Origin of the sequence: Micromonospora sp. NPDC002717, from assembly GCF_040295705.1 — a bacterium.
In the GTDB taxonomy this organism is placed as follows: domain Bacteria; phylum Actinomycetota; class Actinomycetes; order Mycobacteriales; family Micromonosporaceae; genus Micromonospora.
In genome coordinates this window covers 279,425-383,915 of the sequence record NZ_JBEOVW010000003.1, presented here as the reverse complement: position 1 = coordinate 383,915, position 104,491 = coordinate 279,425, and the positions used below count along the sequence as shown (strand labels likewise).

At 74.1% G+C, this 104,491-nt stretch carries 93 protein-coding genes, 3 pseudogenes and 1 riboswitch; of the genes and pseudogenes, 61 read left to right on the top strand and 35 right to left on the bottom strand.

Annotation, left to right across the window (positions count from 1 at the left end):
- Positions 1–352: 352 nt before the first annotated feature.
- The gene (locus ABT006_RS08190; RefSeq protein ID WP_350704134.1) at positions 353–550 is read right to left on the bottom strand and encodes a hypothetical protein; all 198 of its coding nucleotides are present in this window, start codon (positions 548–550) and stop codon (positions 353–355) included.
- A gap of 247 nt (positions 551–797) precedes the next feature.
- Positions 798–906, top strand: a riboswitch (TPP riboswitch).
- Here ABT006_RS08190 and thiE point away from each other — a divergent pair.
- The 7 genes from thiE to thiC all read left to right on the top strand — a co-directional run bounded on the left by thiE (position 901) and on the right by thiC (position 6,767).
- Complete coding sequence (gene thiE, locus ABT006_RS08185; protein ID WP_350704132.1) at positions 901–1,527, top strand: thiamine phosphate synthase; 627 nt, start codon at positions 901–903, stop codon at positions 1,525–1,527. (Overlaps the previous riboswitch by 6 nt.)
- Positions 1,521–2,714 (top strand): glycine oxidase ThiO, encoded by a 1,194-nt coding sequence (thiO, locus tag ABT006_RS08180; protein WP_350704130.1) that lies wholly within the window; start codon positions 1,521–1,523, stop codon positions 2,712–2,714. Before thiE ends, thiO begins: the two co-directional genes overlap by 7 nt.
- Positions 2,705–2,905: a sulfur carrier protein ThiS gene (gene thiS, locus ABT006_RS08175; protein WP_132230919.1), complete on the top strand. Its 201-nt coding sequence runs from the start codon at positions 2,705–2,707 to the stop codon at positions 2,903–2,905. The genes thiO and thiS overlap by 10 nt, the downstream gene beginning before the upstream one ends.
- A 4-nt stretch (positions 2,906–2,909) precedes the next feature.
- Positions 2,910–3,680 (top strand): thiazole synthase, encoded by a 771-nt coding sequence (locus ABT006_RS08170; RefSeq protein WP_350704128.1) that lies wholly within the window; start codon positions 2,910–2,912, stop codon positions 3,678–3,680.
- 68 nt (positions 3,681–3,748) lie between these two features.
- Positions 3,749–4,372, top strand: a complete 624-nt coding sequence (locus ABT006_RS08165; protein WP_350704173.1) for a thiamine phosphate synthase — start codon at positions 3,749–3,751, stop codon at positions 4,370–4,372.
- Entirely contained in the window at positions 4,369–5,157 is a 789-nt protein-coding gene (thiD, locus tag ABT006_RS08160) for a bifunctional hydroxymethylpyrimidine kinase/phosphomethylpyrimidine kinase (RefSeq protein WP_350704126.1), read from the top strand. The genes ABT006_RS08165 and thiD overlap by 4 nt, the downstream gene beginning before the upstream one ends.
- A gap of 17 nt (positions 5,158–5,174) precedes the next feature.
- The gene (thiC, locus tag ABT006_RS08155) at positions 5,175–6,767 is read left to right on the top strand and encodes a phosphomethylpyrimidine synthase ThiC (RefSeq protein WP_350704124.1); all 1,593 of its coding nucleotides are present in this window, start codon (positions 5,175–5,177) and stop codon (positions 6,765–6,767) included.
- 60 nt (positions 6,768–6,827) lie between these two features.
- Here thiC and ABT006_RS08150 read toward each other — a convergent pair whose 3' ends face one another.
- From ABT006_RS08150 to ABT006_RS08135, 4 genes and pseudogenes are all read right to left on the bottom strand, one after another.
- Positions 6,828–9,596, bottom strand: coding sequence for a hypothetical protein (locus tag ABT006_RS08150; RefSeq protein WP_350704122.1), 2,769 nt, complete (start codon positions 9,594–9,596; stop codon positions 6,828–6,830).
- Between the two features lie 76 nt (positions 9,597–9,672).
- Positions 9,673–9,946 (bottom strand): annotated as a pseudogene (locus ABT006_RS08145) (cupin domain-containing protein).
- A gap of 26 nt (positions 9,947–9,972) precedes the next feature.
- Positions 9,973–10,923, bottom strand: a complete 951-nt coding sequence (locus ABT006_RS08140) for an LLM class F420-dependent oxidoreductase (protein WP_350704171.1) — start codon at positions 10,921–10,923, stop codon at positions 9,973–9,975.
- 2 nt (positions 10,924–10,925) lie between these two features.
- Entirely contained in the window at positions 10,926–11,711 is a 786-nt protein-coding gene (locus ABT006_RS08135) for an ABC transporter ATP-binding protein (protein ID WP_350704120.1), read from the bottom strand.
- Between the two features lie 312 nt (positions 11,712–12,023).
- Between ABT006_RS08135 and ABT006_RS08130 the strand changes: the two genes are divergently transcribed.
- Positions 12,024–13,052, top strand: coding sequence for an ABC transporter substrate-binding protein (locus ABT006_RS08130; RefSeq protein ID WP_350704118.1), 1,029 nt, complete (start codon positions 12,024–12,026; stop codon positions 13,050–13,052).
- 181 nt (positions 13,053–13,233) lie between these two features.
- Entirely contained in the window at positions 13,234–14,049 is an 816-nt protein-coding gene (locus ABT006_RS08125) for an ABC transporter permease (protein WP_350704169.1), read from the top strand.
- Positions 14,050–14,222: 173 nt separating this feature from the next.
- Here ABT006_RS08125 and ABT006_RS08120 read toward each other — a convergent pair whose 3' ends face one another.
- Positions 14,223–15,404, bottom strand: a complete 1,182-nt coding sequence (locus tag ABT006_RS08120) for an ABC transporter substrate-binding protein (protein WP_350704116.1) — start codon at positions 15,402–15,404, stop codon at positions 14,223–14,225.
- A 449-nt stretch (positions 15,405–15,853) separates the two neighbouring features.
- Here ABT006_RS08120 and ABT006_RS08115 point away from each other — a divergent pair, with 449 nt between their 5' ends.
- The 4 genes from ABT006_RS08115 (at position 15,854) to ABT006_RS08100 (ending at position 20,448) form a co-directional block, all read left to right on the top strand.
- Positions 15,854–18,988 (top strand): sensor histidine kinase, encoded by a 3,135-nt coding sequence (locus ABT006_RS08115; protein WP_350704114.1) that lies wholly within the window; start codon positions 15,854–15,856, stop codon positions 18,986–18,988.
- Positions 18,985–19,392 (top strand): roadblock/LC7 domain-containing protein, encoded by a 408-nt coding sequence (locus tag ABT006_RS08110; protein ID WP_067359650.1) that lies wholly within the window; start codon positions 18,985–18,987, stop codon positions 19,390–19,392. The genes ABT006_RS08115 and ABT006_RS08110 overlap by 4 nt, the downstream gene beginning before the upstream one ends.
- Before the next feature lie 86 nt (positions 19,393–19,478).
- Complete coding sequence (locus tag ABT006_RS08105) at positions 19,479–19,844, top strand: DUF742 domain-containing protein (RefSeq protein WP_350704113.1); 366 nt, start codon at positions 19,479–19,481, stop codon at positions 19,842–19,844.
- On the top strand, positions 19,825–20,448 hold the full coding sequence (locus ABT006_RS08100; protein WP_350704111.1) for a GTP-binding protein: 624 nt from the start codon (positions 19,825–19,827) through the stop codon (positions 20,446–20,448). Before ABT006_RS08105 ends, ABT006_RS08100 begins: the two co-directional genes overlap by 20 nt.
- A gap of 66 nt (positions 20,449–20,514) precedes the next feature.
- On the opposite strand, the gene ABT006_RS08095 is transcribed toward ABT006_RS08100, so the two are convergent.
- Both ABT006_RS08095 and nirD read right to left on the bottom strand, forming a co-directional pair.
- Positions 20,515–21,603 (bottom strand): uroporphyrinogen-III synthase, encoded by a 1,089-nt coding sequence (locus ABT006_RS08095; RefSeq protein WP_350704110.1) that lies wholly within the window; start codon positions 21,601–21,603, stop codon positions 20,515–20,517.
- Positions 21,604–21,955, bottom strand: a pseudogene (gene nirD / locus ABT006_RS08090) (nitrite reductase small subunit NirD).
- Positions 21,956–22,166: 211 nt separating this feature from the next.
- On the opposite strand from nirD, the gene ABT006_RS08085 reads away from it, so the two are divergent.
- From ABT006_RS08085 to glmM, 6 genes are all read left to right on the top strand, one after another.
- Positions 22,167–22,883, top strand: a complete 717-nt coding sequence (locus ABT006_RS08085) for a methyltransferase domain-containing protein (protein WP_350704108.1) — start codon at positions 22,167–22,169, stop codon at positions 22,881–22,883.
- 202 nt (positions 22,884–23,085) lie between these two features.
- Entirely contained in the window at positions 23,086–23,343 is a 258-nt protein-coding gene (locus ABT006_RS08080; protein WP_208417965.1) for a DUF6364 family protein, read from the top strand.
- Positions 23,333–23,626: a type II toxin-antitoxin system PemK/MazF family toxin gene (locus ABT006_RS08075; RefSeq protein ID WP_350680954.1), complete on the top strand. Its 294-nt coding sequence runs from the start codon at positions 23,333–23,335 to the stop codon at positions 23,624–23,626. Before ABT006_RS08080 ends, ABT006_RS08075 begins: the two co-directional genes overlap by 11 nt.
- 427 nt (positions 23,627–24,053) lie before the next feature.
- Positions 24,054–24,497: a 50S ribosomal protein L13 gene (gene rplM / locus ABT006_RS08070; protein WP_350704107.1), complete on the top strand. Its 444-nt coding sequence runs from the start codon at positions 24,054–24,056 to the stop codon at positions 24,495–24,497.
- Between the two features lie 20 nt (positions 24,498–24,517).
- Positions 24,518–24,985 (top strand): 30S ribosomal protein S9, encoded by a 468-nt coding sequence (gene rpsI / locus ABT006_RS08065; RefSeq protein ID WP_350680952.1) that lies wholly within the window; start codon positions 24,518–24,520, stop codon positions 24,983–24,985.
- Positions 24,986–25,095: 110 nt separating this feature from the next.
- The gene (glmM, locus tag ABT006_RS08060; RefSeq protein ID WP_350704106.1) at positions 25,096–26,451 is read left to right on the top strand and encodes a phosphoglucosamine mutase; all 1,356 of its coding nucleotides are present in this window, start codon (positions 25,096–25,098) and stop codon (positions 26,449–26,451) included.
- A gap of 109 nt (positions 26,452–26,560) precedes the next feature.
- Here glmM and ABT006_RS08055 read toward each other — a convergent pair whose 3' ends face one another.
- Both ABT006_RS08055 and ABT006_RS08050 read right to left on the bottom strand, forming a co-directional pair.
- Entirely contained in the window at positions 26,561–27,310 is a 750-nt protein-coding gene (locus tag ABT006_RS08055; protein ID WP_466022835.1) for an ABC transporter ATP-binding protein, read from the bottom strand.
- Positions 27,311–27,312: 2 nt separating this feature from the next.
- Positions 27,313–30,141, bottom strand: coding sequence for an FtsX-like permease family protein (locus ABT006_RS08050; RefSeq protein ID WP_350704104.1), 2,829 nt, complete (start codon positions 30,139–30,141; stop codon positions 27,313–27,315).
- A gap of 98 nt (positions 30,142–30,239) precedes the next feature.
- Here ABT006_RS08050 and ABT006_RS08045 point away from each other — a divergent pair, with 98 nt between their 5' ends.
- Positions 30,240–30,845 carry a PadR family transcriptional regulator gene (locus ABT006_RS08045; RefSeq protein WP_350704102.1) on the top strand — a complete coding sequence of 202 codons (606 nt, stop codon included), beginning with the start codon at positions 30,240–30,242 and terminating at the stop codon, positions 30,843–30,845.
- A gap of 20 nt (positions 30,846–30,865) precedes the next feature.
- On the opposite strand, the gene ABT006_RS08040 is transcribed toward ABT006_RS08045, so the two are convergent.
- The 3 genes from ABT006_RS08040 to ABT006_RS08030 all read right to left on the bottom strand — a co-directional run bounded on the left by ABT006_RS08040 (position 30,866) and on the right by ABT006_RS08030 (position 33,321).
- Entirely contained in the window at positions 30,866–32,062 is a 1,197-nt protein-coding gene (locus ABT006_RS08040; protein WP_350704100.1) for a pyridoxal phosphate-dependent aminotransferase, read from the bottom strand.
- Between the two features lie 31 nt (positions 32,063–32,093).
- Positions 32,094–32,606: an MmpS family transport accessory protein gene (locus tag ABT006_RS08035; RefSeq protein WP_350704098.1), complete on the bottom strand. Its 513-nt coding sequence runs from the start codon at positions 32,604–32,606 to the stop codon at positions 32,094–32,096.
- Positions 32,607–32,865: 259 nt separating this feature from the next.
- Positions 32,866–33,321 (bottom strand): MmpS family transport accessory protein, encoded by a 456-nt coding sequence (locus ABT006_RS08030; protein WP_350704096.1) that lies wholly within the window; start codon positions 33,319–33,321, stop codon positions 32,866–32,868.
- A 218-nt stretch (positions 33,322–33,539) separates the two neighbouring features.
- Between ABT006_RS08030 and glmS the strand changes: the two genes are divergently transcribed.
- The gene (gene glmS / locus ABT006_RS08025; protein WP_350704094.1) at positions 33,540–35,453 is read left to right on the top strand and encodes a glutamine--fructose-6-phosphate transaminase (isomerizing); all 1,914 of its coding nucleotides are present in this window, start codon (positions 33,540–33,542) and stop codon (positions 35,451–35,453) included.
- A 161-nt stretch (positions 35,454–35,614) separates the two neighbouring features.
- On the opposite strand, the gene ABT006_RS08020 is transcribed toward glmS, so the two are convergent.
- Both ABT006_RS08020 and ABT006_RS08015 read right to left on the bottom strand, forming a co-directional pair.
- A complete protein-coding gene (locus ABT006_RS08020; protein WP_350704092.1) occupies positions 35,615–37,198 on the bottom strand; it encodes an alpha/beta hydrolase in 1,584 nt (527 codons plus the stop codon).
- Between the two features lie 185 nt (positions 37,199–37,383).
- The gene (locus tag ABT006_RS08015; RefSeq protein ID WP_350704090.1) at positions 37,384–37,680 is read right to left on the bottom strand and encodes a type VII secretion target; all 297 of its coding nucleotides are present in this window, start codon (positions 37,678–37,680) and stop codon (positions 37,384–37,386) included.
- A gap of 175 nt (positions 37,681–37,855) precedes the next feature.
- Here ABT006_RS08015 and ABT006_RS08010 point away from each other — a divergent pair, with 175 nt between their 5' ends.
- The 15 genes from ABT006_RS08010 (at position 37,856) to ABT006_RS07940 (ending at position 52,074) form a co-directional block, all read left to right on the top strand.
- Positions 37,856–38,224 carry a holo-ACP synthase gene (locus tag ABT006_RS08010; protein ID WP_350704088.1) on the top strand — a complete coding sequence of 123 codons (369 nt, stop codon included), beginning with the start codon at positions 37,856–37,858 and terminating at the stop codon, positions 38,222–38,224.
- A gap of 50 nt (positions 38,225–38,274) precedes the next feature.
- A complete protein-coding gene (locus ABT006_RS08005) occupies positions 38,275–39,744 on the top strand; it encodes an NAD(P)H-hydrate dehydratase (protein WP_350704086.1) in 1,470 nt (489 codons plus the stop codon).
- Between the two features lie 96 nt (positions 39,745–39,840).
- On the top strand, positions 39,841–40,959 hold the full coding sequence (gene alr / locus ABT006_RS08000; protein ID WP_350704084.1) for an alanine racemase: 1,119 nt from the start codon (positions 39,841–39,843) through the stop codon (positions 40,957–40,959).
- Positions 40,956–42,047, top strand: a complete 1,092-nt coding sequence (locus tag ABT006_RS07995) for an alpha/beta fold hydrolase (protein ID WP_350704082.1) — start codon at positions 40,956–40,958, stop codon at positions 42,045–42,047. Before alr ends, ABT006_RS07995 begins: the two co-directional genes overlap by 4 nt.
- On the top strand, positions 42,044–42,526 hold the full coding sequence (tsaE, locus tag ABT006_RS07990) for a tRNA (adenosine(37)-N6)-threonylcarbamoyltransferase complex ATPase subunit type 1 TsaE (protein ID WP_350704080.1): 483 nt from the start codon (positions 42,044–42,046) through the stop codon (positions 42,524–42,526). The genes ABT006_RS07995 and tsaE overlap by 4 nt, the downstream gene beginning before the upstream one ends.
- Before the next feature lie 60 nt (positions 42,527–42,586).
- Complete coding sequence (gene ung, locus ABT006_RS07985; protein WP_350704078.1) at positions 42,587–43,288, top strand: uracil-DNA glycosylase; 702 nt, start codon at positions 42,587–42,589, stop codon at positions 43,286–43,288.
- An 86-nt stretch (positions 43,289–43,374) separates the two neighbouring features.
- Positions 43,375–44,226 carry a maleylpyruvate isomerase family mycothiol-dependent enzyme gene (locus ABT006_RS07980; protein WP_350704076.1) on the top strand — a complete coding sequence of 284 codons (852 nt, stop codon included), beginning with the start codon at positions 43,375–43,377 and terminating at the stop codon, positions 44,224–44,226.
- A 46-nt stretch (positions 44,227–44,272) separates the two neighbouring features.
- A complete protein-coding gene (tsaB, locus tag ABT006_RS07975) occupies positions 44,273–44,950 on the top strand; it encodes a tRNA (adenosine(37)-N6)-threonylcarbamoyltransferase complex dimerization subunit type 1 TsaB (protein ID WP_350704074.1) in 678 nt (225 codons plus the stop codon).
- On the top strand, positions 44,947–45,411 hold the full coding sequence (gene rimI, locus ABT006_RS07970) for a ribosomal protein S18-alanine N-acetyltransferase (protein ID WP_350704073.1): 465 nt from the start codon (positions 44,947–44,949) through the stop codon (positions 45,409–45,411). Before tsaB ends, rimI begins: the two co-directional genes overlap by 4 nt.
- On the top strand, positions 45,404–46,450 hold the full coding sequence (tsaD, locus tag ABT006_RS07965; RefSeq protein WP_350704071.1) for a tRNA (adenosine(37)-N6)-threonylcarbamoyltransferase complex transferase subunit TsaD: 1,047 nt from the start codon (positions 45,404–45,406) through the stop codon (positions 46,448–46,450). The genes rimI and tsaD overlap by 8 nt, the downstream gene beginning before the upstream one ends.
- A gap of 18 nt (positions 46,451–46,468) precedes the next feature.
- Positions 46,469–46,723, top strand: a complete 255-nt coding sequence (locus ABT006_RS07960; RefSeq protein ID WP_350704069.1) for a hypothetical protein — start codon at positions 46,469–46,471, stop codon at positions 46,721–46,723.
- Between the two features lie 118 nt (positions 46,724–46,841).
- Positions 46,842–48,542, top strand: a complete 1,701-nt coding sequence (locus ABT006_RS07955) for an ABC transporter transmembrane domain-containing protein (RefSeq protein WP_350704067.1) — start codon at positions 46,842–46,844, stop codon at positions 48,540–48,542.
- Complete coding sequence (locus tag ABT006_RS07950; RefSeq protein ID WP_350704065.1) at positions 48,542–50,314, top strand: ABC transporter ATP-binding protein; 1,773 nt, start codon at positions 48,542–48,544, stop codon at positions 50,312–50,314. Before ABT006_RS07955 ends, ABT006_RS07950 begins: the two co-directional genes overlap by 1 nt.
- A gap of 183 nt (positions 50,315–50,497) precedes the next feature.
- Complete coding sequence (locus ABT006_RS07945) at positions 50,498–51,589, top strand: Na+/H+ antiporter (protein WP_350704063.1); 1,092 nt, start codon at positions 50,498–50,500, stop codon at positions 51,587–51,589.
- Positions 51,586–52,074, top strand: coding sequence for a cation:proton antiporter family protein (locus ABT006_RS07940; RefSeq protein ID WP_350704061.1), 489 nt, complete (start codon positions 51,586–51,588; stop codon positions 52,072–52,074). The genes ABT006_RS07945 and ABT006_RS07940 overlap by 4 nt, the downstream gene beginning before the upstream one ends.
- Positions 52,075–52,170: 96 nt before the next feature.
- On the opposite strand, the gene ABT006_RS07935 is transcribed toward ABT006_RS07940, so the two are convergent.
- The 6 genes from ABT006_RS07935 to ABT006_RS07910 all read right to left on the bottom strand — a co-directional run bounded on the left by ABT006_RS07935 (position 52,171) and on the right by ABT006_RS07910 (position 58,569).
- Complete coding sequence (locus ABT006_RS07935) at positions 52,171–53,352, bottom strand: ROK family protein (protein ID WP_350704060.1); 1,182 nt, start codon at positions 53,350–53,352, stop codon at positions 52,171–52,173.
- Positions 53,353–53,380: 28 nt separating this feature from the next.
- Positions 53,381–54,640 carry a sugar ABC transporter permease gene (locus ABT006_RS07930; protein WP_350704058.1) on the bottom strand — a complete coding sequence of 420 codons (1,260 nt, stop codon included), beginning with the start codon at positions 54,638–54,640 and terminating at the stop codon, positions 53,381–53,383.
- Positions 54,637–55,455, bottom strand: a complete 819-nt coding sequence (locus ABT006_RS07925) for an ATP-binding cassette domain-containing protein (protein WP_350704056.1) — start codon at positions 55,453–55,455, stop codon at positions 54,637–54,639. The genes ABT006_RS07930 and ABT006_RS07925 overlap by 4 nt, the downstream gene beginning before the upstream one ends.
- A gap of 108 nt (positions 55,456–55,563) precedes the next feature.
- The gene (locus ABT006_RS07920) at positions 55,564–56,661 is read right to left on the bottom strand and encodes a sugar ABC transporter substrate-binding protein (RefSeq protein ID WP_350704054.1); all 1,098 of its coding nucleotides are present in this window, start codon (positions 56,659–56,661) and stop codon (positions 55,564–55,566) included.
- Positions 56,662–56,854: 193 nt separating this feature from the next.
- The gene (ybaK, locus tag ABT006_RS07915; protein WP_350704052.1) at positions 56,855–57,334 is read right to left on the bottom strand and encodes a Cys-tRNA(Pro) deacylase; all 480 of its coding nucleotides are present in this window, start codon (positions 57,332–57,334) and stop codon (positions 56,855–56,857) included.
- A 50-nt stretch (positions 57,335–57,384) separates the two neighbouring features.
- A complete protein-coding gene (locus ABT006_RS07910) occupies positions 57,385–58,569 on the bottom strand; it encodes a THUMP-like domain-containing protein (RefSeq protein ID WP_350704050.1) in 1,185 nt (394 codons plus the stop codon).
- Positions 58,570–58,824: 255 nt separating this feature from the next.
- Between ABT006_RS07910 and groES the strand changes: the two genes are divergently transcribed.
- Both groES and groL read left to right on the top strand, forming a co-directional pair.
- Positions 58,825–59,133, top strand: coding sequence for a co-chaperone GroES (gene groES / locus ABT006_RS07905; RefSeq protein ID WP_498070960.1), 309 nt, complete (start codon positions 58,825–58,827; stop codon positions 59,131–59,133).
- A gap of 70 nt (positions 59,134–59,203) precedes the next feature.
- Positions 59,204–60,850: a chaperonin GroEL gene (gene groL / locus ABT006_RS07900; protein ID WP_350704048.1), complete on the top strand. Its 1,647-nt coding sequence runs from the start codon at positions 59,204–59,206 to the stop codon at positions 60,848–60,850.
- 153 nt (positions 60,851–61,003) lie between these two features.
- Here groL and ABT006_RS07895 read toward each other — a convergent pair whose 3' ends face one another.
- Entirely contained in the window at positions 61,004–61,387 is a 384-nt protein-coding gene (locus tag ABT006_RS07895) for a WhiB family transcriptional regulator (protein ID WP_350704046.1), read from the bottom strand.
- A 253-nt stretch (positions 61,388–61,640) separates the two neighbouring features.
- Here ABT006_RS07895 and ABT006_RS07890 point away from each other — a divergent pair, with 253 nt between their 5' ends.
- Positions 61,641–62,471 (top strand): helix-turn-helix transcriptional regulator, encoded by an 831-nt coding sequence (locus ABT006_RS07890; protein ID WP_350704044.1) that lies wholly within the window; start codon positions 61,641–61,643, stop codon positions 62,469–62,471.
- A 158-nt stretch (positions 62,472–62,629) separates the two neighbouring features.
- Here the strand turns inward: ABT006_RS07890 and ABT006_RS07885 are convergent, their stop codons facing one another.
- The gene (locus ABT006_RS07885; protein ID WP_350704042.1) at positions 62,630–63,040 is read right to left on the bottom strand and encodes a DUF5319 domain-containing protein; all 411 of its coding nucleotides are present in this window, start codon (positions 63,038–63,040) and stop codon (positions 62,630–62,632) included.
- Between the two features lie 185 nt (positions 63,041–63,225).
- Here ABT006_RS07885 and guaB point away from each other — a divergent pair, with 185 nt between their 5' ends.
- The 4 genes from guaB (at position 63,226) to ABT006_RS07865 (ending at position 68,975) form a co-directional block, all read left to right on the top strand.
- Positions 63,226–64,788, top strand: a complete 1,563-nt coding sequence (gene guaB / locus ABT006_RS07880) for an IMP dehydrogenase (protein WP_350704041.1) — start codon at positions 63,226–63,228, stop codon at positions 64,786–64,788.
- Between the two features lie 29 nt (positions 64,789–64,817).
- Positions 64,818–65,936: a GuaB3 family IMP dehydrogenase-related protein gene (locus ABT006_RS07875; protein ID WP_350704039.1), complete on the top strand. Its 1,119-nt coding sequence runs from the start codon at positions 64,818–64,820 to the stop codon at positions 65,934–65,936.
- Between the two features lie 49 nt (positions 65,937–65,985).
- A complete protein-coding gene (locus ABT006_RS07870; protein WP_350704037.1) occupies positions 65,986–67,407 on the top strand; it encodes a M1 family metallopeptidase in 1,422 nt (473 codons plus the stop codon).
- A 104-nt stretch (positions 67,408–67,511) separates the two neighbouring features.
- Positions 67,512–68,975: a M1 family metallopeptidase gene (locus ABT006_RS07865; RefSeq protein ID WP_350704035.1), complete on the top strand. Its 1,464-nt coding sequence runs from the start codon at positions 67,512–67,514 to the stop codon at positions 68,973–68,975.
- Positions 68,976–68,981: 6 nt separating this feature from the next.
- Here the strand turns inward: ABT006_RS07865 and ABT006_RS07860 are convergent, their stop codons facing one another.
- Positions 68,982–70,109, bottom strand: a complete 1,128-nt coding sequence (locus ABT006_RS07860; RefSeq protein WP_350704033.1) for an LCP family protein — start codon at positions 70,107–70,109, stop codon at positions 68,982–68,984.
- 135 nt (positions 70,110–70,244) lie between these two features.
- Between ABT006_RS07860 and ABT006_RS07855 the strand changes: the two genes are divergently transcribed.
- Positions 70,245–71,942 carry an FAD-dependent oxidoreductase gene (locus ABT006_RS07855; protein WP_350704031.1) on the top strand — a complete coding sequence of 566 codons (1,698 nt, stop codon included), beginning with the start codon at positions 70,245–70,247 and terminating at the stop codon, positions 71,940–71,942.
- A gap of 145 nt (positions 71,943–72,087) precedes the next feature.
- Complete coding sequence (gene guaA, locus ABT006_RS07850) at positions 72,088–73,641, top strand: glutamine-hydrolyzing GMP synthase (protein ID WP_350704029.1); 1,554 nt, start codon at positions 72,088–72,090, stop codon at positions 73,639–73,641.
- Between the two features lie 7 nt (positions 73,642–73,648).
- On the opposite strand, the gene ABT006_RS07845 is transcribed toward guaA, so the two are convergent.
- The gene (locus ABT006_RS07845) at positions 73,649–73,966 is read right to left on the bottom strand and encodes a PspC domain-containing protein (protein ID WP_350704027.1); all 318 of its coding nucleotides are present in this window, start codon (positions 73,964–73,966) and stop codon (positions 73,649–73,651) included.
- Positions 73,967–74,110: 144 nt separating this feature from the next.
- On the opposite strand from ABT006_RS07845, the gene ABT006_RS07840 reads away from it, so the two are divergent.
- The 3 genes from ABT006_RS07840 (at position 74,111) to ABT006_RS07830 (ending at position 77,438) form a co-directional block, all read left to right on the top strand.
- A complete protein-coding gene (locus ABT006_RS07840; RefSeq protein WP_350704025.1) occupies positions 74,111–75,058 on the top strand; it encodes an NUDIX domain-containing protein in 948 nt (315 codons plus the stop codon).
- Positions 75,059–75,186: 128 nt separating this feature from the next.
- Positions 75,187–76,095: an NUDIX hydrolase gene (locus ABT006_RS07835; RefSeq protein ID WP_350704023.1), complete on the top strand. Its 909-nt coding sequence runs from the start codon at positions 75,187–75,189 to the stop codon at positions 76,093–76,095.
- A 425-nt stretch (positions 76,096–76,520) separates the two neighbouring features.
- Positions 76,521–77,438 (top strand): CDP-alcohol phosphatidyltransferase family protein, encoded by a 918-nt coding sequence (locus ABT006_RS07830; protein WP_350704021.1) that lies wholly within the window; start codon positions 76,521–76,523, stop codon positions 77,436–77,438.
- Between the two features lie 71 nt (positions 77,439–77,509).
- Here the strand turns inward: ABT006_RS07830 and ABT006_RS07825 are convergent, their stop codons facing one another.
- The 3 genes and pseudogenes from ABT006_RS07825 to ABT006_RS07815 form a co-directional block, all read right to left on the bottom strand.
- The gene (locus tag ABT006_RS07825; protein ID WP_350704019.1) at positions 77,510–78,763 is read right to left on the bottom strand and encodes a phosphatidylserine decarboxylase; all 1,254 of its coding nucleotides are present in this window, start codon (positions 78,761–78,763) and stop codon (positions 77,510–77,512) included.
- A 502-nt stretch (positions 78,764–79,265) separates the two neighbouring features.
- Positions 79,266–79,526: pseudogene (locus ABT006_RS07820) on the bottom strand (hypothetical protein); the annotation flags it as partial.
- Positions 79,523–81,202 (bottom strand): PspC domain-containing protein, encoded by a 1,680-nt coding sequence (locus tag ABT006_RS07815; protein WP_350704017.1) that lies wholly within the window; start codon positions 81,200–81,202, stop codon positions 79,523–79,525. The pseudogene ABT006_RS07820 and the gene ABT006_RS07815, both read right to left, overlap by 4 nt.
- Positions 81,203–81,374: 172 nt before the next feature.
- Here ABT006_RS07815 and ABT006_RS07810 point away from each other — a divergent pair, with 172 nt between their 5' ends.
- The 3 genes from ABT006_RS07810 to ABT006_RS07800 all read left to right on the top strand — a co-directional run bounded on the left by ABT006_RS07810 (position 81,375) and on the right by ABT006_RS07800 (position 84,673).
- Entirely contained in the window at positions 81,375–82,640 is a 1,266-nt protein-coding gene (locus ABT006_RS07810; RefSeq protein WP_350704015.1) for a PspC domain-containing protein, read from the top strand.
- On the top strand, positions 82,640–83,326 hold the full coding sequence (locus tag ABT006_RS07805; RefSeq protein WP_350704013.1) for a response regulator: 687 nt from the start codon (positions 82,640–82,642) through the stop codon (positions 83,324–83,326). Before ABT006_RS07810 ends, ABT006_RS07805 begins: the two co-directional genes overlap by 1 nt.
- A gap of 189 nt (positions 83,327–83,515) precedes the next feature.
- Positions 83,516–84,673, top strand: coding sequence for a thioester domain-containing protein (locus tag ABT006_RS07800; RefSeq protein WP_350704011.1), 1,158 nt, complete (start codon positions 83,516–83,518; stop codon positions 84,671–84,673).
- Positions 84,674–84,749: 76 nt separating this feature from the next.
- On the opposite strand, the gene ABT006_RS07795 is transcribed toward ABT006_RS07800, so the two are convergent.
- Positions 84,750–85,484 carry a PIG-L deacetylase family protein gene (locus tag ABT006_RS07795; protein WP_350704009.1) on the bottom strand — a complete coding sequence of 245 codons (735 nt, stop codon included), beginning with the start codon at positions 85,482–85,484 and terminating at the stop codon, positions 84,750–84,752.
- A 429-nt stretch (positions 85,485–85,913) separates the two neighbouring features.
- Here ABT006_RS07795 and ABT006_RS07790 point away from each other — a divergent pair, with 429 nt between their 5' ends.
- From ABT006_RS07790 to ABT006_RS07770, 5 genes are all read left to right on the top strand, one after another.
- Positions 85,914–87,557 (top strand): peptide ABC transporter substrate-binding protein, encoded by a 1,644-nt coding sequence (locus ABT006_RS07790; RefSeq protein ID WP_350704008.1) that lies wholly within the window; start codon positions 85,914–85,916, stop codon positions 87,555–87,557.
- 146 nt (positions 87,558–87,703) lie between these two features.
- Positions 87,704–88,630, top strand: a complete 927-nt coding sequence (locus tag ABT006_RS07785; protein ID WP_350704006.1) for an ABC transporter permease — start codon at positions 87,704–87,706, stop codon at positions 88,628–88,630.
- A gap of 75 nt (positions 88,631–88,705) precedes the next feature.
- On the top strand, positions 88,706–89,683 hold the full coding sequence (locus ABT006_RS07780; protein WP_350704004.1) for an ABC transporter permease: 978 nt from the start codon (positions 88,706–88,708) through the stop codon (positions 89,681–89,683).
- A gap of 26 nt (positions 89,684–89,709) precedes the next feature.
- Complete coding sequence (locus tag ABT006_RS07775; protein ID WP_350684244.1) at positions 89,710–90,732, top strand: ABC transporter ATP-binding protein; 1,023 nt, start codon at positions 89,710–89,712, stop codon at positions 90,730–90,732.
- Positions 90,725–91,738: an ABC transporter ATP-binding protein gene (locus ABT006_RS07770; RefSeq protein WP_350704002.1), complete on the top strand. Its 1,014-nt coding sequence runs from the start codon at positions 90,725–90,727 to the stop codon at positions 91,736–91,738. Before ABT006_RS07775 ends, ABT006_RS07770 begins: the two co-directional genes overlap by 8 nt.
- A gap of 132 nt (positions 91,739–91,870) precedes the next feature.
- Here the strand turns inward: ABT006_RS07770 and ABT006_RS07765 are convergent, their stop codons facing one another.
- Positions 91,871–92,260, bottom strand: coding sequence for a chorismate mutase (locus ABT006_RS07765; RefSeq protein WP_350704000.1), 390 nt, complete (start codon positions 92,258–92,260; stop codon positions 91,871–91,873).
- 264 nt (positions 92,261–92,524) lie between these two features.
- Positions 92,525–94,375 (bottom strand): bifunctional metallophosphatase/5'-nucleotidase, encoded by a 1,851-nt coding sequence (locus tag ABT006_RS07760; protein ID WP_350703998.1) that lies wholly within the window; start codon positions 94,373–94,375, stop codon positions 92,525–92,527.
- A gap of 301 nt (positions 94,376–94,676) precedes the next feature.
- On the opposite strand from ABT006_RS07760, the gene pcrA reads away from it, so the two are divergent.
- A complete protein-coding gene (gene pcrA / locus ABT006_RS07755; protein WP_350703996.1) occupies positions 94,677–97,082 on the top strand; it encodes a DNA helicase PcrA in 2,406 nt (801 codons plus the stop codon).
- 57 nt (positions 97,083–97,139) lie between these two features.
- Here the strand turns inward: pcrA and ABT006_RS07750 are convergent, their stop codons facing one another.
- A complete protein-coding gene (locus ABT006_RS07750; protein ID WP_350703995.1) occupies positions 97,140–97,901 on the bottom strand; it encodes a M23 family metallopeptidase in 762 nt (253 codons plus the stop codon).
- Between the two features lie 274 nt (positions 97,902–98,175).
- The gene (locus tag ABT006_RS07745; protein ID WP_350703993.1) at positions 98,176–98,895 is read right to left on the bottom strand and encodes a M23 family metallopeptidase; all 720 of its coding nucleotides are present in this window, start codon (positions 98,893–98,895) and stop codon (positions 98,176–98,178) included.
- 443 nt (positions 98,896–99,338) lie between these two features.
- Here ABT006_RS07745 and icmB point away from each other — a divergent pair, with 443 nt between their 5' ends.
- The 3 genes from icmB (at position 99,339) to sucD (ending at position 102,312) form a co-directional block, all read left to right on the top strand.
- Positions 99,339–99,743, top strand: coding sequence for a coenzyme B12-dependent isobutyryl CoA mutase small subunit (icmB, locus tag ABT006_RS07740; RefSeq protein ID WP_350684229.1), 405 nt, complete (start codon positions 99,339–99,341; stop codon positions 99,741–99,743).
- Between the two features lie 500 nt (positions 99,744–100,243).
- On the top strand, positions 100,244–101,422 hold the full coding sequence (sucC, locus tag ABT006_RS07735; protein ID WP_350703991.1) for an ADP-forming succinate--CoA ligase subunit beta: 1,179 nt from the start codon (positions 100,244–100,246) through the stop codon (positions 101,420–101,422).
- 2 nt (positions 101,423–101,424) lie between these two features.
- Entirely contained in the window at positions 101,425–102,312 is an 888-nt protein-coding gene (sucD, locus tag ABT006_RS07730) for a succinate--CoA ligase subunit alpha (RefSeq protein WP_350684227.1), read from the top strand.
- A 46-nt stretch (positions 102,313–102,358) separates the two neighbouring features.
- On the opposite strand, the gene ABT006_RS07725 is transcribed toward sucD, so the two are convergent.
- Positions 102,359–102,625 (bottom strand): hypothetical protein, encoded by a 267-nt coding sequence (locus tag ABT006_RS07725; RefSeq protein ID WP_350703990.1) that lies wholly within the window; start codon positions 102,623–102,625, stop codon positions 102,359–102,361.
- A 156-nt stretch (positions 102,626–102,781) separates the two neighbouring features.
- Between ABT006_RS07725 and ABT006_RS07720 the strand changes: the two genes are divergently transcribed.
- A complete protein-coding gene (locus ABT006_RS07720; RefSeq protein WP_350703988.1) occupies positions 102,782–104,086 on the top strand; it encodes a cell division protein PerM in 1,305 nt (434 codons plus the stop codon).
- 63 nt (positions 104,087–104,149) lie between these two features.
- Here the strand turns inward: ABT006_RS07720 and ABT006_RS07715 are convergent.
- The coding region (locus tag ABT006_RS07715; RefSeq protein WP_350703986.1) for a DUF4190 domain-containing protein at positions 104,150–104,491 on the bottom strand (342 nt) is incomplete at its 5' end.

The following is a 104,491-nucleotide window of genomic DNA, read 5'->3' as shown; positions in this document are numbered from 1 at the left end:
GTCGGCCGCCGCCCCCCCCCCACCCCCCGCCCCCCCCGGCCCCCCCCCCCCCGCGGGGGGGGGTCGGCGCCCGCCCGGCCCCTGACCGGGCCGGGCGGGGGGGCGATGCTTCCACGGGTGGAACACCGCGGACCTCTCCCACCCCGGGAGACAGCCCTGGTGTTCCACCCGTCCCCATTGCTCGGCGCATGGCCGTTCCAGCTTGGCCGTTGTGGGGTGTGCGCTGCGGCGCCCCGCCGGTGTGGACGTTCGTCGGCGGGTGGAACGCCAGGGCTGTCACCGTGGGTGGTTGACCGACCTGGCGTTCCGCCGTCGACGCGTTCGCGGAGGGCGGCGGCGACGAGGCGTACCGTCAGGTTCCGGTGCCGGAGCACGTCGTCGGCGGTGAGAGCCGTAACCGGGTCTCCATCGGAGACTCACTCAGGGGCTCGGCCAGCGCGAGCACCTCCCGCAGCAGCGGCAGCCCGGGCCAACGACGACGAGTGTCGGCGTACGCCGACAGCGCCGGCAGTTTGACCACCCGGCGGTGCAGCAGCGCGTCGACGGCCACCAGAGCCTCGTCGCGCGGCGCCTGTCGACCGAGGTCGAACGGGTCAGCAGGCCGTCGGCGACGGCGGCGCTCGCCCGGAACGGCAGGAAGGCCAGGCGCGGCGGTACCCGGGCGGGGGAGGGCATCCGCACAGCATCGCGTGACGGGTCGGTCACGTGCCGCCCCGATCGTCGGCTTCGGACGGTCGGTGTGAAATCCGCGTCCCGCCCTTGGCGGATCCGGCGATCCGTCGTACGGTGACACGCGCAAGTGACCCACGGGAGCCCGGTGCACCGGGCTGAGAGGGGGGCTGAGAGCCCCCGACCGTCGAACCTGATCCGGGTAATGCCGGCGCAGGGAGGAGTGTTGCCGTGCCGTCCCTTGGGCGACTGCATCTGATCACCGACACCCGACCCGGGCGGGATCCACTGGCCGTGCTGCGGGCCGCCCTCCCGGTGGCCCGCGCCGAACTGGTCGTGCAGGTCCGCGTCACCGACGACGCCACCGACCGGGAGGCGTACGACCTGGCCCGCCGGGTGGTCGCGCTCTGCGCGCCGTACGACGTCCCCTGCCTCGTCAACGACCGGCTGCACGTGGCGCTGGCGGTGGGTGCCGCCGGCGGGCACGTCGGCGCGGCGGACCTGCCGGTCGGGGCGGCCCGCCGGGTGCTCGGCGCGACCGCCGTGCTCGGGGCCACCGCCCGCGAGCCGGGGACGGCCGCCGAGGCGGTCGCCGCCGGGGCCAGCTACCTGGGCGTGGGTCCCTGCCACGCCACGAGCACCAAGACCGGCCTGCCGGCGCCGATCGGCCCGGCCGGGGTGCGCGCCGTCACCGCCGCCGTGGACGTGCCGGTGGTCGCGATCGGCGGGGTGACCGCCGCGAACGCGCCCGCGCTGCTGGCCGCCGGGGCGTACGGGGTGGCGGTGGTGGGGGCGCTCTCCGGGGCGGCCGATCCGGCCCGGGCGACGGCGGAGCTGCTGGGAGCGCTGGGGTGCTGAGCCGGCCGGACGTCGCCGTGGTGGGGGCGGGACCGGTCGGGCTGGCGATCGCCTGGCGCTGCGCGGCGCGCGGCCTCCGGGTCGCCGTGCACGACCCCGCCCCCGGGTCCGGCGCGTCGCACGTCGCCGCCGGGATGCTCGCCCCGGTCGCCGAGGCGTACTTCGGCGAGCACGAGCTGACCGGGCTGCTGACCGCCTCCGCCGCCCGCTGGCCGGCCTTCGCCGCCGAACTGACCGCCGCCACCGGCGCGGACGTCGGCTACCGCACCGAGGGCACGCTGATGGTCGGGCTCACCGCCGACGACCTGGCCGAGGCGCGCCGGCTGTGGGCGTACCAGCAGGGTCTCGGGCTGCCGGTGACGCCGCTGCGCCCCTCGGCGCTGCGCGACCGCGAGCCGGCGTTGGCGCCCCGGGTGCGCGGCGGCGCGCTCGCCGCCACCGACCACCAGGTCGACCCGCGCCGGCTGGTGCCGGCGCTGCGCACGGCCGCCGAGCGGGCCGGCGCCACGCTGGTGCCCGCCGCCGTGCGCGATCTGTCCGAGGTGGATGCCCGCGTCACGGTGGTCGCGGCCGGCTGCGGGGCGGCGGCCCTGACCGGGCTGCCGGTGCGGCCGGTGAAGGGCCAGGTGCTACGGCTCCGCGCGCCCGGCGGCGGCGCGCCGGGCTTCCGGCACGTCATCCGGGGGTACGCCGACGGCGAGCACGTCTATCTTGTGCCCCGCGACGGCGGGGAGGTGGTGGTGGGCGCCACCGTCGAGGAGCGCGCCGACACCGACGTCTCCGCCGGGGCGGTGCTGCGCCTGCTCCGCGCCGCCGTCGACCTGCTGCCGGAGCTGGCCGAGTACGACCTCGTCGAGACCCTCGCCGGCCTGCGCCCCGGCACCCCGGACAACGCCCCCGTCCTCGGCCCGCTGCCCGGTCGGCCGGGCGTGCTCGCCGCGACCGGTCACCACCGGCACGGCATCGTGCTCACCCCCCTCACCGCCGACCTGATCGCCGACCTGGTCGTCACCGGTACGGCGGACCCGCTGCTCGCCCCCTTCACCCCGGACCGGTTCGCGCCGGGCGCCACCGCCGATCCGGCCGGCACCGCCGGACAGGCCGGCAGCGCCGGGCCGGTGGTCCGGGCCGCCGCCGACGGCCGCTCCGGCGCCTTCGCACCCGAGGAGGAACACCCGTGGAACTGACGGTGAACGGCGCCGGGCGCAGCCTGCCCGGCGGCTCGACCGTCGCGGACCTGGTCCGCGCGGTCACCGACCAGCAGCGCGGCCTCGCCGTCGCGGTCAACGGGGAGGTCGTGCCGCGTACCGGCTGGCCGGCGACCGTGCTGCGCGACGGCGACCGGGTCGAGGTGCTCAGCGCCGCCCAGGGCGGGTGACGCGGTGAGCCTCGACCTGGGCGGCGTGCGCCTCACGTCCCGGCTGATCCTCGGCACCGGCGGCGCGGCCAACCTGCGCGTGCTGGAGGACGCGATCCGCGCCTCCGGCACCGAACTGGTCACCCTGGCCCTGCGCCGCGTCGACACCGCCCCCGGCACCGCCGGCGGGCTGCTGGACCTGCTCGACCGGTGCGGGGTGCGGCTGCTGCCGAACACCGCCGGCTGCTACACGGCGGGCGAGGCGGTCAAGGTGGCCCACCTGGCCCGGGAGGCGTTCGGCACCGACTGGGTGAAGCTGGAGGTGATCGGCGACGAGCGCACGCTGCTGCCCGACGGGGTGGAGCTGCTGCGCGCCGCCGAGGCACTCGTGGCGGACGGGTTCGTGGTGCTGCCGTACACGTCGGACGACCCGATTCTGGCGCGGCGGCTGGCCGACGTCGGCTGCGCCGCGGTGATGCCGGCGGGCGCGCCGATCGGCTCCGGCCTGGGCGTGTCGAACCCGCACCACATCCGGCTGATCCGGCAGAGCGTCGACGTGCCGGTGATCCTGGACGCCGGCATCGGCACCGCCTCCGACGCGGCGCTGGCGATGGAGCTGGGCTGCGACGCGGTGCTGCTGGCCAGCGCGGTCACCCGGGCCGCCGACCCGGTGGCGATGGCCACCGCGATGCGGTACGCGGTCGAGGCGGGGCGGCTCGCGTACGGGGCGGGCCGGATCGCCCGCCGCTTCCACGCCCTGGCCTCCACCCCCGACGACGGACGGCCGGACCTGTGACCCGCACCGGTGCCGTTCCGGCGGATCCTGGTACGCAAGCGCCCCCGACGGGGCCGTTTCCCACCAGGATCACGCGCGGGCCGTCCGGCGTCGTCCTGCTGACCGACCGGTGGCAGGCGCGGCGGCCACTGGCCGAGGTCGTCGCGCGGGCCGTCGCCGGGGGAGTGCGGTGGGTGGTGCTGCGGGAGCGGGACCTGCCCCGGGCCGAGCGCGCCGCCCTCGCCGTCGAGCTGCGTGCGATCCTCGCCGAGGTCGGCGGCACGCTGGTGGTGGCCGGCCCGGACCCGCTCGACGGGGACGCGGTGCACCTGCCGTCGGCCGGCCCGTACCCGCCGCCGCGCCTCGGCCTGGTCGGCCGCTCCTGCCACGACGAGGCCGAGTTGCGCCGCGTCACCAGCGAGGACTACGCGACCCTGTCGCCGGTCTTCCCCAGCCGCAGCAAACCCGGCTACGGCCCACCACTGCGCCCCGCGGGGCTCCGGGGGTTGATCGAGGCCAGCCCTGTGCCGGTCCTCGCGCTGGGCGGGGTGCAGACCCCGGAGCACCTGCACGCCTGCGTCGCCGCCGGAGCGGCGGGAGTGGCGGTGCTCGGCGCGATCATGCGCGCCGACGACCCGACCGAGGTCGCCGCCACGCTCACCGCCGCCTTCCGGTCGGCGGTCTCCCCGCCGCCTCGTCTGGGGGACCGATGACACCCACCACCGTGCTCACCATCGCCGGCTCGGATTCCGGCGGCGGCGCGGGCATCCAGGCCGACCTCAAGGTCTTCGCCGCCCTCGGCGCGTACGGCACCAGCGTGATCACCGCGGTCACCGCGCAGAACACGAGGGGCGTCGACGCCGTCCTGCCGCTGCCGCCGCGCACGGTCACCGAGCAACTCGACAGCGTGCTCGCCGACTTCGCCGTGCGGGCCGTCAAGACGGGCATGCTGGCCACCCCGGCCATCGCCGACGCGGTCGCCGGCGCCGCCCGGGACGGTCGGCTGCCGCACCTCGTCGTCGACCCGGTGCTCGTCGCCACCAGCGGGCACCGGCTGGGCGCGGTCGCCGCAGTCGAGCGGCTGCTGCCGTACGCCCGGGTGGCGACGCCGAACTGCGACGAGGCGGCGGCCCTCATCGGACGCCCGGTGACCACGGCCGAGGAGATGGTGGCCGCCGCCGAGGCGCTGGCCGCCGGCGGGCCGGAGCACGTGGTGGTGACCGGCGGCGACGTGGACTGCGACGGCGAGGCGGTCGACGTGCTGCACGGCGACGGGGTCACCACGGTGCTCCGCGCGCCCCGGGTCGTCACCCGGCACAACCACGGCACGGGGTGCTCGTTCTCGGCGGCGGTCGCTGTCCGGCTGGCGCTGGGCGACCCGGTGCCGACGGCGGTCGCCGCCGCCAAGGCGTACGTCTTCCGCGCGCTGACCGGCGGGCGGGACTGGGAGTTGGGCGCGGGACGCGGCCCGCTGGACCACTTCGGGTGGTCCGCATGAGCACAGGGGAGGCAGTCATGCAGACACGTCGCAAGGTCCACGTGGAGGGGTCCCGGCCGGATGTCCGGGTGCCCTTCGCCGAGGTGGAGCTGACCGGCGACAACGCGCCGGTCCGGCTCTACGACACCTCCGGGCCCGGGTCCGACCCGGAGGTCGGGCTGCCGCCGTTGCGCGGGCCGTGGATCGCCGAGCGCGGGGACGTGGCCCCGGTGCGCGGCGCGGGCACGCCGCTGGCCGGGGCGCACGGGAAGCGCCCGACACAGCTCGCGTACGCCCGGGCGGGGGTCGTCACGCCGGAGATGGAGTTCGTGGCGATCCGGGAGGGCATGGCGCCGGAGTTCGTCCGGGACGAGATCGCCGCCGGGCGGGCGGTGCTGCCGCTCAACGTCAACCACCCCGAGTGCGAGCCGGCGATCATCGGCAAGGCGTTCCTGGTCAAGGTGAACGCCAACATCGGCACCTCGGCGGTCACCTCCTCGGTCGCCGAGGAGGTGGAGAAGCTGACCTGGGCGACCCGGTGGGGCGCGGACACGGTGATGGACCTGTCGACGGGCAAGCGGATCCACGAGACCCGTGAGGCGATCGTGCGAAACTCGCCGGTGCCGATCGGCACCGTGCCGATCTACCAGGCGCTGGAGAAGGTCGGCGGCGACCCGGTGAAGCTGAGCTGGGAGGTGTTCCGGGAGACCGTCGTCGAGCAGGCCGAGCAGGGCGTCGACTACATGACGGTGCACGCGGGGGTGCTGCTGCCGTACGTGCCGCTGGCGGTGGACCGGGTCACCGGGATCGTGTCGCGGGGCGGCTCGATCATGGCCGCCTGGTGCCTGGCCCACCACGAGGAGAACTTCCTCTACACGAACTTCGCCGAGCTGTGCGAGATCCTGGCCCGCTACGACGTGACGTTCTCGCTCGGCGACGGGCTGCGCCCCGGCTCGATCGCGGACGCCAACGACGAGGCGCAGTTCGCCGAGCTGCGCACCCTGGGCGAGCTGACGAAGGTGGCCTGGGAGCACGACGTACAGGTGATGATCGAGGGCCCGGGACACGTGCCCATGCACAAGATCAAGGAGAACGTGGACCTCCAGCAGGAGTGGTGCCACGAGGCGCCGTTCTACACGCTCGGCCCGCTGACCACGGACATCGCCCCGGCGTACGACCACATCACCTCGGCGATCGGCGCCGCCATGATCGGCATGTTCGGTACCGCGATGCTCTGCTACGTGACCCCGAAGGAGCACCTCGGGCTGCCGGACCGGGACGACGTGAAGGCCGGCGTGATCGCGTACAAGATCGCGGCGCACGCGGCCGACCTGGCCAAGGGGCACCCCGGCGCGCAGGCGTGGGACGACGCGCTCTCCAAGGCGCGGTTCGAGTTCCGGTGGGAGGACCAGTTCAACCTCTCGCTGGACCCGGAGACCGCGCGGTCGTACCACGACGCGACCCTGCCCGCCGAGCCGGCGAAGACGGCCCACTTCTGCTCGATGTGCGGGCCGAAGTTCTGCTCCATGAAGATCACCCAGGAGCTCAAGGAGTACGCGGCGCGCGGCATGAAGGACAAGTCGGAGGAGTTCGTCTCCTCGGGCGGCCGGGTCTACCTGCCGCTGGCCTGACCCGAAGCGGCGGCCCGCCCCGTGGTGCCGGGGCGGGCCGCCGCTCGGGCAGGGGCCGGGTCAGTCGCGATGGTGGCGGCCGGTGGACCGCAACGACCGCCGACCGCTCCCCTGCTCGGGCTCGTTGTCCGCGGTCGGACCGCTCAGGCCGGCGACCCAGTCCACGTATTCCTCGTCCTGTGCCGTCAGCGGCTCGGACTCCCGGTCCGCCGGAGCGTCCTCGGCCCGGGACCGGTTGCGCCGGAACAGCCCCAGCCGACCACGTGTCCGGCCCTCGGGCTGCTCGGCCGGGCCGCCCGACGCCGCGCCGTCGGCCGGCGTCTCGGGCGCCTCGGCGGCAGCGGTCCCGTTCCCCGATGCGGCGTCCACCGGCGCCGGCGTGGGGCCCCCGGGTCGCGCGGTGGCGAGGGCGTCCCAGTTCGCCGCCCGGGCCAGGTCGGGCAGCGGGGCCCGGTGCCGGGGCCGGGGCGCCGGCTCGGGCGTGGGCCCCGCAGCGGCCGGGCGGGGCGCGTCGAGGGCGTCGTCGGGCCCGACCCGGGGCGCTGTCGGCCACGCCGGTCCGGACTGCCAGGGCGGCCGGAACGCCCGATCCGGCTCGCCGACCCGCCCGGTCGCCGGCTCGTCGGCGGGGAAGAGTGGCACCGCGTGCGGATCGCTGGCGTCCGGCTCGTGGGAGTTGGCCCTGGACGTCGTGCCGAACAGGTCGGTGGCCCCGGCGGTCGGGGCGGCTCCGTCGATCCGCTCCGCTCCGTCGATCCGCTCCGCTTCGGCGGCCGGACCGACTTGGGTGGTGGAACCGAGTTCGCTGGTCGGACCAGGTTCGGTGGCCGGCCCGGCTTCGCTGGTCGGACCGACTTCGGTGGTCGGACCCACCTCGGTGATCGGGGCCGGGCCGGCGGCACTGCTCGCCGTCTGAGCGGTCGTGTCGGCCCCGGCGGGCCCTGTCCCTGCCGCAGCGGTGGTCGCTGCCGCGGCCCCAGCCCCGGGGCGCGGCGTCGCCGGTGGGGGAGCCGGATCGGCGGGGGAGTCGATGACTGCGGGCGTCGGGTCGGCGCTATTCGCCGCCGCGGCCGCCGGCTGTTTCGTCGACCGGGGCTTGCGGGTGCGGCGGGGCTTGGGGGCGGCCGGGACGGCCGGCGGCGCGGGGGGCGGGGCGGCCTCGACCGCAACCGGTGGGTGCTCGCCCGCAGCCGTACCGGCCTGGGCGCCCTTGTCAGCGCGGTCCTGCCTGGCGGCGGGCACGGCCTCCACCGGGGGCGGCGATCCGGCCGCTCCCGTCGCGTCCGTAACCGCCGGTACCGGCGATCCCGCCGTATCCGTCGCCGCTGGCGACTCGGCCGATCCCGGCACATCCGTCGCCGTCGATGACTCGGCAGCGGCCACCGCATCCGTTGTCGTCCGCGACCTGGCCGGGTGTGCCGCTTCGGCGACCGTCGGGGCCGGCGATCGCGGCGGGGGCACCGTATCCGTCGCTGGGTGCGCCGCGTCCGTGATCGTCGGGGGTGGTGATCCGGTAGCGGGCGCGGCGTCTGTTGTCGCCGGTGACCCGGCTGCCTGCGCCGCGTCCGTGACCGTCGGAGGTGGCGACCCGGCAGAGGCCAGCGCGTCCTTGATCGGCGAGGATGGCGACTCGGCAGAGGCCGCCGCGTCCGTGACCGCCGGGGGCGGCGTTCCCGCGGCCCGGTCCGGGGCCACGGAAGTCGGGGCCGGAGCGGCGGCGGGTGTCGTCGGGACGGTGCCGTCGGCCGGCCAGTCCCAGTGCGCCGGGACGGCCCGGGGCGGCGGGGCGTCGTCGCCGGCGGTCCCGCCGGAGTCCGTACCCCCATGCCGGTCGGCGGCGACGCGCCCGGCGTCGGCCAGGTCGACCGTCGCCGGCTCGTCGGCCCCGGCGGCCGGCTCCGGGGCGTGCGGCAGCGCCCCGGCGGGCAGCGGGCGCAGGATGTCGGTCGGCTCGATGGCGCCGCCGGGGGCGGTGCGCGTGACGAGCGGCCAGCGCAGCAGCGCGGCGGCGGCCGAACCGAGCGCGCCGGTGGCCACCGCGAACAACGCCCCGTAGTACGGCGTGAGCTGGTAGCGGTCGGTCGCGTCGCCCGGACCGGCGGTCAGGTATGCGAACGCCACCAGCACCGGACCCACCACCCCGATCGTGCCGCTGACCAGCGGCGGGTGGCCGCGCCACCGGGCCAGCCCGCCGGTCGCCGCGCCGGCGAGCAGCGCCACCAGGGGCAGGATCACCAGGGCCAGTCGCTGGGCCGCGCCGGCGTCGAGCCAGGCCGGCTCCAGCACCCCGAGTCGTACGCTGGGCAGCGGCCCGGTCGAGGCGACCGACGGCGCCGTCGACAGCAGCGCCAGCAGCCAGACCGCGCCCGCGACCGCCGCCATGTTCCATCCCACCGGCGGCCGGAGCAGGACGGCGAGTGCGGCGCCCGCGCCGGCCAGCGCGCCGAGGATGGCGCAGATGCCGACGGCCCAGACCGGGTCCATCGCGACGAGTTCGGCGGCCCGGGCGGGCTGCATGCAGAGCGGCGCGACGACGGTCGCGCCCAGCGCGGCGCCGCTGGCGACGGCGAGGTGGCGGCCGGTGCCGGCCACCATGCCGTCCCGGCGGGCGAGGCGTTCGGTGAGCACCGCGCCGACCACGGCGGCGCTGGCGGCGAACCAGCCCGCCCAGACGAGCTGGGCCGGCCAATGGTTGACGGTGGCGCCGGTGAAGGTGCCGGCGAGCCGGACAATGCCGAAGCCGAACGCGACGCCGAGCTGACCGGCCCCGGCCAGCAGGCTCACCCCGAGCGCCGTGAGCAGCAGTCTGCCCCAGGTCCGATAGGCCATGTCCGGCACGTTACGCACCTGTTGGGCAGGTCGCCACCGGCGCGCCGCGAGCGGGGTCGACCCGCCCGGCCAGCGGTTACTTCAGCTCGACCAGCCGCGGCAGGCACGTCGTGTCGCCGACGTTGGTCGACATGTGCACGGCGCCCGGGTCCCGGTGGACCACCCCGCCGGTCGGCTCGTCGGCGTCGATCGCGGTCCCGTCGATCGTCTGCACGACGTCCTTCGCGCCCTGGACCGCCACCATCAGGTACGGGTGGTCGTGCCGGTGCAGCGGCTGCTGCTCGCCCCGGCTCCAGCCGGATGTGCCACACCCGGACCCGGTCGTTCCCGTACACGATCTCCTGGCCCACCGGGCCGAGTTAGAGCTGCGCGTCGGTCACCGGGTTGCGTCCAGCCGAGGGAGCACCTCGGCGGCGATGAGCTCCAGGTGGTCGAGGTCCGCGAGGTCGATCAGCCGAAGGTGCACCCGCGTGGCGCCGATCGCGGCGAACTCCCCGATCCGGTCGACGAGCTGCGCGGGCGAGCCGACCACCGGGTCCTCCGGCGGCAGCGCGCTCTTGACGTGCAGCGGGGCGGCCCGGCGCTGCGCCTCGGCGTCGGTACGGCCGATGGCGACCAGGATCCCGGCGGAGAGCGTCAGCGGGCCGCGCCCCGAATCGGCCCGGCCGGCCCGGTCGCAGGCCTCCCGCACCCGCTCGTACGCCTCGGCGGTCTCGTCGACGGCCTTGAACGGCACGTTGAACTCGTCGGCGTACCGGGCGGCGAGGTCGGGGGTGCGCTTCGGGCCGCGTCCGCCGACGATGACCGTCGGCCCGGGCACCTGCACGGGCTTCGGCAGCGCGGGGGCGTCGACCAGCCGGTAATGGTCGCCGGTGAAGCTGTACGTCCCGCCCGGCGGGGTCCGCCACAGCCCGGTGATGACCTCCAGCTGCTCGGCCAGCCGGTCGAAGCGCTCGCCGATCCGCGGGAACGGGATGCCGTAGGAGTTGTGCTCCCGCTCGTACCAGCCGGCGCCGATGCCCAGCTCGACCCGGCCGCCGCTCATCTGGTCGACCTGGGCCACCATCACCGCCAGCGGGCCGGGCAGCCGGAAGGTCGCCGACGTGACCAGGGTGCCGAGCCGGATCCGGGTGGTCTCCCGGGCCAGTGCGGCCAGGGTCAGCCAGGCGTCGGTCGGGCCGGGCAGCCCCGGCTCGTCGCCCATCGCCTGGTAGTGGTCGGCGCGGAAGAAGCCGTCGAACCCGCCGGCCTCGGCCAGCCGGGCGAAGCGGAGCTGGTCGTCGTAGGTGGCGCCCCGGTGCGGCTCCGTGAAGACGGTGACCCGCATGCTCATCGCCCCTCAGTGCCGGCCGCCGCCGGCAGGTCCCGCTCCATGAGGAGCTCGTGCAGGTCGGCGCTGACCCGGGCGACGTCCGCCAGGTGCGCGTTGCGGCCGAGCGTGCGCGGCCGGGGGATGTCCACGTCGACCACCTTGCGGATCCGGCCGGGCCGGGGGCTGAGCACGACCACCCGGTCGGCCAGCAGCACCGCCTCGTCGATCGAGTGGGTGACGAAGACGACGGTGGCCTGGGACTCCATGTGCACCCGCTGGAGTTCGCCGGAGAGTTCCTCGCGGGTGAGCGCGTCGAGCGCGGAGAACGGCTCGTCCATCAGCATCACCCGGGGCTCGCCGATCAGCGACCGGCACAGCGAGACCCGCTGCTGCATGCCGCCGGAGAGCTCGTGCGGCAGCCGCTTCTCGAAGCCGCCCAGCCCGGCGAGTTCCAGCAGCTCCCGGGCCCGTTCGCGGTGCTTCGCCCGCTTCCAGCCGAAGATCTCCACGGGGAGCAGGACGTTGTCCAGCACGGTGCGCCAGGGGAGCAGGGCCGGCCGCTGGAACAGCATGGCGATGTCGGGGCGGGGCCTGGTGATCGGCGTACCGGCCACGGTGATCTCGCCGTCGGACACCGGCAGGAGGCCGGCGATCAGGCGCAGCAGCGTGGACTTGCCGCACCCGGAGCGGCCGAGCACCGCCACGAACTCGCCATCGGCGACGTGCAGGTCGATGCCGCGCAGCGCCTCCACCCGGCCACTGCGGCCGTCGAAGGTGCGGGACACCCCGGACAGGCGGATCATCTCCGGCGGCCTCCCTGAGTCTGTGATCAGCAGTCGCGGCACAGGGTATCCGGCCTGCCCGCATGTCGCATCGTCCGGGGTGGATCACCTGGCCGATCCGCAGTGGATGGCGGCGAGCCGTCACGGGCGGACACGAGTTGTGTCCGTACCGCAACCCGATACGGCTGGCACCGCAAAGGTTGTTTTCTCGTACGCTGTGCCCGCGATGGATCCCCTCACGACGGTGGAGCCGGCAACCCCTCCGCCGGCCCGCCGGACAACCCCCACCGGGCGGCGGCGAGCCGTACCGGTCGGAAAGGACATGGTGTACTGATGAGAAGGCTGACCCGTACGGTCGCCACAGCCGCGCTGGCCACCGCCCTCGCCCTGGTCTCCGCGTGCAGCGGCTCGGACTCCGGCGACGACGCCAAGGGCGGCAACGGCGGGGCGCTGGAGAAGGTGACCTACCTCACCTCGTTCGGCAACTTCGGCCGTGACTCCTACGCCTGGGTGGCGAAGGAGAAGGGCTTCTTCAAGGAGGCCGGGTTCGACGTCGAGATCAAGCCGGGGCAGGGCACCGGCATGGTGATCCAGACGATCGTCGGCGGGCAGGCCGACTTCGGCCCGATCGACCTCACCGGTGGCCTGCTCCAGTTCGGCAACGGCCAGGCCAAGGACTTCGTCGCGGTCGCCGCCATCCAGCAGCGCACCATGGCCGCCATCGCGACCGTCGAGGGCAAGGGCATCGCGTCGCCGAAGGACCTGGAGGGCAAGAAGCTCGCCGACACCCAGGGCTCCGTCGTCCGCAACCTCTTCCCGACGTACGCCCGGATGGCCGGCGTGGACGCCACCAAGGTGACCTGGGTCAACGGCGACGCGCAGACGCTGATGGGCACCCTCGCCTCCGGCACGGTGGACGGGATCGGCCAGTTCGTCGTCGGCCAGCCCACCATCGAGACGGTGACCAAGAAGAAGGCCGTCCTGCTGCCGTACAGCAACGTGATGCAGGACCTCTACGGCAACGTGCTGATCACCTCCTCCAAGATCGCCAAGGAGAAGCCGGAGATGGTCAAGCGGTTCACGCAGGCCCTGATGAAGGGCCTCGAGTACTCGCTGACCAACCCGCAGGAGGCGGGCAACATCCTGAAGAAGAACGTCGACGCCGCCAACCCGGCTGCCGCCGCCGCTGAGCTGCAGCTGATGGCCGGCTACGTGCGGTCCAGCAACTCCGGCACCCAGCTCGGCACGCTGGACAGCGGCCGGGTGGCCAAGAGCATCGCGATCCTGCAGGGCGCGGGCCAGCTCAAGCAGAACATCACCCCCGACCAGATCATCGACTTCAGCCTCGCGCCGAAGGCCTGATCGACGCCGACAGTGCGGCGGGGGTGTGACCCATCGGGATGACCGGAGGGCGCACCCCCGCCGCGTGCCGGCCCTGGCCGGCAGGAGAGGAGGACCCGTGACGGAGACGACAGGTACCCGGTCCGACCCGACCGAGGCGGGGCGCGAGGCCGTCGCTCCGGCCCCGGCCGGCGCGCCCGGGGTGGCGACGCCCACCACGCCGCCGGTTGCGGCGGCCGCCCGCCGGTCCGGCGTACGCCCGGCGGCGGTCGGCCTGCCGCTGCTCGGCGCGCTGATCGCGCTGATCGTCTGGTGGCTGGTCACGTCGGTGCTGGAGCTGGTGCACCCGGCGTCCCTGCCGCCGCCGCAGGCGGTGTGGAGATCGTTGACGGCGTCGACCGACGTGCTGCTGCCGGCGCTGGGGGTGACCACCCTGCTGACGCTGGTCGGCTTCCTGCTCTCGGCGGTCGCCGGGGTGCTGATCGGGATGGCGCTGGCCGCGTCCCGCCGCGTCGAGCGGATGTTCGCGCCGCTGCTCGTGGCGGTCAACGCGGTGCCGAAGATCGCCCTCGGCCCGCTGCTGGTGGTCTCGGTCGGCTGGGGGGAGAAGCCCATCCTGACCATGGTGTTCCTGCTGTGCTTCTTCCCGATCGTGCTCTCCACCGCGACGGGTCTCACCACCACCCCGGCGGACCTGGCCGAGCTGGCCAGGTCGCTGAACGCGTCGTGGTGGCAGGCGTTCCGCAAGGTGCGCTTCCCGGCCGCGCTGCCGCAGGTCTTCGTGGGCCTCAAGGTGGCGATGCCGCTGGCCGCGATCGGCGCGGTGATCGGCGAGTTCTACTCGGACAAGCCGGGGCTGGGCTACCAGATCCTGCAGTACAACGGCATCGGCGACACCGCGACCGCCTGGGCGGCGATCGTGCTGATCGCGCTGATGAGCATCCTGCTCTACAGCGCTCTCTCCCTGGTCGAGCGGCTCGCGCTGCCCTGGGTCCGGGCCACCACGTCGGCCCGGTGACCCACGGTGGACCGGTGACCCGGGTTCGACCGGTGACCGCGGACGTCTACCGGTGACCCGGCGTCGACCGATGGCCCGCTAGACCAGCCAAGGTGTGGCCCGCCGTACCCGGCGCAGGGATCAAGCCTGACCGCCCGGAGCCGGGTACGGCGGGCCACACCGCCCCACCACCCTCACCCCGCGAGGCGCCACCGGCCGTTGCGGGCGACCAGGGTGGTCAGGGCCTGCGGCATCAGGCCGGAGTGGTTGTCCGGCGTCATCCGGATCGGGCCGGACAGGCCGTCCATCTGCGACGTCTCCAGCACGTCGCGGATGCCGTCGCGGTCCACCCGGCCGGGCTCGCCGCCGGCGCGCAGTTCGGCGTCGGCGATGAGCTGCACGGCGTCGGCCGCGAACGAGGACGAGCCGTTGTAGCCGCCGAAGCGGGCGGTGTAGTCCTGGAACCACTGCCGGCGGGCCGCCTTCGCCGGGGTGGTGGCGATGACGTCGTCGATCACCATGGTCTGGGTGAAGACCATGGTCGCCCGCTCGGTCGCCCGGGCGGCGGTGCCGAGGAAGAGGTCGCCGGCGGCCGCCGCGTCGAAGAAGAGCGATCCCTTGAACTTGGCCTGCTGGGCCGCGGTGGCGGCGAGCGCCGCCTGCTCCGGCGAGGTCCACACCACCAGCGCGTCCGGCTCGTCCTCGGTCAGCGCCTTGATCTGCTCGCCGACCTCGGTGTCGGTGGTCTTGACCGATTCCGCGCCCGGTGGCTTGATGCCGCTCTTCGCGAACTCGCTGCGCAGCGCGGCCAGCCCCTCGCGGCCGTAGTCGTCGTCGCTGTACAGCACGCCGGCCGTCTTGACGCCCTTGCGTTGCATCTCGACGGCGAGGGCGGCGGCGCTGTCGGCCGCGTTGGGGGCGAGCTTGAACACGTACCGCCGGTCGGCGATCGGGCTGGACACCGCGCCGGACGAGGCGAGGGCAATGGTGGGAATTCGCTTCTCGTTGATGGTCCGGACGGCGCCGACCGCGCATTCGTTGCAGCCGCCCATGATGATCGCGCTGACTTGCGAATCGGCGCTGAAGTCACCGATGTTGCGCAACGACTCGGCCGGGTCCGACCGGTTGTCCTTCACCTTGAGTTCGATCCTCCGGCCGTTCAGCGCGCCCGAGGAGTTAAGTTGCTCGATCTTCAGTTCCAACGCCCGCTGGTACGCCTTGCCGGCGGTCGCCGCCGCGCCGGAGAGTTCGAGGTCCGCCGCGATGACGATGGGACTGGTGTCCTGCTCGTCCGCGCCGAACTGGCAGCCGGTGAGCGTGGTGGCCAGCACGGCCGATGCGAGCGCCGCGGCGGTCGCGGAGCGGATGGTGCTCAACTCAGTCCTCCAGATGCGGCCCGGGGCGCTGCCCGGTCACCGCCGGGTTGTTTCCGTCCTCAGTGGAGGAACGGTATCGGTCTGCCGTACGGTGTGCGCGAAGCCTGCAAAACCTTGCCAACGCCGGGCCCTGTGGTCAAGCGCGCACGTCGGAGCCGTTTCGGGACGCGCATCCCACATGGTGGGGCTGCGAGAAGTTTGCCGGCGCTCACTAATCCGACACGGATGACCACTCTGGAGTTACATGCCCTGTTCACGGGCATGAAGAATTGAAGGTATTAGTTGACCGGATCACGGGATGCGTGCCCTCCGACCGTTTCTTTCCCCACTGCGGCTTCCCAAACTGGATCGCTTCTGATGAAATCGCGGCCGTGCCGCGTGTGGCGCAGTCCGCTGCACCGGGCGCGAGTCGGCGGGGCAGGCGTGGAAGAAACGACGGAGGCGATGTCGTGAGCACCGGACCGACGACCCTGCCCGGCGGCGGCGGCGAGAGCGAGCAGTCGAAGCGCCGGAGGATGCCCCGGCTGCGCGACGCGCGGATCCGCTCCAAGCTCGCGCTGATCCTGGTGGTGCCGGTCGCCGCGGTGATCGCGCTGGCCACCGTCCGGCTCATCTCCGTCGGCGAGGGCGCCCTGGACGCGACCCAGGCCCGGGCCGTCACGGCGCTCTCCATCGACATCTCCGCGATGACCCAGGACCTGCACGCCGAGCGGATGGCGGCGTCCGCCTTCCTGGCCGCGCCGCAGCAGAAGGCCGACGCCTACAACCTGCGGGTGCGCAGCACCGACGCGCGGATCGACGCCTACCGGGCGGAGCGCGGGCGGATCGGCGAGGTGCCGGCCGCCGTCCGGAACCGGCTGGCCACCATCGACGAGCACCTGGAGACGCTGGCCGCCACCCGGCAGAAGGTGCTGGACCGCCAGCAGATGGCGGTCGCCGAGGCGGCGCTGCGCTACGGGGTCATCATCACCGACCTGGTCGCGTACGGCGACGGGCTCGCCCAGCTGCCCGGCGAGGAGCGGCTGGCCGACGCCCGGCGTGCGGTCGCCGCGTTCGCCCGCGCCAAGGCGGCCGTCGCCGAGGAGCAGTCGGTCGCCTTCACCGCGCTGAGCGCCGGCTCGCTCGACGAGGAACAGTTCTCCTCCTTCGTCGCCACCCTGACCAGCCAGCAGGAGGCGCTGCTCGCCTTCTCCCTGGCCGCCGACCCGACCCAGCGCGCCCTCGTCGACGGCACCGTCTCGGGCGACGCGGTCACCCTCGCCGACCGGGTCGCGGCCGACATCACCCGCTCGGTCGGGCAGCGCCCGCTGGTGACCGCCCAGGAGGCCACCGCCGCCTTCGGCGCGGTCAACGACCTCATGCGGTGGGCCGAGATCCGGCTCCAGGACCGGCTGCTCGACCAGGCCGACCAGGCCCGCGCGGACGTCATCCGGCAGGCCGTCGTCGAGTCGGTGCTGGTGCTGCTCACGCTCGCCATCGCGGTCAGCCTCGCCGTGGTGCTGGCCCGCTCGCTCAACCGCTCGCTGCGCCGGCTGCGGGAGGGCGCCCTCTCGGTGGCCAACCACGACCTGCCGGACGCGGTGAAGCGGCTCCAGAACGTCGGCAACGTCGGCGACGGCGGCGTCGACGAGATCGTCCGGGAGGTGCGCGACCCGATCCGGCTCGACAGCCGCGACGAGGTCGGGCAGGTGGCGCTCGCCTTCAACGTCGTGCACCGCGAGGCGGTCCGCGTGGCCGCCGAGCAGGCCGCGCTGCGCACCAGCGTCTCGGCGATGTTCCTCAACCTGGCCCGGCGCAGTCAGACCCTGGTCGACCGGATGATCGGCGAGCTGGACGCGATCGAGCGCGGCGAGGAGGACCCGAAGCGGCTGGCGCAGCTCTTCGAGCTGGACCACCTCGCCACCCGGATGCGCCGCAACGACGAGAACCTGCTCGTCCTGGCCGGCGCCGACTCGGCCGTGCCGCGCCGCGACGACGCCCTTCTGGTGGACGTGCTGCGCGCCGCGCAGTCCGAGGTCGAGCTCTACAACCGGATCGAGTTCGGCACCGTCGACACCGACATCTCGGTGGCCGCGCACGCGGTCAACGACGTGGTCCGGCTGGTCGCCGAGCTGCTCGACAACGCCACCCGCTTCTCGCCGCCGACGACGACCGTGGTCGCCGACGGCCGGCGCATCCGGGACTACGTGCTGATCCAGGTGGAGGACCGGGGCCTCGGCCTGACCGACGAGCAGTTGGACTCGCTGAACCGCCGGCTGGCGGCCCCGCCGAGCGTCGACGTCGCGGCGTTCCGGCTGATGGGTCTGGCCGTGGTCAGTCGGCTCGCCTCCCGCTACGGCATCCGGGTGGAGCTGCGCCGCAACGTGGAGGGCGGCACCGTCGCCCAGGTGACGCTCCCCGCCGCGACGGTGGTGCTGCCGCAGCTCCCCAGCCGCGACCAGCAGATCACCCGGCCCCGGCAGCCGCTCGCCGTCGAGCAGACGCCGCTCACCCCTGTCGGTCTCGGCGAGCCGCTCGCCGGAACGGGGCGTACCGCCACCCTCACCGACCAGTGGCGGTCCGCGCCGGCGCCGTGGCAGGCGCCCGAGCAGGCGCGGGACGCCGCGTCCCCGGTGCAGGCCGGCGGCCTGACCGGGACGCCGTCGGCCCCTCCGGCGACGCCGGCCCAGCCGACCTTCACCGGCGGTGGGGTCTCGGTCGGCACGCCGACCGTCGCCTACCCCGCGGTCGAGCCGCTGCCCAAGCGTGTCCCCGGGGCGGAGGCCACCGCGCCGGCCGCACCGGTGCTGCCGGCCGGCCCGACCGCCGGCCAACCGGCCACCACCCCGCTGCCGGCCGGCCCCGCCGCGGCCGGCGGATTCGGAGCAGGCGCGGGCCGCGGCCTCGGGGCCAACCTGGCTGCCACCGCCCCGACCGCGCCGATCACACCGGCCGCGCCGATCACCCCGCGCGCCGAGCTGCCGGCCGAGGCGCCCATCTTCCGCGAGATGGAGGCGGTGTGGTTCCGCTCGCACGGCAACGACGCCACCGCCATCTTCACCCGCCCGGACTTCAGCCAGCCGCCGCAGGCCCAGCCGTCCGCCGGCCAGCCGGCCGCGGCCCAGCCGACGACGGGCGAGTCGCGCCCGCCACGGCTGCCCACGCGTACGCCGGGCAGCACGGCCACCCCGCCGCCCGCGCAGCCGCCGCCGGCGTACACCCCGCCGGCCCCGGCCCCGGCGCGGCCCGTGACGCTGGACGCGACCCCCGCGACGCCGGCCGCGACGCCGGTCGCGGACCCGCCGACGGCGGCGCCCGCGGCGGACGCGGACGCCTGGCGGACGGCGGCCGACGAGGGCTGGTCCCGGGCCAGCCGGGCCGCGGAGCCGGCCGCCGCCGGCACCACCCGGTCCGGGCTGCCCAAGCGGGTGCCGCAGGCGCAGCTCGTGCCCGGCGGGATCGAGCCCCAGGGCGGCCGCGACCGTAGCCGGCGCACCCCCGACGAAGTACGGGGTCTGTTGTCGGCCTACCACCGCGGCGTGCAGCGCGGCCGGGCGGCCGGAACGGACCAGAACAGCACCTCGACCAAGGAGACGAGTCGATGAACAGGCCAGCGGCCATGCAGGACATGAGTTGGTTGCTCACCAACTTCGCCGACAGCGTGGCGGGTATCGCCCACGTGGTGGCGGTGTCCGCCGACGGGCTGCTGCTCGCCTCCTCGCGGGACCTGCCCGCGGACCGGGCGGACCAGCTCGCGGCGATCACCTCGGGCGTGGTCAGCCTGACCGAGGGCGCCGCCCGGATGTTCAGCGCCGGCGGTGTGCTGCAGACGGTCATCGAGATGGACAGCGGCTACCTCTTCCTGATGTCGATCAGCGACGGCTCGTCGATGGCGGTGCTGGCGGCCCGCAGCTGCGACGTCGGGCAGGTGGGTTACGAGATGGCGCTCCTGGTGGAGCGGGTCGGCGCGGCGCTGGTGCCGCTGCCCCGGGACGCCGTGCGGTCGTAGGCGGGTTGCGACGCGGGCTCCGCGTCGGCGAGGGACGAGGAGACCGGTGCCACAAGGGCCCGGCCGGGAAAGGGAGGTGATCGCGGATGGACCAACGGCGCGCGGACCCGCGCGGCGCGCTGGTACGGCCGTACGCCGTCACCCGCGGTCGGACCGAGGCGCAGATGGACATCGCCCTGGAGGCGGTCCTGTCGGCCACCCCAACCCAGGTCGCGGAGTCCCGCTTCGCGGGGCACGACAAGCACCGCATCGCCACCGTCTGCGAGGGGCGGGCGCAGTCGCTGGCCGAGATCGCCGCATACACCCGGATGCCGCTGGGCGTCACCCGGGTGCTGGTCGCCGACATGGTGGCCGAGAGCCTGCTGACGCTACACACTGCCGCTCCCGCCGAGGGGTTCGAGGAGCGGATGGAAATCCTTGGAAGGGTGCTAAGTGGACTTCGCAGGCTATGACCCCGCCGGGGCCCGCCAGAGCCGGGGAATCATCTCCGCGAAGATCGTGGTCGCGGGCGGCTTCGGCGTGGGAAAGACGACCCTGGTCGGCGCGATCTCGGAGATCACCCCGCTCAGGACCGAGGCGGTGATGACCGCGGCCGGGGTCGGCATCGACGACCCGTCCAAGGTGCCGGGGAAGCAGACCACCACGGTCGCCATGGACTTCGGCCGGATCACCATGGCCGAGGACCTGATCCTGTACCTCTTCGGCACGCCCGGCCAGACCCGGTTCTGGTTCATGTGGGACGAGATCATCAAGGGGGCGGTGGGCGCGGCCGTCCTCGTGGACACCCGCCGGATCACCGACGCCTTCGCGCCGCTGGACTACTTCGAGAACCGCAGGCTGCCGTACGTGGTGGCGTTGAACCGGTTCGACGGCGCGCCGCAGTACGAACTGGAGGAGGTCCGGGAGGCGCTGGCCATCTCGCCGGACGTGCCGCTGGTGTTGACCGACGCCCGGCACCGGGAGTCGGTCAAGCAGGTGCTGGTGACCGTCGTGGAGCACGCCATGATCCGCCTCCAGTCCGAGCACGGCCGCGGCTTCCCGGCTCGGGTCGGCTGAGAACGGCCACGGCTGGACGGTGCCCGTGGCCGCCCCGGTGCGGGCGGCAGGGGCCGCCCCGCCGCGTCAGTCGACCCGGAGCCGGTAGCCGCGCTTGACGACGGTCTGTACCACCCGGGGCGCCCGCAGCCCGGCGCGCAGCCGGGCGACCGCCATCTCCACCGCGTGCTCGTCGGCGCCGCGCGGCAGCGTCCGCAACAGCGCGGTCCGGGACAGCACCCGGCCGGGGGAGTGTGCCAGCGCCCGGAGCACGGCCATCGGCGCCGGGGCGAGCGGGCGCAGCTCGCCGTCGACCACGGCGGCGTGCCCGCGCAGGGTGAGCAGGTGGCCGGCCGCCCTCAGGGTGACCGTGCGGCGCGGCAGCTCGTCCACGATGGTCCGGACCAGGGCGCCCAGCCGCGCCCGGGACGGCGCGCTGACCGGCACCCCGCGCCGCAGCAGCGGCTCCGCGGTGACCGCCCCCACGCAACTGGCCAGCACGTCACGCCGGAACGCGTCCAGCACCGCGTCGCCGCGGTCCCCGGCGGCGCGCAGCAGCGCCTCCGCCGCCGGGGCCGAGGTGAACGTGACGGCGTCGACCAGCCGGCCGGCGACCAGGTCGATCAGGCGGTGCAGCGGGGCCGGGTCGGTCGGCGCCGCCCACCGGTAGACCGGCACCTCGATCACGGTGGCCCCGGCCGCCTCCAGCGCCGTCGTGCACTCCGGCTGCCGCTCGCCGTGCAGCTGCATGGCGATCACCTGCCCGGCGACGCCGCGCCGGCACAGGTGGTCGACCACCTCGTCGCAGCTCTCCGATTCCGGTGACCACTGGTCGTGCAGGCCGGCGGCGCGGATCGCCCCGCGCGCCTTCGGGCCCCGGGCCACCACGTACGCGCCGGCGAGGACGCCGCGCAGCGGCTCGGCCAGCCCCCAGCCCTCGGCGGCCGCCAGCCAGCCGCGCATCCCGATGCCGGTGTTGGCCATCAGGATGTCGGGTGGCCGGTCCAGGCAGGCCCGGGTGGCTTCGCGCAGGCCGGTGTCGTCGGCCAGCGGCACGATCCGCAGGGCCGGGGCGATCACCACCCGGGCGCCCCGCCGCCGGAGCAGCGCGGCGAGTTCGTCCCGCCGGCGGTCGGCGGTCACCCCGATGGTGAAGCCGGCCAGTTCGTCGCGCATTCACCCCTCCTGTCGCAGCCGCACCTCGACCAGACCGTCCCGGCAGTGCACCTCGTGCCGGGGCACGGCGACCCCGGGCAGGTCCAGACAGACCCCGGTGCGCAGGTCGTACGCCTGCTTGTGCAGCGGCGAGGCGACCGTCGGCACCCCCCCTCCGGCGGCCGACGACGCCTCTCGACAGCACGTACGCCCGGCCGACGGGGTCGAGGTTGTCGCGGGCGAACAGCCCGTCGGCGGTGTGGAAGAGGGCCACCTGCACGGCGTCGACCAGCGCCGCGACGCCCGGCTCGGGCTCCAGCCGGTCGAGCGGGCAGACGGGCCTCCAGGCGCGCGTCGTGGCGGCCGGGTCCATGGCGGTCGCCACCTCCCGGGGCCTCCGCTCCGGTCGAGTCGCGGCCCGTGCACCGTCCGTCATGCCGGCAAAGCGTGCCGGCGGGCGGTTTCCGGTCCGGGTCGCGTCTGTTTCGGTCCTGTCAAGAGCCCCGCACACCGCACGGAAGCGGCGAGCCGAATCGCGGCGCTTATGATGTGAGACAACTGTCCTGGGATCTGGGAGTTGCGACATGGGTGTGAGCGCGGCCTTCGACGCGGTGGCCGGCAGCTACGACGAGGCCCGCCGGCGGCTGGTGCCCTGCTTCGACGCGTTCTACGGCACGGCCGTGGAGGTGGCCGCGCCGCCGCTGCGGGCCGCGCTGGCGTCGGGGCGTACCCCCGAGGTGCTGGACCTGGGCGCGGGCACCGGGCTGCTGTCGCTGCTGCTCGCGGCGGCGGTGCCGGGGGTGCGGCTGACCCTGGTCGACGCCGCGCCGGCCATGCTCGCGGTCGCCGCCGAGCACCTGCGGGCCCGGTCGGTGCCACACCGCACGGTGACGGCCGACCTGGCCGACCCGCTGCCCGCCGGTCGCTACGACGCGGTGGTCAGCGCGCTGGCCATCCACCACCTCGACGATGCCGGCAAGCGCACGCTCTACCGGCGTGCGGCGGCGGCGCTGGTGCCCGGCGGCGTGTTCGTCAACGCCGAGCAGGTCGCCGGTCCGACCCCGGAGCTCGACCGGCGCTACCACGAGGTGTGGCTGGCGCAGGTCGCCGCGCTGGGCTCCGACGCCGAGGAGATCGCCGCCGCCGAGGGCCGGATGGCGTACGACCGGCCGGCGCCGGTCTCCGCGCAGTGCCGCTGGCTGGCCGAGGCGGGACTGGCCGACGTCGACTGCTTCTTCAAGCAGTGGCGGTTCGCCGTGTTCGGCGGCCGACGTGGGCCCGACGCCGAGGCGGCCGGCTGACCGGGCGGCCTCGGGGGCCGGACGTGTGGATGTGCGGGACTGTCGAGCTGCCCCGGTGGACGGGGGCCGGGCTCGGCACGTTGATGCTGGCGCGGCGCACCGACCGGATGGTCGCCACGGGCCAGCCGGGGGCTTTGTCTGGTTTGCCGGCTGGCGGCGAGCGGGATGACTGCCGGTCGTACCGCTGGGTAGTCTGCACGGCATGACTGCCAAGGTGACCCTGTCGTTCTCCGACGAGACGATCGAGGAGGCCCGGCGGTTCGCCAAGCGCGAAGGGCTCTCCCTGTCGGCGTGGATGGACCAGGCGGCCCGGGAGAAGGCGCTGCGCGAGGTCTTCACCGCGCACGCCGCAGCCGTCGGCCGGGCCGGGCTCGACCTCGAGTCCGCCGCCCTCGCCGACGCCCGCGAGGTGGGCATGGTCGACGACGTGCTCTTCGGCGGGCGCCCGCGTGCTGCGTAGGGGCGAGGTCTGGCGCATCGACGGCGCCCGGGAACGGCTCGGGCTGGTGATCAGCTCCGACGTCTACAACTCCACCGACGTGCCGATCGTCATCGTGGCCGAGGTGGTCGAGGAGGCGCTGCTACGCGACTCGCCCCTGGCGGTGCCGATGGGCGCGTACGTGGTGATGCCCGACCGACTCTCCTCGCCGATGAAGAAGTGGTTCACCGAGTGCGTGGACGTCGCCGACACCGAGACCATGCTCCGGGTCGGCCGGGCGTTGCGCATCCTGCAACAGCTCTGACGCTCGGCGTGCCGGCGGTGCAGCTCGTCGGGCTGGCGGTGCTGGCGACGGCCGGGGCCCGGGTGACCTTCGGGAACTTCGTGGCGACGGCGGCCGGCGCGTCGCCTGGGCTCTTCGCCACCCGGGAGCAGCGCGGACGCGGCGTATGTCGCCTTCGTCGTGGCGTACGCCGTGTGTTTCGCGGCGACCTGGTTGGTCTACCTGCGGCCGGGCCCGCGCCGGTCGGCCGGGGTGTGACCCCGGCTATGCTCTGTGACGGGCCAGGCGGGGCGGTACCCCGTTTTGACCTGCCGACGGGGCGGCGGGTATCGTTGCCTGCTGTTGTACGACATCCAGAGGCGTGCCGCCTGAGGTACGCTTGGTCGTTCGTGCGCGCCCGGTAACCTCGGCGCGCGACCCCAGACCGACGACGAGACAAGGTATACCTGTGCGTACGTACAGCCCGAAGCCGGGTGAGATCGAGCGTCAGTGGCACGTCATCGACGCCTCTGATGTCGTGCTGGGCCGCCTGGCCACCCACGCCGCCACGCTGCTGCGCGGCAAGCACAAGCCGACTTTCGCGCCGCACGTCGACACGGGCGACTTCGTCGTCATCGTGAACGCGGGCAAGGTGGCGCTGACCGGCAACAAGCGGCAGCAGAAGGTCGCCTACCGCCACTCCGGTTACCCGGGTGGTCTGAAGCAGGTCGGCTACGACGAGCTGCTGACCAAGCGTCCCGAGCGGGCCATCGAGCTCGCCGTCAAGGGGATGCTCCCGCACAACAAGCTCGGCCGTAAGCTCATCAAGAAGCTGAAGGTCTACGCCGGTGCCGAGCACCCGCACGGCGCGCAGCAGCCGGTGCCGTTCGAGATCAAGCAGATCGCGCAGTGAGCGCGGGCGAAGGAATCAGCATGACCGACATCACCGCCACCGAGGTTGCCCCCGAGGAGGCCACCGAGGCGCCGGCGCCCGTCGCCCGCGCGCCTCGTGGTGACCGGCCGATCCAGACCGTGGGTCGCCGCAAGGAGGCCATCGTCCGGGTCCGCATCGTGCCGGGCACCGGCAAGATCACCTGCAACGGTCGGGACCTCGAGGCCTACTTCCCGAGCAAGGTGCACCAGCAGCTGATCAAGGACCCGCTGGTCACCGCCGAGAAGCCGGAGGCGTTCGACGTCATCGCCAACCTGCGCGGCGGCGGCACCACCGGTCAGGCCGGCGCGCTCCGGCTGGCCATCGCCCGGGCCCTGATCGTCAGCGAGCCGGACGACCGTCCGGCGCTGAAGAAGGCCGGCTTCCTCACCCGGGACGCCCGGGTCAAGGAAAGCAAGAAGTACGGCCTCAAGAAGGCCCGTAAGGCTCCCCAGTACTCGAAGCGCTGACCTTCAGCGGCACGTTGTACTTCTGACGAACGGCCGGGTCGCCTCCCCTCGACGGGAGGCGGCCCGGCCGTTCGCCTTTCTCTGGACCGTTTCATCGGAGGTTGGCGGGTATGGGTCGGTTGTTCGGCACGGATGGCGTACGCGGGCGGGCGAATGCGGATCTCACGCCCGAGTTGGCGCTCGCGGTGGCGGTCGCCGCCGCGCACACGCTTGCCGAGTCGGACAAGAGCCATCCCCCGCTCGCCGTGGTCGGCCGGGACACCCGGGCCAGCGGCGAGATGCTGGAGGCCGCCGTCGTGGCCGGGCTCACCAGCGCCGGCGCCAACGTGGTGCGGGTGGGCGTGCTGCCGACGCCGGCCGTGGCGTTCCTCACCGCCGAGGCCAAGGCAGACCTGGGCGTCATGCTCTCCGCCTCGCACAACCCGATGCCGGACAACGGGATCAAGCTCTTCGCCGCCGGCGGGCACAAGCTGCCCGACGAGATCGAGATGCAGATCGAGTCGGCCGTCGCGGCGAACGCCACCACCGCCTGGGAACGGCCGATCGGCGCCGGCGTCGGCCGGGTGCACGACCTGCTCGACGGCGCCGACCACTACGTGCAGCACCTGGTCGGCACCGTGCCGCACCGTCTCGACGGGATCAAGGTCGTGGTCGACTGCGCCAACGGCGCGGCCGCCGAGGTGGCGCCGGTGGCGTACCGGGAGGCCGGGGCCGAGGTCGTCGCGATCCACGCCGAGCCCGACGGCCTGAACATCAACGACGAGTGCGGCTCCAACCACATCGAGGCCCTGCGGGCCGCCGTGGTCGAGCACGGCGCGCACCTGGGCATCGCGCACGACGGCGACGCCGACCGGTGCGTCGCGGTGACCGCCGACGGCGACGAGGTCGACGGCGACCAGGTGATGGCGATCCTCGCCCTCGCCATGCGGGAGGCCGGCACGCTGACGCAGGACACGCTGGTCGCGACCGTGATGAGCAACCTGGGCCTGCGCCTGGCGATGTCCCGCGAGGGCATCCGGCTGGTCGAGACCAAGGTCGGCGACCGGTACGTGCTGGAGGAGCTGCGGGCGTCCGGGCTGGCGCTGGGCGGCGAGCAGAGCGGCCACATCGTGATGCCCGCGTACGCCACCACCGGCGACGGCGTGCTGACCGGGCTGCACCTGATGTCGCGGATGGCCGCGACCGGCAAGTCCCTGGCCGAGCTGGCCGGCGTGCTCACCCGGCTGCCGCAGGTGCTGGTCAACGTTCCCGTCGGCGACCGCACGGTCGGCGCGGCCGCGCCCGCCGTCCGGGCCGAGGTCGAGCGGGCCGAGGCGGAGCTGGGGGAGACCGGCCGGGTGCTGCTCCGCCCGTCCGGCACCGAGCCCCTGGTCCGCGTCATGGTCGAGGCCGCCACGGAGCACGTCGCCCGCGAGACGGCCGAGCGCATCGCCGGCGCGGTGCGCGTCGCCAGCCCGACCGCCTGACTTCTTCCTTCGGCCCGGGCCCGCCACCGGCGGGCCCGGGCCGTCGCCTTTCCCGGGCGGTCGGGAACCGGTCTGAGCCGTCCGCCAGGAGCGGCAGCCGGCGGCCGGTCTACAGGCGCAGGCCCGCGGCGCGCCGGAAGGTGGCCGCCGGGTCCTCGCCGTCGGTGAGGTCCACGTCCTCGACGATCCGCCCGTCGCCGAGGCGGATCAGCCGGTCGCACCGGGCGGCCACCGCCCGCTCGTGGGTGGCGAGCAGGATCGTCATGCCGTGCCGGTCCCGCAGGTCCAGCAGCAGGTCGAGGATCTGCCCGCCGGTGGCCGAGTCGAGGTTGCCGGTCGGCTCGTCGGCGAGCAGCAGCCCGGGGGAGCCCATCAGCGCCCGGGCGATCGCGACCCGCTGCTGCTGACCGCCGGAGAGCTGGGCCGGCAGGGCCCGTTCCCGCCCGGCCAGGCCCACCGCGTCGAGCAGCTCCCGGGCCCGGGCGGCGTGGTCGGCCCGCCCCCGGCGGGGCAGCATCGGCGCGATCACGTTGTCCAGCACGGTCAGCGCGGGCAGCAGGTGGTAGCGCTGGAAGACGAAGCCGACCCGCTGCCGGTACCGGGTCAGGGCCGACCGGCCGAGCCCGGTGATCTCCAGTTCGTCCACGGTGACGGTGCCGCCGTCGACCTGCTCGATCGCGCCGATCATGTGCAGCAGCGTGGACTTCCCGGAGCCGCTGGGCCCGGTCAGCGCCACCACCGTCCCGGCCGGGATCTCCAGGGACACGTCGTCGATCGCGGTCACCTGCTGCGGGCCGGCCCCGAACCGTCGGACCAGCCCGGCGACCCGGACCGTGCTGCCCACCGTCGTCGTCTCCATCGTCACTCCTCCGCGAGCAGTCGTGCGGTCGGCAGCCGGCGCAGCAGCGCGGCCGGGACCAGGGCGGCCATCGAGGTGACCAGGACACCGGCCACCGCCACCAGCGCGGCGACCGTGACCAACGCGCCGGGCAGGGCGCCGACCAGCCAGGCCGCCCCGGCCAGCCCGAGGCCGGCGCCGGTGACCGCGCCGAGCAGCCCGAGGGCCAGCCCCTCGTACCCGATCAGGCGGCCCAGCGCGGCGTCGCTCCAGCCGACCGCGCGCAGGGTGGCCAGTTCGGCGGCCCGGTCCCGGATGTTCAGGTAGAGCACGTCGGCGACCGCGGCGGCGCCGAGCAGCACCGTCGCGACGGCGGCCATGGTGTCCGCGCCGCGCACGCTCAGCGACACCGTGTCGCCGAGCAGGCTGCCGACGATGGCGCCGCGGAACGCGTACCCGGCGGCGGCGACCAGGGTCAGCGCGGCCACCCCGATGGCCAGGGCGCCGGCCCCGAGCAGGGTGCGGCCGGGCGTGCGGGCCAGGTTGGCCAGGGCCAGGCCGGCCAGGGTGCGCGGCCGGCGCACCCAGCGCGCCGTCGCCACCGCCGGGCGCAGCGCGGCGGCCGGGTGGGCACGCGCGGCCCGTAGGGCCGGCGTCAGGCCCGCGACCAGTGCCAGCAGCAGCGCCACCGGTACGGCCAGCGCCGCCCGCCGCCACCCCACGTCGATGCCGAGCGCGGCCCCGAGCGGGATCGCCAGCGCCAGCGAGAGCAGCCCGGCCGCCAGCCCGAGGGCGGCGACCTCGCCGAGGATCAGCGCGCCGATCCGCCGGGCCGGCCAGCCCAGGCAGGCGAGCACCGCCAGTTCGGACCGCCGGTCCCGGACGGCGGCGGCGACCGCGTTGCCGAGGAAGAGCGCGCAGACCACCAGCACCAGCACGAAGAGCGCGACGCTCTTGCGGTCCACCGCCTTCGTGATCACCGAGGCGACCCCGAGTGCCGACCAGTTCTCGGTCAGCCGCAGCGCCGGCCGGCCGAACGAACCGGCGGGCAGCTCCACGGCCTGCGGGGTGGGGGACGAGCCGAGCGTGATGTCGACGTCGAGCCCGGTGACCTGGGCGATCCGCTCGGCGACCAGCCGGACCTGTTCGGCGGCGCGTTCGTTGTAGCCGCCCACGTCGGCGACCCGGACCCGGATCGCGCTGATCGGGGCCTTCGCCTGTGGACTGCCGCCGCCCGCCAGCAGCGCCGGCACGCTGTCCAGGTTGGTCAGCAGCAGCGGCGGGGCGGAGAAGTGGCCGGCGTGGTTGCCGCCCGGCTCCAGCGGACGACCGCCCAGGGCGTCCCGGCTGCGGGCGTCCGCGCCCTGCGCCGACGGCGGCTCGTACGTCTCCAGTGGCACCCGCCCGAGGTCGCTGAAGCCGGTCAGCTTCTCCGGGTCGAAGACCCCCACGGCCCGCCAGCCCCGGTACAGTTCGCCCGGCGCGCCCTTCTTCAGCGGGAGCTTGCGCAGCGACCGCGCCCCCGTGTCCTCGGCGAGCCAGGGGCGCGGGAAGGGGTTGAAGGTGAACTGATCGCCGTACACCTCCGGATCGGCCGCCGGGAGCGCACCGACCCGCAGCGTGCCGTCGGGCAGCCGGTCGTACCGCGTCGGCCCCGCCTGGACCATCGCCTGGAGCTGGCCGAAACAGCAGCCGGCCGGGGAGAGGCCCGCGGCGAGCCGGGTGCGCCAGCCGGCGGCCACGTCGTGCCGGGCTTCGCCGGCGGGCAGCTCGGGGCCGCGCCGCAGGGCGCGCTCCAGCGCGTCGAGTTCGACGCCGGCCGGTCGGGCCGCGGGCAGCCGCGTGAAGCTGGCGCGCAGCTCCTCGTCGACGAAGGGGGTGCTGGTCGCGAGCACCGGCACGTTGAGCATCTCCGCCGAGCCGGTCCGCTTGACGGTCGTGGTGTCGTCCGGGCCCAGCGCCCGCCCGTCGACCACTGCCCCGCCCAGGCCGACGAGACGGTCCTCGGCGGCCGGGTCCACGGCGGCGAGCAGGAGCGGCACCGTCAGGCTGACCGCGATCCGCAGCCGGTCCGAGGTGGACGAGGGGCCCGTACCGCCGTCGGGGAAGACGCCCCGGCCGGCCTCGAACCGGCCGTCGGGGAGCAGCCGCACGGCCACCAGCGACCACTCCTCGCGTTCCGAGTACGCGCCGGGGCTGCCCAGGGCGTACCGGGGGTCGCAGACGGGCCGGGTGCGGCCGTCGGGCAGCACCTCGCGCGGCGAGGGGCCGCACACGTCGGCCCACGGATAGCTGCGTCCGTCGGTGTACGGCGTGGAGTCGCTGGAGTGGGACACGTCCGTGCGGGGGTAGATCAACGGGTGGGTGGTGACGTACACGTAGCGGGACCGGCCCGGCGCGCCGGAGAGGCCGCGTTCGGCGACGAAGCGGGGATCGACGCGGATGACCTGCCGGTCGAGCGACCGGTCCACCGCCCCGGTCAGGTCCAGCGGGGTCGGCACGGGGGCGGTGGAGTAGCCGAGCATGGCGATGGGGGCGGCGACGTCCACCCCGGTGACCGCCTTCACCTGCTCGTACTGCGCCATCGTGATGCCGCCGAAGAGGCCGGAGAGGTAGTTGGGCTGGACCAGCCGGCGTTCGGCCTCCAGCGGGGTGCGCGCGCCCTTCGGGCGGACCAGGATGTCGTAGGCGGCCTCGGTGTTCCGTTCGACGGCGCCGGTGACGTCGAGTCGTGAGGTGGTGGTGGCGCCGGTCAGGACGACGAAACCGGTGGTCGCCACCAGCACGCCGACCAGCAGCGCCACCGACCGTCCCGCACGGCCGCGAAGCTGCTTCCAGACGATGTTGAGCATGTCGCGCCTCCCCGTGTGCTGAACACACTGTGCGCGATACATTGTGACAATGCAAGGCCCATCGGGGTGGGCCAGTCCGGATCGGATCGGAGAAGACGGTGGCGATACAGCACGCGGTCCTGGCCCTGCTCGCCGGCGGCCCCAGCTACGGCTACGAGCTGAAGGGCGCCTTCGAGGAGGCGGTCGGCCCGCAGTGGGGCCCGCTCAACATCGGGCACCTCTACCAGATCCTCGACCGGCTCTCCCGGGACGGCCTGGTGGTGGCCGAACGGCATCCGCAGCCGGTCAAGCCCGACCGGGTGGTCTACGAGATCACCCCGGACGGCCACGCCGAGCTGGACCGCTGGCTCGCCGAGCCCAGCCCGCGCAGCGGCGGGTTCCGGGACGACTTCTTCCTCAAGGTGACCGCCGCGGCCCGGTCCGGCGACCCGGCCACCGTGCGGACGGTGCTCGGCAACCAACGCGGTCACCTGATGCGGGAGCTGCGCAACCTCGACGGGCTGCGCCGCCGGGCCGACGACCCGGTGGTCGGCCTGCTGCTCTCGGCGGCGAGTCGGCACGTCGAGGCCGACCTGGCCTTCGTCGACGACGCCGAGGGGGTGCTGCTCGCCGACGGCGGCGCGGTGGTCGCCAGGCTTCGGGCGTCCCGCTCGGCGGGGACGCCGGCGGAGCGGGGGAGCGGCCCGACCCGCGCCGCCGGCTGACGGTCAGGCGCAGGCGTCGGTCACCGCGTGCCGGTGAGCCGGCGCAGCCGGGTGACGGCCTCGGTCAGGACCTCCGGGCGCTTGCAGAAGGCGAAGCGGACCAGCCGGCGACCGGCCTCGGCGTCGTCGTAGAAGACCTGGGTCGGGACGGCGACCACCCCGCACCGCTCGGGCAGGGACCGGCAGAACTCCACGCCGTCGCGCCCGCCCAGCGCGGTGACGTCGGCGGTGACGAAGTACGTCCCCTCCGGTGCCAGCACCTCGAACCCGGCGTCGGTCAGCCCGCCGACGAGCTGGTCCCGGCGGGCCTGCATGTCGTCCCGGAAGCCGGTGAAGTAGTCGTCCGGCAGGGCCAGCGCCACCGCGACCGCCGGCTGCAACGGCGCGGCGTTGACGAAGGTGAGGAACTGCTTCACCCGCAGCACCGCCGAGACCAGCGCCGCCGGCCCGCTCACCCAGCCGACCTTCCAGCCCGTGCAGGAGAACGTCTTGCCGGCCGAGGAGATGCGCAGCGTCCGCTCGCGCATGCCGGGCAGGGTCGCCAGCGGCACGTGACCGGCGGCGGCGTCGGTGAAGACGAGGTGCTCGTACACCTCGTCGGTCACCGCGTACGCGCCGTGCTCCCGGCACAGCTCGGCGACCAGGGCCAGCTCGTCGGGGGTGAACACCTTGCCGGTCGGGTTGTGCGGCGAGTTCAGCAGCACCAGCCGGGTGCGCGGGCCGAACGCGGCGCGCAGGGCCGCCGGGTCGAAGGCGTACCGGCCGTCGGCGGCGGGACGCAGCGTGACCGGGCGCCGGACCGCGCCGGCCAGCGCGATCGAGGCGGCGTACGAGTCGTAGTACGGCTCGAAGCAGACCACCTCGTCGCCCGGCTCGCAGAGCCCGAGGACCGCCGCCGCGACCGCCTCGGTGGCGCCCGCCGTCACCACGATCTCGCCGTCCGGGTCGTACTCCAGCCCCCAGAACCGGCGCTGGTGCGCGGCCACCGCCGCGCGCAACGCCGGGACGCCCGGCCCCGGCGGGTACTGGTTCTGCCCGGTGCGCAGCGCCTCGGCCGCGGCGGCGAGCATCTCCGCCGGCCCGTCGGTGTCCGGGAAGCCCTGGCCGAGGTTGACCGCGCCGGTGCGCACGGCCAGGGCGGACATCTCGGCGAAGACGGTCGTCCCGAACGCGCGCATCCGCGCCACCAGCGGGTCGACATCGGCGGTGGTCGTCACGCCCGCCAGCCTACGGACTCCCGGCCCGGGTTCAACCCGTCGTCCCCTTGTTGCAGGTGACCTGCCACCGGCCGCCGTCCGCGGCTACGGCCCGGCCGTCGACGGTGATGCGGCAGCCGATCGTGCTGTTCCGGTCGGGGCCGGTGGCCAGCACCATCACCCGCTCGGCGTCGTGTGCGCGCAACCGCATCCGCCAGGGCAGGGTGACTCCTTCGGTCTGGACGAAGTCACCGTTGGCGTCGTAGTACTCCACGTCGGCTGGCCCGCGGCCGGTCACCTCGTAGACGACGGTGACCGTGCCCGGCCCGTCGGAGGGCGTCCGTGCCGGTGCGACAGTCCGTGCCGGCACGGCCGGCGGAGTCGTCGGGGCCGGCTCCGCCGTCGGCCACCCGCCGCCTGCCGGTTGCTGGTACGGGCGGGGCAGGTGGGCGAGCGGACGGTCCGGGTCGCCCCCGTCGGCGGTGCTGACAAGGCGGTCGGCGAGGCCGAGACAGGCGCAGATGCCGAAGACGACGACCGCGCCGGCGGCGACGCGGAGGTCCACCGTAGGAGGGCGTTTGCCCGACGCGCGCGGGCCGGAGGCGGCCGCATCGGGTGCGGGCGGGCCTGCCGGCGGGGTCGGCTCGGGCGACGGCGTGGCGTGGGACATGGCTGTGCTCCGGGAAGGAGGGCGGGGCGGCCGCGAAGGGGTCCAGGGCGGTCGCCGGTCGATCACGCTGCGGACCGGCGGCTCACTCTAGACGGGCAGGCGTCGATCCGATGCTGGTTGCCGGTCGGTCCGCACGGCGCGGACGGGTACGGCCTCACGGGGCGCAGGTCAGTCGCCACGCGCCGGCGGTAATGGTGTCCTCGGCCGGTGGGCGCCCGGTCACCGAGGCCCGGCAACTGAACTGTCCTCGGTAGTCCAGCACCTGCGACGCGATCAGCATCACCCGCGCCTGACCGTCCGCCGTGAACGAGTGGCGCCACGGGAGTCCCTGACGCTCCAACTGCTGGAGAGTGCCGGCGGCGTCGAAGTACTCGATGTCCGCCGGACCGGTTCCGAACACCTCGTACACGACGGTCACCGGGCCGCTCGGCGTCGGCGAGGGCTCGGCCGAGGTGGCGGCCGGCTGCGGGACGGCCTCCTGCTCCGCTCCGCTGGAGAGCGTGCAACCCGTCGTCGTGAGCAGGCCGCAGGCGAGCAGCGCGGCGACCCGCATCCGCCGGCGTCGTCGGGGGTCGGCGGGTCGGGCAGCGGCGGAACGGGGCGTGGACATGCGGCTGCCTCTCCTCCGGGAAACGGGCGCGCGGCCGTGAGGGTGCCGTACGCGGCCGACGCGGGCAAGCCACTTCCCGTGCCGGTTTCGCCCCCGGCGTACGGGGGCGGCTGTTTGTCCTCCCGGGTCCCGCCCGTTACCCGATCGCTCAAATTCAGTGATCGTTTACCCGGCTTTCGCGCACACGCGATGAGCGGAACTGGGTTAGGCTGCGGGACATGTGTGGAATCGTGGGTTACGCCGGCGCGCGCCCGGCGCTCGGAATCGTGCTCGACGGACTGCGGCGGCTGGAGTACCGCGGCTACGACTCGGCCGGCGTCGCCATCGTCTGCGACGGCGAGCTGCTGACCGAGAAGAAGGCCGGCAAGCTGGCCAACCTGGAGAAGGTGCTCTCCGAGCGGGCCGCCGAGGACCCGACGTCCTGCGCGGCCAGCCCCATCGGCATCGGGGACGGCACCACCGGCATCGGGCACACCCGGTGGGCCACCCACGGCGGCCCGACCGACCGCAACGCCCACCCGCACCTCGCCCCCGACGGCCGCGTCGCCGTGATCCACAACGGCATCATCGAGAACTTCGCGAAGCTCCGCGCCGAGCTGGAGGCCGACGGCGTCCAGTTCAGCAGCGACACCGACACCGAGTGCGCGGCCCACCTGCTCTCCGCCGCACTGGCCGACCTGCGCGCCGCCGGCCACCCCGAGGGCCCGCAGCTGCTCGCCGCCGGCATGCGGGTGGTCTGCCAGCGCCTGGAGGGCGCGTTCACCCTGCTCGCCGTCGACGCCGCGGTGCCCGGCGCCGTCGTCGGCGCCCGCCGCAACTCGCCGCTGGTCGTCGGCCGGGGCGACGGGGAGAACTACCTCGCCAGCGACGTGGCCGCGTTCATCGAGCACACCCGGGACGCGGTGGAGCTGGGCCAGGACCAGATCGTCCTCATCACCGGCGACACCATCGAGATCACCGACTTCTCGGGCCAGCCCGCCAGCGGCAAGGACTTCCACATCGACTGGGACTCCTCGGCCGCAGAGAAGGGCGGCTACGACTGGTTCATGCTCAAGGAGATCGAGGAGCAGCCCCAGGCCATCGCCGACACCCTGCTCGGCCGGCTCACCGACACCGGCGAGATCATGCTCGACGAGGTCCGCCTCAGCGACCAGGACCTGCGCGACGTCGACAAGATCTTCATCGTCGCCTGTGGCACCGCCTACCACTCCGGCCTGGTCGCCAAGTACGCCATCGAGCACTGGACCCGGATCCCCTGCGAGGTGGAGCTGGCCAGCGAGTTCCGCTACCGCGACCCGGTTCTCGACCGGTCCACGCTGATCGTCGTGATCTCGCAGTCCGGCGAGACGATGGACACGCTGATGGCGCTGCGGCACGCCAAGGAGCAGAAGGCCCGCGTCCTGGCCATCTGCAACACCAACGGCTCCACCATTCCCCGCGAGTCCGACGCCGTCCTCTACACTCACGGCGGCCCCGAGATCGCCGTCGCCTCGACCAAGGCGTTCCTGACCCAGCTCGTCGCGTGTTACCTGATCGGCCTGCACCTGGCCCAGGTGCGGGGGATCAAGTTCGCCGACGAGGTGGCCGCCGTCGTCGAGCAGCTCCACCGGATGCCGGGCAAGCTGCGCGAGCTGCTGGACCGCATCGAGCCGGTCCGTGAGCTGGCCCGCGACCTCAAGACCGAGCCGACCGTGCTGTTCATCGGCCGGCACGTCGGCTACCCGGTGGCCCTGGAAGGCGCGCTCAAGCTCAAGGAGCTGGCGTACATGCACGCCGAGGGCTTCGCCGCCGGCGAGCTGAAGCACGGCCCGATCGCCCTGATCGACAAGGGCACCCCGGTGATCTGCATCGTGCCGTCGCCCGTCGGCCGGGGCATGCTGCACGACAAGGTGGTCTCCAACATCCAGGAGGTGCGGGCGCGCGGCGCCCGGACCATCGTGATCGCGGAGGAGGGCGACGAGGCGGTCGTCCGCTACGCCGACCACCTGATCTACGTGCCGCGTACGCCGACGCTGCTCGCGCCGCTGGTCACCACCGTGCCGTTGCAGGTCCTCGCCGCCGAGATCGCCGCCGCCAGGGGACACGACGTGGACCAGCCCCGCAACCTGGCCAAGTCGGTGACGGTCGAGTGACGCCGGCCGGCGGCGGGGCGCCCGCCGCCGGCCGATCCCGGGACCCCTGGGGACCCGCTGCCCGTCCGGGGCCGTTCGTCGCCGAGGTCTCAGGTGGCGTCGCCACGTTCAACGCCTGGGTGGGCGGCGGGCGGGTCGTCCGCGAGGGCGAACAGGTCGCGTCAGCGGCCGAGCACCACGCGGGCCATGCCGTCCAGCGCCGGGTTGTCGGCCGCCCAGTAGCCGCTGTGCCCGTGCCGGCCGCTGGGGAAGGTGCGCCCGCCGAAGCCCGGGTGGGCCGGGTCCTGGCCGAACCACAGCTCGCGTTCCGGCCCGCCGGCCAGCCGGGCGGCCCCACCGAGCGGCGACGCGGCGAGCAGAGCCTGCCGGGCCAGCTCGTCCGGCGGCCGGGCGAGCCGGATCACGTCGTCCGGCGCGGTGCTCGCCCAGACCTGCCCGGGTGGCAGGCCCAGCTCGGCGGCGTGCGCGACCCCCACCCCGGGCGAGCCGACGAAGACCAGCGCGTCGGCGGCCAGCCCGTGGTCGCGGGCGGCCGTGCCGACCACCAGCGAGCCGTAGCTGTGGCCCAGCACGGTCTGCCGGCCCGACGGCCCGTCGTGGGTCGCCCGCAGCCCCTCCTGGAACCGGTGCAGCGCCGGGCCCGCGTCCCGGGCATGCCCCGGCCAGGCCGCCTCGTGCAGGAAGTCGGGGGCGTCGTAGTCCAGCCAGAGCACCGCGGCGGTCTCCTCCTCCGGCGCGATGTCGGCGCAGCGGGACAGCACCCGCGCCGCCCGGCCCAGCTCGCCGGGCGCGTCGTGCAGGCCGGCGGTCATCCCCGGCACGTACGTCAGCGTCCGCGCCGCCCGGTCCGGGTTGCCCAGCGCCACGACCGCGCGGCCCTCGCCGGCGGTGTCCAGCCACAGCAGGTACGCCCGGGGCGCCTCGCCAGCGGCCAGGCGCCCGGTCAGCGCGTCCAGCCCCGCCAGTGCCCGCTCGACCCGCAGCAGCCCGGCCAGCTCGACCGGCCCGCGCGGCACCCGCTCCAGCAGCCGGCGCCGCGCGGCGACCAACTCCTCCCGCCGCGCCCCGAGCAGCAGGCGGTTGGCCTGGTCGCGGGCGGCCAGCGGCACCCCGTCGAGGCGCCCGACGAGCGCCGCCTCGTGCGCCACCAGCCACCGCCGTTGGGCGGGGGTGAGCCCGGCCCACCACGCCCGCACCGCGGCGGGGGTGGCGCCGGGCGGGGGCCGGCCGGGCGGCGGCGGGGCGACCCACGTCGACCGGGCGGCGGCGGACAGGGCGTCCAGCCGGCCGGCCGCCTCCCGGTCGGCCGCCCCGGCCAGCGCCAGCGCCTCCCGGATCGCCGCGCCCACCCCGGCCGCGACCTGCCCCGACCGTGGGGAGGCCGGCGCGCGGGCGGGATCGGCGGCGACCCGCCCCTGCCGGTCGACCAGCAGCCCGGCGCCGTCCGCGCGGGTCACCGCGGCGGCGAGCCGGCCCTTCGCCGCCCCCAGCCGACCGGCGAACTCGGCCAGCGCCTGATCGGCCTCGATCAGGGCGGGGGAGACCGTGGTCAGCTCGGTGCGCAGCGCCGCGAGCCGGGCGTCGGCGGCCCCGCCAGCGCCGCCCGACCAGTCGGCGCGCAGCGCCGCCGCCCCGGCGGACAACTCGTCGGCCCGGCACCCGACCCGGTCGGTCAACCCCCGCCAGGCTGCCCCGGCGGCCCGCCAGGCATCCGGGTCGACCGCCCAGAGCTGCCGGTATCCCACGGCCGGCGCCCGCTCGGCGGGGTGTGCCGGCCGCCCGGACGGCCCGGCTCGGCCCGGTGCCCGCTCGGCGGGGTGCGCCGGCCGCCCGGCGGGGCCCGCTTGGCTCGCCGCGGGTGGTGCCGGCGCAGCTCCGGCCACCAGTGGTGCCGACCCGGTCTTGCCCGCTGCCGGTCGTGCCGGCGCGGTCACCGGGCGAGGGCGGCGAGCCGGCCGGCCGCCCGGTCGTCCACGGACTCGTACGCCTCGGCCGCGGCCCGCACCGCACCGGCCGTCGCGGCCACCTGGGCGCCGAGCGCGCCGAACCAGGAGTGCACCGCCGACTCCAGCCCGGTCAGCGCCGCCCCGGCCGCCCACTCCGGAGCCGGCACCACCAGCCCGGTCACCCCGGCCAGCCCGTGCCCCAGCCGGTACGCGTCGTCGTCGAGCGCGCTCGCCGCCCGGCGCAGCGCGTCGGGTCGTACGGTGATCGGCTCCTCGGTCATCCTCGGCCCCCGTGCCTCGCGGAACATCGACGACCGGAACGCTAGGCGGCGTCCACACCCCCGCAGGCGCCCTGTGGACGACGGCCCCGGCGGGCGGACACCCGTCGTCCACAGGTGTTGCCCGGCCCCGAGCCGGCGGCTAATGTGCGGCCGCCCACGCCGGTAGGGTGAGCCCGTGATCGTCGCTGTCGGCATCGACGTCGTCCTGGTCGAGCGGTTCGCCCGGGCCCTGGCGCGGACGCCGCTGCTCGCCGACCGGCTCTTCACGGAGGCCGAGCGCTACACCAGCTCCGGCAACCCGCGTTCGCCGGAGTCGCTGGCCGCCCGGTTCGCCGCCAAGGAGGCGGTCGCCAAGGCGCTCGGCGCGCCGGCCGGGCTGAGCTGGCACGACTGCGAGATCGTGCCGGACCCGGACGGCCGCCCCTGGCTGACCGTCTCCGGCACGGTCGCGGCGGCGGCCACCGAGCGCGGGGTCAACCGCTGGCATCTCTCGTTGTCCCACGACGGTGGGATCGCCTCGGCCATGGTGGTCGCGGAACGGTGATCGGAGCGCGCCGACCTGGCGCGCCGGGAAGCTCGGACGGGGGCGGTGGCGTGAGACCGGTGTGGCGGGTCGCGGACGTACGCGCGGCGGAGGCGGGGCTGACGGCCGCCCTTCCGCCCGGGACGCTGATGAAGCGGGCCGCCGCCGGGCTGGCCCGCCGCTGCGCGCTGCTGCTCGCCGACCGGGGCGGGGTCTACGCCGCCCGGGTGCTGCTGCTGGTCGGCTCCGGCGACAACGGCGGCGACACGCTCCTGGCCGGCGCGCACCTGGCCCGTCGCGGCGCGGCCGTGTCGGCGCTGCTGCTCAGCCCCGGCCGGGCGCACGCCGAGGGGCTGGCCGCGCTGCGGGCCGCCGGCGGGCGGATCGTGGACCGGCCGCCGGCGACGGTCGACATGGTGCTGGACGGCATCGTCGGAATCGGCGGGCGGGGCGGGCTCCGGGACACCGCCGACCAGCTCGCCGCCAGCCTGGTGCGGCACTGCGGGCGCGACGGCGCCCCCGCCACCGTGGTCGCGGTGGACGTGCCCAGCGGTGTCGCGGTCGACACCGGGGACGTGCCGCTGACCGCCACCGGGCGGCCGAGCGCCGTCCGCGCCGACGTGACGGTCGCGTTCGGCGCGCTGAAGCCCGCGCTGGTGGTGGGCCCGGCCGCCGCGCTCGCCGGTCAGGTGGAACTGGTCGACATCGGGCTGGAGCCGTGGCTGCGCGGCAGCCCCGCGCTGCGCGTGACCGAGTGGTCGGACGTCGTGGACTGGTGGCCCCGGCTCGGCCCGGCGTCGGAGAAGTACGCCCGGGGCGTGGTGGGTGTCGCCACCGGCTCGGCCACCTACCCCGGCGCGGCGGTGCTCTCGGTCGCCGGGGCGCTGGCCGGCCCGACCGGCATGGTCCGCTATGCCGGCTCCGCCCGGGCCGACGTGCTGCACCGGCACCCCTCGGTGATCGCGACCGACCGGGTCGCCGACGCGGGGCGGGTGCAGGCCTGGGTCTGCGGCTCCGGGCTGGGCACCGGCGAGGAGGCGGCCCGGGAACTGCGCGCGGTGCTCTCCGCCCCGGTGCCCGTGGTGCTCGACGCCGACGCGCTGACCCTGCTGGTCGACGGCTCGCTCGCCGACCGGCTGCGCAGGCGGGACGCCCCGATCGTGGTCACCCCGCACGACCGCGAGTTCACCCGGCTCTGCGGGGAGACGCCGGGCGCCGACCGGGTGGCGGCCACGCTGCGGCTGGCCGCCTGGATGAACGCCGTGGTGCTGCTCAAGGGCGACCGCACGGTGATCGGCACGCCGGACGGCCGGGCGTACGTCAACCCGACCGGCACGGCGGCGCTGGCCACCGGGGGCACCGGCGACGTGCTGGCCGGGCTGCTCGGCTCGCTGCTCGCGGCCGGGCTGGCGCCGGAGCGCGCGGCGGCCTCGGCCGCGTACCTGCACGGGCTGGCCGGTCGGGAGGCGGCCCGGGGCGGGCCGGTGACCGCGCCCGACGTGGCCGACGCCCTCCGCCCGGTCCTCGCCCGTCTCGGCTGACCGCAGCGGCTCCGGCGGCCTGGGCCGGGGAGAGCTGACCGCAGCGGCTCCGGCGGCCTGGGCCGGGGAGATCAGCGCGGAAAGTAGGCTGGGGGCATGTGGCAGGCCGAGGTGCGGGTGGATCTGGACGCGATCCGCGAGAACGTGAGCCGGCTGCGGGCCGGCACCGCCGCCGAGCTGATGGCGGTGGTCAAGGGCGACGGCTACGGCCACGGCATGGTCCCGGCCGCCCGCGCCGCGCTGGACGCCGGGGCGGACTGGCTGGGCGTCTGCACGCTGGACGAGGCGCTGACGCTGCGCCGGGCCGGGATCACCGTGCCGGTGCTGGCCTGGCTCCTCGCGCCCGGGCTGCCGCTGCACGAGGGGGTCGCCGCCGGGGTCGACCTCGGCGCCGCCAGCCTGCCCCAGCTCGACGAGATGGTCGAGGCGGGCCGCGCGGCCGGTCGACCGGCCCGGCTGCACCTCAAGATCGACACCGGGCTGTCCCGGGGCGGCGCGACCGTCGCCGACTGGCCGGCCCTGCTCGACGCCGCCGCCAAGGCGCAGGCCGACGGCCTGGTCGAGGTGGTCGGGGTGTGGAGCCACTTCGTCTACGCGGACTCGCCCGGCCACCCGACCATCGACCGCCAACTCGCCGTCTTCCACGAGGGCATCGGCATGGCCGAGCAGGCCGGCCTGCGGCCCCGCTACCGGCACCTGGCCAACTCCGCCGCCACGCTGACCCGACCGGACGCGCACTTCGACCTGGTCCGGCCCGGGCTCGCCATCTACGGGCTCTCCCCGGTGGCCGGCGAGAGCTACGGGCTGCGCCCGGCGATGACCGCCCGGGCCCGGGTGATGCTCGCCAAGCGCGTCCCCGCCGGCTCCGGCGTCTCGTACGGGCACACCTACACCACCGAGCGGGAGGCGAACCTGGCCGTGGTACCGCTCGGCTACGCCGACGGGGTGCCCCGGCACACCTCCAACAGCGGGCCGGTGCAGCTCGGCGGCCGGCGGCGGCGGATCTCGGGCCGGGTCTGCATGGACCAGTTCGTGCTCGACTGCGGCGACGACCCGGTGGCCGCCGGCGACGTGGTCACGCTCTTCGGCAGCGGTGCCGGCGGCGAGCCCACGGCCGACGACTGGGCCGAGGCGGCCGGCACCATCAACTACGAGATCGTCACCCGGTTCGGCAGCAGCCGGGTGCCCCGCGTCTACGACGGCGAGCGCCCGTGACGTCCCGTTCCCGGATTCCGCTGCCCCGCTCCGGGCACGCCCGGGCCGCCGTGGGCGCGCTGGCCGCCGTCGGGGTCGCCGCCGCCGGGCTCGCGGCCGGCGTCGCCACCGAACGCGCCCTGGTCCGCAAGCTCAAGTCCGACCCCACCGACCGGTACGCCGACGAGGTCTTCGGCGAGCAGCGGTACGACGAGGCGTTCCGGCTGGAGATGCCCGACGGCACCGACATCCACGTCGAGGTGGTCGAGCCGACCCGGCCGACGCCCGGCAACCCGACCGTGGTGCTGGTGCACGGCTTCTGCCTGGACATGGGCACCTTCCACTTCCAGCGCAAGGTGCTCGCCGAGCGGGGCGAGCACCGGATCGTCGCGTACGACCAGCCGGGGCACGGCCGGTCCGGGCGGCTGGAGACGGGCGAGTACGACCTCACCGCGCTCGGCCGGACGCTGCGCGAGGTGATCGACCGCGTCGCCCCGGAGGGGCCGCTGGTGCTCGTCGGCCACTCGATGGGCGGCATGACGATCATGGCCTTCGCCGAGCTGTTCCCGGAGCTGTTCGGCGACCGGGTCGTCGGCACCGTGCTGATGGCCACCTCCGGCGGCCTGCTCGCCGAGACCAAACTGGTGGCGCCGGCCCTGCTCGGCCGGGTCGGCGCGCCCGTGCTCTACATGGTCGGCAACGTCACCCGCTACGGCGGCACGGTGATCGACCGCGCCCGCAAGTCCACCACCAACGTGGCCTGGCTGCTCACCCGCAGGTACGGCTTCGGCACCCGCCACCCCAGCCCGGCCCTGGTGTCGTACGTCGAGACGATGAACTCGCGCACGTCCGCCGACACGGTGACGCGCTACCTGCGGACGCTGGCGACGCACTCCCGCTTCCCGGCGCTCGCCGCGCTGGCGGACACCCCCGTGCTGGTGGTCGTCGGCGACAAGGACATGATCACTCCGGTGACCCACTCGGAGGAGATCGTCCGGCGGCTGCCGCACGCCGAGTTCGTCAAGATCTCCGACAGCGGGCACGTGGTGATGCTGGAGCACGCCGACGAGGTCAACGCGGCACTGACGCGCTTCCTGGAGGAGCTGTGACGCATGTCGTCGAGCTGCCGACGGTCGACGACACCCACGGGTTCGGGCGGCGGCTGGCCGGGCTGCTGCGCGCCGGCGACCTGCTGCTGCTGACCGGGCCGCTGGGCGCCGGCAAGACCGCGTTGACCCAGGGCATCGGCGCCGGGCTCGGGGTGCTCGGCGACATCACCTCGCCCACCTTCGTGATCGCCCGGGTGCACCGACCGGATCCGGCCCAGGGCGGCACGGTGGCGCTGGTGCACGCCGACGCGTACCGGCTGGGCGACGCCGCCGATCCGCGCGCCGAGATCGACGACCTCGACCTGGACGCCTCGGTGGACGAGTCGGTGACCGTGGTCGAGTGGGGCGAGGGCCTGGTCGAGCAGCTGGTCGAGGCACACTTGCGGGTGCGCGTCGACCGGCGCGACGACGACACCCGGGTGGTCGAGCTGGAGCCGGTCGGCGGCGACTGGGCGCAGCGCCTCGCCGCCCTCGGGTGAGCGCTGTCGTACCGTCTGCCTAGAGTGCGCGGGACGGATTCGACAGGCGAAAGGTTGCCGATGCCCGACGACGCCCCCACCCTGGACCTGCTGGCGCTGCTGCCGGAGGACTGGCGTGCCGTGCTCACCCCGCACCTCGACCCGGCCCGCACCGCCGAGCTGGCCGCGTTCGTCGCCGGGGAATACGCGACCCGCACCGTCTTCCCGCCGGTCGACGACCTCTTCTCGGCCTACCGGCTCTGCGCGCCGGCCGACTGCCGGGTGCTGATCCTCGGGCAGGACCCGTATCACAAGGCGGGGCAGGCGCACGGGCTCAGCTTCAGCGTGCGGGAGGGCGTGAGCGTGCCGCCGTCGCTGCGCAACGTCTTCAAGGAGCTCGGCGAGGACGTCGGCGTGCCGAAGCCGCGCAGCGGCAACCTGAGCGGTTGGGCGGCGCAGGGCGTCCTGCTGCTCAACTCGGTGCTCACCGTCCGCGAGGCCACGCCCGGTTCGCACGCGAACCGCGGCTGGGAGGAGTTCACCGACGCCACCATCCGGGCGCTCGACGCGCTGGACTCCCGGGTGGTCTTCCTGCTCTGGGGCGGCTACGCGCGCAAGAAGGCCGCGCTGGTCACCAACCCGCAGCACGTGGTGCTGGAGGCCGGGCACCCCAGCCCGATGAACCCGCGCGGCTTCCTGGGCAGCCGGCCGTTCAGCGCGGCCAACAAGGCCCTCGCCGACGCGGGCCTGCCCACGGTCGACTGGGAGCGCTCGGCCGGCTGACGAAGTCCGCAAGCTGCGGGTCACCGGGCGGCGACCGTCCGCTGTAGCCTGTGCCTCCAGCGGTCGGCGAGCCGGGAGGCGGGCGGATGACGGCGACGGTCAGCGACGAACGGTGGCGGGTGGCGCGGACGGCGCTGGCGGAGCAGACAGACCGCTTCGTCGATCTGGTCCGCGCCGCCCCGCCGCAGGCCATGGCCACGGCCGACTGGTCGGTGGCGGACACGCTCGCCCACGTCGGCTCCATCGCGTGGTTGTACGTCTGCCTGGTGGATCCGGAACGCCCGCTCCCACCGGTGCCGGGCGTCGACACGCTGCTGTCCGGGACCACCGTCGACACGGTGGCGGACTTCAACGACGTGATGCTCGGCCACCTCACCGAGCGCGACCCGCAGCCCCTGCTCGACCGGTTGCAGGCCGACGTGAAGCAGTTCCTGGTCGCCTGCGAGGGGCGGCGCCCCGACGAGACGGTGCCGTGGCTCGCCGGGGCGCAGGTTCCCCTCGCCGGGCTCTGCGCCCACCTGGTCAACGAGGTGCTCATCCACGGCCACGACGTCGCCCGCGCCACCGGGCAGCCCTGGGAGATCCCCAGCCCGCACGCCGTGCTCTTCCTGGAGCTGTTCCTGGCCGGCGTGGTCCGACACGGCTACGGGCGGCTGATCGACGGCGGCTCGCCGCCGAGCGAGCGCCGCATCGTGGTCGAGTTCCGCTCGGCGTACGCGGCCCCGGTCCGGCTGCTGCTGCACCGGGGGGTGGTGTCGTTCGCCGAGCCGGACGCCCGGCCCGACGTGCGGATCGACCACGATCCCGCCACGCTCAGCCTGATGATGTTCGGCCGGATCAGCCGGGCCCGGGCGGTGCTCAGCGGCAAGGTGCGCATCAGCGGGCGGCGTCCCTGGCTGCTGCCGGCCTTCCAGCGCAAGTTCCGCACCCCGAGCTGACCCGCGTCGCCGGGGCTGCCGACCGGGGCGGCTAGGCTGGCTTACCGTGCTCGTACTGGTGGTGGACAGCTCGACGCCCGCGGTGACGGCGGCGCTGGTGGAGGTCACGGCGGACGGCGTCGCGACCCGGGCGTACCGCTGCACGGTCGACGCCCGCGCCCACGGCGAACTGCTCGCCCCACAGGTCGACGCGGTGCTCGCCGACGTCGACGCCCGCCCGGCCGACCTGGGCGCGATCGTCGCCGGGCTCGGCCCCGGCCCGTTCACCGGGCTCCGGGTGGGGCTGGTCACCGCCGCCACCATGGGCCAGGTGCTGGGCGTGCCGACGTACGGCGTCTGCTCGCTGGACGCCGTCGGCCACCCGGCGGCTGCCGGCGAGCCGGTGCTGGCGGCGAGCGACGCGCGCCGCCGGGAGATCTACTGGGCGGTCTACGACGGCGCGGGCCAGCGGATCGTCGGGCCGGAGGTGTCGGCCCCGGCGGTCGCCGCCGAGCGCGCCCGCGGCCTGGCCGTCACGGTCGCGGTCGGCGACGGCGCGCACCGGTACGCGGACACCCTCGGCCTGCCCGTGCGGGCCGAGCCGCGCTACCCGGACGCCGGCGTGCTGGCGGCCCTGGCCGCCGAGCGGATCCGGGCCGGCGCCCCCGGTGAGGCGCTCACCCCGCTCTACCTGCGCCGGCCGGACGCCGTGGCGGCGACGGCCCGCAAGCCGGTCCTGCCATGACCGGGGTGCGCCTCCAACGGTTCCGGTGGTGGCACATCGACGAGGTGCTGCCGATCGAGGCGGACCTGTTCGGCGCCGAACAGTGGTCGGCGGCGATGTTCTGGAACGAGCTGGCCAACGGGCACTTCTACCTCGTCGCCACCGACGACGACGGCACCGTGCTGGGCTACGCCGGGCTCACCGCGGCCCCGCCCGACGAGGCGTGGGTGCAGAACATCGCGGTACGCCGGGACGCCCAGCGGCGCGGCATCGGCCGGCTACTGCTGGAGGCGCTGCTCGCCGAGGCGGCCCGGCTCGGGTCCCGCAGCACCCTGCTGGAGGTCGCGGCGGACAACGCCCCGGCCCAACTGCTCTACGCGGCGTACGGCTTCGAGCCGATCGGCGTGCGGCGCGGCTACTACCAACCGAGCAACACCGACGCGCTGGTCATGCAGCGCACCCGGGAGGTGGGCGATGACTGACGAACCCCTGGTCCTCGGCATCGAGACGTCCTGCGACGAGACCGGCGTCGGCATCGTGCGGGGGCACACGCTGCTGGCCGACGCGCTCGCCTCCAGCGTCGAGCAGCACGCCCGGTTCGGCGGGGTGGTGCCCGAGGTGGCCAGCCGGGCGCACCTGGAGGCCATCGTGCCGACCATGGACCGGGCGCTGAAGGAGGCGGGGGTGACCCTCGCCGACATCGACGCGATCGCGGTCACCTCCGGCCCGGGGCTGGCCGGCGCGCTGCTGGTCGGGGTGGCCGCCGCCAAGGGCTACGCGCTCGCCGCCGAGAAGCCGGTCTACGGCGTCAACCACCTGGCCGCGCACGTCGCCGTGGACACCCTGGAGCACGGCCCGCTGCCCGAGCCGGCGATCGCCCTGCTGGTCTCCGGCGGGCACTCCTCCCTGCTGCTCGTCGACGACCTGGCCCGGGGCGTCACCCCGCTCGGCGCCACGATCGACGACGCGGCCGGCGAGGCGTTCGACAAGGTGGCCCGGCTGCTGGGCCTGCCGTTCCCCGGCGGGCCGTACATCGACCGGGAGGCCCGGGCCGGCGACCCGGCCGCCATCGGCTTCCCGCGCGGCCTGACCGCCGCCAAGGACCTCACCGCCCACCGCTACGACTTCTCCTTCTCGGGACTGAAGACGGCGGTGGCCCGCTGGGTCGAGGCGCGGCAGCGGGCGGGCGAGCCGGTGCCGGTCGCCGACGTGGCCGCGTCCTTCCAGGAGGCGGTCTGCGACGTGCTGGTGCGCAAGGCGCTGGACGCCTGCCGGGCCAACGGTGTCGAGACGCTGGTGATCGGCGGCGGCGTGGCGGCCAACTCGCGGCTGCGGGCGATGGCCGAGCACCGCGCCGCCAAGGACGGCATCCGGGTCCGGGTGCCCCGACCGAAGCTCTGCACGGACAACGGCGCGATGGTCGCCGCCCTCGGCTCGCACCTGGTCGCCTCGGGTGTCGCGCCGAGCCGGCTGGACCTGCCCGCCGACTCGGCCATGCCGCTGACCACCGTCAGCGTGTGAGACTCAGGGACGGATGACGTGATCGTGCGGATGTGGGAGGCGCGGGCCGAGCCGTACGGCGTCGCCGACCTGATCACCTGGGTCTGCGACACGGCGCTGCCGGAGTTCGAGCACGACCCGATGCACCTGTCCAGCGAGGTGTTCTCCTCCACGGACCATCGGGTGGTGGTCATCTCCAAGTGGCGCAGCAATCCCCGCCCGCTGCCGGAGCCGCCGGCGATGCTGCTCGCCCGCCCGCCGCACTCGTGGGACTTCACCCAGGTCGACCGCTGACCGGCGTGCCGCCGTTCGACGTGGGTCGCGGCGTGCCGTCGTTCGACGTGAGCCGGGGCACGTCGCGGCGGTAATTGGTTGGCGGCCCGGCCGGCCGGCCGCCTAGCGTCGGTGGGTCATGCGTTTCTCACCGGCCGGCGACCCCGGCACACCCGACACCCGCTCGGCGACCCGCTACCTGCTGTGGCTGGCCGGGCGGCACAAGGTGCTGTTCACCGTCGGCATCCTGCTCGGCGTCGTCTGGATGGTCGCCCAGGCGCTGGTGCCGGCGGCCGTCGGCCGGGCCGTCGACGGGCTCACCCGCGGGGACGAGGACGCGCTGCTCACCTGGGGGCTGGTGCTGCTGGGCCTGGGCGTGCTCCAGGCGGTCGCCGGGATCCTGCGGCACCGCTGCGCGGTGCACAACTTCCTCGCCGGGGCGTACCGGACGGTGCAGCTGACCGTGGGCGCGGCGAACCGGCTCGGCGCCGCGCTGCCCCGCCGGGTGGCCGCCGGCGAGGTGGTGAGCATCGGCACGGCCGACATCAACCAGATCGGCTCGGCGATCGACATCACCGCCCGGGGCACCGGCGCCGTCGTCGCGATCGTGACCGTCGGGGTGATCCTGCTCGGCGCCTCCCTGCCGCTCGGGCTGGTCGTGGTGCTCGGCGTGCCGCTGCTGATGGCGGTGGTCGGGCTGCTCATCCGGCCCCTGCACCGGCAGCAGCAGGCCTACCGGGACTCCGAGGGGGCGCTGACCACCCGGGCCGGCGACATCGTCTCCGGGCTGCGGGTGCTGCGTGGCGTCGGCGGCGAGCCGATGCTCTCCGCCCGCTACCGCGCGCGGTCCCAGGCGCTGCGCGCCGACGGCCTCCGGGTGGCCCGGGTCGAGTCGCTGCTGGAGGCGGCGCAGGTGCTGCTCCCCGGCGCGTTCCTGGTGCTGGTCACCTGGCTCGGCGCCCGGTTCGCGCTGCGTGGCGAGATCAGCGCCGGCCAGCTCGTGGCGTTCTACGGCTACACCGCGTTCCTGGTCAGCCCGCTGCGGCAGCTCACCGAGGCGGTGGACAAGCTGACCCGGGGGCACGTCGCCGCCCGGCGCGTGGTGCGGCTGCTGCGGCTCGACCCGGAACTGGTGGACCCGCCCCGCCCGGCGGCGCTGCCGGACGGCCCCGGTGAGGTGGTCGACGTGGAGTCGGGCGTGACCCTGCGGCCCGGCCGGTTCACCGCGCTCGCCGCGACCGCGCCCGAGGACGCGGCGGCGATCGTCGACCGCCTCGGCCGGTACGTCGACTCGGACGCGACGCTGCACGGCGTACCGCTGCGGGCGCTGCCGCTGGCGACGGTGCGGGAGCGGATTCTGGTGGCCGACAACAACGCGCACCTGTTCACCGGCCCGCTGCGCGCGGAGCTGGACCCGCACGACCGGGCCGACGAGGCGGCGATCGCGGCGGCGCTGGCGGCGGCGAGCGCGACGGACATCGTGGAGGCCCTGCCCGACGGGCTGGCCAGCACCGTGGCCGAGCGGGGGCGGGAGTTCTCCGGTGGCCAGCAGCAGCGGCTGCGGCTGGCCCGGGCGCTCGTCGCCGACCCGGAGACCCTGCTGCTGGTCGAGCCGACCAGCGCCGTGGACGCGCACACCGAGGCCCGCATCGCCGAGCGGCTCGGCGCGGCCCGGGCCGGCCGGACCACCCTGGTCTGCACCACCAGCCCGCTCGTGCTGAGCCGCGCCGACCATGTGATCTTCGTGGAGGACGGCAAGGTGGTGGCCGAGGGGACGCACACCGCACTGCTCGACGGCGAACCGCGCTACCGGGCGACGGTCAGCCGGGGGGAGGACTGATGGCCGCCGCACTGCCGGTCGCCGACGCGCGCCAGGTGCGCCGCTACGCCTGTACGCTGGTGCGCCGGCACCCGCGCGCGCTCGGCGTGGCGCTCGGCCTGCACGCCCTGGCCGCGGCGGCCGGCCTGGTCGCGCCGTGGCTGCTCGGCGACCTGGTCGAGGGGATCTCCCGGGGCACGACGGGCGTCACCGTCGACCGGATCGCGCTGCTGATCGCCGGCTTCGTGCTGGCGCAGTCGGTGCTGGTGCGGTTCGCCCACCTGGCGTCGGCGCGGCTCGGCGAGCGGGTGCTGGCCGAGCTGCGCGAGGAGTTCGTCGACCGGATCCTGGCGCTGCCGCTGGCCACCGTGGAGCGAGCCGGGACGGGCGACCTGCTCACCCGGACGTCCCGGGACGTCTCCGCGCTGTCCCGGACGGTCCGGTTCGCGGTGCCCGAGACGCTGATCGCGGTCGTCACCGGCTGCTTCATCGTCGGCGCGCTGCTCCTGGTCAACCCGCTGCTCGCGGTGCCCTGCCTGGTCGCGGTGCCGCTGCTGTGGGCCGGCACCCGGTGGTACCTGCGCCGCGCCCCGGACGGCTACCTGCGGGAGAACGCCGCCTACTCCGACATCACCGACGGGATCAGCGAGACCGTCGAGGGCTCGCGCACCACCGAGGCGTTGCGGCAGGAGGCGCGCCGCCGGGCCCGCACCGACGCCGACATCCGCCGGTCGTACGCGGCCGAGCGCTACACCCTGCGGCTGCGCACGGTGTTCTTCCCGGTCACCGAGATCGGCTACGTGGTGCCGGTGGTCGCCACGCTGATCATCGGCGGCTGGTTCCACCTGAAGGGTTGGGTGAGCCTCGGCGAGGTCACCGCCGCCACGCTCTACGTTCAGCAACTGATCGACCCGGTCGACCGGCTGCTCTCCTGGCTGGACGAGTTGCAGGTCGGCGGCGCCTCGCTGGCGCGCCTGCTCGGGGTGGCCGACGCCGACGCGCCGACCACGTCCCCGGCCGGGTCGCCGGCGCGGGCGGGCACCGACGTGCCGGCGGGCGACCGGCGGCTCGCCGCCCGGGACGTCCGGTACGCGTACCGGACGGGGCGGGACGTGCTGCACGGGGTGACCCTGGTGCCGGAGCCGGGGGAGAAGCTGGCGATGGTCGGCCCCTCGGGCGCCGGAAAGTCCACCCTCGGTCGGCTGCTCGCCGGGGTGCACGCGCCCCGTTCCGGCTCGGTCACCGTGGCGGGACGGCGGCTCGACGAGCTGCCCCTAGCCGAGCTGCGGACGCACGTCGCGCTGGTCACCCAGGAGCACCACGTCTTCATCGGCACGCTGCGGGACAACGTGGCGATGGTCCGGCCGGGCGCCGACGAGGCGGCCGTCCGGTCGGCGCTGGCCGCCGTCGACGCGCTCGACTGGGCCGACGCGCTGCCGGACGGGCTCGACACGGTGGTCGGCGCCGGCGGGCACCCGCTGTCGCCCGCGCAGGCGCAGCAGTTGGCGCTGGCCCGGCTGGTGCTGGCCGACCCGCACACCCTGGTGCTGGACGAGGCCACCTCGCTGATCGACCCCCGGGCCGCCCGGCATCTGGAGCGCTCCCTCGCGGCCGTGCTCCAGGGCCGGACGGTGATCGCCATCGCGCACCGCCTCTTCTCGGCGCACGATGCCGACCGGGTCGCGGTGGTCGAGGACGGCCGGATCATCGAGATCGGCCCGCACGACGAGCTGGTCGCCGCGGGCGGTTCCTACGCGGCCCTCTGGCGCTCCTGGCACGGCACCCGCTCCTGACGCCGACCGCCCGTCACCTGGCCTGACGCCGTCCGCCCGTCACCCGCTCCTGACGTCGCGCCGCCCGTCACCCGTTCGACGGTTCGGCGGTGCCGCGTCCGCGTGCCGTACCACGATGTTGCCAGTGGCAGGCGGTCGCGCACCCGCCACTGCGGCGCGGCCGGCGGGTGACGGGGGAGCGACGTGGGCGGTCTCGAACTCATCGTGGTGCTGGGCGTCACGGTGCTGGTCGGCACCACCCTCGGCGGACGGTACAGCGTGGCGCCCCCGGTCCTGCTCATCACGATGGGCGCGCTGTTGGCGCTCCTGCCGCCGCTGTCGCACGTGGCGCTGGAGCCCGAGGTGGTGCTGCTGCTGTTCCTGCCGGCGATCCTCTACCGGGAGAGCATCACCACCAGCCTGCGCGAGATCCGCACCAACCTGCTGGCGATCACGCTGCTGGCGGTGGGGCTGGTGGTGGCGACGATGGTCGCCGTGTCGCTCGTCGCGCAGCGGCTCGGCATCGACCCGGCCGCGGCCTGGGTGCTCGGCGCGGTGCTCGCGCCGACCGACGCCGCGGCGGTCTCCGGCCTGGCCAAGCGGATGCCGCGCCGCATCCTCACCACCCTGCACGCGGAGAGCCTGATCAACGACGGCACCGCGCTGGTGCTCTTCACCGTCGCGGTGGGCCTGATCGTCGGGGGCACCGAGCCCAGCGCGCTCGGGCTGGCCGAGCGGTTCGTCGGCGCGTCGGCCGGGGGCGTCGTCGCCGGCCTGCTGGTCGGCTGGGCGGTGATCGTGGTCCGGCGACGCCTCGACGATCCGCTGCGCGAGGGCGCGCTGAGCGTCCTCACGCCGTTCGTCGCGTTCCTCCTCGCCGAACTCGTCCACGCCAGCGGGGTGCTGGCCGTGGTGGTCGCCGGCCTCGTGCTCTCCTACGCGGCCCCCCGGGTCGTCCGGGCCCGCTCCCGGGTGCTGGCGTACGCCTTCTGGGACCTCGCCACGTTCCTGATCAACGGGGGGCTCTTCGTGCTCCTCGGGATGCAGATCCCGCGCGCGCTGCGCGGCCTCACCAGCCTGTCGACGGCGCGGGCGCTGGCCATCGCGGTCGCGGTGACCTGCGTCGTCGTGGCGACGCGGATGCTCTGGATCCACCTGGCGGCGTTCGGCTTCCGGGCCGCCAACCGCCGCCCGTCGCTGGCGGGCGAGCAGGTCGACTGGCGGGTGCGTACGGCGGCCGGGTGGGCGGGGTTCCGGGGCGCGGTGTCCTCGCGGCGGCCCTCGCGGTGCCGGTGACGGCCCCCACCGGCACGCCCGTCCACGAGCGTGACCTGATCATCTTCACGACCGCCGTCGTCATCCTGATCACGATGCTGATCCAGGGCACCACGCTGCCGGCCGTCGTCGGGTGGGCGGGTCTGGTCGGCGACACCCGGCGCGTCGACGAACTGCGCCTGGCCCGGACGCGGGCCACCGAGGCCGCCCTGGCGGCGCTGCCCGAGGTCGCCGACCGGCTCGGCGCCGGGCCGGACGCGGTCGACCGGATCAGGGCCGACTACGAGCAGCACCTCGACGACGTCCGCTCCGCCGACCGGGGCCGGTCGGCGGAGCAGGCCCGGGACCTCGACCGGCGGCTGCGGCTCGCCGTACTGGAACACAAGCGCCGCGAGATCACCAGGTTGCGGGACACGAACCAGATCGACGACATCGTGCTCCGGGACGTGCAGGCCGTCCTCGACATCGAGGAGATACGGCTGCTGGGACCGGAGCCGAACGAGTAGCCCGCACGTCGCCCGGCTCCCGCGGAACCCGCCTGCCCGGTGCGGCCCGGTGGGCGGGTCAGGTGCGGCGGAGCACGCCTCGACCGTCCGTCGTCCTCAGCCGACGTCGAGCGGGTCGGCGAGCAGCCGCTCGAAGGCCAGCTCGGCGGCGCCGATCAGCGCCGCGTCGTCGCCCAGCTTCGGGGTGCGCAGCCGGACGTGCTCCAGGCAAGCCGGCAGGGCGATCGAGTTGAGCCGGCTGCGTACCTGGGCGGCGGCGGCGAGGTAGAGGTCCCGCATCGTGCCGCCGAAGATGACCAGCTCCGGGTTGAAGATGTTCACCAGGTTGGCCACCCCGAAGCCGAGCCAGTCGCCGGCCTGGCGGACGGCGGTCTGCGCCCGGGCGTCGCCGCGGTCGGCGGCCTCGAAGACGGCCAGCAGCGCGTCCCGGCCCCGCGCGTCGGTGCGGCCGGCGGCGCGCAGCAGCGCGTGCTCGCCGATCTGGGTCTCCCAGCAGCCGCGGGAGCCGCATTCGCAGGGCGCGCCGTCGGGGACGACCACCATGTGCCCGACCTCGCCGCCGTAGCCGCCGTGCCCCGTGAGTCGGCGGCCGCCGGCGATGATGCCGGCGCCCACGCCCACGTCCCCGTACAGGTAGATGACGTTGTCGCAGCCGGCCGCCGTGCCGCGCGCGTGCTCGGCGAACGCCGCCACGTCGGCCACGTTGCCGACCGTGACCGGGACCTCGCAGCCCAGTTCGGCGGCGAGCGCCGCGCCGATCGGCTCGTCCACCCAGCCGGTGGTCGGTCCCAGCCGGACCAGCCCGTCGTCGCGGCGGACCATGCCGCAGACCGCGACGCCCGCGCCGACGCAGACCGCGTCGGCCGGCACGGTCTGCTGCATCTCCTTGACCGCCCCGGCCAGCAGCGGCGCGGCCTCCGCGGCGGTCAGGCCCCGGGGGCGTTCCTGCTCCCGGCGGTCGAGCACCGCGCCGCCGAGGCCGACCCGCGCGGCCCGCAGCCGGTCCACCTCGATGCTGTACGCGTACGCGTGCACCCGCTCCGACTCGGGCCGGACGACCAGCGACGGCCGTCCGGCCCGGCCGGTCTCCTTCGGCGTCCCCTCGCTGACCAGCCCGGCGCCGGCCAGGTCGGCGGTCAGCGCGCCGATGGTGCTGCGGTTGAGCCCCAGCGCGCTGGTCAGTTCCGCACGGGTGGTCGCCCCGTGGATGTGCACGTACCGCAGCAACGCGCCCAGGTTTCGCCGGCGGATCTCGTCCTGGCTCGGTCCTGCGCGCATTGCTGTCGTCACTTCCGTGGTGCGGTGGTCAGCGGGTGCCGGTGGCCGTGGAGCGGCGACGTGACAGTGCGTCGACGCCCGCGGCGAGCAGCAGCACCAGCCCGGTGAACACGTACTTCAGGCCCGAGCTGAGGTCGAGCAGGCCCATGCCGTTGATGATGACCGCCACCACCGCGCCCCCGAGCACGGCGTTGATCATCCGCCCCTTGCCGCCGAAGAGGCTGGTGCCGCCGATGACCGCCGCCCCGACCGCGTACAGCAGCACATTACTGCCACCGGTGTTCGGGTCCACCGACCTGTCACGGCTGGCGGCGATGATGCCGCCCACGGCCGCCATGGTCGAGCAGATCACGAACGCGGAGATCCGGATCCGGTCCACGTTGATGCCGGCCCGACGGGCGGCCTCCCGGTTGCCGCCGACGGCGTACAGGTGCCGGCCGTACGCGGTGCGGGTCAGCACGAACGTCCAGCCGACCAGGAGCACGGCGAGGATCGGCACCACGATCGGCATGCCCCGGTTGGAGCTGATCAGCGGGTTGATGCTGCGCTCCTGGTTGAGCACGTACACCGCGAGGCCGAGGACGACCGCGAGCGCCGCGATCCGGGCGGACACCACGGCGAGCGGTTCGGCGACCAGGCCACGGGCGACGCGGTTGCGGTGCCGCAGCAGTTGCGCGGCGGCGTAGCCGGCGACCGCGACGGCGAAGAGCACCCACCCGATCAGCGGCGGCACCCAGCGGTTCTCGATCGCGATGATCGTTTCGTCGCGGATGGTGATGTTGCTGCCCTCCTCCATGAGGAGGAGCACCACGCCCTGGAACGCCAGGAAGCCGGCGAGCGTGACCACGAAGGACGGGATGCCCACCTTGGCGACCAGGATGCCGAGGGTGAGGCCGATGACCATGCCGGTCGCGAGGGCGGCGGCCACCGCGACGTACCAGGGATGGCCCAGCACCGTCGCCACGTTGGCGAGGATCGTCGCGCAGACGCCGCTGGCGAAGCCGGCGGAGAGGTCGATCTCGCCGAGCAACAGGACGAAGATCAGGCCCATCGCGATGGCGGTGACCGCCGCGCCCTGCGTGAACAGGTTGGCGAAGTTCGCCGCGGAGAAGAAGACCGGGCGGACGATCGCGAACACCGTGCAGAGGACGACCAGACCGATGACGGCCGGCAGCGAGCCGAGGTCGCCCCCGCGTACGCGGGTCAGGTAGTTGCGGACGTGACCGCCGACGGTGGGTGCCGGGGCGACGGCCGCCGGCCCTTCCTTGCGTACTGCGGTGGTGGTCATCGGAGGGCCTCCGGGTTGCTGGCGACGGTCTGCCCGCCGTTGTCGGTCTGCCCGTTGCCCCCGCCGAGGCCGACCGCGCCGGACCGGCCGGCGGTGATCAGCTCGACCACCTGGGCGTGGGTGATGTCGGTGGTCCTCACCTGGGCGACCATCTGGCCGAGGTAGAGCGCGGCGATCCGGTCGGAGACGGCGAAGACGTCGTTCATGTTGTGCGAGATGAGCACCACGGCCAGTCCGTTGTCGGCGAGCCGGCGCACCAGTTCGAGCACCTGCGCGGTCTGCGCGACGCCGAGCGCGGCGGTCGGCTCGTCCAGGATGACCAGCCTGCTGTTCCACAGCACCGCCTTGGCGATCGCCACGGTCTGGCGCTGGCCGCCGGAGAGGCTGGAGACGTGCTGCCGGAGCGACCTGACGGTCCGCACGCTCAGCCCGGCCAGGGTCTCGGCGGCCATCTGCTCCATGGTCGGCTCGTCGAGCACGATGCCACTGCGCTTCTCCCGGCCGAGGAACATGTTCTGCACGATGTCGAGGTTGTCGCAGAGCGCGAGGTCCTGGTAGACGACCTCGATGCCGAGCGAGGCCGAGTCGCGCGGGCTGTTGATGGTCACCGGGCGGCCGTCGAAGAGGAACACGCCGGCGTCGGTGGGATGGATGCCGCTGATGCACTTGACCAGGGTCGACTTGCCGGCACCGTTGTCGCCGACCAACGCGGTCACCTCGCCCGCGTGGGCGGAGAAGGCGACGTCGCGCAGGACCTGGACGGGACCGAAGCTCTTGTCGATCCCGCGTAGCTCCAGCAGGGGGGTTGCGGACACGGGGGTCTCCTTCGGGCGGCGGGGGGAGGTCGGATCCCGTCCGGCGTGCGCGCCGCCCAGCACGGGGAGGTCCGTGCCGGGCGGCGCCGCCTGGAGCGGGTACGGGGGTCAGCTGATGCCGGCGTCGGCGCAGAGCTTGGCGTACGCCCCGGCGCAGACCTCGTCCTTGGTCACGAAGCCGTCGGCGATGACGTCCTTGACGTTCTCCTTGTAGATCGCCTTCGGGGTGAGCAGCACGGCGGCGACGTCCTTGCCGCTCTCCGGGTCCTTGACGGTCTGGCCGGTCTCCTTCCGCTCGCCCATGGCCAGCGCGATGGCCAGGTCGGAGGCGGCCTTGGCCTCCTCGCGGATCGCCTTGTAGACGGTCATGCACTGGTCGCCGGCGAGGATGTTCTGCAGGCCCTGCGGGGTCGCGTCCTGGCCGGTCACCGGCACCTTGCCGTTGAGCTTGTTCTTCTTGAGCACCGAGATGGCCGCGTTGCCGAGGCCGTCGTTGGCGGCGAGGACGCCGTCGATCCTGCCCTGGGTCGAGGTGAGCATCTGCTCGAAGATCACGCCGGCCTGCGCGTTGTCCCAGTCCGGAACCGCCTGGTCCGGGCCCTTGGTGTACTCCTTCGAGTCGAACTTCGGCTTGAGCACCGAGTCGTACCCGTTCTTGAACAGGGTGGCGTTGTTGTCGGTCGGGGAGCCGTTGAGGTACGCCACGACCGGGTTCTTCGCGCCCTTGTCGGTCAGGCACTTGCTCAGGCCCTCACCCTGGAGCTTGCCGACGGCCTCGTTGTCGAAGCTGACGTAGTACTCGGCGCCCCCGCCGAGGGTGAGCCGGTCGTAGTCGATGGTCGCCACGCCCTGGGACTTGGCCCGCTCCAGCACCGCCTTGCCGGTGCCCGAGTCCAGGTTGACGATCATCAGCGCGGTCGCCCCGTTGGTGATCATCTGGTCGGCGATCGTGGAGAACTGGGACTTGTCGCCCTGGGCGTTCTGGATGTCGTACTGGACACCGGCCGCCTTGAACGCCTCCTCCAGGAACTTGCGGTCCGCGCCCTCCCAGCGGGCGGAGGACTTGCTGTCCGGGAGGATCACGCCGATCTTCGGGGCCCGGGTGCCGCCGGCCTGGTCGCCGCCGCCGGTCTCGTCGCCGCAGGCGGTCATGCCGCCGGTGGCGAGCAGGCCCACGGCGGCGAGGGTGAGGAAGCCCTTGCGCATGTGCAGGGTCCTTTCGGGGGTGGGGGATGATGCTGGTTTGTTGTGTCCGGCAACGTATTCCGCGTCACACTGCGGGCACAAGAGTGCCGAGGTGGCGAGTTTGTTGTCGGCAGTAACAATTCAGCAACGTCTCTGTCGCCCGGCCGTCGCCCGCACGGGAGCGCTCTCCCGCCTGCTCAGGGAGCGGCGCAGCTCAGCGGGCGGACAGCGGGGCCGTGGCCGCCCCGGTGAGGGCGACCAGGTCCTGCGGGGCGAGCTGGAGCTGGAGGCCGCGCCGGCCCGCCGAGACGTAGACGGTGGGATGGTCGAGCGCCGACGAGTCGAGCACCGTGGGCAGCCGCCGACGCTGACCGAGCGGGCTGATCCCGCCGCGCACGTAGCCGGTGACCCGTTCGGCCACCGCCCGGTCGGCCATGGCGGCCCGCTTGCCGCCGACCGCCGCGGCGAGCGCCTTGAGGTCCAGCTCGCCGGTGACCGGCACGACCGCCACGGTCAGCGCGCCGTCGACCTCGGCGACCAGCGACTTGAACACCCGCTCCGGCGGCACCCCCAGCGCCGCCGCGACCAGCGCGCCGTAGTTCGGCGCGTCGGGGGAGACGTCGTACGGATGCGTGCTGTGGGCGATCTTCCGCTTCGTCAGCAGCGCGGTCGCCGGAGTGCCCTGTCCCGCCATGACCGTCAAGCTAACCCGGGTCCGGGTGACCCGCGAGCCGATAAGGCCGGCTACCCGACCGGCCGGCAGACCAGCGCCGTCGGCGCCCCGGCGACCCGGGTCAGCACCAGGCTGGCCGCCTCGTCGCCGGCCAGCCGCAGATCCCGCCGCAGCTTCTCCGGCTCTAGCGCGGAGCCGCGCTTGAGGATCTCCACCCGCCCGACCCGGCGCTCCCGCAGCAGCGCCCGCAGCCGCTTGAGCGAGAACGGCAGCACGTCGGTGACCTCCAGGCAGCGGGCGAACGGGGTCGCCGCCGGGGCGTCCGCGTAGAGGTAGGCGATGCTCGGGTCGGCCAGCGTCGCGTCGAGGGCGCCGGCCAGCTCCGCGACCAGGTGCGCGCGGACCACCGCCGGATCCGGGTCGTACAGGAAGCGGCGGACCGGCCCGACCGGCGCCTCGGCGTCGCCGGAGCCGGTCAGCGCGTGCGCGGCGGCACCGCGCAGCAGGGTGGCCCGGCGGGGGACCTCGGCGAGCCGGCCGCACCACAGCGCCGCCTCGACCAGGTCGCCGTCCGCGCTCACCCACTCCGCCTCGGCGCCCGCGGGGATCAGCGCGTGGTCGATCCCGGGCGCCACCTTCACCACCGTGTACGGCACCCGCGCGGCCAGGCCGACGACGAAGTCCCAGGGCGGGGAGTAGGCGTTCGGGTCGAAGACCCGCCGCCCGGTGCCCGCCTTCCGCCGCGCCGGGTCGCAGAACACCCCGTCGACCCGGCTGACGTCGAACGCCGTGGCGTCGCCGCACTCCACCGTGAACAGCTCGGCCAGCCCGGCCGCCTCCGCGTTGGCGGCGGCCATCGCGGCGGTCACCGGGTCGGCCTCCACCCCGTACACCCGGATGCCGGCCCGCGCGGCGGCGAGCGCGTCCGCGCCGAGGCCGCACCCGAGGTCGGCCAGGGTGCGCACGCCAGCGGCGCGCAGCCGGCCGGCGCGCCGCGCCGCGACGGGGCCGCGGGTGGCCTGCTCCAGCCCGGCCCGGGTCAGGAACATCCCCGCCGCCGCCGGCCCGAACTTGCCGACCGCCCGGCGGCGCAGCTCGGCCTGGGTGAGCGCGGCCGCCGCCAGCGCGGGCGGCATCCCGGCGGAACGGAGCGCGGCCGCTGCGGCCAGCGGGTCGCCGCCGGCCACCCGCGCGGCCGCGTCGAGCGCGACCGACCCCTCGGGCGTACGCAGGGCGGCGAGCTGGTCGAGGTCCACGCGGTCATTCTGGCCGCCCGGCCCGACGCGCCGGCCGGCGGGTTGGCACTCTCCTTGACGGAGTGCTAGCCGAGGAATAACCTGCGATTAGCACTCTCACCCCGAGGGTGCCAGCTTCCGGGCCGTCAGGCCCGGGCGCTGAACGCCAGGCGGACCGGCACCCGCGACGACGGCCCCGCCCGGTGGCATGTGGCAGATTGACGCTGGTCGGCTCGCCGGCCGGTAACGAAACCAGTACCCCAGGAGGGTATGCCCGTGACTACCGCGACCAAGGTTGCGATCAAGCCGCTCGAGGACCGGATCCTGGTCCAGGCGAACGAGGCTGAGACCACCACGGCGTCGGGCATCGTGATCCCCGACACCGCCAAGGAGAAGCCGCAGGAGGGCACCGTCCTCGCTGTCGGCCCGGGCCGCGTCGACGACAAGGGCAACCGGATCCCGGTTGACGTCAAGGTCGGCGACACCGTCATCTACTCGAAGTACGGCGGCACCGAGGTCAAGTACGCCGGCGAGGAGTACCTGGTGCTCTCCGCCCGCGACGTCCTCGCGGTCATCGAGAAGTAAGCAACCGATCAGTGTCGTTGCCCCGGTCCGGCTCGCCGGGCCGGGGCAACGTCGCTTCGAAGGGACATTCATGGCGAAGATCCTGAGCTTCTCGGACGACGCCCGGCACCTGCTCGAGCACGGTGTCAACGCCCTCGCGGACGCGGTCAAGGTGACCCTCGGCCCGCGCGGGCGCAACGTCGTCCTGGACAAGAAATTCGGTGCGCCCACGATCACCAACGACGGCGTGACCATCGCCAAGGAGATCGAGCTCACCAACCCGTACGAGAACCTCGGCGCGCAGCTGGTCAAGGAGGTGGCGACCAAGACCAACGACGTCGCCGGCGACGGGACCACCACCGCCACCGTGCTGGCCCAGGCGATGGTCCGCGAGGGCCTGCGCAACGTGGCGGCCGGCGCCAACCCGACCGGCCTCAAGCGGGGCATCGACGCGGCGGCCGCCAAGGTCTCCGAGGCGCTGCTCGGCCGCGCGGTCGAGGTCGCCGACAAGAAGTCGATCGCGCACGTCGCGACCATCTCCGCGCAGGACGCCACCATCGGCGAGCTGATCGCCGAGGCGATGGAGCGGGTCGGCCGCGACGGTGTCATCACCGTCGAGGAGGGCTCCGCGCTCACCACCGAGCTGGACGTCACCGAGGGCCTCCAGTTCGACAAGGGCTTCATCTCGCCGAACTTCGTCACCGACGTGGAGGGGCAGGAGTCGGTCCTGGAGGACCCGTACATCCTGATCACCACCCAGAAGATCTCGGCGATCGAGGAGCTGCTGCCGCTGCTGGAGAAGGTCCTCCAGAACAGCAAGCCGCTGCTGATCATCGCCGAGGACGTCGAGGGCCAGGCGCTGTCCACCCTGGTGGTCAACTCGATCCGCAAGACCCTCAAGGTCTGCGCGGTCAAGGCCCCGGGCTTCGGCGACCGCCGCAAGGCGATGCTGCAGGACATGGCGATCCTCACCGGCGCCGAGCTGGTCGCCCCGGAGCTGGGCTACAAGCTCGACCAGGTGGGCCTGGAGGTGCTCGGCAGCGCCCGGCGCGTGGTGGTCGACAAGGAGAACACCACGATCGTCGACGGCGGCGGCCAGGCGAGCGAGGTCGCGGACCGGGTGGCCCAGATCCGCAAGGAGATCGAGGCCTCCGACTCCGACTGGGACCGGGAGAAGCTCGCCGAGCGGCTGGCCAAGCTGTCCGGCGGCATCGCGGTCATCAAGGTCGGCGCCGCGACCGAGGTCGAGATGAAGGAGCGCAAGCACCGCATCGAGGACGCGATCGCCGCGACCAAGGCCGCGGTCGAGGAGGGCACCGTCCCGGGCGGCGGCGCCGCCCTGGCGCAGATCCTGCCGGCGCTGGACGATGACCTCGGCTTCACCGGTGACGAGAAGGTCGGCGTCTCGATCGTGCGCAAGGCGCTGGTCGAGCCGCTGCGCTGGATCGCCCAGAACGCCGGCCACGACGGCTACGTCGTGGTGCAGAAGGTCGTCGGCAAGGAGTGGGGCCACGGCCTCGACGCCGCCAGCGGCGAGTACGTCGACCTGGCGAAGTCCGGCATCCTCGACCCGGTGAAGGTGACCCGCAACGCGGTCAGCAACGCCGCGTCGATCGCCGGCCTGCTGCTCACCACGGAGAGCCTCGTGGTGGAGAAGCCGGAGAAGGCCGAGCCGGCCGCCGCCGGTGGGCACGGCCACGGCCACGGTCACGGCCACCAGCACGGCCCGGGCTTCTGACCCTCGCCGTACGCCTCGTCGGGGCGCACCGTCCGCGTGACGGTGCGCCCCGACGCCTTTTCGCGGGCGGCACGCCGCCGTGGACCTGGGGACGGCGCGACGCCGCGCCCCGGGCGGGGGCGCGGCGTCGGTGTGGTCCTCGGGTGGCCGGGCTCAGGCGATCTTGCGCTGGGCCGGGACGGTCGACTTGTGCGGCCGGCCCAGGCGAGCCTCCAGGCGGGCGATGTCGACCCGGGTCTTGCGGCGGTCGGCCAGGTCCTCCCAGCCGACGGCGAGCAGCCGCAGCCGCTCGGACTCGCTGAAGCCGCCCCACACGCCGTACGGCTCCCGCACGGAGAGGGCGTGCGCGGCGCACTCGGCCCGGACGGGGCAGGTGCGGCAGACGGCCTTGGCGCCGGACTCGCGGCGCAGGCGCGACGAGCCGCGCTCGCCGTCGGGGTGGAAGAACTGTGCGCTGTCCCGGCCCCGGCAGGCACCGAGCCGCTGCCAGTCCCAGAGATCGACGATGGGTCCGGGCAGTCTACGTACGTTCGACATCAGCACCCCTCCTCCCGCGCGGCACCGCGGAGATCCATGTGAACCGGCGTCCGGGCGGCGGTCCGCGCAGGCGCGCCGTTTCCGGCCTGGATGCTCCCTACCCGGACCTTCCCCGGCTCACACTTCTGTGATCGAAAACCTTGGACAACTAGCGGCATATGCCCTACTTGTCGGAAAAGTTCGGAGGATTGCCGGGAACCTCCTCGCGACCGGACTCGGTCATGGTCTGCTCGTGGGCGGAGAGGAGACCACTGTGCGTACGGTTCTCGTGTGCGTTCGGACACCGCTTGCGGCGCAGCATCTGACGTCCGCGGCGGCCCGGCTCGGGCTGTCCGCCGTCGTGCGGACCGCCGTCTCCGATCCCGAGGTGATGTTGCGTCTGGCCGAGCGTCCGGCCGACGTGGTTCTGGCGGACACGGCCCTCACCCGGCCGGACAGCGCGGGCTTCGTGCGCCGGGTGCTCGCCCGCGCGCCGCAGGCCTCCGTGCTGCTGCTCGGCACCGAGGAGTCGGAGGCGGCCGCCGCCACCATCAGCGCCGGCGCCCGGGGCCTGATCCAGGGCGCGGACCACGACCTGACCAGCGCGGTGGCCAAGGCCCTGCTGCTGCTCGTCGCCCCCGGCCGGGCGACCCGGAGCCGGATCGCCGACCCGGCGCGGGACACCGCGGCGGTCGGCGGGCCCCGCGCCACCCCGGCCGGCCGACCGCCGGCCGACCCGGGCCCCGCCTGGTCGACCCCGTCCGCCGACGGCGCGGGCGGCGCGCCGACCGTGGTGCCGGCGCAACGCGGCGACGACCCCGCCGAGCCGGCCGACCCGGCCGGTGAGCCGGCGGAGGCGGTGCCCGCGGGGCAGCGGGGCGCGTCCGGCGCGCGCGGCGGCCGGTCCCAGATCGGGCTGACCGAGCGCGAACTCCAGGTGCTGCTCGGCATGGCGGAGGGCAAGAGCAACGCCGAGATCGGCCGGGAGTTGTTCGTCTCGGAGGACACGGTGAAGACCCACGCCCGCCGGCTGTTCCGCAAGCTCGGCGCCCGGGACCGCGCGCACGCCGTGGCCGCCGGTTTCCGCGCCGGGTTGGTGGCCTGAGCCCGGATGCCGGGCCGGTGGGCTGAGCCCGGAAGCGCCTGGCCGATGGGGTGGCGAGCGCGGCCGCCGGCTGCAGCTCGGTGCCGAGCGCGCGGCGCCGGGCCGGTGAGCTGTCGGTGTGGCTGACGGCCTGTGCCCCCAGCGGCGGCGCGCGTGCCTCAGCTCTCCGTGTCGTGCTCCTCGTCCGAGCCCTCGGTCAGGGTGTCGTGCACGCCGTCCGCGTAGCCCCGGGCGTAGTCCCAGGTGACGTAGTGGTCCGGGTCGGGGTCGTAGGCCGGCTCGTGCACCCGGGGCCGCCCGGAGCTGAGCAGGTGACGCAGGTTGCCCCGGAGCAGGTCCCAGTCGAAGTAGTGCGGCTCCCGGCAGTCCTCGCACTCGATGACCAGCCCGCGCACCCCGATCGGCGCCAGCAGCGCCTGGTAGATCTCCAGGTCGGCGAGGTCTTCCAGCACGTCCTGCCGCTCGACGTCGGTCAGCGGGTCGAGCGGGGCGTCGTCGCCCGGATCGTGCAGACCGGCGGCCGGATCGGCCGGGTCGCCGTTGAAGGGGTCGATGGGCTCGTCGTGCACCCCCTCACCGTAGACCCAACGCAGGGGCCGCGTCCGCCCCCGGGCCCTCGGTGACCTGCGCCGCCACCGGCGGAAGCGGCCCAGGTCAGTGGGTACGATGGGACGACGCGCAGTCACCCGGCGTGCGCCGGCGCCCGCCCGCGCCACCTCGCTGAAGCCCGTCCGAGCAGCTCAGGGGAGCAATCGTGGAAATTTCGCCCAGCACCGATCTGCCGACCGCCGCCGACAGCGGCGAGCTGGGTGGCCACCTGCCGGAGTTGCCCGCCGGCTCGGCCCGGGTGGTCCCGCTCGGCCTGACCTTCGACGACGTGCTGCTCCAGCCGGGCGAGTCGGACGTGGTGCCCAGCCGGGTCAACACGGTGACGAAGCTGACCCGCAACATCAACCTGAGCGTCCCGCTGCTCTCCAGCGCGATGGACACGGTGACCGAGGCGCGGATGGCGATCGCGATGGCCCGCCAGGGCGGCATCGGCGTGCTGCACCGCAACCTCTCCCTGGAGGACCAGGCCCTCCAGGTCGACCTGGTCAAGCGCTCCGAGTCCGGCATGATCACCAACCCGGTGACCGCCAGCCCCAACGACACCCTGCGGGACGTGGACGCGCTCTGCGGGCGCTACCGCATCTCCGGCGTGCCGGTGGTGGACGGCGAGGGCCAGCTGGTCGGCATCGTCACCAACCGCGACATGCGCTTCGTCTCCGACCCGGCCACCCCCGTCCGCGAGATCATGACCCGCACCCCGCTGGTCACCGCCCCGGTCGGGGTGAGCAAGGACGACGCCCTGGGCCTGCTGCGCCAGCACAAGGTCGAGAAGCTGCCGATCGTCGACGAGTCGGGCCGGCTGCGCGGGCTGATCACGGTCAAGGACTTCACCAAGAGCGAGCAGTACCCGAACGCCACCAAGGACGACGCCGGCCGGCTGCGGGTCGCCGCCGCCGTCGGGGTGGGCGACGACGCGTACAAGCGGGCCCGGGCGCTGGTCGACGCGGGCGTCGACGTGCTGATCGTGGACACCGCGCACGGCCACCAGCGGGCGGTGCTGGACATGGTCCGCCAGCTCAAGAAGGACGTCACGATCGACATCGTCGGCGGCAACGTGGCCACGTACGCCGGCGCGAAGGCGCTGGTCGACGCGGGCGCCGACGGCGTGAAGGTCGGGGTCGGCCCGGGTGCCATCTGCACCACGCGGATCGTCGCCGGGGTCGGTGTACCGCAGATCACCGCGATCATGGAGGCGGCCCGCGCCGCGCGGCCGGCCGGCGTCCCCGTGATCGGCGACGGCGGCATCCAGTACTCGGGCGACATCGCCAAGGCGCTGGTCGCGGGCGCCGACACGGTGATGCTCGGCAGCCTGCTGGCCGGCTGCGAGGAGAGCCCCGGCGAGCTGATCTTCATCAACGGCAAGCAGTACAAGGCCTACCGGGGTATGGGCTCGCTCGGCGCGATGCAGTCCCGCGGCCAGGCCAAGTCCTACTCGAAGGACCGCTACTTCCAGCAGGACGTGCTCGCCGAGGACAAGCTGGTCCCCGAGGGCGTCGAGGGCCAGGTGCCCTACCGCGGCCCGCTGTCCGCCGTCGCCCACCAGCTCATCGGCGGGCTGCGCGCCGCGATGGGGTACGTCGGCGCGGAGAGCATCCCCGAGCTGCACCGCCGCGGTCAGCTCATCCGGATCACGGCGGCCGGGCTCAAGGAGAGCCACCCGCACGACATCCAGATGACCGTCGAGGCGCCCAACTACCACTCCCGCTGACCATCCCCCTGTGACAACTGGAGTCCCCCATGCGTGACGTGGTCGAGATCGGGCTGGGCAAGACCGCGCAGCGCGGCTACCACCTGGACGACATCGCCATCGTGCCGAGCCGCCGGACGCGGGACGTCGACGACGTCTCCACCGCCTGGCAGCTCGACGCGTACCAGTTCGGCATCCCCTGCGTCGGGCACCCCTCCGACGCGACGATGAGCCCGGCGTCCGCCGTCCGGCTCGGCCAGCTCGGCGGTCTCGGCGTGCTCAACGTCGAGGGCCTGTGGACCCGCTACGAGAACCCGACGAAGGTCCTGGAGGAGCTGTCCGCGCTGGGCGAGGACGCCCGTGCCACCAAGCGGCTCCAGGAGGTGTACGCGGAGCCGATCCGCCCCGACCTGATCGCCGAGCGGGTCCGTGAGCTGCGCGCCGGCGGCGGGACGGTGGCCGTGCGGGTCAGCCCGCAGCACACCCTGGCGCTGGCCCCGGTGATCCTCGACGCCGGCGTCGACATCCTGGTCATCCAGGGCACCATCGTCTCGGCCGAGCACGTCTCCACCACCGAGGAGCCGCTGAACCTCAAGGAGTTCATCGCCGACCTGGACCTCCCGGTCATCGTCGGCGGCTGCACCGACTACAAGACGGCGCTGCACCTGATGCGCACCGGCGCGGCCGGTGTGATCGTCGGCATCGGCGGCGACGACTGGTCGACCACGGACTCCGTGCTCGGCATCCGGGTGCCGATGGCGACCGCGATCGCCGACGCCGCCGCGGCCCGCCGCGACTACCTCGACGAGACCGGTGGCCGGTACGTGCACCTGATCGCCGACGGCGACATCCAGACCTCGGGCGACATCGCGAAGGCCCTCGGCTGCGGCGCGGACGCGGTGATGCTCGGCGAGCCGCTGTCGCTCTGCGCGGAGGCGCCGGCCGGCGGCGCCTGGTGGCACTCCGCCGCCAGCCACCCGTCCCTGCCCCGGGGCGCGTTCGAGGTGGCCGGCGAGCCGCTGGGGTCGATGGAGCAGCTGCTCTTCGGCCCGGCCGACGAGCCGGACGGCCAGCTCAACCTCTTCGGCGGGCTGCGCCGGGCGATGGCCAAGTGCGGCTACCGCGACCTCAAGGAGTTCCAGAAGGTCGGCCTGGTCCTCGACCGCTGACCGCACGAAGAAGCACCGCGCGCACCGGTCGCGCCGATAGGCTCGGCCGGTGCGTCGTACTCGTGACCGGATCCGGCCGACGCTCGTCGCCGTGGCGGCGGTCGCGCTGCTGGTCGCCTGCACCACCGACGCCCCCGACCGGCAGGGCGGGCGCGACGGTCTGCGCCCGGGCAGCGTCGACCTCGCCGACCCGTACGTGCCGGGCGCCGGAAACGGCGGGTACGACGTCTCGCACTACCGCCTGACGGTCCGTTACGACCCGGCGACCGACCGGTTGACCGGGCGGGCGAAGGTCGTGGCGACGGCGGTGCACGGGCTGTCCCGGTTCACCCTCGACCTCGTCGGCCTCGACGTCACCGCGGTCACGACGGACGGCGCCCGCGCCGAGCACCGGCGCGACGGCGACGAGCTGGTGGTCACCCCGCGCCACGGGCTGCCGCAGGGCCGGCGGTTCGCGGTCGAGGTTGACTACTCGGGCGTGCCGACCGCGAAGGCCGACGGGCAGCTCGGCAGCGGCGGGTTCCTGCACACCGCCGACGGCGCGATCGCGCTCGGGCAGCCCTGGTCGGCGGCCACCTGGTTCCCGGTCAACGACCACCCGTCGGACAAGGCCACGTACGACATCGAGGTGACCGTTCCGGACGGGCTGGCCGCGCTGAGCAACGGGGTGCCGGGGGAGAGGACGAGCGCCGACGGCTGGACCACCTGGCGGTGGGCCGAGCGGGCACCGATGGCCAGCTACCTCACCACCCTCGTGATCGGCGCCTACCGGGTGGAGACCGGCTCGCACGCCGGCAAGCCGATGGTCACCGCCGTGCCGGCGCGCCTGCCGGCCACCGGCCCGGAGGCCGCCTCGCTCGCCCGCACCGGCGAGATCGCCGACTTCCTGGCCAGCCGGTTCGGGCCGTACCCGTTCGACGCCTACGGCGGGGTCGTGGTCACCGACGACCGGGTCGGCTACGCGCTCGAGACCCAGTCCCGGCCGGTCTACGGGCCCGGCTTCTTCCGCAACGGCCGCCCCAACCCGGGGGTGGTCGCACACGAGCTGGCCCACCAGTGGTTCGGCAACAGCGTGACGCTGACCCGGTGGAGCGACATCTGGCTCAACGAGGGCTTCGCCAGCTACGCGGAGTGGCTGTGGGAGGAGCACGACGGCGGTCGCACCGCGCAGCGCGCCTTCGAACTGGAGTACGCCGCCACCGACTGGTCCCGCCCGGTCGTCGACCCCGGACGGTCGGGGCTGTTCGGCACGGCCGTCTACAAGCGCGGGGCGCTCACCGTGCACGCGCTGCGCCGCACGGTCGGCGACGACGCGTTCTTCCGCATCCTGCGCACCTGGACGGCCGAGCGGCGGGGCGGCAACGCCACCACCGAGGACCTGGTCGTCCTGGCCGAACGGGTCTCCGGGAGGTCCCTGCGCCAGCTCTTCGACGCCTGGCTCGTCGGCGACTCCGCCCCCGCCCTGCCCTGACGCGGATTTCAGGGCCGCTCGGTAGGCTGCCGCGGACCGGCCGGGCGCGGGTCCGGCACGGGTCGCCGGCGGGCAGCCGGCGGCACAGGGGAAGGGACGAGGCGATGACGCTGTCGCGGCGGGTTCTGGGCGCGGGCACCGGCCTGCTGCTGGTCGGGGCGCTCGGGTTGACCGGGTGCGGGTCGGCCGACGAACCGGCCCCGGCCCCGGCCACGACCGCCGCGTCGCCGAGCGCGGCCCGCCAGTTCAAGCCCGGGGCGGCCGGCGTCGGCGACGAGTACTTCCCGACCTACGGCAACGGCGGGTACGACGTCAGCCGCTACACGGTCAAGGTCCGCTACCACCCGGAGCAGGACCGGCTCACCGGCACCACCACGCTCCAGGCGGCGGCGACGCAGGACCTGTCGGCGTTCAACCTGGACCTGGCCGGGCTGACCGTGCGGTCGGTGACGGTGGACGGCGCCCCGGCGAAGCACAGCCGCAAGGACGACGAGTTGGTGGTCACGCCGGCCACCGGCCTGATCGCGGGTAACGGCTTCGTCGCCGAGATCGCGTACGAGGGCGAGCCGGAGCCGCTGCGCAACGAGATCCTCGGCGTCGGGGGCTTCCTGCACACCGGCGACGGCGCCATCGCGCTCGGCCAGCCCGAGTCGGCGAGCACCTGGTTCCCGGTCAACGACCACCCCTCGGACAAGGCCACCTACGACTTCGAGATCACCGTCCCGAAGGGACTGACGGCGGTCAGCAACGGCGTGCCGGAGGGGAAGAGCACGGCCGGCGACTGGACCACCTGGAAGTGGGCCGAGCGCAGCCCGATGGCGAGCTACCTCAGCACCGTCGTGATCGGGAAGTTCCGGATCACGGAGGGCAAGCACAAGGGGCGGCCGGTGTTCCACGCGGTCACCACCGACCTGCCGGAGGGTGCGGCGGACCGGTCGATCGCCGACACGGTCGAGGTGGCCGACTACCTGGAGAGCGTCTTCGGGCCGTACCCGTTCGGGGCGTACGGCGGCGTGGTGATCTCCGACGCCCGGATCCGGTACGCCCTGGAGACGCAGAGCCGCCCGGTCTACTCGGCGGGCTTCTTCCGCAGCGGCGAGAACACCGGGGTGGTCGCGCACGAGCTGGCCCACCAGTGGTTCGGCAACAGCGTGTCGCTGGCGAGGTGGCAGGACATCTGGCTCAACGAGGGGCTCGCCACGTACGCCGAGTGGCTCTGGGCCGAGCACGACGGCGGGCGCACCGCCCAGCAGGCGTTCGACGACCGGTACGCCGGATCGTCCGGCCAGGTCTGGCGGACGCCGCCCGGCGAGCCGGGGGTGGCGAACCTGTTCAGCGAGTCGGTCTACCAGCGCGGCGGGATGACCGTGCACGCGCTGCGGGTGGCCGTCGGCGACAAGGCGTTCTTCGAGATCCTGAGGACGTGGGCGGCGCAGAAGCGGGACGCCAACGCCACCACGGCCGAGTTCGTCGCGCTGGCCGAGCGGGTCTCGGGCAAGAAGCTCGACGACCTCTTCGACGACTGGCTGCGCGGCACCGAGCGCCCCGCCCGGCCCGAGCCGCTGTGACGGTGGTCAGCCCTTGACGCGCAGCTCCGGGTGGGCGGCGAGGTACGCGTCCGCCCGGCCGGCGCGCAGCTCGGTGAGGAACGTCCGGCCGGTCGGTTTGAGCTGCTCGCCCCGGTAGGCGCTGCCCTGGCCCACCCCCTCGCCGGGCAGGCCGACCAGCACGAACCGGTCCGGCGACAGCCCGCCGAGGGCGTACGCGACGTCCACGATCCGCGGCCCGCCCGCGTAGACCAGCGTGTCGCCGAGCGCGTCCACCACCCGCTGGACGCGCTCCGGCTGCCGCGCCAGGTCCTCGTCGAGGATCTTGGTCACCAGCGCCTTGACCAGCTGCTGCTGGTGGCGCTGCCGGGCGTAGTCGCCGCCGGTGATGTAGCGCTGCCGGGCGTAGTCCAGCGCCTGCCAGCCGGTGAGGTGTCGCTCGCCCTTCTCGTAGACCATCTGCGGCCCGACGTAGCCGCCGCCGCCCGGGGCGGGCTCCCGGTGCCGGCCGTCGGGGCGGCGGTGCAGCGAGACCACCCGCTGGTCGACGTAGAGGTCCACCCCGCCCAGCTCGTCCACCAGCTTGTCGAAGCCGTTGAAGGTGAGCACCGCGCCGGCGTCGAAGCGCAGCCCGGTGTAGCCGCTGACCGTGCTGCGCAGCAGCTCGTAGCCCTGCTCGGTGCTCGGCTCCTTGGGCTTGCCCGGCACCCGGCTGCCGTAACTCATCGCGTGGGTGAGCTTGGTCTTCCCGCCGCCGTAGTCGGCCTTCGGAAAGGCCGGGATGTCGACCAGCAGGTCGCGGGGGAGGGAGAAGAGGTACGCCCGGTCGAGCCCCTTCGGCACGTGGACCACCAGCACGGCGTCGCCGTGCGGCTCCCAGCCGGGCACGCTGACCCGGGTGTCCACCCCGACCAGTAGGAGGTTGAGCGGGCCGGTGATGCCGGCGCCCGGCGGAGCCGTGGGGCTCGGGGTGGGATCCGCGGTCGGTGTGGCGCTCGCGGTCGGCGTGGCGGCGGTCGGGCCGATCCGCCGCGACCCGTCGTCGCCGACGAGGCGGGTGACCACCAGCACGCCGGCGGCCACCAGCACCACCGCCGCGAGGGCGGCGAGCCCCAGCACCCACCTCGGGCGCTGTGCCCCTGTCCCCTGAGCCATGCGACACCCCCGTGTGAGACAACGTTCGGACTCCGGGCCCGGGTTCGGGTGGGCGTCCCCGGATCGACGGACGGGAGCATGATCGCGCGGAAACCCGTGCTGGCGCGATGGCTACTCAGCGGTAATGATGCGTTCATGCGGTACGACGTGGTCGTCATCGGGTCCGGCTTCGGCGGCAGCGTCACCGCGCTCCGGCTGGCCGAGAAGGGCTATGCGGTCGGTGTGCTGGAGGCCGGGCGCCGCTTCGCCGACGACGAGTTCCCGCAGACCTCCTGGCGGCTGCGCCGCTTCCTCTGGGCGCCCCGCCTCGGCTGCTACGGCCTCCAGCGGATCACCCTGCTGCGGGCGGCCGACCGGAAGGCCGGCGGCGGGGTGCTGGTGCTCTCCGGGGCCGGGGTGGGCGGCGGCTCGCTGGTCTACGCGAACACCCTCTACGAGCCGCTGGACGCCTTCTACGTCGACCCGCAGTGGCGGGGCATCACCGACTGGCGCGACGAGCTGGCCCGCCACTACGACCAGGCGAAGCGGATGCTCGGCGTCACCGCGTACCCCGTCGTCACTCCCGCGGACCGGGCGATGCGGGCGGTGGCCGAGCGGATGGGGGTCGGGCACACCTTCCACGCCACCCCGGTCGGCGTGCACATCGGTCGGCCCGGTCAGCGGGTCGCCGACCCCTACTTCGGCGGCGCCGGCCCGGAGCGCACCGGCTGTACGCACTGCGGCGCGTGCATGACGGGCTGCCGGTACGGCGCGAAGAACACCCTGGTCAAGAACTACCTGTGGCTGGCCGAGCGGCTCGGCGCCCGGGTGCACCCGCTGACCACGGTGACCGCCGTGCGCCCGGCCGACGGCGGCGGGTACGCGGTGCACACCGTGCGCACCGGGGCCTGGCCGCGCGCACGGCGGCAGGTGGTCCACGCCGACCAGGTCGTCTTCGCGGCCGGCGCCCTCGGCACGCAGCGGCTGCTGCACGCGATGCGGGCCGAGGGGGCGCTGCCCGCGCTCTCGCCCCGCCTCGGCGAGCTGACCCGGACCAACTCGGAGGCGATCCTCGGCGCCTCGGTGCCCCGCCGGCGGGCCCGCGCCGCCGGGCTCGACTTCACCGAGGGGGTGGCGATCACCAGCTCGTTCCACCCCGACCCGCAGACCCACATCGAGCCGGTCCGCTACGGGCGGGGCTCCAACGCGATGGGGCTGCTCCAGTCGCTGCTGGTCGACGGCGGCCCGCACCGGGTGCGCCGCTGGTTGGGCACGCTGCTGCGCCGGCCCGGCCCGGCGGCCCGGCTGCTGTCGGTGCGCGACTGGTCGGAGCGGACGGTGATCGCCCTGGTGATGCAGTCGGCGGACAACTCGCTGACCACCCGGTTGCGGCGCGGCCCGTGGGGGCGGCGCCTGGTCTCCGGGCCGGGGCACGGCGTGCCCAACCCGACGTGGATCCCCGCGGGCAACCGGGCGGCCCGGCTGCTCGCCGAGGAGATCGGCGGTACGCCCGGCGGGGCGCTGACCGAGCCGTTCGACATCCCGATGACCGCGCACATCCTCGGCGGGGCGGTGATCGGCGCCACCCCGGCCGACGGCGTGGTCGACCCGTGGCACCGGGTCTTCGGCCACCCGGGGCTGCACGTGGTCGACGGCGCGGCGGTCTCGGCGAACCTCGGGGTGAACCCGTCGCTGACCATCACCGCCCAGGCGGAACGCGCCATGTCCTTCTGGCCCAACAAGGGTGATCCGGACCCCCGCCCGCCCGTGGGCTCCCCGTACGCCCGGATGGACCCGGTCCCCCCGCGCCACCCGGCGGTGCCCCCGCACGCCCCCGGCGCCCTCCGCCCCTGATCTCCCGCGGTCTTGCACTTTCGGCCCCCGTTGTGCGGCTTTCGGGCCGCATGTCCGGGCGGAAGGTGCAAGATCGCGCGCGGCGGGGGTGACGTGTGCCGGGGTGTCGTGGGCGCGGGCGTGACGGTGGGTAGGCTTTCTGCACATGAGCACGCCTCGCCCCGTCCTCGTGGTGGACTTCGGAGCCCAGTACGCCCAGCTCATCGCGCGCCGGGTGCGCGAGGCCAACGTCTACTCCGAGATCGTGCCCCACTCGATGCCCGTCGCCGAGATGCTGGCGAAGGACCCGGCCGCGATCATCCTCTCCGGTGGTCCGTCCAGCGTCTACGCGCCGGACGCCCCGCAGATCGACGCCGGCATGTTCGACTCCGGAGTGCCGGTCTTCGGCATCTGCTACGGCTTCCAGGCGATGGCCCAGGCCCTCGGCGGCACGGTGGCCCGCACCGGCAACCGCGAGTACGGCGGCACCCCGCTGCGCGCCCGCCCGGAGGCCGGCGTGCTGCTCCGCGAGCTGCCGGACGACCTGCCGGTGTGGATGAGCCACGGCGACTGCGTCACGGAGGCCCCGGCGGGCTTCGCGGTGACCGCCGAGTCGGCGGGCGCGCCGGTCGCCGCGTTCGAGGACCTGGCCGGCCGCCGGGCCGGCGTGCAGTTCCACCCGGAGGTCGGGCACACCGCGCACGGCCAGGAGATGCTGCGCCGCTTCCTCTACGACATCGCCGGCATCGCGCCGACCTGGACGCCCGAGAACATCATCGACGAGCAGGTCGCCCGGATCCGCGAGCAGGTGGGCGACAAGGAGGTCATCTGCGCACTGAGCGGCGGGGTCGACTCGGCCGTCGCCGCCGCGCTGGTGCACCGGGCCATCGGCGACCAGCTCACCTGCGTCTTCGTCGACCACGGCCTGCTGCGCGCGGGCGAGGCCGAGCAGGTGGAGAAGGACTACGTCGCCGCCACCGGGATCAAGCTGAAGGTGGTCGACGCCGCCGACCGGTTCCTGGGCGCGCTGGCCGGGGTGACCGACCCGGAGCAGAAGCGCAAGATCATCGGCCGGGAGTTCATCCGGGTCTTCGAGGCCGCCGCGCGGGAGATCGCCGCCCACGGCGACGTCGAGTTCCTCGTCCAGGGCACCCTCTACCCGGACGTGGTCGAGTCCGGCGGCGGCACCGGCACCGCCAACATCAAGAGCCACCACAACGTCGGCGGCCTGCCGGAGGACCTGAAGTTCAGCCTGGTCGAGCCGCTGCGCACGCTGTTCAAGGACGAGGTCCGGGCGCTCGGTCTCCAGCTCGGCCTGCCGGAGGCGATGGTCTGGCGGCACCCGTTCCCGGGTCCCGGCCTGGCGATCCGGATCATCGGCGCGGTCGACCGGGAGCGTCTCGACCTGCTCCGCCAGGCCGACCTGATCGCCCGCGAGGAGTTGACCGCCGCCGGGCTGGACCGGGGCGTCTGGCAGTTCCCGGTGGTGCTCCTGGCCGACGTGCGCAGCGTCGGGGTGCAGGGCGACGGCCGCAGCTACGGGCATCCCGTGGTGCTGCGGCCGGTCTCCAGCGAGGACGCGATGACCGCCGACTGGTCCCGGCTGCCGTACGAGGTGATCGCCCGGATCTCCACCCGGATCACCAACGAGGTCGCCGAGGTCAACCGGGTGGTGCTCGACGTCACCAGCAAGCCGCCGGGCACCATCGAGTGGGAGTGACCCGGCCTCACGCCGCCGGCGGGTAGGTCGGCGGCGTGGGCTGCGCCACGGTCGGCTGCGCCACCGTGGGCGGCGCGGCCTGCGCCGGGTGCGGCCAGGCGGGGGCGTCGGCCGGCTCCTCGGGCATCAGGAACCACATGATCGGGTACGCGAGCAGCGCGAGCCCGCCGGTGAGCAGGCCGGTGACCGCGAAGACCACCCGGACGAGCGTGGGGTCGACGGCGAAGTAGCGGCCGAGGCCGCTGGCCACCCCGGCGACCATCCGGTCCGTGACGGGGCGGCGGAGCTGCTTGTACGGGGGCTGGGATGAGGCGGTGGAAGTCATGCCTCCACCATCCGCGCCGCCGACCCGGCCGACCTCGGTGACCGCCCGGAGCCTTACCCTGACCTGCCCCTGAGGCGCGAGCATTGAGTCAGGAATCTGACTCTTTTCGATGCAGGTAACCCGGGCGGGGGAGAATTTGGCCCCGTGACCACCATGCTGGAGCCGCTCCGCAGGATCGCGGCATACGCAGTTTGTGCTGATTCGGTCGGCCGAGTGTTGCTGGTCCGCGCATCGGAGCGCTCCGGCACTCCCGGCACGTGGTCGCTGCCCGGCGGGGCGGTCGATCACGGTGAGGACCCGAACCACACCGTCGTCCGCGAGACCGCCGCCGAGACCGGTCTCTCCGTCACCGTCGACGGCCTGCACGACGTGCTGGCCGACATGCGGGCGCTGCCGGACCGGGGCATCACCATCCACACCGACCGCCTGATCTACCACGTCTCCGTCCGGGGCGGGACCCTCACCGACCGGGTCGACCGGCCGACCGACCTGGCCCGCTGGTTCACCCCGGAGGAGGCCCGCGAGCTGCCGCTGCGGTCGTTCACGGCGCGCGCCCTCGGGGTGCCCGCCTCGTCCGCCGACATCGTGCCGGACGAGCCGCCGGAGTTCCCCTCGTTCTACGCCGTGCCCGGTCCGGACGGGCTGCACCGGGCCCAGCGCTTCGCCGCGTACGCCGTGGTGACCGACCCGGACGGGCGGGTGCTGCTCACCCGGGTCTCCGACGGCTACCCGGGCGCGGGCTGCTGGCACCTGCCCGGCGGCGGCACGGACTACGGCGAGCAGCCCGGCGCGGCCCTGATCCGGGAACTGGTCGAGGAGACCGGGCAGACCGGCCGCCTCGTCGAGCTGCTCGGCGTGGCCAGCCACCGGGACGCCGCGTCCCTGGGCCCGGAGGGTTACCCGATCGACTGGCACGGCGTCCGCGCGTTCTACCGGGTCGTGGTCGACAAGCCGGCCCCGCCCACCGTCGCCGACGTGGGCGGCTCCACCTGTGAGGCCCGCTGGTTTGCCCGCGAGGAGCTGGGCGCCCTCCCCACCGACCGCCTGACCGAGGTCACCGCCGAGGCCGTCCAGGCCGCCCGACTGGCCTGACCCGGCCCCCGCGCCCCTTCTCCCACCCGTCCGTTGATCATGAGGTTGACCGGGCGGCACGTCGGTTCCGCTGCCGCTAACCTCATGATCGACGGAGCGGGTCGGCGCGGGCGGGGGAGTGCGGGCGGGTGGAGGAACGGCGGCGGGTCGGGGCGTACGGGGTGTGTCGGGGCGCCGACGGTCGGGTGCTGCTGGCCCGGGGCTCGGCTTCGTGTCCGTTCCCCGGAGTGTGGCAGCTGCCCGGCGGCGGGCTGGAGCACGCGGAGGATCCCGCGCACGCCGTGGTCCGTGAGTTCGCCGAGGAGACCGGCTTCGCCGTGGAGGTGACCGGGCTCCGGGCCGTGCTCGCCGACGTGGCCACGTTCCGTGACTCCGGGGTCGCGGTGCACACCGACCGCCTCGTCTTCGACGTCGCGGTGCGTGGCGGCGAACCGCGGCCGGAGCCGGCCGGCGGCAGCGACGAGCTGGCCTGGTTCGCCCCCGACGAGGCGGCGGCGGTGCCGCTGATGCCGTTCACCGCCGAGGTGCTCGGCCTCCCCGTCGCGCCCCTGCCGGCGGGCCTGCCCCGGGCGCTGCCCCACGAGGGCGCGCCGTCGGCCGACCGGCGGCAGCGCTTCGGGGCGTACGGGCTGGTGACCGACGCGGCCGGGCGGGTGCTGCTCGCCATGATCGCCGACGGCTACCCGGGGGCCGGCCGCTGGCACCTGCCCGGCGGCGGCACCGACCACGGGGAGCAGCCGGTCGCCGCCCTGCTGCGGGAGCTGGTCGAGGAGTCCGGTCAGCTCGGCCGGGTGGTCGAGCTGGTCGGCGTCGACAACCTGCACAACCCGGCCGCGCTGGGCCCGGAGGGGCGCCCGCTGGACTGGCACGGCATCCGGGTGGTCTACCGGGTGGCGGTCGACGCGCCGACCGAGCCGCGGGTGACGGAGCTGGCCGGGGGCTCGACCGCCCGGGCCGCCTGGTTCACCCCGGAGCAGCTCGCCGGGCTGCGGCTCACCGAGATCGCCGCCCTGGCGCTGGGCCACCGGTCCCGCTGACGACGGTCGCCGGCCCGCGCCCTGGTGCGCCCGGCTGGCTGTGACATTGATGACGGTCCGTAATCGGACATCGGGGCTGGCGGCGGTCGCTGGCCGGGCCGGTGGCGAGGGCGTCCGGTACATTCGATGTGGGGTTGGTGGAGGAAACGGGCGATGGAGCCCGGGTTGGGAGTAAGAGGGCGGTTCGCGCGGTTTAAGGGAGATATAAGTACCGCCGGCAGCTATCGCCAATCCCCGTTCCCTTATGCGATGGTGTACTCCGCAAAATGGCTGCCGGGCCAGAAAGGTCCGGCATGAGACAGCCGGACACCCGCCCCCGTGCGGTCAGCCGATCCGGTGATGGAGGAAACGTGCCGAGAGCCCCATGGCGCCGGCGTCGTACCACTGACAGTCCGCGCCCCGCAGGGCGTCGCTGGGCGGGCTCCTTGCGCCGCAGCAGCACGTTCGCCCGGCAGGTGCTGCTGGTCCGGGTGGGCCGCCGCGACGGCGACCTGCGCGGCGCCACCGACCTGTCGCTGCCCGAGCACCGGTACGCCGACCGGCCGCGCCGCCGCTACGGTCTGAACCGGTTCGAGCGCGGCGACGTCGCGTCGATCGCCCCGGTCAGCCCCGCCCTTTCGCCGGCGACCCCGGTCGACGAGCCGGCGAGGGCGATCCCGCTGCTCCCCGGCGAGCGGACGGTCGCCCGCCGGATGAAGTTCGCGGTGGTCAACGCCTGCACGCTCAGCAGCCTGATGCTCGGCATGCTGGCGATCTTCCTCGCCATGCAGGGCGAGGTGCGGGTCGCCGCGCTGTGCCTGATCGCCTGCGTGGTGTTCGACGGCCTCGACGGCGCGCTCGCCCGCAAGTTCGGCGTGGCCAGCCCGTTCGGCGCGCAGATGGACTCGCTGGCCGACATGTGCTCGTTCGGCCTGGCCGCCCCCGTGGTGGTCTACGCCTCGCTGGCCGGGTCGGTGTCCACCGCGGCGGCGGCGGTGGCGTGCGCCCTCGTCGCGGCGTGCGCGGCCATCCGGCTCGCCCGGTTCAACGTCTCGCCGAAGGACGGCCGGTTCTTCTGCGGCGTGCCCACCACGATGGCGGCCGCCGTCCTCGCCCTCACCGTCGCCATCGGGCTGCCGGTGCCGGGCACGGTCCAGGTCGCCGGCGTGGCGCTGCTCGCCTTCGCCATGGTCTCCAGCTTCCCGTACGCGAAGCTGGCCCGCCTGGTCAAGCTGCCGCCGTGGGTGTGGCTGGCCCCGGTGATCGGCGCGCTGGTCGACATCCGGCTCACCTTCGCCCTGATCGTGGTCGGTTACCTGGTCAGCGGCCCGGTGCTCTGGCTCCGCCAGCGTCGCACCGCCTGACCCTTACGTACGCCGAAAGGGGCGCCGCGATCCCGCGGCGCCCCTTTCGTGTCTGCCCCGTGCCCGCCGCGTCAGCGCCAGCGGGCGATGACGGTGGAGCCGCCGACCACCTTGTCGCCGGGCCCGACGAGCGGCTCGGCGGCGTCGGCCGGCAGGTAGACGTCGGTGCGCGAGCCGAACCGGATCAGCCCGAACCGCTCGCCCCTGGCCAGCAGCGCGCCGATCGGCGCCCGCTGCACGATCCGCCGGGCGATCAGGCCGGTGCGCTGCGCCACGACCACCGTGCCGTGCGCGGTGTCCAGCACCGTGTACGCGGCGACGTTGTGCTCCGCCGCCGGCTTCATCGCGTTGGCGAAGCCGCCGTCGGCGACGAAGTAGTCGACCACCTTGCCGGCGACCGGGGCGCGGTTGACGTGCACGTCCAGCACCGAGAGGAAGACCGCGACCCGCAGCCACTCACCCGCGCCGAAGCGCTCGTCGTGCAGCCGCTGGACCGACAGCACCTGGCCGTCGGCCGCGGCGACCACCGCCGACGGGTCCTCCGGCACGTCGCGCTCCGGGTCCCGGAAGAAGGCCGCCACCGGCGCGGCGGCCAGGGCGGGGAGCAGCCAGAGCTTCGACTTCGGCCGGGCGAGCCGGGTCAGCGCGGCCAGGCCGAGCGTGATGCCGGCGGCAGCCACCCCGTTGGAGTCGATGTGCATGCCGCGGGTCAGCGGCACGCTCGACGGGCGGTACGCCGGGGCGAGCGACGCCGCCGAGGCGGCGTCGGCCGGGGTGAAGCGGAGCCGGTACACCCGCAGCGGCGGGTTGTTGCGCAGCACCAGGTCGGTGCCGACGCCGTACAGCGCGCCCTGCCGGTCCAGCTCCGCCGCCGCGCCCGCCGTGCGCCCCGGCGTGGCGGTCGTCGCCACGCTCAGCACCGCGCCGTCGGTGAGATACTTCGTCAGGCCCTCGACGGCGCCGCGGGTCTCGTCGGCCGTGCCGGTGAACGGCTCCCCGGCGATGACCACCGCGGCGGGCTCGGCCTCGGTGAGCGTGTCGACCACGCGGACCCGGTCGGCGACCCAGCGACCCTGGGCGGTGACGTGCTCCCGCAGTGCCCCGGGGCCGGTCGACCCGGCGGGCACCAGCGTGAGGGTGTCGCCGGGCAGCAGCGCGTCGATCGCCGCGGCCAGCACCGCGGACTCCGGCGTCGCGCCGACCAGCAGGGCGGCCTTCGGGTCGTTCATCCGGGCCAGCTCGGCGACGAGGGTACGGGCGGCTCGCTCGCCGATGCCGACCGGACCGGAGCGGCCGGCGGGGCGCACGGCGGGGGACTGCGTCATGTCGGACGGGCTCCTGACGGGGTAGAGACGGGAATCGCGGCGGGACCGCCACGGCGGCGCGGTCCGGCCGGCTCGGCGGCCACGTCGGCGCGGTCCGGCCGGCGGAGGCGAGATCTCCACCGGCCAGCATAGGCGGCTGCGGAGGCGGGCCGCACCGCTGTGGTCAGCCGCGCGGGCGCTCCTCGCCGGACGGCGCGCCGCCGACCGGGCCCGGCCGGTCGTCCTCGTCGGCGGGCCGGTCCTCGACCGCGTCGGGGCGGACGTCGGTGACCGCCTCGGTGGGCGACTCGTCGGCGTCGTCCCCGGTCCGTGGGCCGGCCGTCGGCGTGCCCGACACCGGCGCGGACACCTCCCACTCGGACGGCCCGCCCCATTCGGACCGCTGGCCCCAGTCCGACCGCCCGGTGCCCCATGCCGCCGGCTCGTCGGCCGGGGCCGGCCGGTCGAGGTCCCACCGGGTCGGATCGACATCGGCGGTGTGCCGGTCCGGCTCGTCACCGGCGGGTTCGGCGGCCGGCTGGGCGGAGGTGGGCCCGACGCGGTCCGGGGCGGGGGCCGCGTCCTTGCCGGTCGCGGCGGAGCGCCCGGAGCGCAGCGCGCCCACCAGGCCCAGGAGACCGATCACGATCAGCGCGCCGGCCAGGAACCAGCCGACGGGTGGCAGGGCGAGCCCGAGCAACTTGGCGAGCAGCCACCACGCGGCGAGCCCGACGAAGATCAGCCCGAAGGCGAACGACACGACGTCGGTGCGGTGGGCCTTCACCGAGTCACCTCCAGGTTGCCGGCGTTCACGTGGACGTAGAGGCGCAGCGTGCCGCCGCCGGCGCCGTCGGCACCCAGGTCGGTCGTCTCCCGGAGCGGGCCGTCCAGCCCGCCGGAGCGCTTGCCGAAGACGACCGCGTCACCGGCGTTGACGTCGGTCACCGTGGTGACGTCGACGTTCGGCGGCACCACCACGGTGCACTCGCCGAAGTTGACGGAGACCGTGATCTCGGTGTTCTTCTTGTCGAAGTCGACCGCCCGCAGGTCGAGGGTCGCGTCGCCGAAGCTGTTCTCGTACCGGACGGCGAGGTCGCGGTGGTCGGTGGGGGCCCAGGTCACGTTGCCGTCGACGCCCCGGACCCGGTCGTAGGACTCGGCCACGGTGGCCATCCCGAGGGCGGCGGCGGCCACCACGCCGAGCGCGATCAGCCACCGGGCCCGCCCGAACCAGGTACCGACCAGCAGGCCGAGCCCGATGGTGGCCAGGGTGGCGGCGAAGTACGCCGACGCCCCGACGTCGAAGACGTCCAGCAGGTCGAGGACGGCGACCACGCCGAGGACGAGGAAGATCAGCGAGAAGGTCACCGCGCCGAGCGGGGAGCGCTCACGCGGGCGCTTCGGCGGCTTCGGCGGTCGCGGCGGTCGCGGCGGCAGTGGCGGGATGCCCGCCTGGCCGGCGTACGGGCCGTGCGGGGCGAACGGGGGCCGGTAGCTCGGCGGCAGGGGCGCGGGGCGGGCCGGTGCGCCCCCCGAGGTCGCGCCGGGCCAGCCGGACGTGGGCGCGGCCGGCGGCCAGCCGGCGGTCGGCGTACCCCCGGGGAAGGGGGCCGGCGCGGGCGGGGCGGTCGGCGCGGGCGGGGCGGCCGGCGGCCAGGCGGGCAGCTCGGCGGTCGGCTCGGCCGGCTGGCCGGTGACCGGGACGTTGTCCGCGGGCGCGGCCGGCGCCGGGGCCCCGCCGGGGGCCACGGCGACGCTCGGCGGGGCCTGGTACGCGGCCGGCGCGGGATAGCTGACCGGCGGCACCGGGCCGGGCGGGGCGGCCGGTGCGGGCGGGACCGTACCGGCCGGCGTGGCCCCGGTGCCCCGGTTGTCCCGGTTGAGCATCAGCGCCCCGCCGATCAGGATCGTGGCACCGAGCAGCACCGCCCGGAACGCGTCGGTGACGATGTAGCCGAAGCTGACCGCGACCAGGATGCTGAGCACGATCACGGTGATCGGGGACATGCTGGACCGGCCCCGACCGAGCATCGACTCGACGGGGGAGGCGCTGTCCCCCTCGCCGGGGATGATCAGCCAGGCGGTGACGTAGACCAGGATGCCGATGCCGCCGAAGAAGCCGAGCACGGCGAGGAGCACCCGCCAGAGCACCGGGTCGGTGTTGGTGGCCCGGCCGATCGCCGCGCAGACGCCGGCCAGGTAGCGGCCGTCGCGGGGGCGGACCAGCCCGTACCGGGAGGTGAAGCCGGCGCCGCCGGACGGCGGCTGCGGCCCGGCGCCCGGATCCACGCCCGGCCCGGCGCCGGGCGGCGGCGTCCACCCGACGGCGCCCGGCGCGGCCACCGGCGGCGGCGCCCCGGGGGCGGTGGACGCGGTCCCGTCGGCGGGCGTCGCGGCGGGCGGCGGTCCACCGGGCTGTGCCGCCCCGGGACGGGGGGACTGGGCAGCTTCCTCGGTCATGCCCTCGATCCTGCTGCCCCGACCGCCCGGACGACCTCAGGACCCGACCCTGACCCCACCCTGAGATCCGGGCGGCCGGAATGTCGGGGGCGTCCCCGTGGTCGGGCGGCGGCGCAGCGTGTGACGATCGAACCGGCGCCGGCAGCGAACGGTCGCCCGCCCCGTGCCCGTCGTGACCAGGGAGCCTCCGATCGACGCCGTGACCCAGCCACCTCGCCTCTACCGCGCCCCCGAGCACCGGATGGCCGCCGGGGTGGCCGCCGGCATCGCCGACCACCTCGGCATCTCCGTGCTGCGGGTGCGGGTCGCCTTCATGGTGCTGCTCGGGCTGAGTGGTCTCGGCCTGCTGCTCTACGCGGCCTTCTGGGCGGTCGTGCCGCTGCGGCCCGGCGACACCGCCGTACCGCCCCGCCGGGACGTCGCCCAGCTGCTGCCGTTCGTGGCGATCGGCCTCGGCGTGCTGCTGGTGCAGATGATGGTCTTCGACTCGGTCGGCGCGGCCGGCACCGCCGGGTGGCTGGTCGCGATCATCGCGGTCGGCGCCGGGGTGATCTGGCACCAGTCGGCCCCGGAGCGGCGGCGGCAGTGGGGCGACTCCATGCCGGTGCCGTGGCTGGGCGCGGTGGTGGAGGAGAGCGACCGGCGGGCCTTCGTGCTCCGGTTCATCGGCGGCGGGGTGCTGGTCGCGGTCGGCATAATCGGCGTCGCCGCGGTCTACTCCCCGGCGCAGAACTTCGACGCGGTGCTCAACGGCGTGATCTTCGCCCTGGTCGGGCTCGCCGGGGTCGGGGTGGTGGCCGCGCCGGTGCTGTGGCGGACGTTCAACCAGCTCCGCTCGGAGCGCGAGGGGCGCATCCGTGAGCAGGAGCGGGCCGAGCTGGCCGCGATGGTGCACGACCAGGTGCTGCACACCCTGGCCCTGATCCAGCGCAACGCGGCCGACGTGAAGACGGTCCAGCGGCTCGCCCGGGGGCAGGAACGCTCGCTGCGCAACTGGCTCTACAAGCCCACCGGATCGCCGACCGAGCGCTTCGCCGCCGCGCTGGAGCAGGCCGCCGCCGAGGTCGAGGACACCTTCGCGATCACCGTCGAGGCGGTGGTGGTCGGCGACCGGGAGACCGACGAGCGGGTCGGCGCGCTGGTCGCGGCCGGGCGCGAGGCGCTGGTGAACGCCGCCCGGCACGCCGGGGTGCAGACGGTCTCGCTGTACGCCGAGGTCGAGCCGGAACAGGTCAGTGTCTTCGTCCGGGACCGGGGGAAGGGCTTCGACCCGGATACGGTGGAGGATCACCGGCACGGCGTCCGGGGCTCGATCATCGGGCGGATGAAGCGGCACGGCGGCCGGGCGGAGATCCGGTCCGAGCCGGGGGAGGGGACCGAGGTCCGGTTGATCCTGCCGATCTCCCGGGACTCGTCCACGGCGGAAAGGGACAAGTGATGACCGAGCAGTCGATGGAACCGGTCGAGGGAGCGGGTGCCGGCGCGGAGCGGCTGCGGGTCTTCCTCGTCGACGACCACGCCATGTTCCGCGCGGGGGTCCGCGCCGAGCTGGGTGCGCACGTCGAGGTGGTGGGGGAGGCGAGCACGGTCGGCGAGGCGGTCACCCGGATCGCCGCCACGCTGCCCGACGTGGTGCTGCTCGACGTGCACATGCCGGACGGCGGCGGTCGCGCGGTGCTGGAGGCGATGCGGCGTACCCATCCGCAGGTCAAGTTCCTGGCGTTGAGCGTCTCGGACGCGGCGGAGGACGTGATCGGGCTGATCCGGGCCGGCGCGCGGGGCTACGTCACCAAGACGATCTCCCCGGAGGAGCTGGCCGCCGCGATCCGCCGGGTGGCCGACGGCGACGCCGTGTTCAGCCCCCGGCTGGCGGGGTTCGTGCTGGACGCGTTCGCGGCCCGTCCGGACGCGCCGGTGGCCGATCCGGAGCTGGACCAGCTCACCAACCGTGAGCGCGAGGTGCTGCGGCTGCTCGCCCGGGGGTACGCCTACAAGGAGATCGCCAAGGAGCTCTACATCTCGATCAAGACGGTCGAGACGCACGTGTCGAACGTGCTGCGCAAGCTCCAGATGTCCAACAGGTACGAGTTGTCCCGCTGGGCGGCCGACCGTCGCCTCGTGTGATCCACCTCTTTTCCCCTCCATTTCGGGCGGAAGCGACGAACCTGGCCCGCAGGGGCTGACAAACGATCAATTCGCGTCCCATAATGCCCCGTCGCGTTCTCGCGTGCGGGTGGTGCGAACCCGCGGGAACGGCGGCTTCGCTCACCCGCCGTTCGGCGGGTCACCCCTGGGGAGAGGTACGCGAATCTGATGTTCGGACAACGAGGACGGCGCTGGGCGCGGATCGCCCTGGCGACCGTCGCCGGTGGTGCGCTGGCGCTCGGCTTCGCCGCGCCGGCCGCCGCCGCCGAGACGACCGGCGTGGCCAAGTCGGTGGGCGGCAGCGTCAAGCTGCTGCTCGACGGAAAGCCGAAGAACGCCGGCGCGCTGGCGCTGAAGATCGACGGGAAGCTCGTCCCGGCCTTCTGCATCGACTACCACACCAATGTGGCGATCGACGGCACGTACAAGGAGGGCACCTGGGACGAGTCCCAGGTGAAGAACCTCGGCAAGGTGCAGTGGGTGCTCACCCACGGCTACCCGAACGCCGACTCGGCGACGCTGCTGGCCGCCGCCGGCGCTGCCGTCCCCGAGAAGGCCGACGCCAAGAAGCTGCTCTACTTCGGCACCCAGACCGCCATCTGGCACTTCAGTGACGGGATCACCCTCGGTGACTGGGTCAAGGACAAGGGCCTGCTCGGCAAGCAGCAGTACGACGTGATCAAGCGGGTCCACGACTACCTCGTCGCCAACGCCACCGACCAGCCCGAGCCGAAGGCCGAGCTGAGCGTCGACCCGGCCAGCGCCAAGGCCACGGTCGGCGACAAGGCCGGCCCGTTCACGGTCAAGGGCCCGGCCGGCGACATCGCCGTCGCGGTCAGCGGCGGCTCGGCGGTCGACGCCGAGGGCAAGCCGGTCACCACGACCACCAACGGTGGGCAGTTCTGGCTGACCGCGGACGGCGCCGGCGAGGTCGAGGCGACCGTCTCCGCCAAGGGCTCGGTCTCCTTCGGCCGGGTCTTCCTCTTCACCGGCGAGAAGGCCGCGCAGAAGCTGATCCTCGGCGGCAGCACCGGTGAGACCGTGACCGCCAAGGCCGAGGCCACCTTCGCCGCGGCCCCGACCGAGTCGCCGTCGCCGAGCGCGCCGGCCGAGTCGCCCTCGCCGAGCGTCCCGGCGGAGTCGCCGTCGCCGAGCGCCCCGGTCGAGAGCCCGGCCCCGTCGACCTCCCCCGCCAGTAACGGCGGGGACCTGCCGCTGACCGGCTCCCCGATCGCCGCCGCGATCGCGGCCGGTGTGGCGCTGCTGGCCGCGGGTGCGGTCACCGTGCTGATGGTCCGCCGTCGCAAGCTGCGCTTCACGGCCTGACCGACGTCCGTTCCGCGGCTCCGGCCCCGGCACCCGCTCCGCGCGGTGCCGGGGCCGGACCCGTCCGGCGGTCAGGTCACCCGGTGCGCAGCACGGTGAACGCCTCGGCCAGCCGGCCGGCCGGCAGCCCGGCCGCGTCGGCCGCCGCGGTGAGCTGGTCCCGGACCCAGGTCTCCACGTCCATCCGCGCGGTCTGCGAGCGGTGCGCGCGCATCGCGGCGACCTTGCGCGCGTACTGACCGGTGACGTCGACGGTGTGGTCCGGCGCCGGGCCGCCGGCGTACCAGATCTCCCGGACCACCCACGGCCGGAGCCCCTCGGCCAGCAGTTCGGGGTGGGCGCACGGGTTACGCGCGTCCGGGTAGACCGCGCAGGTCGTGGCCTCGCCCACGGCGAGGTGGTCGGGGTGGCCCGGCCCGGCGAGGTGTTCCCACCGGCGCAGCGGCGAGCTGGTCAGCACCCGGTCGGGCCGGTGCCGGCGGATCGCCGCGGTGACGTCCCGGCGCAGGTCGAGCGTCGGGGCGAGGACGCCGTCGACGTACCCGTCGAGGAACTCCACCTGCCGTACGCCGACCGCGGCCGCGGCCGCCCGCTGCTCCTCCTCCCGCAGCCGGGTCACCGACCCGCGCCCGGTGCTGTCGCAGCCGCCCGCCTCGCCCCGGGTGACGATCAGGTACGCGACCTCGATGCCCTCCTCCACCCAGTTGGCCATTGTGCCCGCACAGCCGAAGTCGATATCGTCCGGATGGGCAAAAACTGCCAGCGCCCGGACGACGTCCGAAAGTGCGGGAGCGGACGCGGGAAAGCTCACAAGCGTCGAGCGTACGCCCGGGGTGTCGATCCCGCAGAACCGTGTCTTTCCTGCTCAGAGCAGTACGACCGGCACCGATCATGATCTTTTTTCAAGTATCGGCAACGTGGCGAGCAACTAACGGCTTGATAACGGCACCTTCACGGAACGGGCCGGTAAGTGTCACAGTGGCAGCACCTCACCCCTCGAGTGAGGCACTCCGTACGACCTGACGACCACGGCCGCCGTCTGTGAACGGTGTTCCGTGGTGGTCTCGCGTGCGCGGTGCCGAGCCCGGCGGGCGGGGCGGCCCGGCGGATCGGTACAACATCTTGTCCCGTTTCACTGCGGTGAAACCGGCGTCCCGCGCTGCGGGCCGGCGGACGTGTCACCCCCTTGCGTGCGTGAAACCCACGACGGAACCAGGTTAGAAAGAGGAGGCCCCTCGGAATGAGAGTCTCGAAGCGGGCAAGCAGCGCGGTCGCGCTGGGCGCGGCGTTCGCGCTCGTCGCGTCCGGTTGCTCGAGCAGCGACAGCGACGGCGGCGACGCCGGCGCCAGCGCCGACGGCGCGATCACCATCGAGGGCACCCAGCCGGAGAACGGCCTGGTCCCGTCGAACACCACCGAGACCGGTGGCGGCAAGATCATCGACTGGATGTGGACCGGTCTGGTCGAGTACCCGAACGACGGCAGCGCTCCGCGCAACGCCCTCGCCGAGTCGATCGAGACGACCGACTCCAAGGTCTACACCATCAAGATCAAGAAGGACACGAAGTTCCACGACGGCACCGTCGTCAAGGCCAAGAACTTCGTGGACGCCTGGAACTGGGGCGCCTACTCGCCGAACGGCGCGCAGAACGGCAGCTTCTTCGCCGACATCCAGGGCTTCGGGGACGTCAACACCGAGGACCCGGACGGCGCCGAGGGCCCGCAGAAGGCCCCCGAGCCGGCCAAGAAGGAGATGTCCGGCCTGAAGGTCGTCGACGACTGGACCTTCGAGGTCACCCTCGCCGCGCCGACCGCCGTGTTCCCGACCAAGCTCGGCTACAGCACCTTCATGCCGCTGCCGGACGCGTTCTTCACCCAGGGCGCCGAGGCGTTCGGCAAGAAGCCGATCGGTAACGGCCCGGTCAAGTTCGTGTCGTGGGAAGACGACGTCCAGATCAAGCTGACGCGCTTCGACGACTACACGCTGCGCGACAAGATGAAGATCAAGGACGTCACGCTCAAGATCTACCAGGACGACACGGCGGCCTACAACGACCTGCTCGCCGGCAACATCGACTTCATGCAGCAGGTCCCGGTCTCCTCGCTCGCCGGCGACAAGTGGAAGCAGGACCTGACCGACCGGGCGATCTCCTCGACCACCCCGTCGACCGGCATCATCGCCTTCCCGATCTACGACAAGCGCTTCCAGAACGCCAAGCTGCGCAAGGCGATCTCGATGTCGATCAACCGCCAGGAGATCAGCGACAAGATCTTCTTCGGCAACCGGAAGCCGGCCGACAGCTGGGCCAACCCGCTGACCCCGGGCGCCAAGCCGGGTAACTGCACCGCCTGCCAGTTCAACGTCGACGAGGCCAAGAAGCTCCTGAACGAGGCCGGCGGCTTCACCGGCGAGCTGGTCATGTACTACAACGCCGACGCCAGCCACAAGGAGTGGATGGAGGCCGTCGCGCAGCAGGTCAAGACCAACCTGGGCATCAACGCCCGCGCCGAGGGCATGCCGACCTTCGCGGTGTTCCGTCAGAACATCAACGCCCACAAGATGAAGGGCATGTACCGCGCCGGCTGGCAGCAGGACTACCCGGACGTCGAGAACTGGGTCAACCCGCTCTACGTCAAGGGTGGCTCCTCGAACGACGGTCTGTACAGCAACCCGCAGGTCGACGCCCTGGCCAAGGAGGCCAGCTCCGCGCCGAGCCTGGAGGCCGCGCACGAGAAGTTCGCTCAGGCGGTCGCCATCATCGACCAGGACGTTCCCACGGTTCCGATCTACTTCGGCGGCCAGCAGTCCGGCCACTCGGAGAAGATCAAGAAGCTCGAGCTGACCAACGTCGGCGAGCTGGACCTCACCTCGGTCGAGCTCTGATCCGAACGGTCTGACCCCGGGTCGGGCTCACCTACCGGTGGGCCCGACCCGGGCCGTTCCGTGAGGGAGTGTTACAACAGTCCCTCGCCACGTCCGTCATCCCCGTGTCGGCCGTCCGACGCGCCCCCTGTCTGGAGGACCACCCCATGGGCCGTTATCTGTTGAGACGGCTGCTCCAACTCATCCCGGTCTTCATCGGAACGACGTTCCTGATCTACTGGCTGGTCTGGTCGGTGCCCGGCGACCCGTTCGCCGGCAAGTGCGGCGAACGCGCCTGCCCGGACGCCTACGTCAACATGATGACCGAGAAGTTCAAGCTGGATCAGTCCATCTGGGTGCAGTACGGCAACTACATGCAGAACCTGTTCCAGGGCGACTTCGGGCAGACGTTCGGCGGCCGGGAGATCGGCGACATCATCGCCACGTCGTACCCGAACACTTTGAAGCTGGCCCTGGTGGCCCTCGTCATCGAGGCGGTCATCGGCCTCACCGCGGGTGTGCTGACCGGCCTGCGCCGTAACGGCTTCCTGGACAACCTGGTCCTGGTCTCCAGCCTCTTCCTGATCGCGCTGCCGATCTTCGTCATCGGCTTCGTGCTCCAGTGGGTGCTCGGCGTGCAGTGGGGCGTCATCAAGCCCACCGTCTCCAGCGAGATGCGTATCTCGGAGCTGATCGTGCCCGGCTTCGTGCTGGGTAGCGCCTCGATGGCGTACATCGCCCGGGTCGCCCGGACGAGCATCGCGGAGAACCGGCGCGCCGACTACGTCCGCACCGCGATCGCCAAGGGCCTGCCGATGCGGCGGGTGGTCGGGGTGCACCTGCTGCGCAACTCCCTCATCCCGGTGGTCACCCTGCTCGGCACCGACCTCGGTGCCCTGATGGGCGGCGCGATCGTGACCGAGGGCATCTTCCAGATCAACGGGATCGGCCGCCAGGTCTTCCGCGCGATCGTCACCAAGGAGAGCGCTACGGTTGTCTCCATCGTGGTGGTCCTGGTGCTGGTCTACCTGGTCATGAACCTCGTGGTGGACCTGCTCTACGCCGCCCTGGACCCGAGGATCCGCTATGAGTGAGCGCAGCGAACGAAACTTGGTCATTGCAGCGTGCCCGGGCACCCACGCCCGGGTCGAGCGGAGCGAGGTGCCGGCATGAGCGACCCCAGTGCCGCGTCGATCGTCAGTACGCCCCCGGCCACCGCGCCGACTGAGCTGGGCGCGCCCACCAACGCGGGCCAGCCGGAGAACGCCCGCAAGGAGAAGCCGCGCGGCCTGCTCGGCGACGCCTGGCTCATCCTGCGTCGCAAGCCGCTGTTCTGGATCTCCGCGACGTTCATCGTCATCTTCCTGGTGATGACCGCCTTCCCGTCGCTGTTCAGCTCCGGCGACCCGGCGAACGGCGACCTGAAGAACAGCCTCGTCGGCCCGTCGTCGGAAGCCTGGTTCGGCTACGACTTCCAGGGGCGCGACGTCTACGCCCGGGTGATCTACGGCGCCCGCGCCTCCATCGTGGTCTCCGTGCTCTCGGTGCTCGGCGTGCTGCTGATCGGCGGCGCGATGGGCATCATGGCCGGCTACCGGGGCGGCTGGGTGGACGCCCTGCTCTCCCGCGTCGCCGACGTCTTCTTCGGCCTGCCCTTCGTGCTGGGCGCCATCGTCATCCTGACCACCTTCAACGGGTCGGGCACGAGCAACAGCAAGGCCGAGATCATGGCCCTGGTGAGCATGTCCCTGGTCGTGCTGGGCTGGCCGGTCGTGATGCGGCTGATGCGCTCCTCGGTGCTGGCCACCAAGGAGGCCGACTACATCGTCGCCGCCCGGGCGCTGGGTGCCGGCACCGGCCGGATCATCCTCAAGCACCTGCTGCCGAACAGCCTCGCGCCGCTGCTGGTCTACGGGACGATCCTGGTCGGCTCGTTCATCGGCGCCGAGGCGACGCTGTCCTTCCTGGGCGTCGGCCTGAAGAGCCCGGTGGTCTCCTGGGGCATCATGATCAACGAGGCCCAGTCCCTCATCCGGGTCGCGCCGTACCTGCTCTTCTTCCCGGCCGCCTTCCTCGTCACCGCCGTGCTGAGCTTCGTGGTGCTCGGTGAGACGGTCCGCGAGGCCCTCGATCCGAAACTCCGCTAGGGGCGATTCAGTTGTCCGACATTCTCGTGTCCGAGCAGTCCGCGGCGGGTACCTCCGGTCGCCCCTCCGGCCGTCTGCTCGAGGTCGACGACCTCCGCGTGGAGTTCCGCACCCGGGACGGCGTCGCGAAGGTCATCAACGGGGTCACGTACCACGTCGACGCGGGGGAGACCCTCGCCGTGCTCGGCGAGTCCGGCTCCGGTAAGAGCGTCACCGCGCAGACCATCATGGGCATCCTGGACACGCCGCCCGGTTTCGTCACCGGCGGTCAGGTCCGCTTCCACGGCAAGGACATGCTGAAGATGTCCTTCGAGGAGCGTCGCCGCATCCGCGGTGAGGGGATCGCCATGATCTTCCAGGACGCGCTCTCCGCGCTCAACCCGGTTTTCACCGTCGGCTTCCAGATCGCCGAGCAGTTCCGGGTGCGGCGCGGCATGAGCCGTGCCGACGCCAAGAAGCGCGCGATCGAGATGCTCGACCAGGTCAAGATCCCGAACGCCAAGGGCCGGTTCAGCAACTACCCGCACCAGTTCTCGGGTGGTATGCGGCAGCGCGCCATGATCGCGATGTCGCTGGCACTGGACCCGGAGGTGCTGATCGCGGACGAGCCGACCACCGCGCTGGACGTGACGGTGCAGGCCCAGATCATGGACCTGCTCGCCGAACTCCAGCGGGAGCGGCAGATGGGCATGATCCTGATCACCCACGACCTCGGCGTGGTCGCCGACGTCGCGGACCGGATCGCGGTCATGTACGCGGGTCGCATCGTCGAGGAAGCCAACGTGTACGACCTGTACGCCAAGCCGGCGCACCCGTACACGATCGGTCTGATCAACTCGATTCCCCGGCTGGACGAGAAGGGGCAGCAGCTCCGGACCATCAAGGGCCTCCCGCCGAACCTGATGAACATCCCGCCGGGCTGCCCGTTCAACCCGCGCTGCCCCATGGCGCAGCCGGTCTGCCGGGAGAAGGTCCCGCCGCTGCTGCAGGTGGGTGCCGGCCGGGCCAGCGCCTGCCACTTCGCCGAGGAGCTGGTGAACCGTGACTGAGAACATCCTCGAGGTCCGTGACCTGGTCAAGCACTACCCGGTGACCCGGGGTGTGGTCTTCAAGAAGACCATCGGCCAGGTCAAGGCGGTGGACGGGGTCTCCTTCGACCTCAAGGCCGGCGAGACCCTGGGTGTGGTCGGCGAGTCCGGCTGCGGCAAGTCGACCCTGGCCCGGGTCCTGATGAACCTGGAGCGGCCGACTTCCGGCAGCGTGCTCTACAAGGGCCAGGACATCTCCAAGTTCTCCGGCGGGGCGCTGCGGCGGCTGCGCCGGCAGATCCAGCTGGTGATGCAGGACCCGTACACCTCGCTGAACCCGCGGATGACGGTCGGCGACCTCATCGGCGAGCCGTTCGAGATCCACCCGGAGGTGGCGCCGAAGGGCAGCCGCCGGGGCAAGGTGATGGAACTGCTCGACCTGGTGGGTCTGAACCCGGAGCACATCAACCGGTACCCGCACCAGTTCTCCGGCGGTCAGCGGCAGCGCATCGGCATCGCCCGGGCGCTCGCCCTGCGGCCCGAGATCATCGTCTGCGACGAGCCGGTGTCGGCCCTGGACGTGTCGATCCAGGCGCAGGTGATGAACCTGCTGGAGCAGCTCCAGGGCGAGTTCGGCCTGTCGTACGTCTTCATCGCGCACGACCTGTCGGTGGTCCGGCACCTGTCGGACCGGGTCGCGGTGATGTACCTCGGCAAGATCGCGGAGATCGGCACCGAGGACGAGATCTACGAGCGGCCGACCCACCCGTACACCCAGGCGCTGCTGTCGGCGGTGCCGGTGCCGGACCCGACCGTCCGCGAGAACAAGGCGATCATCCGCCTCACCGGTGACGTGCCGTCGCCGGTCAGCCCGCCCTCGGGCTGCCGGTTCCGGACCCGCTGCTGGAAGGCGCAGGACGTCTGCGCCCAGCAGGTCCCGCTGCTGGAGATCCGGTCGGGCTCGGACCACCCGAGCGCCTGCCACTTCGCCGAGAAGCGGGAGATCGTGCAGACGCACGAGGTGTGACAACCACGGGACCGCCTGCCGACGTCACCGCGACGACGGCAGGCGGTTCCGTCGTTTCCGGGCGGGCGCGGCGGCCGGCGGCCGGGACGCAACCACCGCGCCGCCCGGCCCGCCGCGCCGCCCCGGTACGCCTCACAGGGGGCCGCGGCCGGCGCGGAGCAGCAGCAGCGCGAGCTGCGTGCCGTCGGCGCCGAGGGCGACCCGGAAACGCTCCAGGATCTCCCGCTCCCGGGAGAGCACGAGCCGCGTGCCGCCGGAGGCCATCCGGGTCGCCCCGACCTCCTGGGAGAGGCGGGCTCGCTCCTGCCACAGCTCGATGAGCGCCCGGTCGATCTCGTCGATCCGTTCCCGGATCTCCACGATCCGGGCGGCCGCGCCCGGCTCCGCGGTGCCGGTGCGCGCCTCCGGCTTCGCGTCGTCGGCGCCGCCCGGCGCGTCGACCTGGCCGGATGCCCCCGGGTCGGGCCGGCCAGCCCCGGGCCGCGTCAGGCTGCCGTTGGACTCCACCACGTCTGTCATCATCGGGTACCCCTCGCCGTCAGGTGCCCGGTGCCCGGATCCCGGGACGGAGAAAGCCCCGGGCTCCAGGAGCCCGGGGCTTTCTCGTAGGTCTGTTGATCAGGCGCGACCCACGGCTGCCGGACTCCCGGTGCCGTAGTAAAAGTAGAAGCGCTGACCGAACACGCCGTCGAGTATGCCGACCCAGGGCCGGCGCGCGCAAGGATTCGGCCGGACACGTGGCCGGCGGCACGGTCCCGGCGCCGGCGACGCCGGGACCGTGCCCGGTCAGCTGAGCCGGGTGATGCGGTCGGCCGGCCCGGGGGCGACCGGCTCGCCGGCGCCCAGGTACGCGATCAGCGCGTCGACGTCGAAGCCGGGGGCCGTGCTGCGGCCGGTGCCGGCGCGCAGCTCGGTGAAGCCGTCCCCGCCGTTGGCCAGGAAGTCGTTCGTGGTGACCCGGTAGCTGGCCGCCGGGTCGACCGGCACGCCGTCGAGCGCCAGGGCGCTCACCCGCGAGCCCGCCGGGGCGGTGGTGTCGTAGGAGTAGGTCAGCCCGGCGGAGACCTGGAGGATGCGCTGGGTGGTCTGCCCGTTGAAGCCGACGAACTGCTGCTCCAGCACGTTGCGTAGCTGGGCGCCGGTGAGGGTCTGGGTGACCACCAGGTTGTTGAACGGCTGGACGGTGAAGGCCTCGCCGTACGTGATCTCACCCGGCGCCTCGCCGCCGGCGGAGGCGGCGTACGGCAGCGACGCCCGGATGCCGCCCGGGTTCATCAGCGCGATCTGCGCCCCGGCCGACCGGGTGTACGCGATCTGCGCGTCGGCGATCACGTCACCGAGCGGGCTCTCGCCGTTGGGGCGGGCGTCGCGGACGACGTCGGCCGACACCCGGCCCACCACCCGGTTGGCGATGGGCGCCACGGCCGCCCGGTACTTGTCGGCCAGCGCCTTGGCGGCCGGGTCCACCAGGTCGGGGTTGCGCACGTACGTGCCCGGCGCGCTCTGCTGCCAGGTGCCGTCCGGGTTGCGGACGCCGTTCTCGACGACCACGTTGCGGGCGGAGATCCCGGTGAACCGGCCGGTGCGCCGGTCCAGCGAGTAGTCCACGTCGGTGATCAGCTGGCCGTTGTTGCCGGCGCTGGTGACGACGCTCTGCGCGCCCGAGGAGTTCGGCAGGGAGCAGGAGTAGAAGCGGTGCGTGTGGCCGGAGACGACCAGCCCGAACTCCGGCCGCAGGCCGCGGACGATGTCCACGATCGGGCCCGAGAAGTTCGCGCAGTCCGAGACGCCCGGGGTGGCCGGCGGCGGCGACTGCGCGCCGCCCTCGTGCACCAGCAGCACCATCGCCTTGACGCCGAAGAGCTTGAGCAGCCCGCCCCACTTGTTGGCGGTCGCCACCTCGTCGGTGAACCGCACCGAGGCGATGCCGGCCGGGTTGACGATGTCCGGGGTGCCTTCCAGGGTCACGCCGACGAAGCCGACCGGCACGCCGCCGACGAACTTCACGTCGACCGGGGGCAGGATCGGCAGCCCTGTCTTCCTGCTGACGGTGTTGGCGGCGAGGTACGTGAACTTCGCGCCGGCGAAGCCGTCCCCGTCCTGGCAGCCGTCGACCGGGTGGCAGCCGCCCTTGTTGATCCGGATCAGCTCGTCGACGCCCTCGTCGAACTCGTGGTTGCCGACCGAGCTGACCTCCAGCCCGATCTCGTCCATCAGCTCGATGGTCGGCTCGTCGTGGAAGGCGGCGCTGACCAGCGGGGTGGCGCCGATCAGGTCGCCGGCCCCGACGGTGGTGGTGACCCGCCCCTCGGCGGCGGCCTCGGCGCGCAGCCGCTTCAGCCAGGTGGCGAGGTACTCCACCCCGCCGGCCGGGGTGCCGTTGACCACCGCGCCGCTGCCGCCGGGCGGGTCGATGGCGCCGTGGAAGTCGTTGTAGCTGAGGAAGTTGCCCTTGACCTCGCCGCCCGTGGGGGTGGCGTAGGAGACCGAGACGGGGGCGAGGGCGGCCCACGGGTCGTCGGCGGGGGCCGGGGCGGGCCGGGAAGCGGTGGGCAGCGTGGCGACGACGGCCAACGCGAGGGCGGGCGCGGCGAGGTGACGCAGCGCCGACCGACCGCGCGAACGCGGCTGAGTCATGGTCGTTCTCCCAGTCGTGTACGGGGGAAGGAGCCGGATTTTCACCGTCATCGTTCTGTACCTGGGCTGGCGGCACCAGACAGGACAGGGTGACATCTTCGTCTCAACCTGGCACGCCCCGCCGGACCCGCCCGGCACGCCGCGCCGGATCGGCCCGCGCCCAGGTGCCCGTCCGGTCGCTCCGGCGGTCGCTCGGGCAGGCCCGGGCCCTCGGCTCGGCCGGTCCTCCGATGACGGCCCGGTCGCGCCGGGGTCCACGCGGCGGGGAAGTGTCCGGCCGGCGGCATAGACTCGCCGTGCGATGCATCCTCTCTTCGACATCCCCGTGTCCCCGCCCGCGCCGGCGCCTGCCCCGACCCCGCCGCACCGGCCGGGGTCCGCCGCCGCCCGCCTCGACCCGCAGGCCCTGGTCGAGGGCCTCAACGGGCCCCAGCGCGACGCCGTCACCCACGCCGGCTCGCCGCTGCTGATCGTGGCCGGCGCCGGTTCGGGCAAGACCCGGGTGCTCACCCACCGGATCGCCTACCTGCTGGCCGCCCGGGACGTGCACCCCGGCGAGATCATCGCGATCACCTTCACCAACAAGGCCGCCGGCGAGATGAAGGAGCGCGTCGCGCACCTCGTCGGCCCGCGTGCCCGGCTGATGTGGGTGTCGACGTTCCACTCCGCGTGCGTGCGCATCCTGCGCGCCGAGCACGAGCACGCCGGGCTGAAGTCGACCTTCTCGATCTACGACGCGGACGACTCCCGTCGGCTGATGCAGATGGTCGCCCGGGAGCTCGACCTCGACCCGAAGCGCTACCCGGCGCGCGGGCTCGCCGCCCAGGTCTCCAACCTGAAGAACGAGCTGGTCGACCCGGAGGAGTTCGCGGGCCGCGCCAAGGGCCCCAACGAGCGGGCGCTGGCGGAGGCCTACACGCTCTACCAGCGGCGGCTGCGCGAGGCGCACGCGCTCGACTTCGACGACCTGATCATGACGACGGTGCACCTGCTCCAGTCCCACCCGCACGTCGCGGAGAGCTACCGCCGGCGGTTCCGGCACGTGCTGGTCGACGAATACCAGGACACCAACCACGCCCAGTACGTGCTGATCAAGGAGCTGGTCTCGGGCACGGACGGGATCGAGCCGGCGGAGCTGTGCGTGGTCGGCGACGCCGACCAGTCCATCTACGCGTTCCGCGGCGCGACGATCCGCAACATCCTGGAGTTCGAGCGCGACTTCAGCGACGCCCGCACGATCCTGCTGGAGCAGAACTACCGCTCGACCCAGACGATTCTCAACGCCGCCAACGCGGTGATCGACCGCAACACCTCGCGCAAGCCGAAGCGGCTGTGGAGCGAGGCGGGCGCCGGCGAGCGGATCGTCGGCTACGTGGCGGACACCGAGCACGCCGAGGCCGACTGGGTGGCCAGGGAGATCGACCGGCTGGTCGACGCCGACGAGACCCGCCCCGGTGACGTGGCCGTCTTCTACCGCACCAACGCCCAGTCCCGGGTCTTCGAGGAGGTGTTCATCCGGGTCGGCCTGCCCTACAAGGTGGTCGGCGGGGTGCGCTTCTACGAGCGTAAGGAGGTCCGCGACGCGTTGGCCTACCTGCGCGCGGTGGTCAACGACGACGACACGGTCAGCCTGCGCCGGATCCTCAACACCCCCCGACGGGGCATCGGCGACCGCGCCGAGGCGTGCGTGGAGGCCCTGTCCAGCCGGGACCGGATCTCCTTCGGCGCGGCGCTGCGGCGGGCGAAGGACGCGCCGGGCATCTCCACCCGGGCGGCCAACGGCATCGCGGACTTCGTCGACCTGCTCGACGGCGCCCGCGAGCTGGCCGAGACCGGCACCCCGGAGGAGGTGCTGGAGGCGCTGCTGACCCGCTCGGGTTACCTCACCGAGCTGGAGGAGAGCCTCGACCCGCAGGACGCCGGTCGGGTCGACAACCTCCAGGAGCTGGTCAGCGTCGCCCGGGAGTACACGGAGCGGATCGAGGCGACCGGCGAGGAGGGGGAGCGGGCCACCGTGGCCGGCTTCCTGGAGCAGGTCGCGCTGGTCGCCGACGCCGACCAGGTGCCGACCGACGACCCGGACCACCAGGGCGTGGTCACCCTGATGACGCTGCACACCGCCAAGGGGCTGGAGTTCCCGGTCGTCTTCCTGACCGGCCTGGAGGACGGCGTCTTCCCGCACCTGCGCTCGCTCGGCGACACCCGGGAGCTGGAGGAGGAGCGCCGGCTGGCGTACGTGGGCATCACCCGGGCCCGCCAGCGCCTCTACCTCTCCCGGGCGGTGACCCGCTCGGCGTGGGGGCAGCCGTCCTACAACCCGCCGTCCCGGTTCCTGGAGGAGCTGCCGCCGGAGCTGGTCCGCTGGGAGCGCACCGAGGGGTCGTACACCTCGTGGGCCGGTGGGGGCGGCGGCGTCGGGGGCCGCGCGGACCGTGTGCCCGGCGGGCGCGGCGGCTTCAACGGCGGCACCCCCAAGGCCGCCCAGTTGGCGAAGCGGCTCGGCGTCGACGCCAGCCGGCTGACCACGGCGAGCGAGCTGCCGCAGGGGCCGAAGGTGTCCGCCGGTGACCGGGTCAACCACCAGCGCTACGGCCTGGGGCGGGTGCTCGCGGTGGAGGGGCACGGCCCGGGCGCCCGGGCGCAGATCGACTTCGGTGACCAGACGATGTGGCTGGTGCTGCGGCACGCGCCGATCGACAAGCTCTGAGACGACCACGGCCCGGCCCGGCGGCACGCCGGACCGGGCCGTCCCGGTCGGTACGGGTCAGCAGGCCACGTCGATGCCCCGGGCGCGCAGGAACGGCGCCGGGTCGATCTGGTTCCACATCTGGCCCTGGTGGACCTCGAAGTGCAGGTGCGGCCCGGTGGAGTCACCCGTGGAGCCCTCCAGGCCGATGGTCTCGCCGGCGCCCACCTTGTCGCCCACGCCCACCTTGGCGGTGCTGAGGTGGGCGTAGTGGGTCAGGTAGCCGTTGCCGTGGTCGACGACGACGGAGATGCCGTACCCGTCGCCGACGTCGCCGGCCTTGGTGACCGTGCCGCCGAAGGCGGCGCGGACCGGGGTGCCGGCGGGCAGCGCGAAGTCGATGCCGGCGTGCAGGGTGCCCCAGCGCGGGCCGTAGCAGGAGGTGATCGCGGCGCCCTTCATCGGGACGACCCAGCTCGGCTTGGGCTTGCTGGTCTTCTTCGGCGTCGGCTTGGCGGTGGTCGCCTTCGGGCTGGGCTTCGCCGACGGGCTGGCCGTCGTGGGGCTCGGCGTCGGGCTGGCCGAGGGGGTGGCCGGGACGGCCGACTCGCGGGCGGCGCGGTCGGCGCGGTCGGCGGCCTCGGCACGGGCCTGCGCGTCGAGGGAGACGGCGGCCGGGACGGAGGGCTCGTCGTTGCCGGTGGCCGCGAAGGCGGCGCCGCCGAGACCGAGGCCGACCAGGGCCGCCGCGGCGACGATCACTCGGGTGCGGCCGCCGGCCCGCCTCCGGTGCCGGGCGGGGGCGTCGGGGGTGTTCTCGTTCTGAGTGTCTTCCTGCACGGCGGACCTTCACTGGTCGAGGGGGCACTTGACCTCGAAATACTGGTGTCAGCGGGGCCGGCAGCGGGTAGGGGGATCGGGTCGGGACGGAACGACGGTGGCCGGTGCCGTCCGTTAACCTCCGAGTTGGGGCTTTGGTAGCGGTAAGTGATCATGGTCGATCGTGGCGGCGGTCACACTCGCGGTTGTGACCCAGCAGACTTTCGCCCGCTGGCGGCCGACGAAAAACCGCCCGGATCGACAGATCCGGGCGGTCAACGGTCGGTGCGCAGCGTCAGGACGCGGCTGCGTCGTTGTAATATGCCTCGGTTTGTAGCTTGATGTCCACTCCGCGCTCCTGGAGCCACGGCACCGGGTCGCGCGGCTCGCCCTTGACATGGACCTCCAGGTGGAGGTGGGAGCCGTAGGAGTGGCCGGTGTTGCCGACGAGCCCGAGCTGGTCGCCCGCCTTGACCTGCTGCCCCTGCTGCACGCTCAGCGCGGAGGAGTGGCCGTAGATCGCCTCGCTGCCGTCGGCGTGCTGGACGATCACCGTGTAGCCGTAACCGCCGAACCAGCCGGCCTTGGTGACGGTGCCGGCGTGGATGGCGACGTAGGGCGTGCCCTCGGGGGCGACCAGGTCGACGCCGGTGTGCAGCTTGCCCCAGCGCATGCCGTAGGGCGTGTTGAACTCGAAGCTCTCCAGGGGGAGCCGCCAGACCTCGCGCTCGGCGGCGTCCTCGGCTCCGGCGGCGCGGGTGCTGTCGCGGGAGGCGCGGTCGGCGGCGTCGGCGCGGGCCGCGGCGTCCTGGCTCAGCGTCGAGGCGGCCTTCAGCTCGTCGAGGACCGACGGGTCGACGCTCTTCGCGTCCGGCATGGCGCTCGCGCCGAGCGCGACGACACCGGCCCCGACGAGGGCGGTGGTGACGACGGCGGCGTAGCGGCTACGCGGGGGGGTGGGTACGCGGCGGCGGCCGCGATATCGATCGGGCTCAGACGACAGGCGCTGGCGCACGCACACCCTCCGTTGTCGGGGATCCGATGCGGCTTCCTCGACGCTCGTGAAGCTCCGATGAACGTCGGCTGGCCGCGTCGTCACCCGTCCGTGGACCTGATGACAACCGTGGACACGTTAGCCAACCACCAGGCCCGTCACAAGCCGAAGCGCCGAATTGCTACCGCGTTCTGTCCCTTTGCGTCCGTGATTGTCATGCCTCGTTCCCGTCGAACGGCGCCCCCGTAACTGCCCGTTCGTCGCGCAGCGTGACCGAACGGCGGAGTCGTCCGGCTTGACGGCGGTGATCATCTACGGCATGCGTACCGTCTGTGGGGGCAACCTCCCCCCGGGTGTCGCCGGCCGGTGTGCCGTGCGCTTCGCCGCCCGGATTTCCCGGGCCGGGCGGGGCGGGTTACCGTTCGTTCAGGTGAAGCCGCGGAGCCGGTGAAAGGGATGCGCAGATGAGCTCTCGTGTTCGGGTCGTCGTCGCCAAGCCGGGCCTGGACGGCCACGACCGTGGCGCCAAGGTCGTCGCGCGTGCCCTCCGGGACGCCGGCATGGAGGTCATCTACACCGGCCTGCACCAGACCCCGGAGCAGATCGTGGAGACCGCGATCCAGGAGGACGCCGACGCGGTCGGGCTCTCCGTGCTGTCCGGGGCGCACATGACGCTCTTCCGGCGCGTGGTGGAGCTGCTCGGTGAGCGGGACGCCCGCGACATCGTCGTCTTCGGCGGCGGCATCATCCCCGACGCGGACATCCCCGAGCTGCAGAAGCTGGGCGTCGCCAAGATCTTCACGCCGGGCGCCACCACCGCCTCGATCGTGGAGTGGGTCCGGGAGAACGTCGCGCAGCCGGTCGCCTGACGGTCGGTCAGCATCCCGCCGGAGGGCGAGGACGTGCTGTTCACGGACTCGGGGCGGTCGACGGGTCACAGACGACTCAGGCCGGTCGACGGCTGACGTCGGACAGGGGGAGGGGCCGGACGCACCCCTCACACGTCCGGCCCCTCTATGCACGATGCCCCGCCGCCACCCCTCGACCGACAGGGCATCGGCCGTCTCCCGTCGCCGCGCTGCATCAGCGCTCCGACACCTGACTCAACGACGCCCCTGCGGAGGGGTTACGCAGCCCGGACAACATCGTCCGGACGGCTGACGTCGGGGCCCGAAGTCGCGGAAAGGCCGCGCGACGCCGCTGGCTGTGCATTACCGCACACCGCGCACCCGCTCGGTTGCGGCCGGTGTCCACCTCGCTAGGCTGCGCCCAATGGCCTGTTTCAACTGATGACAGGCGTCAAACTGTTTTCCATAACGCTGGTGGCGGCGCGACGGCGCGCCGCGGAGACGGGACGGGACGCGCAAACGTGGACCTGTACGAGTACCAGGGGCGGGACCTGTTCGAGCGGCACGGCTTGCCCGTGCTCGCCGGCGGCGTCGCCACGACCCCGGAGGAGGCCCGCGCGATCGCCGAACGCCTCGGCGGTCGGGTGGTCGTCAAGGCGCAGGTGAAGGTCGGGGGCCGGGGCAAGGCCGGCGGCGTGAAGCTGGCCGAGGGCGCGGATGAGACGGTGGCCCGGGCCACCGACATCCTCGGCATGGACATCAAGGGTCACACGGTCCACAAGGTCATGATCACCGTGACCGCGGACGTGGCCGAGGAGTACTACTTCTCCTACCTGCTCGACCGGGCGAACCGCACCTTCCTCTGCATCGCCAGCGTCGCGGGCGGCATGGACATCGAGCAGGTCGCCGCCGACACCCCGGAGAAGGTCGTCAAGGCCCCGATCGACGCCAACACCGGCGTCGACGAGGCGAAGGCGCGCGAGATCGTCGCCGCCGCCGGCTTCCCGGCCGAGGTCGCCGACCAGGTCGTCGAGGTCGCCGTGGGCCTGTGGAAGGCCTTCGTCGCCGAGGACGCCACGCTGGTCGAGGTGAACCCGCTGGCCAAGACCGGCGAGGGCAAGCTGCTGCTGCTCGACGCCAAGGTCACCCTGGACGAGAACGCCGGCTTCCGGCACCCGGACCACGAGGCGCTCGTCGACCAGGCCGCGGTGGACCCGCTGGAGCAGGCCGCCAAGGAGAAGGACCTCAACTACGTCAAGCTCGACGGCGAGGTCGGCATCATCGGCAACGGCGCGGGCCTGGTCATGTCGACCCTCGACGTGGTCGCGTACGCCGGCGAGCGGCACGGCGGCGTCAAGCCGGCCAACTTCCTCGACATCGGCGGCGGCGCGAGCGCCGCGGTGATGGCGAACGGGCTGGAGATCGTCCTGTCCGACCCGTCGGTGAAGAGCGTCTTCGTCAACGTCTTCGGCGGCATCACCGCCTGCGACGAGGTCGCCAACGGCATCGTGCAGGCGCTGGCCCTGCTCGAGCAGCGCGGCGAGAAGGTCACCAAGCCGCTGGTCGTCCGCCTCGACGGCAACAACGCCGAGGCCGGCCGGGCGATCCTCGACGGCGCGAACAACCCGCTGGTCCAGCGGGTGGACACGATGGATGGCGCGGCCGAGCGGGCCGCCGAGCTGGCGGCTGCGGGGGTCTGACAATGGCTATCTGGCTGACCAAGGACTCGAAGGTCATCGTCCAGGGGATGACCGGTTCCGAGGGTTCCAAGCACACCCGGCGGATGCTCGCCGCGGGCACCAACGTCGTCGGCGGCGTCAACCCGCGCAAGGCGGGCCAGACCGTCGACTTCGACGGCACCGAGCTGCCGGTCTTCGCCAGCGTCGCGGACGCGATGGCGCAGACCGGCGCCGACGTGACCGTGATCTTCGTGCCGCCGCAGTTCACCAAGGGCGCGGTCGTCGAGGCGATCGACGCCGGGATCGACCTGGCCGTGGTGATCACCGAGGGCGTGCCGGTGCACGACACCGCCGCGTTCTGGGCGTACAACGTGGCCAAGGGCGAGCGGACCCGGATCATCGGGCCGAACTGCCCGGGCATCGCCTCGCCGGGCGCCTCCAACGCCGGGATCATCCCGGCCGACATCACCGGCACCGGCCGCATCGGCCTGGTCAGCAAGAGCGGCACGCTGACCTACCAGATGATGTACGAGCTGCGCGACATCGGCTTCTCGACCTGCGTCGGCATCGGCGGTGACCCGATCATCGGCACCACCCACATCGACGCGCTGGCCGCGTTCGAGGCCGACCCGGACACCGACGCGATCGTCATGATCGGTGAGATCGGCGGCGACGCCGAGGAGCGGGCCGCCGAGTTCATCAAGGCGAACGTGACCAAGCCGGTGGTCGGCTACATCGCCGGCTTCACCGCGCCTCCCGGCAAGACCATGGGGCACGCCGGCGCGATCATCTCCGGCTCCGCCGGCACGGCCGAGGCCAAGAAGAGCGCGCTGGAGGCCGTCGGCGTCAAGGTCGGCAAGACGCCGACCGAGACCGCCAAGCTGATGCGGGAGATCATGTCCGCCGGCTGATCCAGGCTGGTGTACGACCAGGGGGCCGACCGTTCGCGGTCGGCCCTCAGTCGTTGTAGAGCGGGTAGTTGCCGCCGGCCCAGAGGACGCCACTGCCGATGATGTTGAGCACGCCGAACGCGATCGCCAACCAGCCGAGCACCGGCGACTGCCCGAAGCGCTTGGCGTCCCGGATCGACAGGTAGCCGAAGACGATCCCCAGGATGCCGCAGCAGAGCAGGCCGAGGATGATGCCGAGCACGCCCCAGAGCGTGGTGCGGTCCTGGCCGGCCACGGGCGGTGGCGGCGGGGGCGGCGGGTACGGAGCGTTCACGGCTTCCCTCCGGACGTCGGTGCCGCGACTTCGGTCGCGTCCCTGGGCCGAGGCTAGACCGGATCGGGGGCGGGAGACGGTGGATCACGGAACTCGCCGCCGCTCGGGGGCGGTATCGGACTGCCACCGCGCGCGCGGCATGCCAGAGTAGACCCGATGTCCTCCGTCACCCCTGATCAGCCGAGCCGCCCCGGCGTCGAGGCCGGCACCGACGCCCGGCCGGCCGCGCCCGGCGGGCGCGGCCGGCGGGTGCCCGCGCCGCGGAGCGGCGAGCCCCCTCGCAACCGCGCCCCGCTGGCCGTCGCCGCGGCGGTCGCCGCCGGCTGGGCGGCGCTCACCTCGTGGCTGCCGGTGGTGGTCGTGCTCTGGTTGTTCCAGCTCAGCGAGGGTGCCGCCTCCGTGCCGAGCGCGTTCCGCGCCGGGCTGGCCGGCTGGCTGCTCGGGCACGGCGTCCCGCTCGACACCGGCGCCGGCCCGCTCGGGCTGGCTCCGCTGGCGTTGACCGCGTTGGTGGTCTGGCGACTGACCCGGGCGGGCGTGCACACCAGCCGGGCGATCGGCGCGCGCGGTGGGGGGTCGCCCCGGCAGGCGCTCGTCGCGGCCGGCGCGGTCGGCATCGCGTACGCGCTGATCGGCGTGCTCGCGGCGGTGCTGGCCGGCGCGGGCGGCCCCGGGGCGTCACCGGTCCGCGCCGGGGTCACCCTCGCGGTGCTGGGCACGCTCGCCGCCCTGGTCGGCTCGGCCCGGACGACCCGCGTCGCCGGCCTGCTGGCCGCGCGGTCCCCGGAGCCGCTGCGTGACGGGATCCGCACCGGGCTGGTCGCCGGGCTGCTGCTGCTCGCCGCGGGCGGCGGGGCGGCGGGGCTCGCCGTGGCCACCGGGGGCGGTGACGCCGCCGACCTCATCGGGGCCTATCGCACCGGGGTCGCCGGGCAGGCCGGGATCACCCTGGTCAGCCTCGCCTACGCGCCCAACGCCACCATCTGGTCGGTCAGCTACCTGCTCGGGCCGGGTTTCGCCGTCGGCACGGACACGGCGGTCCGCACCAGCGAGGTGTCCGTCGGCGCGCTGCCGGCCGTCCCGCTGCTGGCGGGGCTGCCGCGCGGCCCGGTCGACGGCATCGGGGCGGCCCTGCTCGCGGTGCCGGTCCTCGCCGGGATGGCGGCGGGCTGGCTGCTGGCCCGCCGGCTGCTCCGGCTCGCCGCCGACGACCGGACGCCGCTGCGCTGGGGCCCGCTGCTCGGGCCGGCGGCGCTCGCCGGGCCGGTGGCCGGCGTGCTGCTGGGCGCCGCCGCGGCGGCCTCCGCCGGGTCGCTGGGCGGCGGCCGGCTGGCCGAGGTGGGGCCCGTCGCCTGGCAGGTGGCCGGCGTGGCGACCGCGGTCATCGGGGTGGGCGCGCTGCTGGGCGCCGCCGCGACCCGGGCGCTCTCCCGCCCCGCCGACCCGCCCCGCGCCCGCTGAGGCCGCCGGTACGCCGAAGGGGCGCCCCGGACGAGCCGGGACGCCCCTTTCGTGCCGGGCCGGTCAGGGCTGGTAGGTGACCCCGAAGATCAGCAGGGCGATCTGGAGCAGGCCCAGCACGGCGCCGATGGCGCCGCAGATCAGGCCGGCGAGGGCCTGACCCTGGTTGTCGGCCAGGCCCTGGGCGGCCTTCTGCTTGCCCATCCAGCCGGTCACCCCGGCGGCGATGCCCAGCGGGATGCCGAGGTAGCAGCAGACCAGCGGGATCGACGCGATGCCGAGGATCATCGACACCAGGCCGAGGGTGTTCTGCTGCTGCCCCGGCCCCTTGCCGGCGAACCCGGCGTTCGGGTACATGGGCGGCGGCGGGTACGCCTGCTGGGCGTACGGATCCTGGTACGGCGG

Coding starts and splice junctions, on each gene's coding strand:
- ABT006_RS07720 (WP_350703988.1), top strand. CDS start 102,782: ATGTCCTCCGTCACCCCTGATCAGCCGAGCCGCCCCGGCGTCGAGGCC.
- ABT006_RS08085 (WP_350704108.1), top strand. CDS start 22,167: ATGGGTGTGAGCGCGGCCTTCGACGCGGTGGCCGGCAGCTACGACGAG.
- ABT006_RS08015 (WP_350704090.1), bottom strand. CDS start 37,680: ATGACCGAGGAGCCGATCACCGTACGACCCGACGCGCTGCGCCGGGCG.
- glmM (WP_350704106.1), top strand. CDS start 25,096: ATGGGTCGGTTGTTCGGCACGGATGGCGTACGCGGGCGGGCGAATGCG.
- ABT006_RS07780 (WP_350704004.1), top strand. CDS start 88,706: ATGAGCGACCCCAGTGCCGCGTCGATCGTCAGTACGCCCCCGGCCACC.
- guaA (WP_350704029.1), top strand. CDS start 72,088: ATGAGCACGCCTCGCCCCGTCCTCGTGGTGGACTTCGGAGCCCAGTAC.
- ABT006_RS07790 (WP_350704008.1), top strand. CDS start 85,914: ATGAGAGTCTCGAAGCGGGCAAGCAGCGCGGTCGCGCTGGGCGCGGCG.
- ABT006_RS07860 (WP_350704033.1), bottom strand. CDS start 70,109: ATGGCTCAGGGGACAGGGGCACAGCGCCCGAGGTGGGTGCTGGGGCTC.
- groL (WP_350704048.1), top strand. CDS start 59,204: ATGGCGAAGATCCTGAGCTTCTCGGACGACGCCCGGCACCTGCTCGAG.
- ABT006_RS07865 (WP_350704035.1), top strand. CDS start 67,512: ATGACGCTGTCGCGGCGGGTTCTGGGCGCGGGCACCGGCCTGCTGCTG.
- ABT006_RS07895 (WP_350704046.1), bottom strand. CDS start 61,387: ATGTCGAACGTACGTAGACTGCCCGGACCCATCGTCGATCTCTGGGAC.
- ABT006_RS07935 (WP_350704060.1), bottom strand. CDS start 53,352: ATGCGCGCAGGACCGAGCCAGGACGAGATCCGCCGGCGAAACCTGGGC.
- glmS (WP_350704094.1), top strand. CDS start 33,540: ATGTGTGGAATCGTGGGTTACGCCGGCGCGCGCCCGGCGCTCGGAATC.
- ybaK (WP_350704052.1), bottom strand. CDS start 57,334: ATGGCGGGACAGGGCACTCCGGCGACCGCGCTGCTGACGAAGCGGAAG.
- ABT006_RS07855 (WP_350704031.1), top strand. CDS start 70,245: ATGCGGTACGACGTGGTCGTCATCGGGTCCGGCTTCGGCGGCAGCGTC.
- ABT006_RS08095 (WP_350704110.1), bottom strand. CDS start 21,603: ATGCGCGACGAACTGGCCGGCTTCACCATCGGGGTGACCGCCGACCGC.
- ABT006_RS07765 (WP_350704000.1), bottom strand. CDS start 92,260: ATGATGACAGACGTGGTGGAGTCCAACGGCAGCCTGACGCGGCCCGGG.
- ABT006_RS08150 (WP_350704122.1), bottom strand. CDS start 9,596: ATGGCCTATCGGACCTGGGGCAGACTGCTGCTCACGGCGCTCGGGGTG.
- ABT006_RS08030 (WP_350704096.1), bottom strand. CDS start 33,321: ATGTCCACGCCCCGTTCCGCCGCTGCCCGACCCGCCGACCCCCGACGA.
- ABT006_RS07785 (WP_350704006.1), top strand. CDS start 87,704: ATGGGCCGTTATCTGTTGAGACGGCTGCTCCAACTCATCCCGGTCTTC.
- alr (WP_350704084.1), top strand. CDS start 39,841: ATGTGGCAGGCCGAGGTGCGGGTGGATCTGGACGCGATCCGCGAGAAC.
- tsaD (WP_350704071.1), top strand. CDS start 45,404: ATGACTGACGAACCCCTGGTCCTCGGCATCGAGACGTCCTGCGACGAG.
- ABT006_RS07800 (WP_350704011.1), top strand. CDS start 83,516: ATGTTCGGACAACGAGGACGGCGCTGGGCGCGGATCGCCCTGGCGACC.
- ABT006_RS07815 (WP_350704017.1), bottom strand. CDS start 81,202: ATGACCGAGGAAGCTGCCCAGTCCCCCCGTCCCGGGGCGGCACAGCCC.
- thiD (WP_350704126.1), top strand. CDS start 4,369: ATGACACCCACCACCGTGCTCACCATCGCCGGCTCGGATTCCGGCGGC.
- rimI (WP_350704073.1), top strand. CDS start 44,947: ATGACCGGGGTGCGCCTCCAACGGTTCCGGTGGTGGCACATCGACGAG.
- pcrA (WP_350703996.1), top strand. CDS start 94,677: ATGCATCCTCTCTTCGACATCCCCGTGTCCCCGCCCGCGCCGGCGCCT.
- ung (WP_350704078.1), top strand. CDS start 42,587: ATGCCCGACGACGCCCCCACCCTGGACCTGCTGGCGCTGCTGCCGGAG.
- ABT006_RS08105 (WP_350704113.1), top strand. CDS start 19,479: ATGGACCAACGGCGCGCGGACCCGCGCGGCGCGCTGGTACGGCCGTAC.
- ABT006_RS07955 (WP_350704067.1), top strand. CDS start 46,842: ATGCGTTTCTCACCGGCCGGCGACCCCGGCACACCCGACACCCGCTCG.
- ABT006_RS07930 (WP_350704058.1), bottom strand. CDS start 54,640: ATGACCACCACCGCAGTACGCAAGGAAGGGCCGGCGGCCGTCGCCCCG.
- ABT006_RS07825 (WP_350704019.1), bottom strand. CDS start 78,763: ATGACGCAGTCCCCCGCCGTGCGCCCCGCCGGCCGCTCCGGTCCGGTC.
- ABT006_RS07760 (WP_350703998.1), bottom strand. CDS start 94,375: ATGACTCAGCCGCGTTCGCGCGGTCGGTCGGCGCTGCGTCACCTCGCC.
- ABT006_RS08135 (WP_350704120.1), bottom strand. CDS start 11,711: ATGATCCGCCTGTCCGGGGTGTCCCGCACCTTCGACGGCCGCAGTGGC.
- ABT006_RS07980 (WP_350704076.1), top strand. CDS start 43,375: ATGACGGCGACGGTCAGCGACGAACGGTGGCGGGTGGCGCGGACGGCG.
- ABT006_RS08130 (WP_350704118.1), top strand. CDS start 12,024: ATGAGAAGGCTGACCCGTACGGTCGCCACAGCCGCGCTGGCCACCGCC.
- icmB (WP_350684229.1), top strand. CDS start 99,339: ATGAGCTCTCGTGTTCGGGTCGTCGTCGCCAAGCCGGGCCTGGACGGC.
- ABT006_RS08055 (WP_466022835.1), bottom strand. CDS start 27,310: ATGGAGACGACGACGGTGGGCAGCACGGTCCGGGTCGCCGGGCTGGTC.
- ABT006_RS08140 (WP_350704171.1), bottom strand. CDS start 10,923: ATGCGGGTCACCGTCTTCACGGAGCCGCACCGGGGCGCCACCTACGAC.
- ABT006_RS08110 (WP_067359650.1), top strand. CDS start 18,985: ATGAACAGGCCAGCGGCCATGCAGGACATGAGTTGGTTGCTCACCAAC.
- ABT006_RS07805 (WP_350704013.1), top strand. CDS start 82,640: ATGACCGAGCAGTCGATGGAACCGGTCGAGGGAGCGGGTGCCGGCGCG.
- ABT006_RS08080 (WP_208417965.1), top strand. CDS start 23,086: ATGACTGCCAAGGTGACCCTGTCGTTCTCCGACGAGACGATCGAGGAG.
- ABT006_RS07875 (WP_350704039.1), top strand. CDS start 64,818: ATGCGTGACGTGGTCGAGATCGGGCTGGGCAAGACCGCGCAGCGCGGC.
- thiC (WP_350704124.1), top strand. CDS start 5,175: ATGCAGACACGTCGCAAGGTCCACGTGGAGGGGTCCCGGCCGGATGTC.
- ABT006_RS07950 (WP_350704065.1), top strand. CDS start 48,542: ATGGCCGCCGCACTGCCGGTCGCCGACGCGCGCCAGGTGCGCCGCTAC.
- ABT006_RS07845 (WP_350704027.1), bottom strand. CDS start 73,966: ATGACTTCCACCGCCTCATCCCAGCCCCCGTACAAGCAGCTCCGCCGC.
- sucD (WP_350684227.1), top strand. CDS start 101,425: ATGGCTATCTGGCTGACCAAGGACTCGAAGGTCATCGTCCAGGGGATG.
- rpsI (WP_350680952.1), top strand. CDS start 24,518: ATGACCGACATCACCGCCACCGAGGTTGCCCCCGAGGAGGCCACCGAG.
- ABT006_RS08050 (WP_350704104.1), bottom strand. CDS start 30,141: ATGCTCAACATCGTCTGGAAGCAGCTTCGCGGCCGTGCGGGACGGTCG.
- ABT006_RS07920 (WP_350704054.1), bottom strand. CDS start 56,661: ATGCGCAAGGGCTTCCTCACCCTCGCCGCCGTGGGCCTGCTCGCCACC.